Annotated in this window: 98 protein-coding genes and 2 tRNA genes (2 of these 100 cut by a window edge); 39 read left to right on the top strand and 61 right to left on the bottom strand. The window is 61.5% G+C overall.

Annotation, left to right across the window (positions count from 1 at the left end; genetic code table 11):
* The 3 genes from ppk1 to GS_RS16645 form a co-directional block, all read right to left on the bottom strand.
* Positions 1–307 carry the start of a polyphosphate kinase 1 gene (gene ppk1 / locus GS_RS16655; RefSeq protein ID WP_010943936.1) on the bottom strand. The gene continues 1,877 nt to the left of window position 1, outside the view, so the window shows 307 of its 2,184 coding nt (coding positions 1–307); the start codon lies at positions 305–307; the stop codon falls past the left edge of the window.
* A 1-nt stretch (position 308) separates the two neighbouring features.
* Positions 309–1,262 carry a magnesium/cobalt transporter CorA gene (corA, locus tag GS_RS16650; protein WP_010943935.1) on the bottom strand — a complete coding sequence of 318 codons (954 nt, stop codon included), beginning with the start codon at positions 1,260–1,262 and terminating at the stop codon, positions 309–311.
* A 97-nt stretch (positions 1,263–1,359) separates the two neighbouring features.
* Positions 1,360–2,769, bottom strand: coding sequence for a phosphoglucomutase/phosphomannomutase family protein (locus tag GS_RS16645; protein ID WP_010943934.1), 1,410 nt, complete (start codon positions 2,767–2,769; stop codon positions 1,360–1,362).
* Positions 2,770–2,927: 158 nt separating this feature from the next.
* Here GS_RS16645 and GS_RS16640 point away from each other — a divergent pair, with 158 nt between their 5' ends.
* The 3 genes from GS_RS16640 to GS_RS16630 all read left to right on the top strand — a co-directional run bounded on the left by GS_RS16640 (position 2,928) and on the right by GS_RS16630 (position 5,702).
* Entirely contained in the window at positions 2,928–3,524 is a 597-nt protein-coding gene (locus GS_RS16640) for a 50S ribosomal protein L11 methyltransferase (protein WP_010943933.1), read from the top strand.
* Between the two features lie 72 nt (positions 3,525–3,596).
* The gene (locus tag GS_RS16635) at positions 3,597–4,193 is read left to right on the top strand and encodes a peptidylprolyl isomerase (RefSeq protein WP_010943932.1); all 597 of its coding nucleotides are present in this window, start codon (positions 3,597–3,599) and stop codon (positions 4,191–4,193) included.
* Positions 4,194–4,298: 105 nt separating this feature from the next.
* The gene (locus GS_RS16630; protein WP_010943931.1) at positions 4,299–5,702 is read left to right on the top strand and encodes a DUF4139 domain-containing protein; all 1,404 of its coding nucleotides are present in this window, start codon (positions 4,299–4,301) and stop codon (positions 5,700–5,702) included.
* A gap of 135 nt (positions 5,703–5,837) precedes the next feature.
* On the opposite strand, the gene GS_RS16625 is transcribed toward GS_RS16630, so the two are convergent.
* The 3 genes from GS_RS16625 to GS_RS16615 all read right to left on the bottom strand — a co-directional run bounded on the left by GS_RS16625 (position 5,838) and on the right by GS_RS16615 (position 8,482).
* On the bottom strand, positions 5,838–6,947 hold the full coding sequence (locus GS_RS16625; RefSeq protein WP_010943930.1) for a hypothetical protein: 1,110 nt from the start codon (positions 6,945–6,947) through the stop codon (positions 5,838–5,840).
* A 93-nt stretch (positions 6,948–7,040) separates the two neighbouring features.
* The gene (locus GS_RS16620) at positions 7,041–7,745 is read right to left on the bottom strand and encodes a cytochrome c biogenesis protein ResB (protein WP_010943929.1); all 705 of its coding nucleotides are present in this window, start codon (positions 7,743–7,745) and stop codon (positions 7,041–7,043) included.
* Positions 7,746–7,762: 17 nt separating this feature from the next.
* Positions 7,763–8,482 (bottom strand): cytochrome c biogenesis protein, encoded by a 720-nt coding sequence (locus GS_RS16615; protein WP_010943928.1) that lies wholly within the window; start codon positions 8,480–8,482, stop codon positions 7,763–7,765.
* A 128-nt stretch (positions 8,483–8,610) separates the two neighbouring features.
* Between GS_RS16615 and GS_RS16610 the strand changes: the two genes are divergently transcribed.
* The 4 genes from GS_RS16610 to hemH all read left to right on the top strand — a co-directional run bounded on the left by GS_RS16610 (position 8,611) and on the right by hemH (position 13,767).
* Positions 8,611–9,855 (top strand): MFS transporter, encoded by a 1,245-nt coding sequence (locus GS_RS16610; RefSeq protein ID WP_010943927.1) that lies wholly within the window; start codon positions 8,611–8,613, stop codon positions 9,853–9,855.
* An 89-nt stretch (positions 9,856–9,944) separates the two neighbouring features.
* Positions 9,945–10,961 carry a lipoprotein gene (locus GS_RS16605; RefSeq protein ID WP_010943926.1) on the top strand — a complete coding sequence of 339 codons (1,017 nt, stop codon included), beginning with the start codon at positions 9,945–9,947 and terminating at the stop codon, positions 10,959–10,961.
* A 137-nt stretch (positions 10,962–11,098) separates the two neighbouring features.
* Positions 11,099–12,706: a thiolase family protein gene (locus tag GS_RS16600; RefSeq protein ID WP_010943925.1), complete on the top strand. Its 1,608-nt coding sequence runs from the start codon at positions 11,099–11,101 to the stop codon at positions 12,704–12,706.
* 107 nt (positions 12,707–12,813) lie between these two features.
* Positions 12,814–13,767 carry a ferrochelatase gene (gene hemH, locus GS_RS16595; protein ID WP_010943924.1) on the top strand — a complete coding sequence of 318 codons (954 nt, stop codon included), beginning with the start codon at positions 12,814–12,816 and terminating at the stop codon, positions 13,765–13,767.
* 38 nt (positions 13,768–13,805) lie between these two features.
* Here hemH and GS_RS16590 read toward each other — a convergent pair whose 3' ends face one another.
* Entirely contained in the window at positions 13,806–14,708 is a 903-nt protein-coding gene (locus GS_RS16590; protein ID WP_010943923.1) for a protoglobin domain-containing protein, read from the bottom strand.
* 93 nt (positions 14,709–14,801) lie between these two features.
* Here GS_RS16590 and GS_RS16585 point away from each other — a divergent pair, with 93 nt between their 5' ends.
* The gene (locus tag GS_RS16585; RefSeq protein WP_010943922.1) at positions 14,802–14,987 is read left to right on the top strand and encodes a hypothetical protein; all 186 of its coding nucleotides are present in this window, start codon (positions 14,802–14,804) and stop codon (positions 14,985–14,987) included.
* A gap of 8 nt (positions 14,988–14,995) precedes the next feature.
* Positions 14,996–15,814, top strand: a complete 819-nt coding sequence (locus tag GS_RS16580; RefSeq protein ID WP_010943921.1) for an AAA family ATPase — start codon at positions 14,996–14,998, stop codon at positions 15,812–15,814.
* A 73-nt stretch (positions 15,815–15,887) separates the two neighbouring features.
* Here GS_RS16580 and GS_RS16575 read toward each other — a convergent pair.
* The 20 genes from GS_RS16575 to GS_RS16480 all read right to left on the bottom strand — a co-directional run bounded on the left by GS_RS16575 (position 15,888) and on the right by GS_RS16480 (position 38,275).
* Positions 15,888–15,965, bottom strand: a tRNA-Glu gene (locus GS_RS16575).
* Between the two features lie 50 nt (positions 15,966–16,015).
* A tRNA-Lys gene (locus GS_RS16570) sits at positions 16,016–16,091 on the bottom strand.
* A gap of 51 nt (positions 16,092–16,142) precedes the next feature.
* Complete coding sequence (locus GS_RS16565) at positions 16,143–17,444, bottom strand: adenylosuccinate synthase (RefSeq protein ID WP_010943920.1); 1,302 nt, start codon at positions 17,442–17,444, stop codon at positions 16,143–16,145.
* Positions 17,445–18,761: an ATP phosphoribosyltransferase regulatory subunit gene (locus GS_RS16560; protein ID WP_010943919.1), complete on the bottom strand. Its 1,317-nt coding sequence runs from the start codon at positions 18,759–18,761 to the stop codon at positions 17,445–17,447.
* Positions 18,762–18,926: 165 nt separating this feature from the next.
* Positions 18,927–20,444, bottom strand: coding sequence for an FG-GAP repeat domain-containing protein (locus GS_RS16555; protein WP_010943918.1), 1,518 nt, complete (start codon positions 20,442–20,444; stop codon positions 18,927–18,929).
* Between the two features lie 179 nt (positions 20,445–20,623).
* Positions 20,624–20,905 carry a hypothetical protein gene (locus tag GS_RS16550; protein ID WP_010943917.1) on the bottom strand — a complete coding sequence of 94 codons (282 nt, stop codon included), beginning with the start codon at positions 20,903–20,905 and terminating at the stop codon, positions 20,624–20,626.
* A gap of 125 nt (positions 20,906–21,030) precedes the next feature.
* Complete coding sequence (locus GS_RS16545) at positions 21,031–22,404, bottom strand: histidine kinase (protein WP_010943916.1); 1,374 nt, start codon at positions 22,402–22,404, stop codon at positions 21,031–21,033.
* A 462-nt stretch (positions 22,405–22,866) separates the two neighbouring features.
* Entirely contained in the window at positions 22,867–23,271 is a 405-nt protein-coding gene (gene mce / locus GS_RS16540; protein ID WP_010943915.1) for a methylmalonyl-CoA epimerase, read from the bottom strand.
* A 57-nt stretch (positions 23,272–23,328) separates the two neighbouring features.
* A complete protein-coding gene (locus tag GS_RS16535) occupies positions 23,329–24,987 on the bottom strand; it encodes an acyl-CoA mutase large subunit family protein (protein WP_010943914.1) in 1,659 nt (552 codons plus the stop codon).
* Between the two features lie 115 nt (positions 24,988–25,102).
* Positions 25,103–25,738, bottom strand: a complete 636-nt coding sequence (locus GS_RS16530; RefSeq protein WP_010943913.1) for a dTMP kinase — start codon at positions 25,736–25,738, stop codon at positions 25,103–25,105.
* A gap of 200 nt (positions 25,739–25,938) precedes the next feature.
* Positions 25,939–28,818, bottom strand: coding sequence for a biotin carboxylase N-terminal domain-containing protein (locus GS_RS16525; protein WP_010943912.1), 2,880 nt, complete (start codon positions 28,816–28,818; stop codon positions 25,939–25,941).
* 36 nt (positions 28,819–28,854) lie between these two features.
* Positions 28,855–30,579 carry an acyl-CoA carboxylase subunit beta gene (locus tag GS_RS16520; RefSeq protein ID WP_010943911.1) on the bottom strand — a complete coding sequence of 575 codons (1,725 nt, stop codon included), beginning with the start codon at positions 30,577–30,579 and terminating at the stop codon, positions 28,855–28,857.
* A 224-nt stretch (positions 30,580–30,803) separates the two neighbouring features.
* On the bottom strand, positions 30,804–31,367 hold the full coding sequence (locus GS_RS16515) for a helix-turn-helix domain-containing protein (protein WP_010943910.1): 564 nt from the start codon (positions 31,365–31,367) through the stop codon (positions 30,804–30,806).
* 308 nt (positions 31,368–31,675) lie between these two features.
* Positions 31,676–32,941 (bottom strand): (Fe-S)-binding protein, encoded by a 1,266-nt coding sequence (locus tag GS_RS16510; RefSeq protein WP_010943909.1) that lies wholly within the window; start codon positions 32,939–32,941, stop codon positions 31,676–31,678.
* A gap of 87 nt (positions 32,942–33,028) precedes the next feature.
* The gene (locus GS_RS16505; RefSeq protein WP_010943908.1) at positions 33,029–34,408 is read right to left on the bottom strand and encodes an FAD-binding oxidoreductase; all 1,380 of its coding nucleotides are present in this window, start codon (positions 34,406–34,408) and stop codon (positions 33,029–33,031) included.
* 67 nt (positions 34,409–34,475) lie between these two features.
* Positions 34,476–35,735, bottom strand: coding sequence for a nickel-dependent lactate racemase (gene larA, locus GS_RS16500; RefSeq protein WP_010943907.1), 1,260 nt, complete (start codon positions 35,733–35,735; stop codon positions 34,476–34,478).
* 105 nt (positions 35,736–35,840) lie between these two features.
* Positions 35,841–37,055: an FprA family A-type flavoprotein gene (locus tag GS_RS16495; protein WP_010943906.1), complete on the bottom strand. Its 1,215-nt coding sequence runs from the start codon at positions 37,053–37,055 to the stop codon at positions 35,841–35,843.
* Between the two features lie 129 nt (positions 37,056–37,184).
* A complete protein-coding gene (locus tag GS_RS16490) occupies positions 37,185–37,637 on the bottom strand; it encodes a ferritin family protein (RefSeq protein WP_010943905.1) in 453 nt (150 codons plus the stop codon).
* 58 nt (positions 37,638–37,695) lie between these two features.
* Positions 37,696–37,806: a rubredoxin-like domain-containing protein gene (locus GS_RS16485; protein ID WP_010943904.1), complete on the bottom strand. Its 111-nt coding sequence runs from the start codon at positions 37,804–37,806 to the stop codon at positions 37,696–37,698.
* A gap of 28 nt (positions 37,807–37,834) precedes the next feature.
* Positions 37,835–38,275: a Fur family transcriptional regulator gene (locus GS_RS16480; protein ID WP_010943903.1), complete on the bottom strand. Its 441-nt coding sequence runs from the start codon at positions 38,273–38,275 to the stop codon at positions 37,835–37,837.
* Positions 38,276–38,513: 238 nt separating this feature from the next.
* Between GS_RS16480 and GS_RS16475 the strand changes: the two genes are divergently transcribed.
* Positions 38,514–40,556, top strand: a complete 2,043-nt coding sequence (locus tag GS_RS16475; protein WP_010943902.1) for a sodium-translocating pyrophosphatase — start codon at positions 38,514–38,516, stop codon at positions 40,554–40,556.
* 165 nt (positions 40,557–40,721) lie between these two features.
* On the top strand, positions 40,722–40,922 hold the full coding sequence (locus GS_RS16470; RefSeq protein ID WP_010943901.1) for an FmdB family zinc ribbon protein: 201 nt from the start codon (positions 40,722–40,724) through the stop codon (positions 40,920–40,922).
* Positions 40,923–41,039: 117 nt separating this feature from the next.
* On the opposite strand, the gene GS_RS16465 is transcribed toward GS_RS16470, so the two are convergent.
* The 8 genes from GS_RS16465 to GS_RS16430 form a co-directional block, all read right to left on the bottom strand.
* Positions 41,040–41,537: a ferritin family protein gene (locus GS_RS16465; RefSeq protein WP_010943900.1), complete on the bottom strand. Its 498-nt coding sequence runs from the start codon at positions 41,535–41,537 to the stop codon at positions 41,040–41,042.
* Between the two features lie 88 nt (positions 41,538–41,625).
* Positions 41,626–42,393, bottom strand: a complete 768-nt coding sequence (locus tag GS_RS16460; RefSeq protein ID WP_010943899.1) for a tRNA threonylcarbamoyladenosine dehydratase — start codon at positions 42,391–42,393, stop codon at positions 41,626–41,628.
* 27 nt (positions 42,394–42,420) lie between these two features.
* Positions 42,421–43,188, bottom strand: a complete 768-nt coding sequence (locus GS_RS16455; protein ID WP_010943898.1) for a TatD family hydrolase — start codon at positions 43,186–43,188, stop codon at positions 42,421–42,423.
* Between the two features lie 36 nt (positions 43,189–43,224).
* Positions 43,225–44,772: a uroporphyrinogen-III C-methyltransferase gene (cobA, locus tag GS_RS16450; RefSeq protein WP_010943897.1), complete on the bottom strand. Its 1,548-nt coding sequence runs from the start codon at positions 44,770–44,772 to the stop codon at positions 43,225–43,227.
* 116 nt (positions 44,773–44,888) lie between these two features.
* Complete coding sequence (hemC, locus tag GS_RS16445; RefSeq protein ID WP_010943896.1) at positions 44,889–45,845, bottom strand: hydroxymethylbilane synthase; 957 nt, start codon at positions 45,843–45,845, stop codon at positions 44,889–44,891.
* A 58-nt stretch (positions 45,846–45,903) separates the two neighbouring features.
* Positions 45,904–47,208 carry a glutamyl-tRNA reductase gene (gene hemA, locus GS_RS16440; protein ID WP_010943895.1) on the bottom strand — a complete coding sequence of 435 codons (1,305 nt, stop codon included), beginning with the start codon at positions 47,206–47,208 and terminating at the stop codon, positions 45,904–45,906.
* A gap of 18 nt (positions 47,209–47,226) precedes the next feature.
* On the bottom strand, positions 47,227–48,042 hold the full coding sequence (gene ccsB, locus GS_RS16435) for a c-type cytochrome biogenesis protein CcsB (protein ID WP_010943894.1): 816 nt from the start codon (positions 48,040–48,042) through the stop codon (positions 47,227–47,229).
* Complete coding sequence (locus GS_RS16430; RefSeq protein ID WP_010943893.1) at positions 48,039–48,713, bottom strand: precorrin-2 dehydrogenase/sirohydrochlorin ferrochelatase family protein; 675 nt, start codon at positions 48,711–48,713, stop codon at positions 48,039–48,041. The genes ccsB and GS_RS16430 overlap by 4 nt, the downstream gene beginning before the upstream one ends.
* A gap of 205 nt (positions 48,714–48,918) precedes the next feature.
* On the opposite strand from GS_RS16430, the gene trxA reads away from it, so the two are divergent.
* Both trxA and GS_RS16420 read left to right on the top strand, forming a co-directional pair.
* Positions 48,919–49,248 carry a thioredoxin TrxA gene (trxA, locus tag GS_RS16425; RefSeq protein WP_010943892.1) on the top strand — a complete coding sequence of 110 codons (330 nt, stop codon included), beginning with the start codon at positions 48,919–48,921 and terminating at the stop codon, positions 49,246–49,248.
* A 20-nt stretch (positions 49,249–49,268) separates the two neighbouring features.
* Positions 49,269–49,784, top strand: a complete 516-nt coding sequence (locus GS_RS16420; protein WP_010943891.1) for a TlpA family protein disulfide reductase — start codon at positions 49,269–49,271, stop codon at positions 49,782–49,784.
* Positions 49,785–49,860: 76 nt separating this feature from the next.
* Here GS_RS16420 and uvrC read toward each other — a convergent pair whose 3' ends face one another.
* Complete coding sequence (gene uvrC, locus GS_RS16415; protein ID WP_010943890.1) at positions 49,861–51,702, bottom strand: excinuclease ABC subunit UvrC; 1,842 nt, start codon at positions 51,700–51,702, stop codon at positions 49,861–49,863.
* 204 nt (positions 51,703–51,906) lie between these two features.
* Between uvrC and GS_RS16410 the strand changes: the two genes are divergently transcribed.
* Positions 51,907–54,771 (top strand): hypothetical protein, encoded by a 2,865-nt coding sequence (locus GS_RS16410; protein WP_235045036.1) that lies wholly within the window; start codon positions 51,907–51,909, stop codon positions 54,769–54,771.
* 1 nt (position 54,772) lies between these two features.
* Positions 54,773–55,480 carry a LysM peptidoglycan-binding domain-containing protein gene (locus GS_RS16405; RefSeq protein WP_010943888.1) on the top strand — a complete coding sequence of 236 codons (708 nt, stop codon included), beginning with the start codon at positions 54,773–54,775 and terminating at the stop codon, positions 55,478–55,480.
* Between the two features lie 96 nt (positions 55,481–55,576).
* Here the strand turns inward: GS_RS16405 and GS_RS16400 are convergent, their stop codons facing one another.
* Together GS_RS16400 and GS_RS16395 are read right to left on the bottom strand one after the other, a co-directional pair.
* Positions 55,577–57,229: a LysM peptidoglycan-binding domain-containing protein gene (locus GS_RS16400; protein ID WP_010943887.1), complete on the bottom strand. Its 1,653-nt coding sequence runs from the start codon at positions 57,227–57,229 to the stop codon at positions 55,577–55,579.
* Positions 57,230–57,261: 32 nt separating this feature from the next.
* The gene (locus tag GS_RS16395) at positions 57,262–58,491 is read right to left on the bottom strand and encodes a hypothetical protein (protein ID WP_010943886.1); all 1,230 of its coding nucleotides are present in this window, start codon (positions 58,489–58,491) and stop codon (positions 57,262–57,264) included.
* Between the two features lie 236 nt (positions 58,492–58,727).
* Between GS_RS16395 and GS_RS16390 the strand changes: the two genes are divergently transcribed.
* The 9 genes from GS_RS16390 to GS_RS16345 all read left to right on the top strand — a co-directional run bounded on the left by GS_RS16390 (position 58,728) and on the right by GS_RS16345 (position 68,053).
* Positions 58,728–59,150, top strand: coding sequence for a cytochrome C (locus GS_RS16390; RefSeq protein WP_164930463.1), 423 nt, complete (start codon positions 58,728–58,730; stop codon positions 59,148–59,150).
* A gap of 18 nt (positions 59,151–59,168) precedes the next feature.
* Entirely contained in the window at positions 59,169–60,218 is a 1,050-nt protein-coding gene (locus GS_RS17660) for a DUF3793 family protein (protein ID WP_010943884.1), read from the top strand.
* Between the two features lie 12 nt (positions 60,219–60,230).
* Positions 60,231–60,407 carry a hypothetical protein gene (locus tag GS_RS16375; protein ID WP_164930462.1) on the top strand — a complete coding sequence of 59 codons (177 nt, stop codon included), beginning with the start codon at positions 60,231–60,233 and terminating at the stop codon, positions 60,405–60,407.
* Positions 60,395–61,804: a carbohydrate porin gene (locus GS_RS16370; RefSeq protein WP_010943883.1), complete on the top strand. Its 1,410-nt coding sequence runs from the start codon at positions 60,395–60,397 to the stop codon at positions 61,802–61,804. The genes GS_RS16375 and GS_RS16370 overlap by 13 nt, the downstream gene beginning before the upstream one ends.
* 71 nt (positions 61,805–61,875) lie before the next feature.
* Entirely contained in the window at positions 61,876–62,130 is a 255-nt protein-coding gene (locus tag GS_RS16365) for a FeoA family protein (protein ID WP_010943882.1), read from the top strand.
* 3 nt (positions 62,131–62,133) lie between these two features.
* Positions 62,134–62,361 carry a FeoA family protein gene (locus tag GS_RS16360; protein ID WP_010943881.1) on the top strand — a complete coding sequence of 76 codons (228 nt, stop codon included), beginning with the start codon at positions 62,134–62,136 and terminating at the stop codon, positions 62,359–62,361.
* On the top strand, positions 62,358–64,601 hold the full coding sequence (gene feoB, locus GS_RS16355; protein WP_010943880.1) for a ferrous iron transport protein B: 2,244 nt from the start codon (positions 62,358–62,360) through the stop codon (positions 64,599–64,601). The genes GS_RS16360 and feoB overlap by 4 nt, the downstream gene beginning before the upstream one ends.
* 3 nt (positions 64,602–64,604) lie before the next feature.
* Positions 64,605–64,733, top strand: a complete 129-nt coding sequence (locus GS_RS16350) for a FeoB-associated Cys-rich membrane protein (RefSeq protein ID WP_010943879.1) — start codon at positions 64,605–64,607, stop codon at positions 64,731–64,733.
* Positions 64,734–64,816: 83 nt separating this feature from the next.
* Entirely contained in the window at positions 64,817–68,053 is a 3,237-nt protein-coding gene (locus GS_RS16345; RefSeq protein ID WP_010943878.1) for a UvrD-helicase domain-containing protein, read from the top strand.
* Between the two features lie 33 nt (positions 68,054–68,086).
* Here the strand turns inward: GS_RS16345 and GS_RS16340 are convergent, their stop codons facing one another.
* The 6 genes from GS_RS16340 to GS_RS16315 form a co-directional block, all read right to left on the bottom strand.
* Complete coding sequence (locus tag GS_RS16340) at positions 68,087–68,764, bottom strand: NAD(P)/FAD-dependent oxidoreductase (protein WP_010943877.1); 678 nt, start codon at positions 68,762–68,764, stop codon at positions 68,087–68,089.
* Positions 68,765–68,795: 31 nt separating this feature from the next.
* Positions 68,796–70,022, bottom strand: a complete 1,227-nt coding sequence (locus GS_RS16335) for an MFS transporter (RefSeq protein WP_010943876.1) — start codon at positions 70,020–70,022, stop codon at positions 68,796–68,798.
* A complete protein-coding gene (locus GS_RS16330; RefSeq protein WP_010943875.1) occupies positions 70,019–70,714 on the bottom strand; it encodes a response regulator in 696 nt (231 codons plus the stop codon). The genes GS_RS16335 and GS_RS16330 overlap by 4 nt, the downstream gene beginning before the upstream one ends.
* A 21-nt stretch (positions 70,715–70,735) precedes the next feature.
* The gene (gene uvrB / locus GS_RS16325) at positions 70,736–72,730 is read right to left on the bottom strand and encodes an excinuclease ABC subunit UvrB (RefSeq protein ID WP_010943874.1); all 1,995 of its coding nucleotides are present in this window, start codon (positions 72,728–72,730) and stop codon (positions 70,736–70,738) included.
* Between the two features lie 63 nt (positions 72,731–72,793).
* Positions 72,794–73,246 carry a response regulator gene (locus tag GS_RS16320; protein ID WP_010943873.1) on the bottom strand — a complete coding sequence of 151 codons (453 nt, stop codon included), beginning with the start codon at positions 73,244–73,246 and terminating at the stop codon, positions 72,794–72,796.
* Between the two features lie 114 nt (positions 73,247–73,360).
* Complete coding sequence (locus GS_RS16315; protein ID WP_010943872.1) at positions 73,361–74,434, bottom strand: pyridoxal-phosphate-dependent aminotransferase family protein; 1,074 nt, start codon at positions 74,432–74,434, stop codon at positions 73,361–73,363.
* A gap of 351 nt (positions 74,435–74,785) precedes the next feature.
* On the opposite strand from GS_RS16315, the gene GS_RS16310 reads away from it, so the two are divergent.
* Positions 74,786–76,309 carry a cytochrome c3 family protein gene (locus tag GS_RS16310; RefSeq protein WP_010943871.1) on the top strand — a complete coding sequence of 508 codons (1,524 nt, stop codon included), beginning with the start codon at positions 74,786–74,788 and terminating at the stop codon, positions 76,307–76,309.
* A gap of 71 nt (positions 76,310–76,380) precedes the next feature.
* Here GS_RS16310 and GS_RS17455 read toward each other — a convergent pair whose 3' ends face one another.
* The 7 genes from GS_RS17455 to GS_RS16280 are packed head-to-tail and all read right to left on the bottom strand — an operon-like array spanning position 76,381 to position 85,782.
* Positions 76,381–76,548: a hypothetical protein gene (locus GS_RS17455; protein ID WP_010943870.1), complete on the bottom strand. Its 168-nt coding sequence runs from the start codon at positions 76,546–76,548 to the stop codon at positions 76,381–76,383.
* A gap of 3 nt (positions 76,549–76,551) precedes the next feature.
* Positions 76,552–78,006, bottom strand: coding sequence for a glycogen synthase GlgA (gene glgA / locus GS_RS16305; RefSeq protein WP_010943869.1), 1,455 nt, complete (start codon positions 78,004–78,006; stop codon positions 76,552–76,554).
* Positions 78,007–78,010: 4 nt separating this feature from the next.
* A complete protein-coding gene (gene galT, locus GS_RS16300; RefSeq protein WP_010943868.1) occupies positions 78,011–79,036 on the bottom strand; it encodes a galactose-1-phosphate uridylyltransferase in 1,026 nt (341 codons plus the stop codon).
* Between the two features lie 10 nt (positions 79,037–79,046).
* Complete coding sequence (locus GS_RS16295) at positions 79,047–81,236, bottom strand: glycoside hydrolase family 57 protein (RefSeq protein WP_010943867.1); 2,190 nt, start codon at positions 81,234–81,236, stop codon at positions 79,047–79,049.
* Positions 81,237–83,747, bottom strand: a complete 2,511-nt coding sequence (locus GS_RS16290; RefSeq protein ID WP_010943866.1) for a mannose-1-phosphate guanyltransferase — start codon at positions 83,745–83,747, stop codon at positions 81,237–81,239.
* 42 nt (positions 83,748–83,789) lie between these two features.
* A complete protein-coding gene (locus tag GS_RS16285; protein ID WP_010943865.1) occupies positions 83,790–84,161 on the bottom strand; it encodes a response regulator in 372 nt (123 codons plus the stop codon).
* Positions 84,139–85,782, bottom strand: coding sequence for a GAF domain-containing sensor histidine kinase (locus GS_RS16280; RefSeq protein WP_010943864.1), 1,644 nt, complete (start codon positions 85,780–85,782; stop codon positions 84,139–84,141). Before GS_RS16280 ends, GS_RS16285 begins: the two co-directional genes overlap by 23 nt.
* Before the next feature lie 200 nt (positions 85,783–85,982).
* Here GS_RS16280 and GS_RS16275 point away from each other — a divergent pair, with 200 nt between their 5' ends.
* Positions 85,983–86,930, top strand: coding sequence for a YbgA family protein (locus GS_RS16275; RefSeq protein ID WP_010943863.1), 948 nt, complete (start codon positions 85,983–85,985; stop codon positions 86,928–86,930).
* A 158-nt stretch (positions 86,931–87,088) separates the two neighbouring features.
* On the opposite strand, the gene pcnB is transcribed toward GS_RS16275, so the two are convergent.
* Positions 87,089–88,468: a polynucleotide adenylyltransferase PcnB gene (pcnB, locus tag GS_RS16270; protein ID WP_010943862.1), complete on the bottom strand. Its 1,380-nt coding sequence runs from the start codon at positions 88,466–88,468 to the stop codon at positions 87,089–87,091.
* A gap of 84 nt (positions 88,469–88,552) precedes the next feature.
* Between pcnB and GS_RS16265 the strand changes: the two genes are divergently transcribed.
* From GS_RS16265 to GS_RS16240, 6 genes are all read left to right on the top strand, one after another.
* Entirely contained in the window at positions 88,553–88,909 is a 357-nt protein-coding gene (locus tag GS_RS16265; RefSeq protein WP_010943861.1) for a nitrous oxide-stimulated promoter family protein, read from the top strand.
* Between the two features lie 43 nt (positions 88,910–88,952).
* Positions 88,953–89,684 carry an ATP-binding protein gene (locus GS_RS16260; RefSeq protein ID WP_010943860.1) on the top strand — a complete coding sequence of 244 codons (732 nt, stop codon included), beginning with the start codon at positions 88,953–88,955 and terminating at the stop codon, positions 89,682–89,684.
* A gap of 107 nt (positions 89,685–89,791) precedes the next feature.
* Positions 89,792–90,397, top strand: a complete 606-nt coding sequence (locus GS_RS16255) for a peroxiredoxin (RefSeq protein WP_010943859.1) — start codon at positions 89,792–89,794, stop codon at positions 90,395–90,397.
* Positions 90,398–90,470: 73 nt separating this feature from the next.
* Positions 90,471–92,708, top strand: a complete 2,238-nt coding sequence (locus GS_RS16250; RefSeq protein ID WP_010943858.1) for a DNA polymerase domain-containing protein — start codon at positions 90,471–90,473, stop codon at positions 92,706–92,708.
* A gap of 99 nt (positions 92,709–92,807) precedes the next feature.
* The gene (locus tag GS_RS16245) at positions 92,808–93,224 is read left to right on the top strand and encodes an exosortase system-associated protein, TIGR04073 family (protein WP_010943857.1); all 417 of its coding nucleotides are present in this window, start codon (positions 92,808–92,810) and stop codon (positions 93,222–93,224) included.
* Positions 93,221–93,592 (top strand): exosortase system-associated protein, TIGR04073 family, encoded by a 372-nt coding sequence (locus GS_RS16240; protein WP_010943856.1) that lies wholly within the window; start codon positions 93,221–93,223, stop codon positions 93,590–93,592. Before GS_RS16245 ends, GS_RS16240 begins: the two co-directional genes overlap by 4 nt.
* A gap of 87 nt (positions 93,593–93,679) precedes the next feature.
* On the opposite strand, the gene GS_RS16235 is transcribed toward GS_RS16240, so the two are convergent.
* Positions 93,680–93,910, bottom strand: a complete 231-nt coding sequence (locus GS_RS16235; RefSeq protein ID WP_010943855.1) for a hypothetical protein — start codon at positions 93,908–93,910, stop codon at positions 93,680–93,682.
* Positions 93,911–94,196: 286 nt separating this feature from the next.
* On the opposite strand from GS_RS16235, the gene GS_RS16230 reads away from it, so the two are divergent.
* The 5 genes from GS_RS16230 to rpmA all read left to right on the top strand — a co-directional run bounded on the left by GS_RS16230 (position 94,197) and on the right by rpmA (position 99,296).
* Entirely contained in the window at positions 94,197–96,692 is a 2,496-nt protein-coding gene (locus GS_RS16230; RefSeq protein WP_010943854.1) for a TIGR03960 family B12-binding radical SAM protein, read from the top strand.
* Between the two features lie 28 nt (positions 96,693–96,720).
* The gene (rng, locus tag GS_RS16225) at positions 96,721–98,223 is read left to right on the top strand and encodes a ribonuclease G (RefSeq protein ID WP_010943853.1); all 1,503 of its coding nucleotides are present in this window, start codon (positions 96,721–96,723) and stop codon (positions 98,221–98,223) included.
* A gap of 23 nt (positions 98,224–98,246) precedes the next feature.
* Positions 98,247–98,546, top strand: coding sequence for a Rieske (2Fe-2S) protein (locus tag GS_RS16220; RefSeq protein ID WP_010943852.1), 300 nt, complete (start codon positions 98,247–98,249; stop codon positions 98,544–98,546).
* A gap of 103 nt (positions 98,547–98,649) precedes the next feature.
* Positions 98,650–98,958: a 50S ribosomal protein L21 gene (gene rplU / locus GS_RS16215; protein WP_010943851.1), complete on the top strand. Its 309-nt coding sequence runs from the start codon at positions 98,650–98,652 to the stop codon at positions 98,956–98,958.
* A gap of 80 nt (positions 98,959–99,038) precedes the next feature.
* Positions 99,039–99,296 carry a 50S ribosomal protein L27 gene (rpmA, locus tag GS_RS16210; RefSeq protein ID WP_010943850.1) on the top strand — a complete coding sequence of 86 codons (258 nt, stop codon included), beginning with the start codon at positions 99,039–99,041 and terminating at the stop codon, positions 99,294–99,296.
* A 275-nt stretch (positions 99,297–99,571) separates the two neighbouring features.
* On the opposite strand, the gene GS_RS16205 is transcribed toward rpmA, so the two are convergent.
* Together GS_RS16205 and GS_RS16200 are read right to left on the bottom strand one after the other, a co-directional pair.
* Positions 99,572–102,763 carry a PKD domain-containing protein gene (locus tag GS_RS16205; protein ID WP_010943849.1) on the bottom strand — a complete coding sequence of 1,064 codons (3,192 nt, stop codon included), beginning with the start codon at positions 102,761–102,763 and terminating at the stop codon, positions 99,572–99,574.
* A 30-nt stretch (positions 102,764–102,793) separates the two neighbouring features.
* Complete coding sequence (locus tag GS_RS16200; RefSeq protein ID WP_010943848.1) at positions 102,794–103,159, bottom strand: cytochrome c; 366 nt, start codon at positions 103,157–103,159, stop codon at positions 102,794–102,796.
* A 584-nt stretch (positions 103,160–103,743) separates the two neighbouring features.
* Between GS_RS16200 and GS_RS16195 the strand changes: the two genes are divergently transcribed.
* Together GS_RS16195 and GS_RS16190 are read left to right on the top strand one after the other, a co-directional pair.
* Complete coding sequence (locus GS_RS16195; RefSeq protein WP_010943847.1) at positions 103,744–105,225, top strand: PAS domain-containing sensor histidine kinase; 1,482 nt, start codon at positions 103,744–103,746, stop codon at positions 105,223–105,225.
* Positions 105,215–105,904: a response regulator gene (locus GS_RS16190; RefSeq protein ID WP_010943846.1), complete on the top strand. Its 690-nt coding sequence runs from the start codon at positions 105,215–105,217 to the stop codon at positions 105,902–105,904. The genes GS_RS16195 and GS_RS16190 overlap by 11 nt, the downstream gene beginning before the upstream one ends.
* Before the next feature lie 153 nt (positions 105,905–106,057).
* Here the strand turns inward: GS_RS16190 and GS_RS16185 are convergent, their stop codons facing one another.
* From GS_RS16185 to GS_RS16160, 6 genes are all read right to left on the bottom strand, one after another.
* Positions 106,058–109,033, bottom strand: a complete 2,976-nt coding sequence (locus tag GS_RS16185) for a PKD domain-containing protein (protein ID WP_010943845.1) — start codon at positions 109,031–109,033, stop codon at positions 106,058–106,060.
* An 18-nt stretch (positions 109,034–109,051) separates the two neighbouring features.
* Positions 109,052–109,465, bottom strand: a complete 414-nt coding sequence (locus tag GS_RS16180) for a cytochrome c (RefSeq protein ID WP_010943844.1) — start codon at positions 109,463–109,465, stop codon at positions 109,052–109,054.
* A 426-nt stretch (positions 109,466–109,891) separates the two neighbouring features.
* Complete coding sequence (locus GS_RS16175; protein WP_010943843.1) at positions 109,892–111,622, bottom strand: cytochrome c3 family protein; 1,731 nt, start codon at positions 111,620–111,622, stop codon at positions 109,892–109,894.
* 11 nt (positions 111,623–111,633) lie between these two features.
* Positions 111,634–112,731, bottom strand: a complete 1,098-nt coding sequence (locus GS_RS16170) for a 6-bladed beta-propeller (protein WP_010943842.1) — start codon at positions 112,729–112,731, stop codon at positions 111,634–111,636.
* 24 nt (positions 112,732–112,755) lie between these two features.
* A complete protein-coding gene (locus tag GS_RS16165) occupies positions 112,756–114,723 on the bottom strand; it encodes a hypothetical protein (protein ID WP_235044927.1) in 1,968 nt (655 codons plus the stop codon).
* 75 nt (positions 114,724–114,798) lie between these two features.
* Positions 114,799–115,343, bottom strand: the 3' portion of a protein-coding gene (locus GS_RS16160) for a cytochrome c3 family protein (protein ID WP_010943840.1). Its footprint extends 43 nt past the window's final position; 545 of the gene's 588 nt are visible here — the last part of the coding sequence; its start codon lies off the right edge, out of view; its stop codon occupies positions 114,799–114,801.

The raw sequence follows: 115,343 nt of genomic DNA, 5'->3' as shown, positions 1-115,343 counted from the left end.
TCTGCTGACGGGGGGTGCGGCCGTCCACGGTGGGGTGCTGCAACCCGGCCCCGACCTGCTGCTTGAGGCCGCCGATGCGTTTCATGAAAAACTCGTCCAGGTTCGAGCTCACGATTGCCGTGAACTTGACCCGCTCCAGCAAAGGGGTGCGGGTGTCCTCGGCTTCGTGGAGGACACGCCGGTTGAACTCGAGCCAGGTGAGTTCCCGGTTCAGGTAGAGCTCGGGCGAGGCAAGGCTCGTCTCCGGGGCGCGCGCGCCAGTCGGTTCCGGGGCGCCGGTCCCGGCTGCCTGTGCCTTGCGCGGCATGCTACAGCCACCCTTTCTTCTTGAAGATGTAGAGGGGCAATACCGCTGAGAGGACGATGAGGCTCAGGGCGAATGGATAGCCGAACACCCACTCCAGCTCGGGCATGTGCTTGTAGTTCATGCCGTAGATGCTGGCGATCATGGTGGGGGGCAGGAAGATGACCGACATGACGGTGAAGATCTTGATGACCTTGTTCTGCTCCACGCTCATGTGGTTCAGGAAGAGGTTCTGCAGGTAGTCGAGCCGCTCGAAGTTGAAGTTGGCGGAGATGATGAGGGAGTTCACGTCCTTCATCATCATGCTGAATTCTTTCTTTAGGGGCTCGCTGATCATGGTGCTCTTCAGGAGCGACGAGAGTACCCGGTGCTTGTCCGTGAGGTTTTCGCGGATGGTGATGTTGATGTCCTCGTAGTCGGTGATGTATTCGAGGAACGTGGTCGGATTGTCGAAGGACTGGGGCTCTTTCCGGCCGATGCTGGCAATGGACTTGGACAGGGCCTCAAGGATGTCGGCGTCCATGTCGACCCGCATGGCGAGAATCCCGTTGAGGATGTCGGCCCCGTCCCGGAAGGCGCGCGGATTGAGCCGGAGACGGCGGGAGAACTCGGTGAAGATGCGGTGGTCGCTGAACCGGATGGTGACGATGAAGTGCCGCTTCAGGATGAACGAAACGGTTTCGTTATGGTATTTGTCATCCTGCTTCACGAGGAAGTAGGTGTTGATGTCGATGCCGGTTTCGTCCTCCCAGTAGCGGGAGCTGAACTCGATCTCCTCCGACTCCTGCCGCGTCGGCAGTTCCAGCTTGAGGCAACGCTCAACCGTGGCCAGCTCCTCGGTCGTGGGGGACATGAGGTCGAGCCAGACGAGGGTATCGGTGTCCAGTTCCGCCAGTTCATCGGACTCCACTGCCACCGGTCTGAAGGTGTCTTCCGCGCGAAGGTATGCCTTGATCATAGTGCACCGCTTTCTGCCAGAAATTCAGGATGTTGCCACGTTACAACGATTGTAGATGCAAGGATGGCAGGGGTCAAGCGGCCACTGCCCTCTCCGGTCAGACCCCTGCGATTTCCCGGCCGGCCGCCAGTAGTTCCCCAACGGTCCCGGGCGTGCCGGCCTCGCTGTAGAGGCGCAGCACCGGTTCGGTCCCTGACGGGCGGATCAGGAGCCAGGAGCCATCTTCGAACATGAACTTGAAGCCGTCGCGGAAATTGGTGCCGGCCACCGGCCGTCCCGCAATGGCGTCGATCCGCTCCTCCCGCAGCCGGGTAATGAGGGCTGCCTTGGGGGCATCCTCGATGGGGAGATCGAGCCGCTGGTAGTGGAAGACGCCGATTTCGTCCATGGTTTCGTCCAGCAACCGGCGAAGCCCCTTGCCGCTCATGGCCATGGCTTCCAGAAGCAGGAGCCCCATGAGGACCCCGTCCCGCTCGGGGATGTGTCCCTTTACCCCGAGCCCTCCCGACTCCTCGCCACCCATGAGGATGTCGTGCTCGAGCATCAGCTCGCAGATATGCTTGAAGCCGATGGGGGTTTCGTGGAGGGGAAGCCCGTACTTCTGCGCCAGCAGATCGATCATCCGTGTGGTGGAGACCGTCTTGACCACCCCGCCGGTGAGGCCCTTGCGCTCCACCAGGTGCCGAAGGATCACGGTGAAGATCCGGTGGGAGGAGAAAAACTCGCCGTTTTCGTCCACGGCGCCGATCCGGTCCGCGTCGCCGTCGAGGGCCAGTCCCACCCGGCAGACGCCGTCCCGCACGAGCGTCGCCAGCTCCTGCAGGTGCTCTTCGGTGGGCTCGGGGGGGACTCCCCTGAATCCGGGGTTCTCATCCCCGTGGATCTCCAGGGCGCCGGGCACGAGTTCCGGAATGACGCCGGCCCCGGCACCGTGCATCGGGTCCACCGCCAGGGGGATGGCGGCCTGGCGGATAAGATCCAGGTCCACGTAACGGGCGAGCTGACGGCAATAACCCTCACGCGGGTCGAAGATGGTTACGGTACCATCGGCCAGCGCCGCCGCCAGGGGACGTTCCTCGATGCCTCGGCCGGCAGCGGTGTTGGCGGCGGTGATCTCCTCCAGAATCCTGGTGGTGGCGGGGCGGGCCGAGCCGCCGAAGGATTCCTTGACCTTGAACCCGTTATAGGCGGGAGGATTGTGGCTGGCGGTGATCATGACGCCGGCGCCCGCCTTCATCTCGTGGACGGCCCAGGAAATGGCCGGAGTGGGAGCCGGACCGTCGGTCAGCCAGACCCGGATGCCGTTGCCTGCGGCAATCTCGGCCACGCGGTCGGCGAAGTCCCGGGAGAGGAAGCGGCGATCATACCCCACGACGAGCCCGCGCGCAGCGAGCCCTTCCCGCTTCAGGTAATCCATGGTGGCCTGGGCCACCCGGGAGAGATTGTCGAAGGTAAACTCCCGGGCGATGATCCCCCGCCAGCCGTCGGTGCCGAATGTTATCTGCACGGAATCAAATCCTCCTGCAATGTCGGTATGGTTGCGGCCATCGGGCCGGTAACCCGACATTTTCCGCACATCCCCCCGTCAAGTCAACCATTTGTTTGTTCCCCCGACCGCCGAAATGGAGTATGGTTGGGACCACTTCATCAACGGAGCACTGAGCCATGATTGGTCGTATCTTCACCCCCTTCACGGTCGGGGGATTCATCATTGTGCCGGAGGACGCGCCCCTGCCTCTGGGGGAGCACATCCCCCTCATCATGGGGAAAAAAGGGGCCTTCGGCTCCGGTGAACATGAAACCACCGCCTCGTGCCTGGAAGAACTGGAGCGGATACCCGGCCTGACCGGCATGCGCGGGCTCGATCTGGGGAGCGGCACCGGCATCCTCGCCATCGCGGCGGTGCGGCTCGGCGCGGCCTCGGTGGTGGCGGTGGACATCGATCCCAAGGCAGCTGCCTCCTGCGCCGCCAACGTACGGCTGAACGGCGTGGCCGACCGGGTCTTTACGGTCTGCGGTGAGCTGGCCTCTGTGGGGCGGGGACTCTACGACCTGCTTATGGCAAATATTTACGCCGATATCCACTTGGCCCTGGCCGGAGAGATGGTGGCGCGCGTCCGCCCCGGCGGCTGGCTGCTCCTCTCCGGGATTCCGCTCCAGGACAAGTTCGACGTGCAGCGGCGGTTTGCCAACCTGGGATGCATCCAGACCGACCTGCGGATCATGGAGGATTACGTCACCCTGGTCATGCGGAAGGCTTGACCTTTCCCGGGGAAGTGCCTATATAATAATTCGTTTGCAGCACACCGTCTTTAGGTTTCCCGGAGGTTGTACATGTTCAAGAGACTGATCATCGCCCTGCTCATGAGCGGGCTGTTCGGCGCACTGCTCCTGGCCGGCAACGCCGATGCCGCCGACAAGGCGGCCAAGGCCGCCAATCCCGTGGTGGTTATGGAGACGAGCCTCGGCAAGATCGCCGTGGAGCTCTACCCGGACAAGGCGCCGGCCACGGTGAAGAACGTTCTCGACTACGTCAAGAGCGGCTTCTACGATGGCACCATCTTCCACCGGGTCATCCCCGGCTTCATGATCCAGGGAGGCGGCTTCACCACCGACCGGAAACAGAAGGAGACCAGGGCTCCGATCAAGAACGAGGCGGACAACGGCCTCAAGAACGACCGGGGTACCATTGCCATGGCCCGCACCGCCAGCCCCGACAGCGCCACGGCCCAGTTCTTCATCAACTTGGTGAACAACGAAAACCTGAACCGTCCCCGCCCCGACGGCTACGGCTACGCGGTGTTCGGCAAGGTGATCGAGGGGATGGATGTGGTTGACAAGATTGCCGCCTCCCCCACCCAGCGTCTCAACATGCTCTTCGCCAACATACCGGTGACGCCGGTGGTCATCACCTCCGTCAAGATCCGGTAACCCGGCACTACGACTCGCATACCACCAGGCGCCCTGACGGGCGCCTTTTTTTGTGATATACCTCCAGGTGCGGCCCTGCCGCCAGATCACCGGGCGAGGTATGTCATGAAACCACACCGTATTGCCGTTCTGTTCGCGGTCCTTTCCCTTGCCGTTCCGTGCGCCGCCGCTCCCGTCGTTTCCACCGAAGCCGACCAGCGCGGAGTTTCTCTCACCATCTACAACCAGAACCTGGGCCTTGTGAAGGATCGGCGCGAGATCAGGCTCCCCAAGGGGAGTGGCGAACTCCGCTTCATGGACGTGGCGGCCCAGGTGATTCCCTCCAGTGTTTCCATGGCTGCGCCCGAGGGCGACGGAATCCGGGTCCTGGAGCAGAACTACGAGTATGATCTCCTGTCCCCCCAGAAGCTCATGGACAAGTATGTGGGGCGCGAGGTGAAACTCTACCAGAAGAATCCCACCACCGAGCGGGAAGAAGTGGTTGCGGCCACGCTGCTCTCCACCACGGGGGGGCCGGTCTTCCGGATCGGCGACGAGATTACCTTCGGGCATCCGGGGCGAATCATCTTTCCCGGCGTTCCCGACGATCTCATTGCCCGGCCGACCCTGGTCTGGCTCCTGGAGAGCGGTCGGGAGGCGGCGCGGCAGGTGGAGGCCACCTACCTGACCAACGGCATCAGCTGGCGGGCCGATTACGTGGTGACCCTGGCCGAGAAGGACGACCGGGCCGATCTGGCCGGGTGGGTAACCATCGACAACCGCAGCGGCGCCACCTACCGGGATGCCGCCTTGAAACTCGTGGCCGGCGACATCAACCGGGTGCGGGAGGACGAGGGGCGTGCCAAGATGATGCGGGCCGAGGCCATGGCCGCCGCACCCGCCTTCCGGGAGGAGAGTTTCTTTGAATACCATCTCTACACCCTCCAGTGCCCTTCCACCATCAAGGACAACCAGACCAAGCAGATCAGTCTCGTCACGGCTGCGGAGATTCCGGTCCGCAAGGAATTCCTCCTGCGGGGAGAAAGCTACTTCTTCCACGGCCCTGCCGGCGAGCCCCGGAAGGAAAAGGTGGCGGTCTACACCGAGTTCGGCAACCGGCGGGAAAGCGGGCTCGGTATGCCGCTCCCCCGGGGGGTGGCGCGGGTCTACAAGCGTGATGGGGACGGGAGCCTTCAGTTCGTGGGCGAGGACAGCATCGATCATACCCCGGAAAAGGAGACGGTGCGGGTGAAGCTGGGCGACGCCTTTGACGTGGTGGCCGAGCGGCGTCAGACCGAATGGCGCAAGACGGCGTCCGACACCTATGAGGCCGCCTTTGAGATTGCTCTGCGCAACCACAAGGCCGAGAATATAACCGTTCGGGTGGTGGAACCGGTGCCGGGGGACTGGCGAATTCTCACCTCGTCGCTCAAGCCGACCGGCGGGGATGCCCGGGCCGCCGAGTTCCTGGTGCCGGTACCGAAGGATGGGGAGGCAAAGCTTACCTACCGGGTGAGGATGCGGTACTGATCCGGTTGAGCTTGGGAATAAACGGGAACGGGGCGTCGGAATTCAGCATTCCGGCGCCCCGTTTGTACTGGTGCCCTGTTTCAGCATGCCGTTCTGTTTCGAGCAGGCAGTCCCGGGAGCGGGCCACTCGAAAGACTAGCGGCACTGGACCGGGTCGAATTCCGCGTCATAGACCCCGGCGCATTTCATGATGCCGCTGTTGACGATCCTCCCACCCGCCAGGCGGGTGTTTGCGACGCGGGTGGTGGTGGCGGTGTCGTTGAAGATGGAAAAGAGGGTGGCGGTGATGATCGACCCCTCCACGGTGGCGCTCCCGGAGGACGTGGTGTACACGCCGTTGCCGGCAGAGATGGTGGCGTTCCTGATCACGGGGGAGGAATGGATGTTGAAGATCCCGAAGCCTGCGTCACCGCCGTGGGCCGTTACGGTCACCGAGTCGAGGAGCGGCTCTGCCATCAGGTTGTAGATGCCGAAGGTCCCTTTTCCTCCCTGTACGGTGACGCTTACGTTTCTGATCCGGGGTGCGCTGCTGCCGTTGAAAATACCGACGATATTCCCCTCCGCACCGGCCGCCTCGATGGAAAGGCCGCGCAGTTCGGCCCGGGAGGCGCAGGCCACCACGCCGGCGTCGGCGGCGCTTCCCCTGAGCCGGGTGGCGAGTTCGCCGGAGCCCTCCACGTCCACATACTCTTTCATGACCATGGTGGCGATCCCCAGGTCGTAGACTCCCGGCATGATCTTCACCAGATAGGGCTTCTCAGCGGACGCATCGGTAATGGCATTGAGCGCGTCGATGGGGCTGACATAGTCGCCGCCCGTGGGGGCCACCACGATCAGGGTGGCCGGTTTTTTCGGCAGGAATTCGTGGGTGTGGTCGCCGGCGGCAACGGTACCCGGGCCGGTTCCCACCGGAAGCCGCGCGGCATCGATGGTTCCCTGGACGATGTCCGTTGCGTCATGGCCGTGCGGCCCGATTTTCCAGCCGGCGATGGGGCCGCGTATCTTGCCGTCGGTCACGGCGCCGTCGGCGATTTTCGGAGTGGTGACGGCGCCGAAGCCGAGCTTGGCGTCGGTGACGGCGCCGTCCACGATCTTACTGTTGGTGATGGAGTTGGGAGCGATTGCGCTATAGGTGACCGAGCCCTCGGCGAGACCGCCTGCCGCAGGGCCGCCGTCTGCGTGGGCGGCTGAGGAGGCCGCCAGGAGGGCAAGCGCGACGACGGTTCGAGTCAATGGTCTGGACATGGACGACTCCTCGGTACAGCCGATGCATTTTATCCGCAAAAATGAGAGGTTTCATACTAACACATCGGCGTAGCGATGCAAGAGGAAGTCTCGTTAGCGGCGTTCCCGTCGGAGCGCCAGGAGCATGCCGTTACCGGCTGTGAAGAGGAGGGCGCCGGCCAGGGCCCAGCCGGCCCCTGGCTCCCGGTGGATTTCCATGACAGCCACGGGGAAGGGGTGCTCCTCCGCGTGCTTGAGATAGACGCCGAATCCTCCGTGGAAGAACGGATGGTTGGGGCTCACCGTTCCTTCCTCGACCCGGCTGCCGGTCACGGCGCGCACCTGGGCGCGATAGTCGGCCGGCATCCCCATGGGACCCGTGGCAACCGAAATGGGCCCCACATGGAGGGTGCTCCCGTCCGGAAACCCGATGGAGGAGCCCTGGTAGACCTGCATGGCCTCCTTGGCGCCCCCCGTGGCGCTCAGCAGGTGAGCCAGGACGATGAGCAGGAAGCCCAGGTGCATGAGTTGCGGAGCCACCAGCGCTGGCAGGGTGCTTTTGCCGAACCTCAGCCGGATTGCCTCTATGCTGCAGAGGATGGTGTTGATGGTGAGAAGCGTCAGGAGCGCCAGGGTCCCCCAGAGCCACCAGGAGGCGGCGAGGGGGGCACGGGTGAGCCAGACGTAGAGGGGCATTGCGTTCAGGGCTGCTGCCTCTTCACCGCCGAAGGAGCCGACGGCCAGGAGCGCCATGACTCCTCCCATGAGCCAGAGGCCCAGGCAGAGGGATGCAAGGGATTGATAGATTCTGGTCAGCATGCGTGGTGCAGTCCCCTTTAAAAGCTGTGCGAACTTTTCATGAGCATGCTCACCCCCAGGTAGGTGAAGAGCATGACCCCGAAGCCGAGGATGCCGGTCCAGGCCAGGAGCCGGTCTCCGCCGGCTCCTCTCAGGCGCAGATGGAGCCAGAAGGTATAGAATATCCAGAGGATGGAGGTCCAGAGCTCCTTGGGCGTCCAGAGCCAGTAGGTCCCCCAGGCATAGTATCCCCAGATGCCGCCGGCAACCATGGAGCCGGAAAAAAAGGTGTATCCCACGAGGGCCGCCCGGTACTGGAGATCCAGGAGCCGCCGCTCTCCGCCGGCCAGGAAGAGGACGCCCATGATGGCCCCGATGGTGAAGAGCGCATAGGCGAAGAAGGCAAGCGCCACGTGCAGCTCGAACCAGAGGGTGTTGAGTATCGGCGGCAGCGGCATGGCGAGGGCGGGAAATGCCAGGGAGAACAGCGCGAAAACCGCGGCGGTTCCCCCCGTTGCCCAAGGGAAGGCGGAAGAGTTCCGCAGCGAGGGCGAAAAGAGGAACGGCAGCGTCATGAGCCCGATGGAGGCGGAAAAGAAGGCAATGGTGTCGTGGGGGCCCACCAGGGGCAACCGGCCCAGGGAGATGCCGCGGAGGGCCAGATAGGCGAGCCCCGCGCCGAGACCCAGTGCAAAGAGGGGGCGTCGGAACGAACCGAAGAGATAGAGTGCCGCCGAGGCAACAAGGAGCCATTTCATGGCCAACGGCTATAGCACATCCCTCGGGAGAAGGGAAGGGGCGCCGTGGATAAGGGCTTGTGTCGCGGCTCCATCCGGGATAGTCTCGCGGGAGGGAACGCACTGATGCTCTTCAGGATGCGCATGCCATGACGAAACGTTGGCGGATATTTGCCGTATTTGCGGTTATGTATCTGGTCGCCTATTTCTACCGGGTATCCATGGCGGTCATTGCCCGTGACCTGGCAGCCGATCTCGTCTTGGACGCCTCCCGGATCGGGATGCTCTCGGGGGCGCTCTTCTACGCCTTCGCCCTGGCCCAGATACCGCTCGGCCCGCTGCTGGACCGTTTCGGCGGCCGCATCGTGGTGAGCCTGGCCGGGCTCGTTACGGTGGCGGGCTCCATCACCTTTGCTCTGGCTCCGGGCTACGGCGCCCTGCTCGCAGGGCGCATCCTCATCGGCATGGGCACTGCCTGCGTCCTGATGGGGGCGCTCAAGGTGTTCACTAACTGGTTCACCTCCCGGGAGTATGCCACCATCTCGGGCCTGATTATTGCCGTGGGGAATGTTGGAAATCTTTGTGCCACGGCCCCTCTGGCCCTGGCGGTATCGCTTGGAGGGTGGCGCTCTCCCTTCCTGGTGGTGGGCGCTCTCCAGCTGGGGCTTACCCTGCTCCTCTTCCGGGTCGTGCGGGATCGGCCGATCGCCGACGGGATAGCAGAGGAGGAGCCCCTCCTGGCCGCGACCCACCGGCCGGTGGGAGCCCTGGCGGGGTGGGGTCTCGTTTTCTCTCGTCCCTCCTTCTGGCTCCTGGCCCTCCTTTCGTTTTTCTGGTACGCCGGCTACATGGCTCTCCAGGGCCTCTGGGGCGGGCCATGGCTCATGGAGGTGATGGGCCTTTCGCGCCAGGGCGCCGGTAACCTGCTTTTGCTTACCTCGGTCGGGTTCATGACCGGCTGCCTCTTCATCGGCCAAGTGACCGACCGGCTGCTCAAGTCCCGTAAATGGACCCTTGTGGCGGGGCAGAGCCTTCTGCTGTTTCTGCTTCTGGTTCTGACCCTCGGCCCGGCGGAGCAGGTGCCCCGCTGGCTTCTGGCCGCCTTCTTCTTCGCAGCGGGGCTGGCGGTTTCATCGGGCGTGGCCATCTATCCCATGATCCGGGAGATGTTTCCCAGCACTCTGTCGGCAACGGCTACCACTGCACTCAATTTTTTCGTCCTGACCGGCGCGGCCGTGGTACAGCAAGTGATGGGGTTCATCATCGGGCGTTTCCCGCGCGGGCCGATGGGCTATCCGGCCGAGGCCTATCACGCAGCCTTTCTGGTACCGGTGACGGGGCTGGCTGTGGCCGTAACCCTGTTCCTCTTCGCCCGCGACACCTCGCCCCGGTGAAAGGGGTGGTCATAGCGGGGAGCATCTGCTATAAATCGAACGGACGATACCGACCGAACCGTGACATGAATTCATCAGGGAGGAGATCGATGAGCCGGGTCAGACAGTGGTTTTTCGTGGCGCTGGTGGCACTGGTGGCTGCCGGGTGTGCCCACAACCCCTTCAATATTCCCCGTGAGGACTACGAGCAGCGGGTCAAAGTTCTCGGCGTGGCGCCCATCTTTATGGACGCCGATTCGGATATCCGTCATCCGGAGCGGGATACGCTGGTGACGTTGGTGCGGGAATACAACCGGGTCAACGAGAAGGAACTCGTCAACATGCTCCGGGAGTCCGGTGCCTACTTCATGGTGCGCCCCATCGAGGCCGCCGCTCCTGACGAGCTGTTCCGCACGCTTCTCTTCCGGTCCGAGCGCCGCGACGATGCCGGGGTGGTCTATAACAAACACTTCTATAAGCCCGAGGAAATCAGGACCCTGGTGACCCAGAACAGTGTCGATGCCGTGCTTCTGGTGGTGGTGAGCGGCCTCACCATGCGAGACCGCACCTTTGCCAGCAACCTGGTGAAGTATCTGGATACCGATTACAACGTTCTCACCATGACCGCCCAGGTACTGGACGCCAACGGCACGGCCCTCTGGGAGTACCCCAATTTCCGGGTCGGCAGCCCGTCTACGCCGGTGCTGGCGGAACTTCAATATCCCGACTTCGACCAGGCAGCGGCCAACATGGATGAGCGGGTCGAGGTCAAGTTCAAGACCATTCCGGGAATTACCCGCTATCTGGGGAAGAAGGAAAAGGATATCCTTTTCCGTGAGCGCAAGGCCACTGCTCCCTACTACCACCTCTTTGACGACATGGTGGGGCTGCTCAAGCCACCCATGGACCTGTTCAACAGGAAGGACAAGAAGGATGCCTCGCCCGCGGCAGCTGCTCCGCCGTCCGTACAGGCGGTCCGGCCGGTTGAGCGGCCCGTATCGCAGCCTGCGGCTGCGCCGGCTCAGGTGGCATCTCCTCAGCCCGTATCGGACCCGGAGCCGGTGGTGGCGGTCCCGGAACCCGCACCGATCCGGGAAGTGCCCCTGGATGGAAGCGGCGCGCGCTAGCGCTCCGTCCGGATACACCGCAAAAGGCCCGCGCCAGTAATGGCGCGGGCCTTTTGCATTTCAGTTGCCCCGGCAGGAACATGGTTTACAATAAGGGCACGATCACACCATCTCCCGGCGGGAGAAACGGAGTTCCCATGCGACATATTCCCTTCAGTCCACGGCCGGTCTACGTGGCCGCATCCTGGATGGCGCCGGTGGGGCGCTACGACGGCAGACACCGCGCCCGGCTTTCGTTCCTGGAGATGGCAGAGCTGGCCGGGGCGGTTTTCGAAGGATGCCCCGTGCGACCCCGCGACATCGAGGCCGTGGTGGTCGGCTCCCAGAGCCCGGTCGCCTTTTCCGGGGTCGACAATACCGCGGCCAAGATCGCAGGCGTGGTCGGCGTTTCCGGCGCCAAATCGGTGCTGATCGACACCGCATCCTCGTCGGGAGCCTCGGCCTTTGAGAACGCCTGCCTCCAGATCGCCTCGGGCCGCTGCGACCATGTGCTCGCCATCGGCATCCAGAAGATGAGCGATGCCCCCACCGCCGAGGCAACCCGCATCGTGGCCGGAGTCATCGACCGGGACGAAGCCGAGTTCGGGCTGACCATGCCGGCCTGCGGAGCTCTGGTGGCCCGCGCCCTGATGGAGCGGTACGGGCTCTCGTTTGAGGAGTGGACCGCCTTTTCGGCTCTGCTGACCCAGCGGGCCCACCGCTATGCGGCCCTGAATCCCGACGCTCACCTGAGCGCGGAGATCCCCTTGGAGGAGTACTACCGCCAGATCGTCACCGGCAAGAACTATCCCTACTGGTGGCCCCTGCGCTACCACGACTTCTGCCCCATGTCAGACGGGGTGGCCGCCGTGGTCCTCACCAGCGATCCCCAGGATGTGATGGTGTCCGGGGTGGGAAGCGCCACCGATATTCCCACCATTGCCGACCGCAACTACTTTCATTCCTTTCCCGCCACCGTTTCCGCCGCGGCGGAGGCGTACGGCATGGCCGGGATCAGGGACATCCGGCAGTTCGCCGGCAAGATCCACGTGAACATGCATGACCCCTTCAACGGCTTCGGCCCCATCAATCTGGTGGACCTGGGCTTCGTCCCCCGTGGCCGCCTCCTGGATGCCCTGTTGGATGACGGCTATACCGGCGAGAACGGCCCCTTTCCCACCAACCTCACCGGCGGGCTCAAGGGGAGGGGACACCCCCTTGGCGCCACCGGCATGATCCAGGTGGTGGAGAATCACCGCATGATCAGGGAGGGGCGTTTCACGGCCGGTCTTTCCCACTCCATCGGCGGCCCCATCAACAACAACATCGTCATTCTGCTGGAACGGAGCAACCACTATAGGCACCGGCCCCACGAACCGTTCAAGCCCTGGGGGCTCCCCTCCTTGGGGCACCTCAAGCCCCGGCAGGTGACGGTCGAAAACCTCCTGGCCGCCACCGGGTCGGTCGAGGGAACCTTTGTCAGCGGTACCGTGCGCTACCACTTCAAGACGGGTGAGCCCGAACTGATCATCCTGATCGTTGCCTGCCGGGCGGCCGATGGGCGCCAGTATCGCTTTCTGTTCGGCATTGGCGGCGAAAATCACGAGAACTTCATCGCCCTCACGCCGGGGGATCGGGTCAGGCTGGAGCGGAGCGAGGGGCATATCCTCGTCAACCGGATGCCGGTCAGGAAGTTCTACCAGCGGACCATGGACGGCCTGGTTGACCTGGCATCCAGCGGGTGGAAGGTCATCCGGGGGAAGTGACAGGGGTAGGCACCCCGTTTCCGCCTTGACCGCAGTCGTTCATTAGGGTATCAGGGAGGAAGATGTGGGTGTCATGAAATTGTCCGTTTGCCATGCCGGAGGTGACCATGTCCGACAAAACCGCTGTCCTGCTCCTCCAGATGGGAGGTCCCGATTCCCTCGACGCCGTGGAGCCGTTCCTGCTGAACCTTTTCTCCGACCGGGACATCATCCGGATCGGTCCCGCCTTTCTCCAGCCGTTCATCGCTCGGCTCATCGCCAAGCGCCGCTCGCCGGGGGTGGAGCGCAAATACGAGGAGATCGGCGGCAAATCACCCATCCGCGAGCTGACCGAGAGCCAGGCCCGGGCACTGGAGGATGTGCTGGGGGACGGGTATCGCTGCTTCGTGGCCATGCGCTACTGGAAACCCTCAACCATGGAGGCGCTGGCGGCCATCAGGAGGGAGGGGATTTCGCGGGTGATTGCGCTTTCCCTCTACCCCCACTACTCCCGTGCCACCACCGGCTCGAGCGTGAATGAACTGAAGCGGGTGCTGTCTCAATCGGGTGTGCAGTTCCAGATGATGTACGTGGACCGTTTTTTCGACCACCCCCTTTACATTGATGCCCTGGCAGAGAAAATCCGGGAAGGGCTCGACGATTTCCACCCCCTGGCCGAGGTGCAGGTCCTGTTTTCGGCCCATTCGCTCCCTCAATCCTTCATCGACGAGGGTGACCCCTACCTGGACCATATCCGGGAGACGGTACGTCTCGTCATGGAGCGGTTCGAGGGGGTCACCCACCATCTGGCCTTCCAGTCCCGGGCAGGGCCGGTCAAGTGGCTGGAACCCTCAACCGACGAGATGCTGGAGCACCTGGCGGCCCACCAGGTGAAAAACCTGCTCATCGTTCCGCTTTCCTTTGTCTCGGACCATATCGAAACCCTGCACGAGATTGACATCGAGTATGCCCAGGAGGCGCATAAGCTGGGCTATTCCCGGTTCCGGCGGAGCCCTTCCCTCAACACGTCGCCCACTTTTATCTCCTGCCTGGCGGATCTGGTGCGGCGGGTGGAGGGCTGAGGGGGGGACGGAGCCAGCCGCCGGCGCAGGCGCAAAGCTCAGTGGGGAGTGTAGGGCTGCTGGCTCTTGGAAACAAGGAAGTAGACCACCCCGAGGACCAGCAGGGTTCCCGCCAGGAAGACCTGGGTGGTGAGGGGGTCGTGGCGGAGCGTGGAGATGAGGATCTCCCGGATCAGCGCCACGATGATGACCCCGATGAAGAAGAGGATGTTGAACCGTCCCCCCTTGAGGATCTTGATCTCGTTTTCGATCAGCTCGATCATCATCCAGAGAATGAGGAGCGACCCGAGCGCCGAGAGGATGCCCTTTTCCACGCTTCCCTGGAAGATGTGGCCGATGTCCCATATGAAGAGCCCCACCACCGAAACCGACACCCCGGCAAGGGCGAGGACCAGGATCAGGTTGAGCCCATAGGTGAAGCGTTCGGTCGCCGTGATGAGCTTCGACTCCAGCCGGTGAGAAACGAAGAACTTGCGCATCTCCTCCTCGCGGTATGAGGCGGACATGATGTCGAGATTGATGTCGAGGATTTTTTCCACAGCCTCCCGGCGCTGGCGGCGTTCTTCCGGGTCGGGGAAGTTGTCCTGGATGATGGAGAGGGTGAACTGCCTCACCACGTTCATGGCCACGTTCACGTAATGGGCGTTGAGCCCGACCCGCACGTGGGCATGACCGATCTTCTGGAGGTTGTGGATGTAGCGGTTGTCGTACGAGCCGGCAAAGAGGCTCACGAACCAGTCCTGGTGGGTCTGCTTGAGCTTCTGCAGGACCAGGTCCTCCTTGAGAAACTCGGCGGTTTCAGGAATGCCGAGCAGGTAGTCGTAGAACTGGTCCGCCAGACGTTCCTTATTGGTCTCGGCCAAGGGAAAGAGCGAGCCGAGCAACTCGGCATCCTCGTCGGTGAAGCGATAATGAGCCTTTATTTCCTGCATGGTCAGCATGAATGACCCTCCTTCGTGTCGAATCTGTCCAAGTATAGGCAATCACAGGTTGATTGCAATTATGTAAACTGCTGTGATACACAGGGAATGATGATGGACGGGGAGAAGAAAATCTGTGCGGTCTGCGGCAAGGTGTTCACGCCGAAGGAGCTTCGCTCCCTCTTCGAGGAGGCAGGGGAGTGGCTTGCGGCCGAGCTCTGGAACGATGCCGGCTCCCTCTGCCCCCTCTGCCTGGAGAACCGGGCCAAACTTGCCATGATGTACGTTATCGACAGGTGAACACACCCATGGAACAGACAACGATCGACGGCATATCCCTTTCGCTCGCCGGCCCCGTGGAACTGACGTTGCGTTGGGTCGGCCAGGATGAACTCCTGAAACAACTACTCGCCGCCTGGATGGTTATCGACGAGAAGGACATCCCCTTCAACCCACGCCTGATCGGCAAGCCGGGGGTGGGGAAAACAACGCTGGCCTACGCGGCCGCCCGGCGTCTGGACCGGCCGGTGTACCTCTTTCAGGCAACCATGGACACCCGGCCTGAAGACCTGATCATTACGCCGGTTATCGGTCCTGACGGGAAAATCCAGTATGCCGCGTCGGCCCTGGTGTCGGCCATGCTCAAGGGCGGGGTTCTCATCCTCGACGAGGGGAACCGCATGAGCGAGAAGGCATGGGCGTCGCTGGCCCCGCTGCTTGACGACCGGCGCTACGTGGAGTCGATCATTACCGGTCTGCGGGTGCCGGCCCACCGGGATTTCCGAATCGTGGTGACCATGAACGAGGATTCCTCGACCTTTGAAGTCCCCGAATACATCCACTCGCGGCTCCAACCCCAGATATTCATCGACTTTCCCGAGGCCGACGAGGAACTCCTGATCCTCAAGGAAAACCTCCCCTTCGCCCCGAGCCGCATCCTTGCGTATGTCGTCGATTTTCTTCAGCGTGCCCACGCGGCAGACGAACTCTATTCGGTCAGGGACGGCATCAACATCGCCCGCTATGCCCTCAAGATGATGGCCGCAACCGAGCGGGACTCGGTGGAACTGCTCCCCCTCGCCGTGGAACGGGTCCTGGGGGATGAGGCGTTGCGCTATCTGAAATAGCAGAGAAGGAAGGCAAGGCGGAGCATAATGCAAAAGGACCGCTTCTCCGAGGAAAAGCGGTCCTTTTTGCAGTTGGCGTCCCCTGGGGGATTTGAACCCCCGTCGCCGCCGTGAAAGGGCGGTGTCCTGGGCCGGGCTAGACGAAGGGGACGAAGGGAAAAGAACCCGGTCGAATGTTCGGCCGGGTTCTTTGTGTCTGGTTGGTGAGCCGCGTTGGGATCGAACCAACGACCACCTGATTAAAAGTCAGGTGCTCTACCATCTGAGCTAGCGGCTCGCAAAGAGAAGACAAGTTTTAGCAGAGTCTTTGCAGTCGGTCAAGTAATTTTTACACTTTATCCTGAAACGGGTTGCTGATGATTATGGTCTGGTCCCGGCGCGGCCCGATGGAGACGAGGACGATGGGGCAGCCGATCAGTTGCTCGAGGCGCTTCACGTAGCTTTTCGCCTTCTCGGGCAGCTCTTCGAAGGTGCGCGCACCGCTGATGTCGCTCATCCAGCCCGGCAGCTCCTCGTAGACCGGTTCGCACTTTTCGAACACGGCGAGGTTGGCGGGGAGGTCGGCCAAGGGTTTGCCTTCGAAGGTGTAGCCGGTGCAGACTTTGATGGTCTCGAAGTCGTTCAGGACATCGAGCTTTGTCAGTGCCACGCCGGTGAGGCCATTGACCCGTACCGCGTAGCGGACCACCATGGCGTCGAACCAGCCGCAGCGGCGCGGCCGCCCGGTGGTTGCGCCGAATTCGTGGCCAACCTGCCGCAGTTTCTCGCCATCGGCGTCAAGGAGTTCAGTGGGGAACGGACCGCTGCCGACCCGCGTGACATAGGCCTTGGATATGCCGATGATCTCGTGGATGTCCCGGGGGCTCACGCCGGTGCCGGTACAGGCACCGCCTGCACAGGTGGATGAGGATGTGACAAAGGGGTAAGTGCCGTGGTCCACGTCGAGGAGTGTCCCCTGGGCTCCCTCGAAGAGGAGTTTCTTGCCGGCCTTGCTGTCGTTGTAAAGGATGAGGCTTGTGTCGGCCACGTAGTTTCTGAGGATGTCGGCGTAGCCGCAGTACTGCTCGTAAATCTCCTCAAAGGTAAAGGGCTTGTCGCCCAGGAGTTTTTCGAGGATGACGTTCTTCTCTTCGAGGTTTTCCTTCAACTTGCGCGCAAACACGTCGCGATCGAGGAGGTCCATGAGCCGGATACCGCGCCGGCCGATTTTGTCCTCATAGGTGGGGCCGATCCCCCGGCCGGTGGTACCGATTTTCTTTTCGCCGCTCTTGGCTTCGCGGGCGATGTCGATCCGTTTGTGGTAGGGCATGATGATGTGGATCGATTCGCTGACCAGGAGCGCGCGGTCGTCCTTGAGGCGGCCCTTGTCCTTGAGGCGGGTGATCTCCTGGATGAAGACCTCGGGGTCGAGAACCACGCCGTTGCCGATGATGCACCGTTTACCCTCGTGGAGAATGCCCGAGGGGATCAGGTGCAGGACCACCTTTTCTTCCCCAACGACCAGGGTGTGCCCGGCGTTGTTTCCCCCCTGGTAACGGACCACGTCGTCCGCATGCTCGGTATAGATGTCAACGACCTTGCCCTTGCCTTCGTCGCCCCACTGGGCACCAACCACAACCACGTTAGCCATTTAAGACTCCTTGTCAGGTCCGGCGTCCAGCGAAAACCGTTCGCTGAACACCTCTGCCTTCTTTATCCGTTGTCCCTGTCCGTCTGCAACACGAACGAGGTAGACCTCGTCCGGCCCGCACTGATCGCCGCCGACCACCATCATGTGAAGGATGTTCATGCGGCGCGCGTAGTCAAGCGAATCGTCAAAATTTCTGCGTATGATGTCGCGGGCGGTGGTGTATCCCCGGCGCCGCAGCTGCTGGGCGATTTCGAGCGCCTCGCGCCGGTCGTCCTGCTGATTGAAGATGAGGATGTCCCGGGTCTTGCTCGCTTCCACGTCGGGCCTTTTCTCAAGGGCCGACAGGAGCGCCAGAACGTTGAAGGTGAAGCCCGTGGCCGGCGCCGGAAAACCGTAGCGTGCCGTGAGCGTGTCGTAGCGGCCGCCGCTGCAGACGGCCTCGCCCATGCCGGTCACGAAGCCTTCGAAGGTGAGGCCGGTATGGTAGTCAAGCCCGCGAACTTCGCCCAGATCAATGGTCAAATGATCTGAAACTCCATGAATATCGAGTAAGTCCAGAACCTGCGAGATGTTGTCCAGTGCCCGGCGCGACGTGTCGTTGGTCGCCACGCGTCCGGCTTCGTCCAGCACCTCGCGGCCGCCGAACAGGCGGGGAAGGGCGGCCAGTTCATCCTTTGCCGCATCAGAGAGGGGCGACTCCGCCAGGATCGACCTGACCGCAGACACGTCCTTCTTGCCGATGGCCTCCTGAAGCCGGTTGCGTACCGCCACTTCGAGCCCGGATGCCGTCATGATTCCCCGAATGAATCCCACGTGTCCCAGGTCGATCTTGAAGTCTCTGAACCCGAGTCCCTTGAGGGCTTCCACCGCCATGGTCACCATTTCGGCGTCCGCTTCGGGTGAGTCGAGGCCGATGAGTTCTACGCCCGACTGGAAGATCTCGCGGCTCCGGCCCGACTGGAGTTCCGCGTGACGCAACACCCTACCGCTGTAGCAGATGCGGTGGGGCAGGGGGTAGCCTCTCAGCCGAGTTGCTACGATGCGGGCAATCTGGGGAGTGATGTCGGAAGGAACGGCAATCAGTTTGCCGCTTTGGCGGTCATCGAAGCGAAAGGTTTTTGCCTTCAGGTCGTCGCCGAGTCCGGCGGCAATGACGTCTTCAAACTCCAGGAGCGGCGTGATGATCCGCCGGAACCCCCAGAGTTCGAAGACTTTGCGGATTTTGCCCTCGATGTAGCCGATCTTGTCGGCTTTTTCAGGGAGAAAGTCTGTAACCCCCTTGGGAAGGGGGGCTTCTATGGGGGTTATCGGAGTCACGTGTGTTGACCTGTCTGTCGGGGCCCGTGAGGGGAAAGTGGACGAAAAACCCGAAAATCCTAGCAGTTGAGCTGGGTCATGTCAATGATAATATCCCCGCGTCGGCACACGGAAAAGGGGCCGTAAGGGCCCCTTGAGTGCGCACTACCGTCCGGGTGGAGGCGGTCATTCGACCTTGCGCACCGCCACCATGCTGGCGCCGCCGGTCAGGAGCCCTTCTTTCTTGACAATCTCGAGATTGACCAGCTCCCGCCGGCTATGATCGTAGAAATAGTCGGGCAGATAGTTCTGGCTTTGCTTGGTATGCCACTTTTCGTCAAGCGACGAGCCGTTCCAGGCGAAGCAGTAGATGGAGCTCTTTTTGTAGGCTCGGTTGTTGCCGATCACGAACATGCCGTCGTTCTTGGGCACGATCACGTCGCCCGCAGGTGTCACGGTGATGCGCTGCTCAAGAAATATCCAGCGGTTGGGATCGCCGGTGGTGCGCACGTTGGCCAGGTCTTCGCGGAGAAAGTAGGTTTCACTGCCGCCGAATTTGTCGCTGCTGCGCCATAGCTCTTCGCCGGACGAGGAGTAGACGATGAGGTAGCCGTCTTCGTTGATTACCACCCAGTTTTCAGCGCCGGTCTTGTCGCGGAAGCGGTTGAAATTGTAGAGATACCCGAACCGGGGGAGCTTGAAAGGATTCTTTGCCTCGTAGGAATTGCCCGATTTGACCAGCTCGAAGATATCACCGTAGAAATCGCGGTCGTTGCTCATCTGCTGCACAAAGATTTTCTGCTCACCGCCTTCCAGGGCAATGCCGCGGAAATAGTAGGGAAGCTTGGCCGCGACCCGCTTGAGATTGTTGCCGTCGGCGACCCAGACCTGGGAGGCGAGGGATTCGCCGTCCATGATGGTCACATACGCCTCGGGAATGCCGTCTTTGTCCAGGTCGGCCGAATCGATGCCGAGCACCTTCTCCCGCGCCCCGAAGGTTACCTCAGCCAGGAGCTTGAGGTTGTCGCTTTTGCGATACAGCCGAAGGGACTTGTCGCCGGCTAGGTAGAAGTCCTGGGAGCCATCGGCCATGAGCTTGCCGGGGGTGATGGCAATGAGCTCGCCGGTGAGCCGTTGGCTGAGCCACCCGCCGCTGGCTGTCCTGGTAACATCCTGGGGTTTCACAATATCGCTGGCCAAGGGGGCGCGCACGATGTCGCCGCCGCTTGCCTGCTCCGGTTTCTCGATGTCGCGCGCAACAGGTGTCGGCATGCTGCGCAGGGGCTGTGTCGGCGCGGATGGGGCGGCGACCGCCTTGGCGGCAATCTCTGTTGCAAGCCCTTGCCCGAGCTTGCCCACTGCAGGGATCAGCTCATCCTGGCTCTCTCCCTGCTGGAAGGACCGGGCGATAACCCTGCCCCCGGCGTCTCGTGCCACTGCATCGATGCTGAAGATTTTGCCGAAGGCGATGTAGCTCCCTTTTACCAGGACATCGGCGCCGGCCGGAGAATCCACCGACAGCAGCGAGTCACCGCTCAGGCGGGAAGCGAGAAGAGTCTGGAGGGTTGTCTTCAGTTCATCCTTGTTGGCGGCACCGGTTATGGCAAACTCCGAGACGTACACTTTGATCTGGGCTGCGGATGCGATGCCGGCAGCAAGGATGAGAAGCAGCATGGAACAGGCAAAAATGACAAGCTTTTTCATCGTGGCCCCCGAAGGCTCTGTAATTGGATACGTAGGCTGAACCCGTGACCGGCAGATTATTGCAAACCGCACCAGCCATGTCAAAGCAATAGTGGCAAAAATGCAGGCAGTGCAGGGTGTTGAACGAAAAGAGGGGAGAGTTTCCTCTCCCCTCGGGGGACAACCGTGTCGTACTAGGCCTAGTTGCCGCCGCCCTTGAGAATCGAGTCGAGCAGATCGTTGGCTTCATCCAGCTTCTGCTGGAGCTTCTTGATTTCGTCGGCCGAGTAGACCTTCTTGCCCTTCTTGATCTCGGCGTTGAGCTTCTTGATCTTCTTCTGCAGGGAGTCAACCTCGGTGGCGCAGTTCTTGGAGGCCAGGAGGCACATGTCTTTTTCTTCCTTGGTCATTTCAGCGGCGAGAGCCGGCACTGTAGCCGACATCATGAAGGCTGCCATAACCATAATGGCCATTTTTTTCATGAGATAACCTCCGAATCGGAATGTTGGGTTTGTGATGAAGTCAAGTTAATCAGGTGTCGGTGCCATGTCAAGTGGCAGTGTGCCGGAAGAAGAACGATCTTCTCCCGGCACACGGGGTGATGCAATTAGAATGCGTAGTTCAGCATGACGCGGGTCAGGTACGGATTCCGGGGATCTTCGGGGTTTGCCGCCGTGCCGGCGGTATCCTTGAAGTAGTCGCCGAGAATCACGTAGGCGCCCTGTACGCTGGCAGTCAGGTTGTCAAACACCTTGTAGCCGACTTCGGCGTTGAGTTCGGTACCGAGGTACTTGCTCTTGTGACCCGCCTCGCCGGTTACGCGCGCATTGCCATAGGTGGTGTTGTCTTTGTCGGCGGCAACAAAGCCTACGTTGGCGATGGCGAATGCCTTGGAGGTAATGTTCGCATTGTAGCCGACGAATCCGCCGATGACGTTCTGTACGTTGTACACAAGAGCGCGGTCGCCGATGTTGTACTTGTTCCGGAACATGATCATCATCTCGGACTCATAGAAGCTGTGCTCGCCGTTGGCGCCGGAGGTCTCGTTGGTCACGCCCATGTAAGAGGAGTTGTCCGGATTGGCGTTTTGCTCTCCGGAGGCGTAGAGGAAGGAGGTTTTCAGGGTGCCGGGGCCGACTTTCATCTTGGCGGTGGCGTTTGCGGCCCATCCGCCGAAGTCGACCTTGGCGGTGCCGCTGGTCCGGCCGCGTTGATAGAGCAGGAAGCCGTCGATGGTCACGGGATCGAACTTGTACTCGGCATTCACACCAATGGTGTGGAGAGCGAAGTTGAGAGTTGTGTCATTCTGGTCCGCCAGCAGGGCATAGTAGGAGCCGCCGACCTTCAGGTCTTTGGAGATGTTGTATTTGCCGTCGACGATGTAGAGGTCGCGGGTAGCTTTGCCCGGGGTGGTGGCAGAGCGGTTCGCAGCAGAGCCGATGGTGAACGTATCGGCATCGTCGAGACGTGCGAACCCGAGTGCGACGGTGGCATCGCCCATTTTGGCGGCCGCAAGGACGGCAGCCGCATCGGCATTGATGAAGACGCCCTTGTACGAGTCGCTGATGGGCTGGATACCGACCTTGACGTTCAGCGGGGTCGAGGGGATGTTGAAGTCGAGGTAAACGTTTTTGGTCTCAATGTTGACGCTGTCCGCGCCGAGAGCGCCGCCATCGTTCGATCTTCCGACTACGTAGGAGGACTTGCCCCAGGTTGAGTCGATCTCGAAGTGGGTAATGAGCTTGAGATCGTCATTGGCCTTGGCCATGTAGAGCAGGCGGGCGCGCTGCTCAAGAAAGTTTCTGGTTTTGGGGTCCTGGGCGGTAATTTTGGTTGCGCCCGAAGCACCGTCGGCGAAGTTGGAGATGAAACCGTTAACCCGGAACATCCCGTGAAACTCGTTCTCCAGCGCCAGGGCCGGAACTGCCGTCGCAGCGGTCAGGGCGCCGGCGGCGGCCACAGCAAAAATCTTCTTTTTCATCGTTGCCTCCTTCATTGGTGATAAAACAGCATGGATTACTGGCTAAAACTGCCTGAATGCGTGAGAAACCTCGTTGATCACCACCTTTCAGATCAAGTATCGGATACGTATCCCGATGGTACCCCCTCCAAAAGACAAACCCTTTGCGCCCCCGAAATTCAGGCGCGGAAAGGGTTTTCTCTCGTTACATTATGCAGGATCGCATGATTATCCGGATACATTAGCATCAAGGTCCTCAAGCCGATTAACTATTGCTTATTCCGAGTTTGTCTGTCAACGCCAAAATAGCTGTAATCATGGGTGGGCAGCCGAAACCCATTCCGGTTTCATGTTGCAGCCGTGTTTCATTGACATTGTCTCGAAACAAAATAGCGTTTTAAAATTATCGCAACTATAGTCAAAGCAGGACAAAAGTCAAGTGAAAATTCAGTGGCATACTGCATCGACAGACCTTCCAGCGGCTCAGTGTCCTGACTGGCATAGTTCCGTGAGAACGCCGCCGCTGCTCTTCGGATGAACAAAGGCGATGCGTGCTCCGTGGGCGCCGTTGCGGGGCGAACTGTCGATCATCCGGGCCCCGTCCGCGACCAGTTTCGCGATTGCCGCTTCAATATCATCAACCTCATAGGCGATATGATGAATTCCGTTGCCGTTTTTTTCCAGAAATTTGGCGATGGGGCTGTCTTCAGCCGTGGGCTCCAGGAGCTCGATCTTGGTTTCGCCGATCTGGAAGAAGGCAACCCGCACCTTCTGTTCTGCCACTTCTTCAGTCCCCGTGAAGGCCATGCCGAGATTGTCGCGGTAAAAAGGAACGGCCGCGTCGAGGGATGTTACGGCAATGCCGATATGGTTGATTTTGCTGAGCATTAATCCTGTCCTTTCCCTTCGTCGGACAGCTCAGGCGAGCTGTCCCGACGAGACAACTTAGAGGACCACCGTCTCCCGGTGGACGCCGAAGACGCCACGCAGCACATCGGCAATCTCGCCGAGGGTGGCATAGGTCTTGACGGCCTGCAGGATGGGAGGCATCAGGTTGTCCGTGCCCCGGGCCGCTGCCTCAAGCGCCTTGAGGGCTTCCTGGACCTTCGCGCTGTCCCGCTTGGCTTTCATGTCGGTGAGTGCCTTTTTCTGGGCGATCTCCACTTCTTCCTTAATCTTGAGAAGTTCGGGCTGGGGCTCGTTCTGGATGGTAAAGCGGTTGACCCCGACAATGATCATTTCGTCGGTTTCGATGGCACGCTGGTAGGCGTAGGCCGAGTCCTGGATCTCCTTCTGCTGGAAGCCGCGGGAGATAGCCTCTACGGCGCCGCCGAGGCGGTCGATCTTCTCAATGTAGTCGAATGCGGCCTGCTCGATCTGGTCGGTAAGGGATTCCACGAGGAAGCTGCCTGCCAGAGGATCAATGGAATCGGCGGCACCCGACTCATAGGCAATGACCTGCTGGGTGCGGAGCGCAATCCGGACCGAATCTTCGGTGGGCAGCGCCAGCGCCTCGTCGCGTGAGTTCGTGTGGAGCGACTGGGTGCCGCCAAGCACCGCCGCCAGAGCCTGGATGGTGACCCGCATGATGTTGTTGTCGGGCTGCTGGGCGGTGAGGGTGCAGCCGGCGGTCTGAGTGTGGAAGCGCAGCATCATGGACCGGGGATCTTTGGCGCCGAAGCGCTCTTTCATGATCTTGGCCCACATGCGGCGGGCGGCCCGGAATTTCGCCACTTCTTCCAGCAGGTTGTTGTGTGCGTTAAAGAAGAAGGCGAGACGAGGGGCGAATTCATCAACCGACAGGCCTGCCTTGATGGCGGCATCCACGTAAGCGATGCCGTCAGCCAGGGTGAACGCTACTTCCTGCACTGCGCTGGAGCCGGCCTCACGGATATGGTAGCCGGAGATGGAGATGGTGTTCCATTTCGGAACACAATCCTTGCAGTAGGCAAAGATGTCGGTAATGATCCGCATGGACTCGCGGGGGGGGTAGATGTAGGTGCCGCGGGCCATGTACTCCTTGAGGATGTCGTTCTGGATGGTGCCGGAAATCTTGTCGGCCGACACGCCTTGCTTCTCGGCCACGGCAATATACATGGCAAGAAGGATGGCGGCCGTGGAGTTGATGGTCATGGAAGTGGAAACCTGGTCAAGGGGGATGCCGTCGAAGAGCACTTCCATGTCGGCCAGGGAGTCGATGGCGACCCCCACCTTGCCCACTTCACCGGCGGCCATGGCGGCATCGGAATCGTAGCCCATCTGAGTGGGAAGGTCGAACGCGACGGAAAGACCGGTCTGGCCCGCTTGGAGGAGGTACTTGTAGCGCTCGTTGGATTCCTTTGCCGTGCCGAATCCCGCGTACTGCCGCATGGTCCAGAAGCGCCCGCGGTACATGGTGGGCTGGACTCCCCGGGTGAACGGGTACTGACCCGGGAACCCCAGTTTTTCTTCGTAACCCTCATAGCCTTCGAAGGTCGGGGTGAAGCAGCGCTCCATTTCGATGCCCGAGGTGGTGCGGAATTCGGGCTTCCGCTCCGGGGCCTTGGCAATATTCTTGGCCACGACAGTATCCTGCCATGCTTGTTTCTTTTCGCTGATGCTCATGGATATCTCCTTCTGATGCGTTGGGAGTCTCTGAGTGCTCTGCAGAGTCATAGCACCGTACGCAGAGACGCCCCGTCCGGGGCGTCAGAGCTGCGGTGTGGTGCATGGGCGTGCCCTAGAGGATTTTTTTGACCACGTCCCAGATTTCGGCATTGATTATTTCAGGATGCCTGCCGGCGGAGGCGTCGATTCTGACACCGCGCCACCGGGAAATTTCCTTGAGATAGAACTCGCGCATCTGGTTGTAGTAGTCGATTCCCCCCTCGTGGTGTATCTGCAGAACATCCTCGATCCGCTCGAAGGCTTCCTGGGCCGGCACGTCGATGAAGATGGTCAGGTCCGGAAAAATTTCATCCTCGAAGAGAAATCCCCTGGAAATCTTGTCGATATGACGCAGGACATCGAAATGCTTGGTGTAACCGCTGACCCAGGCGTTTGCCAGGGATGAGACGCTCGATTGTTTGCAGAGGACTATCTTGTCCTGTTGCAGCGCAGGCTCAACGACATTCTTGAATACTTCGGTCCGGACCGCACTCTCGAACAGGAAGTCGGCCCGGGGAGTCCTGCCGAAGGGCCAGTTGAGCAGATTGGTGATTCCCAGTTCCTTTGCCCGCCCGGAATCTGGATTGGCGCATTCGACGACATCGTACTTGTTCTCCACGAGGGTGTTGTGGAGCGCCACGATGCCTGCCTTGACCTGCTGGCCGGAGCCGCTGATTCCCTCGATAACGATCAGTTTCCCTTTTCTCACGGTATCCTCCTCAATAGCGGTAAGTGGTATTCGTCGGGGCTGTGCGGCGCCAGAATCGTGCCTGCGGACTCCATGGCGTGCGGTGCCGCTGGCGTCCTGCTCCCCATACAAGCCGACCCCGCCTTTTCGGGCAGGGTCGGCAGCTACGATGAGGGCTTCCGGGGTGAGCGGAGCCCTCTGCGTATCAATCCGCCCCGCGCCTAGAGAACAGCCTTGAGATAGGCTGCGGTCCGTTCGCGCTTGATCTGCTCCAGTTCTTCCGGGTTCACTTCCACGAATTTTTCGTCGGGCGTTACCTTGAAAAGGGGCTGTCCTTTCTGGACGATGCTGCCGTCGGCCCCCTGCATGATGATCTTGTCAATGGTACCGGAGAAGGTTGCCCGCACCGTATTGAACATCTTCATGACTTCGATGATGTAGAGCGGCTGCCCCTTCTCGAAGTGCATCCCTTCCGAGACGAAGGGGGGCATGCCCGGCGCTTCCTGACCGTAGTACATGCCGCCGCACATGGCAACGATTTCGTCGGCCTTGGTAGCAGGGGGAGGGACCAGCACCTTCTTCATCCGGGTCTGGAGTTCCGGATCGTTCAGGTGGTCGGGGATGGTGACCTCAAGATCTTCCTCCACCTTGAAGTCCCAGAATTTCACGGTCTCGGCGATGATGAAGAGCATGCCGAGGAGTTCAAGGCCCGCCTCAAAGCCCATGTGAGCTGACTGGATGTCAAGCCACTCACCGGCGGAGAACCCTCCCTGGGGCTTCTCGTTGGCCAGGATAGCCGAAAGGGCATCGAACTCGTGGAGTCCGAGGTTGAACTTTTCGGACAGGGTGGTGTAGAAGCGCAGCCCCTTCTGAAGCAGGTCGCTGTCGTGGCTCCAGATGACGTCAGCAGCCGGTGCCGCCGGGTCGTAGGACATGTTGAGGTACTCGTAGGTGTCACCCAGGATCACGAAGGGGTTGTCGTGCCAGACCACCTTTCCGTTTTCCATGGTGAAGTTCTTCCGGTTGGTGGAGAGCCATCCGGAGAGAAGATGGGGATCTGCCAGGAGACGGTCCATGGGGCGGGTGACGAGGGTCCCCTTGCGGTCGAGGATCGAGGACATCTCTTTGGCGATCTTCGGGTCGTCGGGGAACTGCTCGGCCATTTTCTTGGCATAGGCCTTCTTCATCTGGATGAAGGCGAAGAGCGTATCGAGCTTGTTGGCTTCTTCCTTCAACTGCCCCACCAGGGTCAGGTAAGGGACCACGAAGCGGGTGGTCGGCTTGGCCATGACGTTCTGGCCAAGGAACCAGTTGACGAGGCCGTAGTGGAACTCCAGGTTGGTGGCCAGGTCGGTGCCCCTCAGGGTGGTCTTGCCCAGAACTTCGGAAAGCTTCCGGTAGCTGTCGAGACGGTCCTCCCCTTTGGTGAGGAGAAGGGCGATGTTGGAGTCGTAGGCCCCGGCAACTTTGTAACGCATGAACATGCCGGTGTCGGGGTTGACCAGGCAGATTCCCTGATCATCGCGGATCTCTCCTACTATGGGGTCGGACCAATAGCGGATCATACCGCCGGCGTGGGGAGAGAGGGAGGCGTCTGTGGCGTTGAGGCGGGCCTCGGCGCCGGCGCCGAACCGGGGTATCCGTTCCGGCTTGGGGAGCCGCTTCTTGTGGCGCACCAGCAGAGCCATGGCCTCCACCAGAGACTCGACGATGAAGAAATCGTTCTTGTCCTTGGGATTGGTGAATTTGAGGGAATAGCAGAGCTCCGAAACCCGGTGCTCCACTTGGATACGGGTGTTCACTTCCATGAAGTAGTAACGGTCCCGGTCGACGATGCACTCAAAGGTGGAGGCGGAGTCGAGCCCTACGGCAGCGCCGAATTTTGCGGCATCCTCCTCCATCCGCTTGAGGACCTTGAGGTCGCTCTCCAGGGCCTTCACTTCGGCCTTACGTCCGGCATTTTTGGCCTTCTCGATGGCAACTGCCAGCCCTTCCTGGGTGACGGATATTTCCAGGAGTTTCTGCTCATGCATCTGAAGGGAGCAGTCGCGACCTCCCATGGAAATGCACCATTCGCCGTTGCCCAGGAGTTGGATCTCGTTGTGGCGGGTCTGCTCGATGTTGAGCTCGATGAGGACGTTTTTGTTGTCACCCACGCCATTGGCCTTCACCTCGTTCAGCACTTCCCGGACGAGTCCCGGGGCCTCGGCGGCCGCGTCCTTGATCTGGGCGTTGGTCGGTTTCTTGACGCTGAGGAGGGACGCGCCGAGAATCCGCTGCCCCTTGCCGCCGCCGCCGCCGATGGCCTTAAGGCGGATCCGGCTGCCGGGGTATTCCCGGAACATGTTCTCCACTTCCACCTGCACCTGGGCCGAGAGTTCCTCGATGGAGTAGAGGTCGATCCCCTTGGCGTAGGAGGCGTAGAGGATCTCGTCGGCAAGCTCTTCAAGAGAAAGTTTCGTGTCTTTGAGTACCTTGGCGTCTACGTCGAGGCCCTCGGACTTTACCAGGGCTAGAAGCGCTTCGCGAGTCGGGTGCTTCGCGACTAGGGTCCGGGCGGTGACGTTGTTGATGCCGGGGGTAACGCTGACGCCTACCTGCAGAGCGGTTCGCTTGGCCTCGTCCTTTTTGCCGGCGTCGGCCTGGGTCCGGGAGTTGGGGCCCATGAAGGAGAGTCCGGCGTTCTCAATGGCGGCCACGAACTCCTCGTCCTCAGCCATGAAGCCGTAGCCGGCGAAGATGGAATCGTAGCCGTTATCCTTGGCGATCTGGATGATCTGGCCAATCCGTTCGATCCGCTCCTCCTTGGTGGCACCGGTGTAGTCGGGCACCCGGTGAACGCGGTTGGAATCGGTCAGCTGGCGCAGTTCCGGGGCAAGGGCATTGGCGTAGACAATGGAGTCCTTCTCCGAGAGGAGGATGCCGTAGTGGGAGATGCCCATCTCCTCGAAGACATCCATGGCCTCCTTGCGGATGGGGCCACGACAGACGATCAGCGGCTTCAGGTCTTCACAGGCAAAGGAGCGCACCCACTCGGAGTCGGATGCACTCAGCCGGCGGTCCCGGTGAATCAGGGGGTTGTTATTGTACAGGTCGGTCATTGGTCTCTATCTCCAATTCGATAAAGAAAATAGTGATTAGTGGAATTCGCGCTGCGGGCCGCACATGGGCGACGGCTTGTAGTGCCGCATCAGGAAGGCGATGTTTTCGCCGAGTACCTGGCGCAGATCGGTCGGCATGACGATGGAGGAGATGGAGCCCAGGGCCAGACCTTCCTTCGGGTTCATCAGTTCTTTTTCGTACCGCTGATTCAGGGCGGCTTCCTGGCCCTTCAGCCACTCGGCCGCTTCCTTCTCCGCATCCTTCTTGGCTGCACCGGCCTCCATTCCAGCCTTGGTGCGCTCTTCAACCCCCTTCTTGACCATGTCGGCAACGGCGCCGCGGATCTTGCGGATCTCGTCCTTGTAGACGAATTCCTTGCCGGCAGGACCCATGACGGCGAGGCGGGTGGTGGGAAGGGCCAGCACCAGGTCGGCGCCGGTGGGATAGTTGTTGTAGGAGGCGTAAGCGCCCCCGAAGGCGTTGCGCAGAATCAGCAGGATTCGCGGGGTGCGCACGTCGACGATGGCGTCGAGCATGGAGCGGCCGGCCTGGACAATGCCGCGGCTTTCCTGTTCGCGACCCGGCAGGAAGCCGGTGGTGTCTTCCATGAAGATGATGGGGATGTTGTAGATGTTGCAGAACCGGACGAAGCGGGCAATTTTCACCGCCGAGTCGCAGTCGATCTGACCCGAAGCCACGGCCGAGTTGTTGGCAACGAAGCCCACGACTTGGCCCCCCAGGCGGCCGAAGGCCGTTACCGCTTCCTTTGCCCGTTCAGGCTGCAGTTCGAAGTAGTCACCATGGTCACAGATTTGCTGGATGATGATGGAGACGTCGAACGGAGTGTTGAAGCCGGTCGGCGAGTTGAAGGCCTTTTTCAGGAGGGTGTTGATCTCCCAGGTTTTGCGGTTCAGAGGATCGCTGGTTTCCTGGAACGGTGCGCCCACGCTGTTGTTGTCAGGGATGTAGGAGAGGAGCCGGACCGCTGTCCGGAGGGCAGCTACCTCGTCGGAGACGGTCAGGTCGGCTACGCCCGATTTGCCGTGGACCTTGGGGCCGCCAAGCTCATCGGGAGTGATGTCCTCGCCGAGAACCGATTTGACGACGCCGGGCCCGGTGAGGCCGAAGAAGGTGTCGGCGGGCTGAATGACGAAGCTCCCCTGCCGCGGCAGGTAGGAACCGCCGCCGGCGTTGAAGCCGAACATGCACATGATGGAGGGGACTACGCCGCTGATCTTGCGCAGCGCCGTGAACGCCTCGGCATAGCCGTCGAGACCGCCGACCCCGGCCGGAACGAAGGCGCCTGCGGAGTCGTTCATGCCGATGAGGGGAATCCCCTTTTCGCCGGCCATGTTGAAGAGACGGGCCAGTTTGCTGCCGTTGGTGGCGTCGATGGACCCGGCGCGTACGGTAAAGTCGTGGCCGTATACCGCCACATCACGGCCGCCGATATTGAGAATGGCGGTCACCAGCGAGGCGCCGTCCAGGTTCTTGCCCCAGTTCTGGTAGAGAACGTTGGGCTCCTTGTCGCTAAGCACCTTGATCCGCTCCCAGACGGTCATCCTTTTCTTGAAGTGCTGCTTTTCGATCTGATCGATGCTGACCGATTTGATGGGGCGCTGAATCAGGTCGTAACCTTCTTTCATGGCCTCTTCGTAGGGTCCGGTCGTGCGTGAAATCTCTCCCGGAATGGTGAACTCCACTTTCTCGGGCGGGTCAAAGGGGTTGTTCAATGATGGTTTAATTGCTTTCATGGACATCTCCGCAATCCTTCCGGTACGTGGATTTAGCTACATGCGACTGCCGTGCTACACACTTCATTCACACATCCTCCTCTGCTTAATGAATAACCACATAAGTGAACCGGGGCTCCGTCACTTCCGGGCCGGGCCCCGTGAATCCATCTGCCGTATACGGAGCGTTGTACAAAAAAAGGGGCTCGTGCAACGGACCGGCCCCATGAACTTGTTCGAATGGTACCCGTTCAACGGGTGACTACGGCGAGAACCTGCACTTCACTGCCATCCCTGGAAAGGAGGCGATGCTTCAGGGAGGAGTCAAAATAGACACAGTCACCTTCTTCAAGGATAACGCGCTCATCCTCAAGCAGAAGCTCCGCCGTTCCCTTCATGACGAACAGAAACTCTTCACCGTCATGGTTATAGGTGTTTTCTTCTGCGGCCTTTTCGGTGACCGTCAGCAGAAACGGCTCCATCTTCTTGTTTTGCTTGCGGAAGGAGAGCGATTCGTAGGAGTACCCCTGGCTGGTGCCGGCCCGGGAGATAACGCGCGGAATGACCTTGCGTTCGCCCCGGCGCACTACTTCGTAGCGATACTCCTCCTCATCCTCAGAGAAGAAAAGACTGATCTTCACATCGAAGAACTTGGCGATCTTCGAAAGAGTGGCGATGGGCGGAGAAACGTTGTTGTTCTCGATTTGGGAGATGAGGGCGGGGGAAAAGCCGGTCTCGCGTGCCACAGCCTGGAGTGTCAGCTTCTTGGCGAGACGGAGCTTTTTGATTTTCGCCCCGATATTGTACTCGGTCATCCACCTCTCCGGAACACTCACAACGCCGGCGGCGGGAGGAAGCGTCGCCGGCAGCCGGCTTCCTGTTCTTCTCCCGCGTCGTTGTGTTTTAAGAAATAAAACTGGTTTTTATTCGATTGTGTAATACCTCAATTCACCGTGTAATGTCAATAAAAGAATTTTTATCTTGGCTTAAGAGTCCACGGTGGGTGGGCGATAACGAGAGGGGGTGGGAGGGCGTTTCCGCGGGGCGCGGTAAGAATTAGAACGACTTTTTCGGGGGAGCGTGGACGGGGGAACGGGACGAGAGTCCCGCTCCCCCGCAGCGGTTACTTTCTGAGCGCTCGGGCGAGCACTTCAAGGGTATGCATGACCCGGGTGCGGTTACCGTGCTGCTTGAGCCCGTCGGAGAGTTGCATCATACAGCCGGGACAACCGGTGACGACCGCGTCGGCACCGGTCTTTTCGATGGCTGCGCTCTTTCCCTCATTGATCTTCAGGGACGTGTCATAGTGATAGACATTGAAGGTGCCGCCAAGTCCGCAACATTTGTCGGCACCCTCCATCTCCGCGAGTTCGACCCCGGGAGAGCCTTTCAGCAGTTCGCGGGGCTGGCGGGTGATGTTCCTGGTCCGCAGGTGGCAGGGGTCGTGGTACGTGATCTTCAGGCGTTCGCCCGCCCCCGTTTCCTCCGGATGCAGCCCGAGCTGCTGGAGGAGCTGGGCCGCGTCGACCGTTTTGGCGGCAATGGTCCTGATTCGCGCTGCCAGTTCCGGATGCCGTTTGCCGATGAGGGCGGGGTAGAATTTATGGAGCGCCCCGCCGCAGGTGGCGCAGGCTGTCATGATGTAATCGGCCTCGTACCGTTCAAGGGCCGCCAGATTCTGCTCAGCAAGGCCGCGAACCGTATCCAGGTCGCCGCCCGACATGCCCGGGAGACCGCAACAGCCCTGCCCCTTAGGGATGATGACGGTACAGCCCAGGTGCCGGAAAAGGGCCAGGGCCGCTTCACCCACCTCGGTGTAGACGAAGTTGGTCATGCAACCGACATAGAAGACGACGCGGGGTTTGCCCGGCTCTCCCTGGATAACTTCCGGGTGACGGTCCATGAAGGGTTTACGGGCGATCTGGGGGATGTGGCGGCGGTTGCCCACGAAGGGAAGGGGGAAGCGGAGGCGCAGCCCCGAGGTCTGGGGGACCTTGCGGAAAAAGAGCGGCCCCAGGATTGCGGCGGCAAGAGCGCCGAAGGACATCAGCCGGCGGTTTTTAATGACCTGTCCCACCGCCTTGTGGAAGGTGGTGAGTCCGCGGCGCCGGGCCAGGGACTCCCGGGCGGTGACGACGATCTCGTCGGTGGGCACGTCGTTGGGGCACTTTTCCACGCAACTGCCGCAGAGCAGGCACTTGGACATGACCGCGTAGGTCTGCTCGTCCAGCTCGATGTCACCCTTGAGGATGTGCTGGGCGATGGCCACCTTGCCTCGGGCCACGGCCGGCTCCCGCTGCCAGGCGGCAAAGGCCGGGCAATGGGCGCGGCAGGCGCCGCACTTGACGCATTTTTTGAGTTCGTTTTCGACGCGTTTCAGCGGATCCAAATCTACGACCTTTCTTTGTCGCGCAGTGCGCGGAACTGAATCTGTGCCCGCAAGCCGCTCACGGCGTACCTGGCGGCTGCCGCCGCATCACGCGGGAAACATCTTTCCCGGATTGAGGATGTTGTTCGGGTCCAGTGCCTTCTTGACGGCCTTCATGGCCGCCACCTGGGCCGGTTTCAGCTCCAGATGGATGTATGGTTGCTTGGCCAGGCCAACGCCGTGTTCGCCGGACATGGTGCCGTTCAGGTCCAGGGCGGCCTGGAAGATTTCGCCGATGGCCCGGTGGGCCTTCTCCTCTTGTCCAGGAATAGCCTTGTCGATCATGACGTTGACGTGGATGTTGCCGTCGCCCGCATGGCCGAAGTTGACGATGGGAATGTCGTACTTCTGCCGGATCTTGTCGATGACCCGGATAACATCCGGTACCTTCGAGCGCGGGACCACGATGTCCTCGTTGAACTTGTCCGGATTCACGTCCCGCAACGATGGCGACACCAGGCGCCGCACCTTCCAGAGGGCCTCGGACTCGGCCGCGTCCCGGGCGATCTTGCATTCCACGAGGCCCAGGGGCCTGATCAGGTCCTGGATGCGTGCCGCCTGCTTTTCGATCAGGTCCCGGTCTCCGTCCACCTCGATCAGGAGCACCGCCCGCCCCTCTGCCGGAATCCCCAGATTGAAGCGCTTCTCCACGCACTGGAGGGTGGCGTGGTCCATGAACTCGAGGGTCGTGGGAATGATCTTGTTGCCGATTATCGTGGAGACCGCCTTTGCCGCACCGTCGATGGAGTCGAAGATGGTCAGCATGGTCTTCTTGGCCTCGGGCAGTGGCAACAGCTTGAAGATGATCTTGGTGATGACCCCGAGGGTTCCCTCGCTGCCGCACAGGAGGCGGGTCAGGTCGTATCCGACCACTCCCTTGTAGGTTTCGCCGCCGGTGCGGATGATTTCGCCGGTGGGAAGCACCACTTCCAGACCCATGACGAAGTCGCGGGTGACGCCGTACTTGACGCAGCGGGGGCCGCCGGCGTTCTCGGCCACGTTGCCGCCCAAGGTGGAAAACTTGAGTGAGGCCGGATCGGGGGGGTAGAAGAGCCCCAGCTTTTCCACCTCCTGTTGGAACTGCTCCGTGACGACACCCGGCTCCACCTCGGCGACCAGGTTCTCGGTGTCGATGCGGAGGATGCGGTTCAGTCGGGTAACGACCAGGACGATGCCGCCCCCCTTGGGGAGCGCGCCGCCGGTGAAGCCGCTGCCGGCGCCCCGAGGAAAGACCGGAAAGCGCTCCGCATTGGCCAGCTTCAGGATGGCGGCGATCTCCTCCGGCGAGGCCGGGTGGACCACGGCGTCGGGGAGAAATTCCATCTGGGTGGCGTCATAGCCGTAACAGAGCAGATCCTGGCGGTCAGTCGCCACGTTGTCGGTGCCGACGATTAGTTTCATTTCTTGAATGATGCGGGAATCAATCATTGTTGCAATGTCCTTGTAGGGGCGATCCTTGTGATCGCCCAAGATCGGGCAAACACGAGGTTTGCCCCTACATCATTATCGGCAGCACCGTTCCCCCCTCGGGGACGACGTAGGCGGTGTAGTCGGACGGGAGCAGGCTCGCCGCCGCTGTCATGGCCTCGTCGAGGGTTCTGGCGGGGGTCATTCCCATGGTCCGCACCTCCTCCGGGGGGAGGTCCGAGACCAAGATGATGCTGAAGGTTCGGGCCTTCTGCAGCAGGGAGAAGGCGGTCTGGCCGTTGATTTCGTAGTGGCTTCGCAAACGTGCTTCGAAGGCATCCAGTTCCCGGAACCGGAACCAGTCGAAGAACGTTGCATTGCCGTAACCGTCCCGGCATTGGGCGAGCAGGACCATGACTCCTCCCCGGCGCAGGGCCTGACAGCCGTACTCCATGGACTTGTGGGACTGGATGACGTTGATGTCCTTGGGGTAGCCACCGCAGGATACGACCACCAGGTCCGCCGGCTTCTTCAGGGGAAAGGAGAACCGGTCGGCATAGAAACGGCACCCCTCCTCGTGGGCCTCGCGCCAGTGGCCGGCAAAGGCGGCGATGATCCGCTTGGCGGGGGAGAGAACCGTGTTCAGGATGAATTCAGGATTCACCATGGCACAGGCCTCGACCATGGTCTGGTGGACCGGGTTGCCTTCCAGGTTGCCGGTGGTGGCCAGAGGGTTTCTGCCGGTGCCTTCACCGGGGTTCAGGACTGCGTAGTGGCTCGCCATGCAGCTGGCGCGGCCGGCCACGCCGGGCAAGATGCTCTTGCGCCCTCCGCCGAAGCCGGCGAAGTAGTGAAAGCCTATAGTCCCGGTGAGGATCACCCGGTCGGCTTCCGCCACCGTGCGGTTCACCACAACGTCGACACCGGTGGATGTTCGGCCGATCAGGACGAGTTTGCCGGGGTTGTCGCACTCATGGTCCGTAATGCGAATCCGGCCGTAGAGGGGGCCAGTGATCCGCTGGTGCTCGTGTTCTGTCTGCTTGCGGTGGATGCCGAGGGCCACGACGATCTCAATGTCGCGCTCCCGGACTCCTGCAGCCGCAAGACGCTCCACCAGCAGGGGAAGATAGATTTCGCTCCCGGTGTAACGGGTTATGTCCGAGGTGACGATGACGACCCGTTCGCCCGTCCTGAAGGTGGCGATGGCGTCGGCGCAACGGTCAAGTGCTTCGGAGATGATGGCTGCCGGATCGCTGTCCGGTGCGGGCACCGACGGGCGGATGACTCCCATGAGCCGTTCGGGGGGGATTGCCAGGGAAAATGAGGTGTCGCCGTACTTCAGGTCCATGAGGTTCGATGATACAGGTTCGTGCAGCAAAGCGCAAGAAAGCCTGAACGGGCGGGGCACGCAGAGCCACGCCCGTTCAGGTGCGGATTCACGGGGCAGAGGGCGTCAGAACCCCTTGTGGTACTCGATGACCTGCCGGGCGAAGTTGCGGCCGAATTCGAAGGCGCCCTCCTCGTCGGCCCGGGAAGGACGATAGGGTATCTGGAATCCCGGCTCGACTGCCTGAAGTCCCATCTTCTTGAATTCTTCGTAGGCGTCTCTTACCGCGCCGCCGCCCCAGCCGTAGCTGCCGAATGCCCCCACGATCCTGTTTTTGGGCCGCAGCCCCCGCAGGTGGGTCAAGAATTCTGCCACGGAGGGGTAGAGGATGTTGTTGAGGGTTGGCGAGCCGATAAGGGCGCCGCGCGATTTCCAGAACTCCTTGATGGCGACGCTCATGGGGGTGGCCCGCAGCTTTACGACGCGGCAGTCGAGCCCTTCGGCCCTGATTCCCTCGGCAATGGGGACCGCCATCTTCTCGGTGCTTTGCCACATGGTGTCGTAGATGATGGCAACCGACTCGTTCGCCTTCCCGTTGGCCATGTCCATATACATGCTGAGGACCTTGCCGGGATTGGCTCGCCAGATGAGACCGTGGTCCGGTGCGATGATGTCGATGTCGAATCCCTTGGCCTGGATCTCCGCTATCTTGGTTTTGATCATCTGGCCGAAAGGCATCAGGATGTTGGCATAGTAGTCGACGACCGCATCCTCGAGTTCGGCGGCCGAATCGCTCTTCTCGAATTCGTCGTCGAACCGGCTGGCCGAGGCCACGTGCTGGCCGAACGCGTCCTGGGTGAACAGGATGCGGTCGTGGCGCGAATAGGTCACCATTGAATCGGGCCAGTGGAGCATCGGGGTTTCAAGGAACTCGAGGGTGCGGGCTCCGATACAGAGGGTGTCGCCGGTCTTGACCGATTTCACGTTCCAGTTGGAGAGATCGAAGAACCGTTCGATTCCTTTCCGCCCCTTGTCGGAAATATAGATAGTTGCCTGGGGGGCCAGCGCCATGATCCGGTCGAGGCTGGACGCATGGTCGTTTTCGATGTGGTTGATGATGATGTTTTTGATCCGCGCCGGATCGACAATTCCGGCGATGTTCTTGATTGTAAGGTCGGCGAAATCGTACTTAACCGTATCGATGAGGGTGATTTCCTCGTCCATGATGAGGAAGTTATTATAAGTGGTGCCGCGCGGGGTTTCATAACCGTGGAAGTCGCGCACCGCCCAGTCAACAGCGCCCACCCAGAACACACCTTGTTTTATTTCAACAGCTTTCACTGGCGTAACCTCCTTCTGATGTCGGTTGGGAATGATTATTCACGTGCTCTTGAAACATGAACGGCCCTCACCAAAGGGGAGGGCCGGAGGGGCGTGGAGGCGTCTCTGCATCCAGGCCGCCGGTTCCTGCTACATTTCGGTGAGGACTTTTTCGTCGTACAGGGCTTCTACCTTCAACTTGTGACCCTTTTCAACGTCGGCGAGCACCATGAGCATCCGCTTGAGTTTCGGGTCGTCGGTCATCTCGGACGCGGCCATGTAGAGTTTGTAGGCCGATTCCTCGGTTTTCATGGCATAGCGGAGAATCTCCGGGTAGTCCATGTCCTCCCTGAACGGGAGGTCGACCATGTACTCGGCCAGCTTCATGTCGGGCCGTTCTGCAAAGGTGTAGTGCTCGGCCCCTTCGATGTTCAGGTTTTCAAAGGCGTGCTTGTGACCCGCCTCCTCATTGGCCATCTCTTCGAACATCTTGCGTGCCGCTATGCTTGTGGCCTTCTCTGCCGCCGTCTTGTACAGGCGGTAGGCGGTTTCTTCCCGCTGAACAGCGAAACGGATAATGTCTTCCAGTGTTGCGAACTCCATCTACCTACCCCTCCCTGGCGCAGCTGACGCATACATCATGCAGTGAAGCCGGGTCATCTCAGGTTATTTCTTCGAATTGATCAGGGCCAACGCCGCAGACGGGGCAAGCGTCGGGCGGTTCGGGGCCTTCGTGGATGTAGTCGCAGACAACGCAACGCCATTTTTTCATGAAATCCCTCCTTTTGTCAGAGACTGATCTAACGACAGTCGGCGCACAGCCCGCTGAAGTTGATGGAATAGTCGGTGATTGTGAATCCCCCGATCTCGCCGGCCGGTATCGGAAGTGAGTTGAGCTGGGGGTCGTGAATGTCGCTTACCCGCTGACACCGGGAACAGACCGCGTGATGGTGCCGCTCGGTGTCTGCGTCGAATCGGGCCTTTGCCTCCGGATTACTGATCTTTTGCGCGACTCCGATGCCCACCAGAGTTTCCAGGACGCGATACACAGTCGTACGAGAGATACCGCGCAGTCGGCCCTTGACCGTATCATACAACTGGTCGGCCGTGGGGTGGTCAGTCCGTTCCGCCAGTGCCTCCATGATGACCCGACGCTGGACGGTCATGGCGAACCCGTTTTTGCGGCACCCCGCTTCGAGGGCCTGAAGCTTTGATTCTTTGAATTGAATTTTCTCGTTCATGTAATTGGTATTTTATTGCATTTGAGAGTCTACGTCAATAATTGTTCAATACTATCAGGCTTTGCACGAGTCAACAAGCCTCTTTGCACGATTGTCGTCGCACCGGGCGGGCGAGGCATTTTAACGTTGACAATTCGCATGGTTTCCTATAACAATTTTTCGTTTTTCGCTCTGCGGATGCGGGGCTTTTTTTGCGGAAACACGGCCTGTTCGGCTATCTATCATAGGAGGTTGGTTCATGGAACAGTATGCAGTCTATTTCGCCCTGGTCTGTGCCGCGGCGGCCGTTGTCTACGGCCTCGCCTCGGCCCAGTGGATCCTGGGGCTCCCCCAGGGGAACGAGCGGATGCGCCAGATCGCCGCAGCGGTCCAAGAGGGTGCCGGCGCCTACATGAAGCGCCAGTACACCATCATCGCCGTGGTCGGCGTGGTCATGTTTATTGCCCTGTTCGCCACGCTGGGGATGAAAACCGCCGTTGGTTTCGCCATCGGTGCCATTTTCTCGGGCCTGACCGGCTTCATCGGCATGTTCGTTTCGGTTCGCGCCAATATCCGGACCACTGAAGCCGCCAAGTCCGGCATCCACAAGGCTCTCAACGTGGCCTTCAAGGGCGGGGCAATCACCGGCATGCTGGTGGTCGGTCTCGGGCTCCTGGGTGTGGCCGGTTACTATCTGGTCCTGCAGCAGCTGATGCCCGGCGCTCCGGTCAAGGACATCGTGAGCCAGCTGGTAGGCCTCGGCTTCGGCGGCTCCCTGATCTCGATCTTCGCCCGTCTCGGCGGCGGTATTTTCACTAAAGGTGCCGACGTGGGTGCCGACCTGGTGGGCAAGGTTGAAGCCGGTATTCCCGAGGACGACCCGCGCAACCCGGCGGTCATCGCCGACAACGTGGGCGACAACGTGGGCGACTGCGCCGGCATGGCCGCCGACCTGTTCGAAACCTATGCCGTGACCCTGATCGCCGCCATGCTGCTGGGCGCCATCGCCTTCAACAACTTCTCAGGCGCGGTGACCTATCCGCTGATCCTCGGCGGCATCTCCATCATCGCCTCCATCATCGGCACCTTCTTCGTCAAACTTGGCGCCAGCCAGAAGATCATGCCTGCCCTCTACAAGGGGCTGATCGCCTCAGGCGTCATCGCCTGTATCGCCTTCTACTTCGTCACGGTTCAGATGTTCCCCGAAGGGAACCCCACCGGGTACTCCGCCACTAACATCTTTATCTCCGCCATTGTCGGCCTGGTGGTCACCGGTGCCATCTTCTGGATCACCGAATACTACACCGCCACCGAGTACGCCCCGGTGAAGCACATCGCCCAGGCCTCCACCACCGGCCACGCCACCAACATCATCGCCGGCCTCGGCGTCTCAATGAAGTCCACGGCCATGCCGATCATCGTCATCGCCGCCGGCATCATCGTGGCGTTCCAGTGCGCCGGCGTGTACGGCATCGCCATTGCCGCCGTGTCCATGCTGTCGCTGACGGGCATCGTCGTTGCCATGGACGCCTACGGCCCCATTACCGACAACGCGGGCGGCATCGCCGAGATGGCCGAACTGGACGATTCGGTTCGCGCCGTCACCGACCCCCTGGACGCCGTGGGCAACACCACCAAGGCCGTCACCAAGGGCTACGCCATCGGTTCCGCCGGTCTGGCCGCGGTCATTCTCTTCACCTCCTACGTGGACGAACTGAAGCTGGCGGGGCAGAACATCGAGTTCAGCCTGGCCGATCCCTACATCATCGTCGGTCTCTTCCTGGGCGGCATGCTGCCCTACTACTTTGCCGCCCTCTGCATGGAGGCGGTCGGCAAGGCCGGCGGCTCGGTCGTTGAAGAGGTTCGCCGCCAGTTCCGCGAGATCAAGGGGATCATGGAAGGCACCGGCAAGCCCGACTATGCCGCCTGCGTCGACATCGTCACCAAGAGCGCCCTCAAGGAAATGGTGATCCCGGGCATCATTCCCATCGCCGCACCGGTCATCATCGGCTTTACCCTCGGCCCCAAGGCCCTGGGGGGCGTGATCGTCGGCACCATCGTTACGGGCATTTTCGTCGCCATCTCCATGACCACCGGCGGCGGCGCCTGGGACAACGCCAAAAAGTACATCGAGGACGGCTATCACGGCGGCAAGGGTGGTGAAGCCCACAAGGCGGCCGTCACGGGTGACACCGTGGGCGACCCCTACAAGGACACCGCCGGCCCGGCCGTCAACCCGATGATCAAAATCATCAACATCGTGTCGCTTCTCATCGTGCCGCTTCTGGCCAAGATGGGCTAACGAGCGGCACTATCTATCTGCAGAAAAAAGGGCGGTCCCTGAAGGGACCGCCCTTTTTTCGTTCAACGCACCGGTTATTCGTCCCGTGGGCAGGCCCAGAATCGCATTGATTAAATCATAAGACATATGGTAATTTGAATGTAACATTGAAACGGGAGGTTCCAGATGCCGATATACGAATATCGCTGTGAGGACTGTGGCGGGACGTTTTCCTTACTCCAGAAGATGGGTGCGGGTGAGCGAGAGACATGCTGCCCTGCGTGCGGTTCCGACCGGGTCAGAAAACTCATCTCCGCACCTGCCGTGGGGAGCTCGGCCGGCGTCGCGCCGGCAGGCGGCCACGCCTGCTCCATTGGCGGCGGCTGAGGCCCGCTCCGCTGAGCCGTGAGCTTGGCCCGCACGAATTCATGACGCGAAAAGAGCGACCCCTCGATGCGGGGCCGCTCTTTTCATGATGGTAAAGAACGCCGGTGTTCTCTTCGATTATTCCCGCACGTACGTGTCCTGGTCCGATTCGTGGACCATGGTCATGACGTGCCGATACTCCTCCTCGATCAGCGCCAGATGCTTTTCCGTCTCCTTGATGACCTGTTGGAAGATTCCCTTGACCAAGGGATCGATAATGTCCTTGGCAAGGACGGTGTACTGGTCGATGCAGGCCTTTTCCTCTTTCAGGGCGATTTCGAGCGCTTTCTGCTCGTGGGTTTCTTCGTCGATGGCCTTCACGAGCGCCATGTAGGTCGGATTCTTGGTGTCGACCGGCTGGGCCATGTAGACGGTGATGTCGCCGAAATCGCCCCCCTTGTAGTGGTCGAAGAATGCCTTGAGGTGGCCGACTTCTTCATTGGCGAGCAGGTCGAAGACTTTCCTGGCCCGCTCATTCTTGGTAACGGTCGCTGCCTTGCGGTAGAAGTCCATGCTGTCCTTTTCACCCTTGATTGCCAGCTTAAGAGCTTCCTGTACCGAATATTCCTTACCCATGAAGTATTCCTCCTTTCATCCCATCATATCGATTGTGTAAACACAGTATAGCGGCACTTGTGCGCCGTTCAACCGGTCAACGCAATTTTCAACGGGGCTCCAGCAGGTCGTTCACCACGACGCCGGCCATGGTGAGGCCGAATATGCTGGGAATGAAGGAAATGCTGCCGAGGATCGTCCGGCGGTGCTCGCAGGAGAAGCGCTGCTCCTCTTTGTTGGGGCAGATGCAGTCGGACCGGCACCCGGCATCAGGCATAGCCTGTTCACGGTACTCTTCGGTGGAGTAGACCACCTTCACCCCGTTTTTGATCCCCTGCTTGCGGAGGAGCTTTCGCACCACCTTGGCCATGCGGCAGGTGCTCGTCTGGGCGATGTCAGCCACGCGAATCCGAGCCGGGTCAAGCTTGTTGGCGGCCCCCATGCTTGAGACGATGGGCAGCCCCCGCTCCTTGCAGCTTCTGATCAGGTGGAGCTTGCTCGTGATGTGGTCAATGGCGTCCACCACGTAGTCATGACCCCCCGAGAGGAGGAAGTCGCTGTTCGCCGCCTCGTAGAAGTCCTTGTGCGGGACGATGTCCGCTTGGGGATTGATGAGGCGGAGGCGTTCGGCCATGACCTGCACCTTGGCCCTCCCCACGGTCCCGTCCAGGGCGTGGAGCTGCCGGTTGACGTTGGTGAGGCAGATATCGTCGAAATCGACGAGGACCAGCCGGCCGACCCCGGCGCGGCAGAGGGCCTCTGCCGCGAAGCTGCCGACTCCGCCGAGGCCGAACACGGCCACAGTCGAGCCGTGCAGCCGCTGAAGTCCTTCGGGGCCGATCAGGATCTCGGTGCGTGAAAAACGGTGAAGGGACATGGGATACCTCGCTGCCAGGGCAATTGGTTAGATTGTACCGATCCGGCGGAAGAGCCTGAGGGCGTTTCGGGTTGTCTGGGCGGCGAGTTCCCGGACGGTCGTTCCCCGGAGCTCCGCCAGCCGTTGGGCCGTCTCCGGGAGGAATGCCGGCTCGTTGGGGCACCCGAGCCGGGAATTGGGCGGCATGTCGGGGGCATCGGTTTCCAGGAGTAGCCGGTCCGCCGGGATGATGCGTGCGATTTCCGGCGGGCGGACCGCGTTTGGGCGTGTCACCACCCCTGAAACGGCAATGTGGAGTCCGAGTTTCAGGCACTCTGCCATGATTTCGGCGCTCCCGGAAAAGGCGTGCATCACGCCGCCGATGCGGGAGATATTCTCTTCGCGCAGGATGGCAAGCAGGTCGGCAAAAGCGCGGCGGCAGTGAATCAGAACGGGAACGCCGGCCTCCGCTGCCACGCGGAGCTGGGCCCTGAAGGCTGCCTGTTGAACGGGGCGGGGAACGGCGCAGAGGTAGTCGAGGCCGATTTCACCGACGGCAACGGCATCGCGCGCCAGTCCTGCAAGCCGGGCGAGAGTCTGCTCGTCGGCCTGGTCCGCGTACATGGGATGGATGCCGAAGGCAGCGAAGACACGGGGGTACCTGTGGGACAGGTGGACGATCTCATCCCACCCCTCAGGGGCAACGCCGGGGATGATGATCCGGTCGACGCCGGCATGGCGAGCCGAAGCCAGGACCTCGTCGAGGCGTCCTCGTAAGGGCGGGGCGTCCAGATGGCAATGGGTATCGGTGAGCAAGGGCTCCATTCAGCTCTACTGCCCCGTGAACGTGGCTCAGGCGGGTGCCGAGAAGTGGCGGACCATCTCAGCGGTGAGAGCCGCCAGGGTGTACTCCTGCGGCTCGATGTGGACCTGCAGCCCCAGCTCGCGGCAACTGCGGGAGGTGATGGGGCCGATGGAGGCTATAATAACCCCTTCCAACAGGTGGAGCATTCTGTTCTCCCCAAGAATGGCCGCCAGGTTCTGCACGGTGGAAGAAGAGGTAAACGTTACGCAGTGGATGCGCCGGTCCTCCAGTTCCTCGATAGTGCCGGCCGGGAGGGCGTCGGGCGCAGCGTTGCGGTAGGCGACCGGCGCCTCGACATGGGCGCCGAAGGCTGCAAGGCCCGTGGGGATCACGTCCCGCGCCCGGTCCCCTTTGGGAAACAGGACCCGCTTGCCGGCCAACGGTACGTCGCGAAGCGCCTCGATAACCCCTTCCCCTTTATAGTCTGCGGCCACCAGGTCGGGCCGGATTCCGTAGGGCGCAAGGGCTTCGGCCGTTTTCGGGCCCACGACGCAGATCCGGCAGGCTCCCAGGGCGCGCGAGTCACGGCCCGCGGCGTCCAGCCGCTGAAAGAAGAAGCGAACCGCGTTGAATGAGGTGAAGATGGCCCAGTCAAAGGTATCGATGCGGCTGATGGCGCTGTCGAGGTCATCCCAGCTCTCGGGTGGCGCGATGGCGATGGTGGGACACTCAAGCACCCGTGCGCCCAGGGAACGGAGCATGACGCTGAATTCGCCCGCTTGGTCGGCGGCGCGGGTGACCATGATACTGCGACCGAAAAGGGGCCGGTTGTCGAACCAGCGAAGCGTTTTCCTCAGCCGGACCACCTCGCCCACAACGGTTATGGCCGGTGCCTTGAACCCTGTGCGGCGGACCTTGTCGGCGATGTCGGCCAGCGTTCCCACCAGAACTTCCTGCTCCGGTCGGGTTCCCCAGCGGACGAGGGCCACCGGGGTGTCGGCGCGCCGGCCGTGGGCCATGAGGTTTTCCGTAATGTGCGGGAGACTCTTGACTCCCATGTAAAACACAACAGTGCCGCTGCCGAGGGAGAGCCCCTCCCAATCGATGTCCGATGATTTCTTGCCCGGGCTCTCGTGACCCGTGACAAAGGCAACCGATGTGGTGACGTTGCGGTGGGTAAGGGGGATGCCGGCGTAGGCCGCTGCCCCGATTCCCGCAGTCACTCCCGGCACCACCTCGAAGGGTACGCCGGCGGTGACCAGGGCCTCGCACTCCTCGCCGCCCCGGCCGAAGACGAAGGGATCACCACCCTTGAGGCGCGCCACGATGCGTCCCTCAAGCGCCTTGCGGACCAGGAGCTCATTGATCTGCCACTGGGCCCGGTTATGCTGCCCCCCAACCTTGCCGGCATAAATGAGTTCCGCATCGGGACGGGCGAAGGAGAGGAGTTCGTCGTTGGCCAGGTAATCGTAAATGACCACATCGGCCCGTGCGATGCATTCCCGGCCCCGAACCGTAATGAGGCCCGGGTCGCCGGGGCCGGCGCCGATGAGGTAGACAAGGCAATTGGTGCGGGAAGCTGTGGACATGGTCATTGTGCAAAAAAGCCGACCACAGGGGGCACAGAGGATTTCAGAGGAAGAAGGTCCGGCAGGCCTCCTCTGAATTCCTCCATGCCCCTGTGGCCGGAGACGGTGAAGCGGATGGACGATTAAACCGGGATTTCCTTCTCCCGGGACACTTCCCGCTGGTAGACCTCGGCAAGAATCTCGTGCCCGCCGTCGGCGAGGAGTTTCTCGGCCAGGGCAATGCCCAGCTTCTCGCAGTCGGTCACCGGCCCTGAGATGCTCTCCTTGACGGAACGGGTGCCATCCACGGAGGCGATAAAGCCGGTCAGCGTCAGGGAGTCTCCGCTCACCTGGCCGTGGGCGGCAATGGGAACCTGGCATCCCCCCTCGCAGCGCCAGAGCAGTGCCCGCTCGGCCCGTACCGCGTGTGCAGTGTCAGGGTGGTTGAAAAAGTCGATGGTTTCGCGGACGGCCTGGTCGTCGAGGCGGCACTCCAGGCCCAGGGCGCCCTGGCCGATAGCCGGCAGGGAGAGATCAACGGGCAGATATTCGGTTACCACGTCGGTGAATCCGAGGCGCTTGAGGCCTGCGGCAGCCAGGATGACGGCGTCCAGCTTGTCCTCGGTGAGCTTCCGGATACGCGTCTCCACGTTGCCGCGGATTATTACCATTTCGAGGTCGGGACGGACCTTGAGGAGCTGGGCCTGGCGGCGCAGCGCCGATGTACCGATTTTCGCCCCCTGGGGCAGATTGGCGAAGGTCACGCCGTTGGAAATGAAAGCATCACGAGGGTCTTCACGCTCGGTGATGCAGACCAGTCCGAGGCCTTCGGGAAACTCGGTCGGCACGTCCTTCATGCTGTGCACGGCGATGTCGATTTCGCCCCTCAGCATCGCCTCCTCGATCTCTTTCACGAAGAGTCCTTTGCCACCCACCTGGGCCAGGGGGACGTCAAGGATCTTGTCGCCGATGGTCTTGATCTTGACCAGCTCGACCTCCATGCCGGGGTAGCGTTTTTCCAGCTCGGACTTGACCCAATTGGCCTGCCAGAGAGCGAGCTGGCTCGCCCGGGTTCCGATTCTGAGGCGGTTAAGTGCCATAGGTTTCCGGTCTCCTTACTGTCTCGTTAATGGGGTAGAACATACATGCAGCAGCGGGTCACTCCTCAAGCTCCAGGCTTCCTTCGGGCTCCGGAAGCTCCGTCTGGAGATCGAAGAGGGTGCGCAGGGCGTCCACATAAAGATCGGTTCGCCCCCCCTGGCCGGTTCGCTTGAGAGTGGCGGTGGGAGGGTGGAGGAGCTTGTTGACGATGGCGGCAGTGAGTGCCTCCAGCCGCTTAGCCCCGTCGGGGGGCAGGTCTTTCCAGGCCGAGAGGGTCTTTTCCAGTTCGGCCCGACGGACATCCTCGAATTTGGAGCGCAGGGCCACGATGGTCGGCGTGACCTCAAGGCTTGATATCCATTTGTAGAACTGGCCGATCTCCTCCTCAATAATGCCTTCCGCCTTTTTGGCTTCCTCGGCCCGTTGCTGGAGGTTGGAGGCGACCACATTCTGGAGATCGTCCATGTCGTAGAGATAGACGTTCTCCACGTCGTTCACCTTGGGGTCGATATCCCGGGGAACGGCGATGTCTATGAAAAACATGGGCTTCATCTTACGGCGGCGAATCACCTCGTCGATGTCCTTGGGCCGGATGATGTAGTGGGTGGCGCCCGTGGAGGAGAGGACGATGTCCGCCTTGTGGAGCTGGTCGAAGAGATCCTCGAAGTGGATCGCTTTTCCCTCGAACTCTTCGGCGAGCCGTTCGGCCCGCTCGTAGGTCCGGTTGGTGACCATGACGCCGCGCGCACCGTTGTTCAGGAAGTGTTTCGCCGCCAGTTCGCACATTTCACCGGCACCGATGAGCATGACGGTCTTGTCGGAAAGGTCGCCGAATATCTTGCGGGCCAGCTCCACGGCGGCAAATGAGACCGAAACGGCCGACGAAGCAATCTTCGTCTCGGTACGGACCCGTTTGGCCACGGAAAATGCCTTGTGCAGGAAGCGGTTGAGGATGATGCCCGAAGTCCTGAACTCCGCGGCGTAACCGTAGGCGGTCTTGATCTGGCCGAGAATCTGGGGTTCGCCCACGACCATGGAGTCAAGGCTTGCCGCTACCCGGAACACGTGACGAATGGCCGCCTCGCCGTGATGACTGTACAGGTGGGGCTCAAGAACCTCGACGGGGACACCGTGATAGTCACCCAGGAAGCGCTTGAGCCGCGCCATGCCGCCGGCCACGTCTCGGGTCGACGCGTAGAGCTCGACCCGGTTACAGGTGGAGACGATCACCGCCTCGGCGATGTCGTCAATGGCGATGAGCATGCGCAGGGGCTTTTCCATCTGGGTCGGGGCAAAAGCGATTTTCTCGCGAATTTCCACGGAGGCTGTCTTGTGCGAGAGCCCCACCACAACAATGTTCATATCAGTATGCCTCTTTTCTCACGTGTAGCTGTGCAGCCCCGACATGAAAAGGTTCACGCCGAGAAAGGTAAAGAGGAGCACGAAAAAACCGATGATGGCGAGCCAGGCCGCCTTTTTGCCGCGCCAGCCGGTGGTGAGCCGGCCGTGGAGGAGTGCAGCGTAGACGAACCACGTAATGAGGGACCACGTTTCCTTCGGGTCCCAGCTCCAGTAAGTGCCCCAGGCGCTTTCCGCCCAGATGGCGCCGCTGATGATCGCGAAGGTAAGGAGCGGAAAGCCGAGGGTGAGGCAGCGGTAGTTGATTTCATCGAGCACGTCCAGGGAGGGAAGCTTCTGGTAGAGTGCGCCGAGCTTCTTGCTCTTGAGAAAATGCTCCTGGATCAGGTACATGATGGCGGCGCCGAAGGCTACCGCGAACGCTGCGTAGCTCAGGAACGCCATGACCGTATGGACGGCGAGCCAGCGGCTCTTGAGAGCCGGATTGAGCGGCGAGATGGCCGAGGGGAAGCCGGTGGAGCCGATCAGGATCAAGAGCACGAGGGGGGTAACGAAGGAGCCGAGGATGATGGTGCGGTACTTGCGCTCAAAGATCAGGTAGACCCCAGCGATCGCCAAACCGAAAAAGGAGAGCGATTCGTGGAGGTTGGTAATCGGCGTGTAGCCCGCCTCGATATAGCGGTCCACGGTATAGACGGCATGGACCACGAATCCGCCGGTCAGTACCCATCGGGAGATCTTGCCGAGTACCTCTCGCGGTTTGACGAGAAACGCGAGATAGGCGACGGTCGCAGCAAGGTAGAGCAGTAGTGTTGCGACGAAAAGAACGGCGTTCATGGGGAGTCCTTTCTCCCGAATCCCAGGTTTTCCAGGGTGAAGTCGGGACCGGCGATGCGTGCGAGGGTTCGGTCCAGTTCCTCGAAGTTCCGCGATCTGACCATTTCAGGCAGCGGTGCGGCGGACAGGTCGTGCAAAATGTGCTTATTGTATGCGGCGTTTTTTGACGCAGTCAACAGCTTTTCACGAATCGCGCCAAGTATGAGTAGGGTTTCAGCATATTCCTGGCCGATGATTTCGGCAATATCATCCCGGACTCGTGCTGCGAAGCCGGGAGCGCCCCCGCCGGTGGAGACTGCAATAACCAGATCGCCTCGTCTGAGGACGGCCGGGCTGGTAAAGCTCCCCCGTTCGGGATCGTCGGTGACGTCAACGGGAATCCCCCTGTTATGGGCCTCCTCGGCCACTGCCCGGTTAACAGCCGGATCGTCGGTAGCGGCATAGGCCAGGACCGACCCAGCCAGATCGCCGTCGGCATAGGGCCGCTGCGCCAAGCAGATCGCGCCTTCATCGGCCAGCTTCATCAACCGCTCATCAAGCCGGGGGGCAACGACCGTCACCCGGGCACCGGCCTCCAGCAGCGAGAGACACTTGCGCCTGGCGACCCCTCCGCCGCCCACAATGGTAACGAGGCGCCCGGATACGTTGATGCTGATGGGGAGGAGTGTCATGAGTTTGTTTCCCTGGTGCCAACAAAATGCACCGCAGTGGTCCTGGTGTAGCAGATTTCACCGTTTTTGCCAAGGGTGACGCGCTTGCCGGAAACGGCACCCGGTGGAGGGAATCGCGGTGATTGCGACCGATTTCCTCCTTGATGTTTTGAAGTTGCTCGGCTATATTCTAAAAATACTATTCTTTTCGGCAAAGGAGGCTTTCATGGCCAGTGACAAAGTCCTCACATTCAGTGACGATACCTTCGATAGCGAGGTGCTCAAGTCGCCCGTTCCGGTTCTCGTTGATTTTTGGGCCACCTGGTGCGCCCCCTGCAAGGCCATCGCTCCTGTCATCGATGCCATTGCCGACGAATTTGACGGAAAAGTGAAGGTCGGCAAGGTTAATGTTGATGATAACCCCGGAACTCCGGGCAAGTACGGCGTGCGCGGCATCCCTACCGTTATCCTCTTCAAGGAGGGCAAGGTCGTGGATCAGGTCGTCGGGGCCGTGCCCAAAGCCCAACTTGAGGCGCTTATCAAAAAAGCGCTGTAATCGGCACAAGAGGGAGTCTTATGAAGGTTACCGGAGTCCTTGGGGTCGTCTCAGCAGCGGCCTTCGTTATCGTGAGCGGATTCACATCGCCGTCCTTCGCCCTGCCCAAAAAGGGTGAGCCGGCTCCTCCTCTCAAGGTGGTAAGCACTTCCGGCCAGCCCATCAGTCTGGCCAATTATAAGGGTTATGTGCTGGTGGTCGACTTTTTTGCCACGTGGTGCCCCCCTTGCCGAGATGCCATCCCCCACTTGGTAACACTCAATCGCAAGTACGGCAAACAGGGGCTTCAGGTTCTCGGCCTCTCTCTAGACGAGGGAGACGAGAAGGGAGTCAAGGATTTTATCCTCAGCAAGCGGATCAACTATCCCGTGGCTCTGGCATCCGGTGACATTCAAACCGATTACGGGCTTCGGTCGTTGCCGACGGTGTACGTCATCGACAAGAAAGGTAACGTGGCGGAAAAGTTCATGGGCGGCTCCGATGAGACCCTGAGAAAAATGGAAGACCTGGTGAAGAAGCTGCTGGCTGAGAAGTAAGGCGCTTCTATTCACGCTGTCCGCATACAAGGCGGCCTCCCACACGGGGGGCCGCCTTCTGTTTTCAGTGCCTGCGTCATGGCGCCTCGGGCTCTTCGCCGTGAAGGGCCTTCCAGATGGCATCCGCCAAGGCGGGGGAGACGGAGGGGACGGCGGCAAGCTGTTCTCGGTCCGCCTGGCGCAGTGCCCTGATGCTGCCGAAACGTTTCAGCAGTTCACGCTTGCGCTTTTCACCGATGCCGGGAATGCCTTCCAGGCTCGATCGGATCGATCCTTTACCGCGCAGCTTCTGGTGATAGGTTATGGCAAAGCGATGAGCTTCGTCCCGGATTCGTGCCAGGAGCAGAAGCGGTGCACCGTTCTGCCGGAGCACCACCGGGTTGCGGCGGCCGGGGAGAAAGACCCGTTCGTCGCTCCGGACCACCTCATTATCGGACATATTTCGCTCTACCCTGCTTTTTGCCAAGGAGACGGCGTCAATGCCGTGAAGCCCCAGCTCCTCCAGGATTGCGGTCAGCACATTCAACTGCCCCATTCCCCCGTCAATCACAATGAGGTCCGGCCGACCGTCCCCGCCGTGTCCGTCCCTGAAGCGCCGGGACAGAACTTCGTGCATCATGGCGAAGTCGTCGGTGCCGGGAACGGTCCGTATCCGGTAGCGGCGGTACCCCGCCTTGTCCGGAGCGCCATTTTGAAACCGGACCCTGCTTCCCACGGAATAGCGTCCCTGGATGGTGGAGATGTCGTAGCATTCGATTCGTCGGGGGAGATTGGTCAGGTGGAGCTTCTCCTTGAGCTCTCCGAGGACCTGCTCCATGCCGGAGTCCTTTTCCCGCTTTTCATGCAGGTACGCCTCGGCGTTTCTCGCCGCCAGCCTGACCAGTTCTGCCTTGGTCCCTCGCACGGGGTGGCGGAGAACGGTCTTTTTCCCTCGCCGTTCCGTTAGCAGTTCGCCGAGGGGGTCCGTGTCGTCCACGGTGAAGGGGATGAGGATTTCATCGGGGATGACGACATCCCTGTTGTAGTAGCCGGACAGGAACGACGAGAGCCCTTCGGCGTCATCCATTTCCCAGTCCAGGAGGTAGTTGCGGCTCCCCATGAGGCGGCCGCCGCGGTAGAAGAGGATCGAGACGGAAAGGTCTGTGGCGTCGCGAAAGAATCCGACTACGTCCGTGTCGCCGTCGCCGGCTACCATCTTCTGCTTCTCTACGGTGACCTCAATGGCGCGGATCAAGTCCCTGTAGCGGGCGGCGTCCTCATACCGTTCATCCGCTGCTGCTGCGGCCATGCGCTGCCTGTAGAGGCGGGTTAGGTCGCTGTTTTTTCCTGCAAGGAACAAGGCCGCGCCTTCTGCCAGTGATTGGTAATCTTCGCCCGAGATGAGCCCGTGACAGGGGGCGGCGCACTGCCTGAGCTGGTAAAAGAGGCAGGGGCGTCTGCGACGGCGGCAGCTCTCCAGCGGGTAGTGGCGGAGCGGGAAGAGCTTGTACAGCTGCTTGAGGACCTCCCGCGCGGCAGAAGCAGAGGAATAGGGGCCGAAGTAGCGGGCTCCGTCCCTGCCCGGCCGTCTCACGATGGTCAGGCGGGGAAACTCCTCGTTCATGTCGAGTCGGAGGGAAAAGTAGGTTTTGTCGTCCCGCAGGTCCAGATTGTACCGGGGGCGATGTTCCTTGATAAGGGTGTTCTCGAGGAGGAGGGCTTCCTTCTCTGTGTCGGTGACGATTACGTCGATGTCGGCGACCCGGCCCACCAGGAACCGGATATGGTAGCGTGACTCTCCCCCCTTGCTGAAATAGGAGCGGACCCGTTTACGGAGGCTCTTGGCCTTTCCCACGTAAAGAATGTCCCCGCCGTTCCCCTTCATGAGGTAGACACCCGGTGCATCGGGGAGGGTTGTCAGTCGCTTGGTGTCGAACATGAATGCTAGTATAGCGGCAGGCAGCAGTTTTGGGAAGGCGAAGCCATCCACGGGCAGCCGTCGATTCGTTGGGCCGTTTATCGCGTAATTACAGGGGTTCGCGCCGGTATTCCCCGTTGACAAGCCACAGTTATGATGCTATGTAACTGAACTGATTACTTACACCCCTTGCAAGCCACTGGAAAGGTTAAGCCCGTGAATTTTATGAAATCCTTCCGCACTACCTTTGTCAGGTGCCTTGCCGGATATCTCATAATCGCGTCGCTTCTTACCTCCCCCGCCTTTGCCGTCACCTCTGAAGACTCACAGATATTCATTGCCGGCTTCAACGCCTATCAGAAGAAGGACTACCAAGCAGCCATCGACCGGATGAAGACGGTCCTCGATAAGTATCCCGATACGCCGTTGCGCGACATGGCCATTTTCTGGCTTGCCCGGGCAAGCTTCAAAGCTGGGTACGAGCGGGATGCCGCCCGCTATATGTCGCAGTTTTTCAAGGAATACCCCGACAGTCCTCTCAAGGGAACCGTGGAGGACGATCTCCTTGGCCTCGTAACACGTTACGACAAGGGGGAGCAACTCCCGGCAATGGCTCGGCGTGGAGCCGAGGCGCCGGTATCGGAGACTTCGGTTGCCCGCCAGGTCCTGGCTGAAAAGACCGCCTCTGCCCGCCAGGCTGCTGAGCAGGCTGCCCAGAAAGCGGCGAGCATTACTGCTGGCGCTGCCACCACTACTGCTGAGGCGGTAGGTGCCGCCACTGCTGCCGCTACCGCTGCGAGTCAAGCTGTCGCTCGGAAAGCGGCTGAGGAGAAAGCGGCTGAGGAGAAAGCGGCCGCCGAGCGCCTTGCCGCGGAGCAGGCTGCCCGGGAACGGGTGGAGGCAGAGAGGCTTGCCGCCCAGAAAGCCGCTCAGGAAAAGGCGACTGCCGAGCGCCGTGTTGCAGAGCAGACTGCCCGCGAGAAAGCCGAAGCTGAGCGGGTTGCTGCCCAGAAGGCTGCAGAAGAGAAGGTGGCTGCCGAGCGCCGTGCCGCAGAGCAGGCTGCCCGCGAGAAAGCCGAAGCTGAGCGGGTTGCTGCCCAGAAGGCTGCAGAAGAGAAGGTGGCTGCCGAGCGCCGTGCCGCAGAGCAGGCTGCCCGTGAGAAGGCCGAGGCTGAGCGGGTTGCCGCCCAGAAGGCCGCAGAAGAGAAGGCGGCTGCCGGGCGTCTTGCCGCAGAGCAGGCCGCCCGCGAGAAAGCCGAAGCTGAGCGTCTTGCCGCAGAGAAGACTGCCGCAGAATTGAGAGCAGCGGAGCAGGCGGCGGCAGCCAAGGTCGAAGCCGAGCGCGTGGCCGCCGACCAGGCCCGGCGCGACAGGGAGGCTGCCGAACGCCTGGCTGCCGAGAAGGCTGCCCGCCAGAAGGAAGAGACTGAACAGTCCGCCGTTCGCCGCGCCGAGGAACAGAAGCGGGCCGCTCTGCGCGAGAAGGCCGTTGCCGAGTATAAATCGCTCATCGACCGCTTCCCGGGGACCCGGGCCGCCGCTGCTGCTGCCGCCAAGCTCGCGGAGATGGGAATCACCCATGTCGCGCCAAGTCCGGCCGTTGCCGCTGCCCCTCCGGCACTCCCCGAAAAGAATGCCCAGATTCTCACGCTGGAAGTGGGGCAGTTCGCCGATGCCGATCTGATGATTCAAGCCCCGGCCCAGGGCCTTGAGGCCGGAAAACGCCACGAGATCCCCTTTGAAGTGGTCAACCGGGGCAACGGAACCGACAGCTTCTATCTTGAATCGGGTTTCCCCTCCGAATTCGGAGCCCAGTTCGCCGATGCCGGCCGGAAGGAGATGCCGATCAATCTGACACCTTCCCTGGCGCCGGGGGAACGATTCCGGGGGATACTCTCCATTGCGGTGCCGCGCGAAGCTATTGACGGACAGAAGCTCGTCTATCCGATCAAGGTCGCTTCGCGGCTCGACCGTGAGGCATCCCAGGCGCGGGACATCTTTCTGACCGCATCGGCTCCGCTCCTGCGGGCAGTGGTCAAGACGGACAAGAATCAGGTGCTTCCCGGGGAGAAGGTCTCCTATCGGGTTGTGCTCCTCAATATCGGCACTGCCGCTGCCCAGGGCGTGGCACTTCGCCTGAACTACCCGCCCCAGTATGAGCCGGTGGGCTTTGGCGAGGCTGGGTTCAAGCAGGAAATGAAGGCGGCTCTCGTTCTGGACGGCATGCGGCTGGTCTCCGGCGAGAGCCGGGAGTTCGAGGTGACGTTCCAGCTCAAGGATGAGGCCATTGCACGTCAGGAACTCTTCCTGCGCGCCGACTTGGTCAACAGCGAGCTGCAGACTCGCGATTCGTTCATCTCTGCGGCGGCTGTGGTCAAACCGGTAAGCGGGGTGGCCGTCAGGACCGCCAGCGAGAAACTTGTGGTGATTCCCGGCCAGCAGGTTTCGATTCCTCTGGTGGTTACCAACACCGGCAACCAGCGCGAGGATGTCATCATCAAGCCCAATCTTCCGCCGAACGTGGCCTATACCGTCTACCAGGACCTGAACCGCGACGGCATCCGGCAGAACAACGAGCCGATCATCAACCACGTAGGGCCCCTCGCGCCCAAGGAAGAATCGTACGTGATCCTCGATCTGTCCACTCCCTTCTCGGAGAGCGACGGGACTGCCGCCACAGTGTCCCTGGCCTTCGAGCCGGAAACCGACCAGGCCCGGGGTGCTCTTGCCTCGTTGCGCCTCCTCTACTCACGGCCGGTGGTGGACCTGGTTATGAGCGGCAAGGGAGGACGCCTGAAGCCGGGCGAGGTTTCCTCCTTCGAGCTGAACTTCACGAACCGCGGTTCAAACATGGCCAAGAGTGTCGAACTCCAAAGCACCATGCCCAAGGACCTGGAGCTGGTGGCGTCCGATCCGTCGTTCGTCCGGAATGCCAACGGCGACTATCTCTGGACCTTCGACGAACTGGGCGCCAGCGAGAAACGCACCATCAAGGTAACGTTCCGCGTCCGTTCGGGCACAGCCGTGGGAACGAGCATCCAGGTCAAGAATGTCCTGAAGTATCAAGACCAGTTGGGGAACAGGTACTGATATGAAGAGCGCACTCAGGGTTGTTTCCGCCTCCCTCGTCCTCTCCATGGCCTCCCTGGCGGCCGGCGGGGAATACCTTCTCTATACGCCCGGGGCTTCGGAAGGGAGCCGTCCTTCGGGCCCGGACGAGGGAGTGCTCGTCAAGAGCATTACCGTCCAGAAGGGGGATACCCTGTATTCCCTCTCCCGCAAGTACAACGGTAAGGGCGGGTACTACCCCCAGATACTTCTCTTCAACGAAATCAAGAACCCCGACCTTATCTACGCCGGCAATAAACTCATGGTGCCGGTGGCCCCGGCCGGTCCGAAAGCGGTGTTCAGCCAACAGCCCTCCGCTGTTCCGGCCGCCGCGGCAAAAAGAGAGTCAGCCGTTCGCCCCGCCCGGGAGAAGGTTGCGCCGGTCGCGGCCCACCGGGAGGCAAAGCGGGAGTCCACTGTGACCACATCCGTGCGGACGCCGGAACCAGCGGCCGCCACCCCCCCCGTGCCTTCGCGGCCTGCGGCGGAAGCGCACCGACCTCAAACGGGAAAGGCGGATGATAACGAGCACTCTCTCTACGAGAAAGGAGTGAGCGCATACAAGTCAGGAGCCTATTCGCAGTCCGTTGAGCTGTTCGAGCGCTTCCTGGCCCGTTATCCGTCCTCTCCACTGGTCCCCGATGCAACGCTCTATCGTGCGGATGCCTTCCTCAAGATGGCCGGTCAGTAACGCTCTAACCACTCAGCCGAACGGCAGGCGGTTCATATGCAAAGAGGGGGGTGTCCCGACGGACGCCCCCCTCTTTGCATTTTCTGCCCTATGCTGCTAGCGTTCCCATTGTAATAATTCTGCGAATGCCGGGTCCACGGGGCGATCGATGATCAGCATGCGGCCGCTAACCGGCCCCAGCCGCGTCACCCTGAACCCCAGCGCCGATACGGTATAACGGTCATGGGTGAAATCATGGCGGCCGAAGGAGTGGGGATAGCGCAGAACCGTGAGGATCTTGTCCGCGACGGTGGCGAAGTCGTCTTTGTCTCCCAGTTGGATGATGCCGTATCCTTCCAGCTGCAGCAGGCGAAAGAGCGTGTAGTTGTAGGAGTCATTGTCGTTACAGCTCAGGATGAACTTCTTCCCGTCGTTTTCAAAATATCCATCCACGCGGATGCTGAACCGGCTCTCCGCATTCTCCCCCATGGAGCCCGATACAATCCGGTTGCGGTCAAGCTTCACGGCCAGGACACCAAGCAATTGGACAGCCAATTCGCACGGGGTCGTGCCGGTTACGCTCCTCAACTCGTAGCCCGGTACCGACGGCGGCTGCGGAGCGACATCGCAGAATTCCACACTGTTGATCCCGTTATCGGCAAGGGCCGAGATGAGTGCTGCTGGGAGGCAGGACCCGTTACGCTCAAGAAAGAGAAATACATTTTCCGGTCCACGCGTGGCAACTGCCGGCAGCCTGGTAATTCGGTAGTCGGCCTTGACCGTGAGCTGGGGATCGGAGCCTATTGTGGCGACGGCGTCTTCTTCCACGTGGGCAAATTCCGCGGTGCGCAGCAGGACGGTGAAAAAATCCCGTTCACTGCTGGCTCCGCGCGAGACCAGCCGGATATCGGGATGTCTTTCAGCCAAGGTGCTTTTGTCGCGGGGAAGCAGAGTCCCTTTCATGTCGACCAGTATCTTCCCACCGTCAGCGGCGAGAAGAAGGGGGAATTCCTCGGGCGGGAGCACCCTGCCGTTGAGTGTGATGGGTTCCACCCTTTCCTGGCCGGGGACGAGGCTCTGCCACAGGGTGATGAGCCGCCGGCTGAAAGAGGAGGGCGCCGAAACGACGACCGGTGCCGGGGAGATCGGTGGTGCTGCTTCAGCGGGGCGCGTTGCCGGTGCCGGCTCGGGCCGGGGGGGCACGGGAGCGGCGGCTTCAGTAACAGGGGGGGCTGTCTGCTCAGACGGTGGAGCCGGGCCTGATTCAACAACCTGGGGCGATGGCTCCGTAGGGGGGGCAACTGCTACGGTTGCGGCGGGTTCGGCCGTCTCCCGGCGTTCACCGAACTCCTGAACGCGTACAGCAGCCCGTGGCCCCTCAAGGGGAATGAGGATGGTCTGTCCAACCGAAAGACGAGTGATGCTCCGCAGGTTGTTGATCCTCTGGATTTCAGGGATGAGCGCTTCAGCCGCCGCATTTGAAAGGCCGTATTCCCGCATCAGTATCTTGAAGATGAAGTCACCCGGCTTAACGGTATAACGGGAAACACCCCTCTTCGTTTCGGCAGGGACGGTATCGCGCTTGGTTTCGGCAGAAGCGGCCGGAGCGGGGGCTTTGCGCTTGGGAGCGCGCTTGGCCGGGGCAACGGTCTGCAGGTCCTTCACGTCGAGTTCGAAAGAGGTGGCGGAGGCTGACGCCGTGGCGCTAATGGCCATGAGCAGAAGAGAGGCACGAAGCAACTGGACCCGGTAGAAATGGCATGTGTTCATGTGGTTCCTCGGAGAGCGGGATGGCAGGGCCATCAGGGGAAATAGACTACAAACGCCCTGATGGAGCCTTTGGGCGCTGTCCGGTAGATCAGTATCCTGGCCCCGGCCGTGGTCGTACCCTTTTCCACGTGGAAAGAGCCCTTGGTTTCCTTGCCGTTGATTGAGAACTGTCGTACCCGGGTCATTTGCTCAAGGGCTCCGCGCATGAACGATTCGGGGATCCCGACACCGCTACGGTCGATGGACTGGATCGCCTTGATGATACCTGCCTCGCGGTAGACCTTGAACTCGGTGCGGGCGCCCAGGTATCGCTCCCATCCGGGATTTTTTTCGCCATACGCGCGGTCAGGTTTCTGGCGAGGGATGAAGGGGGGCAGTTCGGTCATGCCGGCCGGTGGGGTCTGGGCGGGAGCGATCGCCGGAGGCAATGTCTCCGGTGCAGGTGCCGGCGGCTGCGACGCTGGCTTCTGCTGCGCTGTGCCGGAAGGCGTAGGTTTAACCTCGGCAACTGGGGTCTGCGTGGGGTGCGTTGTGGAGTTGGTGCCAAGCGAGACGGCGAGATAGATGACCGCTGCCGCGACAATCAACACAGCTATCCCGATAGCGAACGGCCTGACCGTGGACCGCAAGGCGCCGGGCCGACTGCGGGCAGGCTGTTCCTGGGGCGCGTCTTCATGCGCAGGTTCAGCCTGCCGGCCAAGGGCCACGTGCTCCTCGATCTCGGCTAGAGGCACCGGGGGAAGGGTCTCTTCCAAGACACTCTGTAATTTCTGGTCAAAGGGGGACGGCTCCGTTGGTTCCGGAGTCGGGGGGACATCGTCGGCCACCTGCGTCGCCTGGGATGGGGTGGCGGCCTCCTCCGTTTCGGCCCCTGCCTCCGTCACCGCCGGCACGTCCTGCCGGTGCATGGCGCCGGTAATGAGACCGATAATGGCGGCGGAGAGGACCACATCCGCCTGAGTGAGGTCCAGGCATGAGTCGATTACGCCTGGCACCGGTGTGCACTCGGTCGCATCGCCGAACAGAACGATCGTCGGTCGCCCGTCCGTTTGGCCCGAGATCAGGTGCCGTGCGAGAATTTCGCCCGAAAGTCCCGACAGATGGTTCTGGATGAAGAGGAAGTCGGGGGAGGATTCGGCCATCTCCTCGGTGCCCTGGTTCAGGGTCCGACACATCCTGAAGTGAATCTGAGAAGACTCCTTCGTGAAGCTGAAGAGTCCTTCAAGCCGAGCTTGATCGGCAATGAGTAGGATTGTGACCACGTGTCCCCCGCTTTCCCTGAAGCTGGCCGTATTCTAAGAAACCGGCGTCGGAGAATCAACACTTTAATACATCATGGAAATGCGGTCGCCTCCCTATAGGCACAGTTAAATACGTTCCGGGGCTCCGACTGCAAAAAAACATTGACAACATATCCCCGGCCTTGTTAAAAGTGAAAAACATTTTCAAATTCAACAAGGGGTCCACGGTGCAAAAAACAACTATTCTTTCGCTTGTTATGGGCCTTTTGGTTGCGGCTACCGCATGGGGTGGCGAGGTGACCTATCGCAAGGACATCAAGCCGATCTTCGATGTCAGGTGTGCAGGCTGCCATGGCGCGGATGCTGCCCCCGAATACCACGCCTTCAAGGCCGAGAAGGAAAAATGGCTTGCCAAGGGGCAGGGGATGCGGATGGACACATACAGCCACCTGATTTTTTATACGGCGTGGCCTGACACCGGCGCCCTCATGCGCAGGCTTGACGACGGCAAAAACAGCAAGGATGCCAAGCCGGGGAATATGTACCGGCATCTCGGTGCCACCGAGGAAGAACGACAAAGAAACCTCGCGGTTTTCAAGGCGTGGGTCGGGGTCTGGAATCTCAAAAAATGGCCCGACATTACCAAGGAAGAGCTTAACGCCATCACGGTCACGTACTGACGAGGGAAAGGGGTTGCCATGGGGCAGATGATTTCGGAAATGCGGCACGGTGTCCGGCGGCCGGTCTGGCACGATCTGGCGGAACGGTTCGATGAGCCCCGGGAGTGTCTTGCGTCGTTTCTCGCGCTGGAAGCGGCTGAGGTGCTTGCGGGCGAAAAGCCCGCCAACCTGATCGGTATCGCCAACCGTACCCGTGCATGCGGCCGCAACCTTTACGTCCTCTGGAAGCAGTGGGGGGCGATGGTGCTGGGCGAGAGCGGCCTTGCCGTCCGGGAGTTGTCCGACCGTGGGGATTCATTGTTGCTGCTTCTTTATCGCCCGGAAGCCCTTGAGGCGCTGCTGCGCCGCCCCAGTGCTTCAGCAGTGCTGGCGCGGGCGGGATACGGTGCTGCAACCGGGCTTGATGAAGTGCTGACGGAACTGTCGACTCGCATTGACGGTGACCGATTCCCTCATGAGATCGGGGTGTTTCTAGGCTATCCCCTTAAAGATGTGGCGGCATTCATGGGGTTGGTGAGGATTCCGTTCGCCTGCCAGGGGCCGTGGAAGATATTCGGCGATCCCAGGGAGAGTCTGCGCCTTGCCGAAGTCTTTCGCTGTTGCCGGGCTCGGATGGCGGAACGCTTGAACAGATGCACGTCGGCGCTCGATTGTCTGGCGGACGGGTCACCACGCCCAGTTGTCGGTTTTGATGAAATTGAAAGTCATAGTTATGGGGGTAAGGCCATGTGCATTGCGGTGATCGGCGGCATGGACCGCCTGGAGAAACACTATCGGGAAGAGGCGGTCCGTTCAGGGGTGGAGCTGCGAATGTTCTCCCAGTCGGAAAACAATATCGCCGTCAAATTGAAGCGCTTCGATGCCTTGGTCATCTTCACCAACAAGGTGTCCCACCGGGTGAAGAACGAGGCCATGGCCGTGGCGAAGCAGAATGGTATCCCAGTCTTCATGCACCATTCGTGTGGTGTCTGCACGCTTAGGGATTGCCTGAGTTGCCTTACCGCCACGGTCGCCCATGTCGGGGAATCGGATCGGCCGGACCTGGGTCGGCGGAAAAACCATTCCTGACAAACATTACTTATGGAACGACGCACGCAAAGGCCGGAGCAGCACTGGACCTCGGGCATCGGCATGAATGCGTGGACAGTTTACGCTCAGCAATTGAAAATGGAATTCATTTTTATGGTGGTCGACGGAGCCGATGGCGGTATCTGCCGGCTGGAGCGACACGACAAGGAGGGAACATGCGGAACATGAAGAAGGTGTTGGTGGTGGGTCTCGCGCTGCTCGGGAGTCTGGTCGTCGGCTCCACGGGAGCCCAGGCGCGCAATCCGGAATTTGCTCTTCCCGAGAAGGTCGAGGTAAAGCACAAGGCCTGCCAGGAGATCTTACGGCTTGCGGCCACGTATCAGGTGGAGGGGTTGTTCTCAAAGGAATTCGAGGCGGGCCAGGTGTGCTACACCCGCACGGACCTGGCGGTGGTGCTGGAGCTGCTGACCGAGAAACTGGCGGAGAAAGTGGTGAAGGAAGGCTCGGCCGCCGTGGCCAAGGAAGACCTGGTGCTCCTGGCGGAGCTCCAGGACGAACTGCGCGGGGAAATGCTCCTGGCACGCACCCGTACCTTCCAGCAGCGCCGGGAGGGTCTCGGCACCAGGCTCACCGCCATCACCAAGAACATCTCCCTCAGCGGGGGACTGGTGGGGGTCCTCCAGGGCTCCATCGGCAATGAGCCCTCCGACCACGTGGACGTGGTCGGCAGGGGAGACCTGGTCTTCAGTTTCAAGGTGGGTGAGAACACCATCGCGGTGATCGACGTGGAGGCGACCGGCGGCAACGGCATCGACACCAGGGTGCCCAGCTTCTCGCTGCTGAACGCCGTGGCCGGCAGCACCGGTGATACGGTCCGCTTCCGCGAAGCATGGGTAGAGCATGCGGCGTTCGATGAACGCCTGATCCTAACCGCCGGCAAGATCGACCTGACCAACTACTTCGACGCCAACGGCGTGGCAAACGACGAGAACAGCCAGTTTCTGGCCGGAGCCTTCGTGAACTCGGCGGTTCTGGGTGCCCCCGGCAACGGGCCGGGAGCCAGGCTCCAGGCAAAGCTGGGCGAGCCGCTCACCTTCGGCCTCGGCTACGGCAGCGGCGACACCGACACGGAGGATGTGTTCTCGCACGGCTACGGAATAGCCGAGCTGGACTACACCCTCAAGGTAGGTGAACTGGAAGGGAACTACCGCGTCTATGGCAGCCTGGACGGAGCGCGTGCCGATGGCGAGGTGAAGCTGCAGGAAAAAAACGCCTTCGGGTTCGGGATCAGCGCTGACCAGCAGGTGACCGACAAGCTGACCCTGTTCGTGCGCTATGGCCAGCGTGACGAGGACGTCTATGCCACGAAGATGGCCTGGAGCGCCGGCGGACAGTACGCCGGGCTGCTTCCCGAGCGCAAGGATGATGTCCTCGGCTTTGCCTACGGACAGGTGAAGGCCGTGGGTGCTGACTCACAGGAAAAACTGGCGGAGCTCTACTACAAGGTCCAGGTGAACGAGCAGATCAGCATCGCGCCTGTGGTTCAGTACCTGATCAATCCTCTGGGGGACAGCAGCAGGGATGACGTGGTGGCACTGGGGCTGCGCTCACTGATCAGTTTTTAACGGCATATTCCGACAACCCCGGCAGGGGGAATGAAGCACCCCCTGCCGGAATGTTCACGAAAGGAGTTCCCATGATACCCCTGGGACTGCTGAACCCCGGCGAGGACGGGGAGATTGTCGAAGTCAGAACCATCAAGCCCCACTGTAGCGGCCTCTGCCGGGACGAACGGGAGAAGGGCGATGTCCGGGTAGAGGACATGGGGCTACGCGTCGGCAAGCGGGTTGAGATGCTCAACAACAGCAGCGGGCCGGTGCTTGTAAAGGTGGATGAATCGCGAATCGCCGTCGACCGCGGCATGGCAATGAAAATAATGGTGAGGAGGTAAACGATGAATCTGGCAAAGCTCAGGCCGGGGGAAAAGGGGCGGATTACCGCCATCGGAGCGATCGGCCCCCTGAAGCGGCGACTCATGGATATGGGTGTTCTGGTGGGGGAAGAGGTGCGGGTAATCAAGATCGCCCCCCTCGGCGATCCCATCGAGGTGTCGATCAAGAACTACAATCTGTCGCTCCGCAAGAATGAGGCGGAAGGGATCGCGGTGGAGGTGATGGCATGAGCGTGCAGGCGAAAAAGAGGAATGGCCTGACGGAGGATGAACAGGGTGATGGGCAGAAGGCCTTCCTGCGTCCCGTGACGAAGCGGGCGATAACCGTGGCAGTGGCCGGCAACCCCAACTCGGGCAAGTCGACCCTGATCAACGCCATTGCCGGTACCCGTCTCCAGGTAGGGAACTGGGCCGGCGTCACCGTAGAGAAAAAAGAGGCATCCTTCGAGTTCCAGGGGCGGAAGATCCGGCTGGTGGACCTCCCCGGCACCTACTCCCTCTCCCCCTATACCCAGGAAGAGATCATCGCGCGCGATTACCTAGTCCACGAACGCCCCGACCTGATCATCAACGTGGTGGATGCCACCAACCTGGAACGAAACCTCTACCTCACGGTGCAGCTCCTGGAGTTGGGGATCCCGTTGGTGATGGCCCTCAACATCTATGACGAGGCCGAGGCCAAGGGGTACGCTATCGACGTGAAAGGAATCGAGCAGATGCTCGGCATCACGGTCGTCCCCACCTCAGCCACCAGGAGGAGCGGCCTTGACGAGCTGCTGGCCGGGGTTGACAGGACGGCGGACGATCCCGCGGTTCACACTCCGGCCCGCCTCAACTATGGCGAGGATATCGAGACCGCGGCCGAGTTCGTGGAGAGCGCCCTCGGGAAGAATCATCCGCAACTCGTCGAAAAGTATCCGCCGCGCTGGCTGGTGCTGAAGCTCATGGAAGGAGACGGCCACGTTGCGAAAGAGGCGAACTTCGGCCACGACGCCATGCTTGACGAGGCGCTCCATCACCTGCGCCGGGCTCACGGCGAAGATATCGAAGCCCTCATGGCCGATGCCCGTTACGGCCTGGCATCCGGCCTCACCCGCGAGGTATTGAAAAAGCCTGAACTGCGGCGGATGGAGCTCACCGAAAAGATCGACCGAATCGTTCTGAACCGGTTCCTGGGGATACCCATCTTCCTGGCCGCCATGTGGTTGGTGTTCAAGCTCACCTTCGACCTATCCTCTCCCTTTGCCGACTGGATCGACGGCATGGCGGGCGGTCCCTTCAAGCGGTGGTCCGAAGCAATCCTCGGGGGGATCGGCGCTCCCGACTGGACCGTCTCGCTGGTGAACGACGGCGTCATCGCTGGGGTCGGATTTGTCCTGGTCTTTGTCCCGGTTATCTTTGCCATGATGTTCTTCATCACCTTCCTGGAGGGGAGCGGCTACATGGCGCGGGCGGCCTTTGTCATGGACCGGGCCATGCACGCCATCGGCCTCCACGGCAAATCGTTCATCCCCATGCTCCTGGGCTTCGGCTGCAACGTCCCGGGCATCTACGCGACGCGCACCCTTGAGAATCCCCGGGACAAGGCGCTGACCGCGCTTCTGCTGCCCCTCATGTCGTGCGGGGCGCGGCTGCCGGTCTACGTCCTCTTTGCCGGCACCTTCTTCGCCGCCAACTCCGGCACGGTGATCTGGTCCCTCTATGTCATGGGGATCGTCCTTGCCATGGCCATGGGGCTCATCTTCAAGAAGACGCTCTTCCGGGGCGAGGCGCCAATGTTCATCATGGAACTTCCCCCCTACCGGATGCCTTCGTTCAGGAGCCTCTGCCTCCACACCTGGGAGAAGGGGAAGCACTTTCTGATCAAGGCGGGAACCTATATCCTGGCGGTTTCGATTTTTGTCTGGTTCCTCCTTAACCTCCCCTGGGGAGTGGAGAACAAGAAGGATTCGTGCCTGGGCCAGGCGGGCCAGGTGGTGGCACCGGCTCTTGCACCCCTGGGCTTCGGCACCTGGGAGGCGGCCTCCTCCCTCATTACCGGCGTCATTGCCAAGGAAATCGTCGTGGGGACCATGGGCGAGATCTACGCTCCCGAGAAGAAGGAAAAGGAGAAGAGTGAGGCCCCGGCCCCGACCCTGGGCGAGGATCTGAAGGAGATCGCCGTCTCCTTCGGTGTTGCGGCCAAGACCGCAGTCACCACAACCCTCGGCATCGGCGGAGCGGCCGAGGAAGAGGAGGATCAGACATCCCTCAAGGCTGCGGTGGGTCAGGCGTTCACGCCGCTTTCGGCCTACGCCTTCATGTGCTTCGTGCTCCTCTACATGCCGTGCGTGGTGGTGGCCATCGCCATGCGCCAGGAGTTCGGTTCCTGGAAGTGGTTCGGGGTTGCCTTCCTCTACCAGACGGCCCTGGCCTGGGGGGTGGCATTTATCGTCTACCAGGGGGGAACACTCCTTGGCCTGGGAGGGTAAACCATGGGAACCACCGACATGATCATCTCGGCCGCCATCCTCGGGGTGGCGGCTTGGCTCCTCTACCGCTCCGTCTGGAAGAAGAAGGGGCATTGCCAGGGGTGCGAGGGGGGATGCTGCGATAAGAAGTGAGGGGAAAAAGGGGTGGACAGGTGATAGTCTGACCATGTACGGTTGACGCGCTTTAGCGATCACCACCAGGGGGTACCGCTGCCATGGACTATTGCGCCGATCTCCATATCCATTCGCCCTTTTCCCGGGCAACGAGCAAGGAGTGCGACCCTGCCGGGCTTGCCGGGTGGGCGAGGGTGAAGGGGATTCAGGTGGTGGGCACGGGCGACTTTACCCATCCGGGGTGGTTTGCCCGGCTGCGGGAGGTGTTGGAGCCGGCCGAACCGGGCTTCTTCAGGCTGCGGGACGAGAATGCCCCCGCCCCCTTGGCCGGACTCGCTCCTTCAACCGCACCGGTCCGTTTCATGCTCACCGCGGAGATCAGCTGCATCTACAAGCGGCACGGGGCGGTGCGCAAGGTCCACAACCTCCTCTACGTCCCCGACTTTGCCGCTGCCGAACGGGTCAACGCCCGGTTGGCCGGCATCGGCAATATCGAGTCCGACGGCCGCCCCATCCTAGGCCTCGACTCCCGGAATCTGCTGGAAATCCTGCTGGAGGCCACGCCGGACGGATTCCTGGTGCCGGCCCACATCTGGACCCCCTGGTTTTCCCTGTTCGGCTCCAAGTCCGGCTTCGATACGGTGGAAGAGTGCTTCGGCGACCTTGCCCCTCACGTCTTTGCCCTGGAAACCGGCCTTTCGTCCGATCCGGACATGAACCGGCTGATTTCCGCCCTCGACCGGTTTGCCCTCATCTCCAATTCTGACTGCCATTCCCCGTCCCGACTGGGGCGCGAGGCCAATCTCTTCAGCACCGGCTTCGATTTCTTTTCACTGCGCGACGCCCTGAAGGGCAACCACCGCGAAACCTTCCGCGGTACCGTGGAATTCTTTCCCGAGGAAGGGAAGTACCACATGGACGGCCACCGGGACTGCGGCATCCGCTTCGAGCCCGACGAGACGCGCCGGCATGGGGGACGCTGCCCCGTGTGCGGCCGTCCCCTCACTGTGGGGGTGCTCCACCGGGTGCTGGAACTGGCCGACCGGGATACGCCGCTCTTTCCCGACGATGCCCCTACGTTTTTCAGCCTGGCGCCGCTGACGGAAGTGGTGGGAGAAATCCTCGGAGTGGGCCCGGCCTCCAAGCAGGTCATGAGCCACTACGTCCGGCTGATCGAGCGGTTCGGTTCGGAGTTGGATATCCTCCTCCGGGTCGATCCTGGCGAGATTGCCGTCGTGTCGCCGGTTCTGGCCGAGGCGATCGTCCGGATGAGGGAGGGCCGGGTGATCCGCCAGGGGGGCTTTGACGGCGAGTACGGAACCATCAAGGTCTTCGAGGAGGGTGAGGTGGCTCGGCTGTCAGGACAGGGGGGGCTTTTCAGCGACGGCGCTCCATCCCGGCGGGGGCGTTCCAAAGCGATCAGCCGGCCTCCGGCAGCCAGCGGGCGGAGATCGGTGACCCCGCCCGATCCGGCGCCTGCCGCGGGACCCGATCCCGGCCAGGCCGAGGCGCTCGCCTGCGATGCATCCCGGGTGCTGGTGGCCGCTGGACCGGGTACCGGCAAAACCTACACCCTGGTGGCGCGGCTTGCGGCACTGCTTGCTGCGCCGGGCACGGACCCGGCCCGGGTCTGCGCCATCACCTTCACGAACCGGGCAGCCGCCGAGGTGCGGGAGCGATTGGCCGCGGTGGCGGGCGAGGCTGCCGGACAGGTGTTTGTCGGCACTTTTCACCGCTTCTGCCTCGACTGGCTCAGGCGCGAGGAGCCCGACCGGGTCGTGGTGGGGGACGAAAGCCGGGAGCGGCTGTTGCGGCGCCTCTTTCCCGAAATCGGTGTCCGGGAGCGAAGCGGCTTGGCCGCGGAGATCGCCGATTTTCTGCATCGCGACAATGGCGGGGACGCACCGGAGCCGGTGCGTTTCTATCTTGACGAACTGGCCCGGCGCGGCGCCATGGACTTGGACGACGTGGTCCCGGCCCTGGTCCGCCGCCTGAGAGGCGACGAGACCTTCCGGCGGCGGGTGTGCGCCGGCGTCGCCCATCTCTTCGTGGACGAATTCCAGGACCTGAACGCTCCCCAGTACGCCTTGGTGGAGATACTGGGGGAAGAGGCCACGATCTTCGCCATCGGCGACCCAGACCAGGCCATCTATGGCTTCCGGGGTAGTGATCCCTCTTTTTTCTTCCGTTTCGCCGACCTTCCCGCCACCCGGCGGCTGGACCTCAGCCGCAACTACCGGTCGGCGGCGCCCCTCGTCGAGGCCGCATCGGCCGTCATCGCCCACAACCGGCTCAGGAGCGGCATCAGTCTAACGCCTACCACGGCGCGGGAGGGAGCGATCGAGTTGTACAGGGCTCCGACGCCGGCGGCGGAGGCCGAGTTTATCGTTCGGCGCATCGAGGAGCTCATGGGGGGGATCAGCAGTTTCTCCATCGCCTCGGGGCGGGGCGGCGACCAGGACAGCCGCCGGAGCTTCGGCGACATCGCCATACTCTACCGGTTGGCGCGGCAGGCCGACGAGTTGGCCAACGCCCTGGACCGGCGGGGGATTCCGTTCCAGTTGGTGGGCGCCGTTCCCTACTTCCTCGGCCCGGTCGCGGGCGCGGCCACCCGGTTTGTCCGAGCAGCGGCGGGGAGTACGGAGCTGGCCGACTGGCTGGCTCTGGCACAGGATCTGCCGGGGGTCGGCGAGGGTACCATCCGCCGGCTGGAAGAGGCCCTTCCCCTGACCGGCGATTTCCCGGCGCTCGTGGCCGGTGTCGAGCTGCCGCCCCCTGTTGCGCATCGGATGGCCGAGCTGACTGCTCTCCTTGAACGCTTCCGGTCCGTGGCCGGTCGTGAGGGAATTGCTCCGGCCCTGGGTGAAGCCCTGACCCTGTTCGGCACGGATCAGGGGCATGCCGACTGTAGGCGGCTCCTGGCCCTTGCCGGAAGCTTCGGCCGGGACATCGTCGCCTTTGACCGGCATCTGCGGGAGTATGCCGCCGAAACGGTTTATGACGAGCGGGCCGAGGCGGTGGCGCTCATGACGCTCCATGCCTCCAAGGGTCTGGAATTCCCCGTGGTCTTCCTGGCGGGGTGCGAGGAGGGGCTTATCCCGTGCACTCTCTGGCGGGACGTGGATGTGGAGGAGGAACGGCGGCTTTTCTATGTGGGTATGACCCGGGCGAAGGAGACGCTCGTGCTCAGCGCCTCCTCTGAACGCCCCTGGGTCAGTCCTGCTGAGCGGCCGCTTTCCCGCTTCGCGGGAGAAATCCCTGGACGGTTGATCCGGCAGCCGGAGCCGGGCCGTGGCGGCCGGCGGAAGCCGAAGGGGGAGCAGCTGGACCTTTTTTGATCATACCGGCGGAATCGCTGTCAGCCGCGGGGCTCAGGGGGTTGCTTTCGCTCCCAGCACGGCGGTTTTGAAGGCGTCGAACCCCATCTGCTCCACCACGCGGCCCAGCCGCTGCTCGCTGCCCGAAGAGCGGTACCACTCCACAAGGTCCGCAATCACGGCGAGAACCTTGTCTTCATCCGGACCCAGTTCCACCAGGAGGTCGCCGATGCGGGGCCGTGCCCCCGCATTGCCCCCCACGTAGATCCGCCACCCCTTGGGAGTACCGACCACTCCCACATCCTTCAGCATGGTCTCGGCGCAGTTGAGCATGCATCCTGAAATCCCCATCTTCATTTTGTTGGGCAGTTCCATGGCGTGGTAGATGGCATCGATCTTCAATCCCAGGGAGACCGAATCCTGCACACCCCGCTTGCACCAGGTGGTGCCGGGACAGATCTTGACGCTCCGGACGCAGAGGCCGATGGCTGCGCCCGGCTGCTGGTCGAGATCGGACCAGATGGCGTCCAGATCCTCCTCCTTTACGCCGAAGAGGGCGATGCGTTGGGCAGAGGTGAGCTTCAACTCCTTCACGCCGTACTTGTCGGCCACATCGCAGAGCTTGCGCAGGGTTGCCGTATCGGTGATCCCGCCGGGGATGTGGGGGGCGATGGCGTAGGTCTCCCGGTCACGCTGGAGGATGGCCCCCTTTTCAAGGATGTCTTTTTTCATGATTACTCCTTTTCCGAACATGCATGGGGTATCACGGGTCGCCGGCCTGAAGCTGCGGCGCGGCCTGCTTCGGGCGGATGCGGGCGATACAGGCCGTGGCGACGATTACCATGATAAGCAGCGAGAAGAAGGCGAGCCGGTAGCGGATCGCCTCGGTGCCGAGGGGGAGCGCGAGGATGGCGCCGAACAGCAATGGTCCCACCACCGACGAGAACTTGCCGGTGAGGTAGTAGAAGCCGAAGAAGCTCCCGGCCCGTTCCCGGGGGACCATGTCCAGGAGCAGCGGCCGGTCGCACGCCCAGACCCCTCCCAGGGCGATGCCGGAAAGGGGACCCAGTATCCAGTAGTGTTCCTTGGCCAGTGGCAGGCAGACCATGCCGAGGGCGACGATCCAGAGGGCAAGGGTCGCCAGGAGCCCCACCCGCGCCCCCCGGCGTCGCACGAGCCACCCCCAGAAGAGACCGCCGATGACCGCGAAGATGGTCGAGAACATGAGGAAATAGTTCACTTCCCCCGCTTCCTGGGAGAACCCTCCCACTTTCACCAGAAAGACGGCCATGAAGGCAATCACGGTGTTCACCGCGTCCAGGTAGAGCAGGTGGCCGGCGAAGTACCAGCGCAGGTCCCGGTCGCGGATGATTTCCCGGGCCGTGTCGGCAACCCGGATCGGGGAGGTTTGGCTGCGTTTCAGGTCTTTGACGAAGAAGCAGGGCAGGGCGAAAAGGAGAAAGCAGATCGCCGTGGGCAGGAATACCCGGCCATTGTCCGCCGGGGTGGTCACCAAGAGTTTGCCGATGATCAACGCCAGGAACGTTCCGATGTAGCCCAGGGCAACGCCGAATCCGGATACCGGTCCATAGTGCCCTTCGTCGGTGGCCGAAGGGAGGAGTGAATCGTAGGCCACGAGGGATACCTGGTAGAGGAAGTTGGCGGCCACGAAGGCGGCAAGGACGCCTGCCAGATGCCCCGACGCGGGAATGAGAAGGGTTGCGATGCAGCAGAGGGATGTGGCGACCGCCAGTATCACGTTTTTGCCGATGCGCCGATCGGAGGCGCTCCCCACGAAGGGGCTGGCCACGGCGGCAAGTCCCATGGAGAGCGATAGCCCCAGGGAGAGCCAGTACTCGCGGTAGCCCAGGGTCTGGACGAGGAACAAGGGGAAATAGAGCGTCACCACGCTCATGGAGAAGATTGTGTTGGCGAAGTCGTAGAGTGCCCAGGAGAGACTGGGGCGGGTGAGCCAGGCGGGGCGGATCATCCGAGCCTCGCCACGAGCTGCCGGACAACCTCCTGGTGAGGAGGCTCCATGGCCTGGAACTGGACGCCGAATCCGTCCGGAAGGCTCTTGCGGGGGCGCATTCCCCCCTGGTTCGTCCAGGCGACCCGCGCCCGGCATTCGACGACCGCCGTGTTGTCGAGGATAAAGCCGAGACGGATATCCTCCTTTGCGGCGAGGTCGCAGCGACACGCGATATAGGCGCCGCCGAGGCTGATGTCGGCGATGGTGCCGTGGAAGCTGGTATCCCGGATCCGGAAGAAGGCGAGGGCCGAGAAGGGATAGCGGGGCTGGCGGCGTTCAATGGCCGGGAAGAGCCGCCGACCCACCGACAGGAACTGAATCCGGTCCAGCGGCTTGCTGATGATGCCGTTGCACCCGGCATCCAGGCAGACCTCCCGATCGCGGGGCTTACCCTCGCTCACCACCATGACCACCGGCGTGTTCCTGAGATCGGGGTTGTTCTTGATGGCGGAGCAACAGGCGGCACCATCAAGTTCAGGCATCCGTAGATCCAGGTAGACGATGCCCGGCCGGTCCCGCTGGATCATGTCAAGCGCCTCCCGGCCGTTCTGGGCGGTGATGACCCGCACGGGGGAATCCGCCAGAAACTCCTGCTGGAGATTCAGGAAGAATCGCTCGTCATCAACGAGCAGTACGCGTGGTTCCTTCATCGGATGTCCCCCGTGGAGCGGTCAGCGCAGCCGCAGCTCCATTTCTTCCAGTTTTTTGATCTGATCCCTGAGATCGGCCGCCCGTTCGAACTCCAGCTTCTTTGCCGCGTCGAGCATCTCCTTGCGGAGCTTCTTCACCCTTTTCGGTATCTCGTCGGCAGAGATGTACTCTTCCCGAGTCTCGGCAACGGCGGCGACGGTGTAGTAATCACGCTCCTCGATGGACTCCAGGATGGTCCGCAGCCCCTTTTTCACGGTCTGGGGCGTGATGCCGTGTTCGGTGTTGAAGGCCTCCTGAAGAGCACGACGCCGGGCGGTTTCGTCGAGGCAGCTCTGCATGGAGCCGGTTACGGTATCGGCGTACATGATGACCCTGCCGTTCACGTTGCGAGCGGCCCGGCCACAGGTCTGGATGAGGGAACGGGCGGAGCGGAGGAACCCCTCCTTGTCGGCGTCGAGAATCGCCACCAGCGACACTTCGGGAATGTCGAGCCCTTCCCGCAGGAGGTTGATGCCGACCAGGACATCGAACTCCCCCATGCGCAGATCACGGATGATCTGCATCCGCTGGATAGTGTCTATGTCGGAATGGAGGTATCTGACCCGCACCCCCAGGTCCCGGTAGTAATCGGTCAGGTCCTCGGCCATCCGCTTGGTGAGGGTGGTTACGAGCACCCGTTCGCCCCGGGCCGTGGTCTCCCGGACCTCGTGCAGGAGATCGTCCACCTGCTCCGTGGCAGGACGGACCTCGATGACCGGGTCCAGGAGGCCCGTGGGCCTGATCACCTGTTCCACCACCACGCCGCCGCTCTGCTGCAGCTCGTAGTCGGCCGGGGTGGCCGAGACGTAGACGCTCTGGTTGAGCCGTTCGGTGAACTCCCCGAAGGTGAGGGGCCGGTTGTCCAGGGCCGCCGGTAGGCGGAAGCCGTAGTTCACCAAAGTTTCTTTCCTGCTCCGGTCCCCCCGGTACATCCCCCCTACCTGGGAGACGGTAATGTGGGATTCGTCCACGAAGAGGATGAAGTCACGGGGGAAGTAGTCGAGCAGGGTGTAGGGGGGCTCCCCCGGCGTCCGGCCGTCGAAGTAGCGGGAATAGTTCTCGATCCCCTGGCAGAATCCCATCTCCTCCATCATCTCCAGGTCGAACATTGTTCGCTGTTCCAGCCGCTGGGCCTCCACGAGCATGTTCCGCTCCCGGAACCACTGGAGTCGCTCCCGCAGGTCGGTGCGGATCTCCTCCATGGCCCGGTCCAGGGTCTCGCGCGTCGCCACGTAATGGGAAGCCGGATAGACGGCGCACTTGGTCAGGCGCTGGACCACCACGCCTCGCAAGGGATCGATTTCGCTGATCGCGTCCACCGTGTCGCCGAAGAACTCGATCCGGTAGGCCCGCTCCCCCTCGTGGGCCGGGAATATCTCCACGATGTCCCCCCGCACCCGGAAGGTCCCCCGGTGGAAGTCCAGATCATTCCGTTCATACTGGATGTCGACCAGCTTCCGCAGCAGTTCGTCCCGGCCGTACTCGTCCCCCTGGTGAAAGAAGATGTGCATGGCCTGGTACTCGGCCGGGGAGCCGATGCCGTATATGCATGACACCGAGGCAACGATGATCACGTCGCGCCGGGTCAGCAGGCTCCGCGTGGCCGCATGGCGCAACTTGTCGATCTCGTCGTTGATGGAGGAATCCTTCTCGATGAAGGTGTCGGTGGTGGGGATGTAGGCTTCCGGCTGGTAGTAGTCGTAGTATGAGACGAAATATTCCACGGCATTGTCCGGAAATAGTTCCCGGAATTCGCCATAGAGCTGGGCCGCCAGGGTCTTGTTGGGGGCCAGGACCAAGGCGGGGCGGTTCACGGCGGCGATGACGTTGGCCATGGTAAACGTTTTGCCGCTGCCGGTGACCCCCAGGAGCACCTGATCCCGGTCGCCCCTGACAATCCCTTCCGAGAGTTCGGCAATGGCCCGGGGCTGGTCGCCGCGGGGCTCGTAATCGCTAGCCAGTCTGAAGCGTTCCATGGAAATGGGGACACCTTGGGAAGAAAATGGAACGGCACGGGTGAGCCCGTGCCGCGGGGACGTCTATCGTGCCGCGCCGGCGGACTTGGGAGTGAGGTTGAGGTTCAGCCAGTAGGTGCCGATGAGCCGCAGGGCTTCACTGAGTTGATTGAAGTCCACCGGCTTGCGGATGTAGCTGTTGGCGCCGAGGTTGTGACATTCGAGGATGTCCTGCTCCTCGTTGGAGGAGGTGAAGACCACCACCGGCAGGAGCCGCGTCCGCTGGTCGGCCCTCAGCCGGCGCAAAACCTCGAGGCCGTCCACCTTGGGCAGTTTCAGGTCGAGCAGCACTAGCTTCGGCATGATGCTCAGATCCCGGTCGCTGTAGGAGCCTGTCCCGAAGAGGAAGTCCAGGGCCTCCACCCCGTCGCGCACTACCGTCACATCGGGCGTAATGGCATGTTTGCCGAGGGCGCGGAGGGTCAGAACCTCGTCGTCGGGATTGTCTTCCACCAGCAGGATCATTTTGCTGTTCATTCAAGCCCTCCTGCACATAGGGGTGAGCGGCACAATGAACTCTACCATAACACAAATTTGTACCATGAGGAACGGCAAATGGAAGCGGCCGGCGCGATCGGCGCGAGCAATAGGCTAGCCAAGCTCTGCCAGGCACTCATCGGCCGTTGCCAGGAACTCTTCCAGGTCGGTCCGTTGCATGTCTCCCATGTGGGCAACGCGGAAGGTCTTACCCTTGATCTTGCCGTAGCCGTCGTCAAAGGCGTAGCCGCGTTCGCCGAGCATCTTCTTCAACCGGGCCAGGTCCGTGTCCCGGGTGTTGAGGGCGCAGGTGAGGGTTACGGAGCGGTAGGGCTCATCGGCAAAGAACCCGAATCCCCGGTCGGTGACCCACTCGCGCACCATTCCCGCCAGTTGCCGGTGCCGTGCCCATCGCTGCTCGAGGCCTTCGGCGAAGAATCGCTCCAGTTGTCGGTCCATGGCATAAATGTGGGAGATGCAAGGGGTCGAGGGGGTGTTATTTTTTTCGTCGTTGGCTTCGAATTCAAGGAAGTCGAAATAGTAGCCGCGCCCCTCTACTGTCCTGGCACGGGCCAGGGCCTTGTCACTGGCGGTGAAAACGGCCAATCCCGGCGGCAGGGCAAAGGCCTTCTGAACCCCGAAGATGCAGCAGTCGATGCCCAGTTCGTCCACGGGAACGGGGAGCGCGCTCATGGACGAGACGGTGTCGATAATGGAGACCACGTCGGGATAGTTCCGCAGGACCCGGGCAATCTCCGGCAGGGGGGACATGACCCCGGTGGAGGTCTCGTTGTGGATGAGGGTGATAGCGTCGTACTTGCCCGTGGCCAGTGCCTGATCCACGATTTCGGGGGTGATCGGCTTGCCCCACTCGACCTTGACCGCATCGGCCTCTTTGCCACAGCGCTTGGTCACGTCGTGCCATTTGTCGGAAAAAGCGCCGTTGCAGAAGTTGACGCACCGCTTCGCCACCAGGTTCCGTACCGCCCCCTCCATGACGCCGAAGGCGCTCGATGTGGCGAGAAATACCCGTCCGTCCGTGGCCAGTACCCGCTTGAGGCCGGCGGTTACCCGCCCGTGGAGCGCTGCGTATTCGGGCATGCGGTGGCCGATCATGGGAGAGGCCATGGCCTGGAGGATCTCGGGGTGGACGTCGACCGGTCCGGGAATGAATAGTTTTTTTGCCATGGACTCTCTCCTGCTCCCGTCGCCGCTCCCCGGCCGTCTGGGGGGTCGGTTCGCTCGGGAACCTGTTGGTTTTTAGTCTGTTGTGGGCTTCGAAGCTAGCAAAATCAGCAGGTAGTGTCAAGCGGACGGCATGTGCCGATAGAAAACCATATTTTAAAAAACGATTCATGTGGTCCACTGCAGAGGGATTATTCTTAACCGTTCCCTTTCACAACCACTTTTTTGTGGTACTGTTTTTAACATTTGACAAAACGAATCAGCTGATTATATTGTCTACCCTTTCATGCTTGTAAGGCTTCTGTGGAACCAATAGTGAATTGGTAAAAAAGCGTTTCAAAGTGGAGGAGATGTATGACATTGCGCAAAACCGCAGGTTACCTCTGGAACCCCATCAGTCTGATCGGGTTTCTCTTGGCCGTGGTGGCAACGGGACTCATCATCGCGTTCATCGCGATGGAGATGATCACCGGCATCGACCACCCCTACATCGGGCTCCTGGTCTATTTCGCCTTCCCGGGCATGCTCATCCTCGGCCTTATTCTCGTGCCGATCGGTGCCTGGCGCGTCCGTAACCAGCGGCGGACCGAAGTGCCCGAAGAGGTGCCGCCCTACCCGCGGGTGGATTTCAATGATCCCCACAAGCGCCGGCTGTTCATTTTCTTCGTGCTGGCCAGCGTCATCTTCGTCCTTATCGTTTCGGTGGCGTCTATCCTTGGCTTCGAGTTCACCGAGTCGACCACCTTTTGCGGCGAGCTCTGTCACGTGGTCATGGAGCCCGAGCACAAGGCGTGGCAAGGATCTCCCCACGCCCGGGTCAAGTGCGTGGAGTGCCACGTGGGACCGGGCGCCGAGTGGTACGTGAAGGCCAAGCTTTCGGGCCTGCGTCAGGTCTGGGCGGTGCTGACCCACAGCTACCACTTCCCCATCGCCACCCCCATAGAGAATTTGCGGCCGGCGAGGGACACCTGCGAGCAGTGTCACTGGCCGGAGAAGTTCTACTCCGGCCGGCAGCGAGTGTTTTATCACTATGCGCCCAACAAGGAAAACACCCCCCGCGAAATCAACATGCTGATCAAGATCGGCGGGACGCCCAAGTCTCCCCATGCCATGGGTATCCACTGGCATATCGGCACCGAGGTCACCTACATCGCCCGCGACAGAAAGCGGCTCGATATCCCCTATGTGGCAGTCAAGCAGAAGGATGGCAGCATCGTCGAGTACATGGATACCGAAAAGCCGCTTACTCGCGAGGAGATTGCCAAGGCCGAGAAGCGGCGCATGGACTGCATCGACTGCCACAACCGGCCGACTCACATCTATCGTTCACCGGCCCGCGAGATGGATGAGCATATCGTGTCAGGCCAGATCGACGCAGGGCTTCCCTACATCAAAAAGGTGGCCGTGGAAATCCTCGAGCAGCCCTACAAGTCCAAGGAAGAGGCCCATGCGGCCATTGAGGCGAAGCTTCCCGAGTACTATGCCAAGAACTTCCCCGAGGTGGCCAAAGTCAAAGCCGCGGCCATCAACCAGGCCGTGGCACATGTGAAGGATATTTACTCCCGGAACTTCTTCCCCCGGATGAAGGTCACCTGGAGCACGTATCCGAACCATATCGGCCACTTCTATACGCCGGGCTGCTTCCGTTGCCACGACGGCAAGCATAAGACGTCCACCGGCAAGATCATTTCCAAGGACTGCAACATGTGCCACGAGATGATCGGCCAGAAGGGCGAGAACATCCCGGAAGGAAAGGTGGTCAAGGAGTTCGTCCACCCGGCCGACATCGGCGATGCGCTCTATAACGTTAACTGCAGCGACTGCCACATGGCGGCCGCCGAGGACTCTGCCGGCGGCGAGGGCCCCGGCAAGCACTGACACGGCCTGCAGCAGCAAGCCCCCCGGAGAGCTCTCCGGGGGGCTTTTTCGTTGCGTCGGCGGATATGAGGCTACAATTCCTCGAATTCCTCTTCCGCTTCCCCGTGCGGTTCCCCCGCCTCGTCGCCGTCAGCCTCGAAGTCGTCGTCCATGATCCGGTCGAGAAATTGCCGGTTGGTGTCGATGATCTTCCGAATCTCCCGGCTCAATGATTCAAGATCGTCTTTCCCGTCTCCCATCCGCTACCCCCGTCTAGTGTCCGCCGCCATTCGGTACAGCGTCTCATAGCGGCCTGCCGCATTGTGCCACGAAACATCTCTGTGCATGCCCCTGCGCATGATCCTGCGCCACGACTCCCGGTCCCGGTAGCCGGCCAGCGCCCGTTCGATGGCTTCCCAGCAGGCGTCGGCGGTAAAGTCTTCGAAGGTGAAGCCGGTCCCCTCGCGGGGATGGCGCGTGACGTCGACGACCGTATCCCGGAGTCCCCCCGTGTGTCGGACTACCGGGACCGTCCCGTAGCGCATTGCAATGAGCTGGCTCAGGCCACACGGCTCGAAACGCGACGGCATGAGGAACAGGTCGCTGCCGGCATAGATCTTCGGTGCCAGCGGGTCATTGAAGCCCAGGTTGATGGAGATGTTGGCAGCACCTTTGCTGCGGAAGGAGTTCAGGCGCTCCAGGTAGCAGGCATTGCCGGTGCCGAGCAGTACGAATTGAAGTTCGCTCTCGGCCAGGCGGGGCAGAAGCTCCAGCACCAGGTCGATCCCCTTTTGCTCCGCGAGCCGGCTGACCATGCCGATGAGCGGCACCGATGGCGCTGCCGGCATGCCCAATTCCCGCTGGAGTTCAAGCTTGTCAGCGGCCTTGCCTGCCAGAGCCCGGGCCGAGTAGTTGCGGAAAATGCGCTTATCGGCGGCCGGATTCCACTCGTCGGTATCGATGCCGTTCACGATGCCGAACAGGTCGTCGCCGCGCCGGGCCAGCACCCCCTCCAGGCCGCATCCCTGCGTGGGGGTCATGATCTCCCGGCGATAGGTTTCGGATACGGTGGTGATGAGATCCGCCGTGAGGATTGCCCCCTTCATGAGATTGAGCTGGCCGTAGTACTCGAGCCACTCGGTGGTGAACAGAGCTGATGGCAGCCCCGTTTCGGCGATGGCCGGGGCGGGAAACAGCCCCTGGTAGGCCAGGTTGTGAATGGTGAAGACCGTGGCCGTACGGGCGAAAAACGGGTCGTCGGCCGCTTCGAGGCGCAGAATGATGGGGATCAGGGCGGTCTGCCAGTCGTGGCAGTGGATCACGTCGGGGCGAAAGTCCATCCGCTTGAGAAACTGCAAAACACTGCGGCAGAAAAAGGCGAAACGGCGCGGGTTGTCCGGATAGTCGCCTTCGGGTGTGCCGTAGAGATAGTCGCGGGAAAAGAACTCCCGGTTCTCCACCAAGTAGACCGGCACATCTCCCAGGGCGGCTTGGCGGAGAAATCCCTTGTGCGTCTCGCCATTGAGGGAGACTTCGGCGCTTTTGCGCGCCTTGCGGACCCCCAGTTCAGTCTGGGCAGCGCACCGATAAAAGGGCATGATGACCCGCACGTCGTGTCCCATCCGGCGCAAGGCCGCGGGCAGGGCCGCAGTCACCTCGGCCAGTCCGCCGGTCCGGGCGAAGGGGGCCACTTCGGATGCAACCATGAGGACTTTCATCGTGTCATGCCCCCGCTTCCCTGAGGAATGCCGCGGCGTCTTCCGGCGACGTCGGATTGATGTGGAAGCCGGTTCCCCACTCGAACCCGGCGATCTGGGTCAGCCTCGGCACCAATTCGATGTGCCAGTGGTAATCATATTCGATGGAACTCCAGTAGCCGGGCTTGCCGAGGCGCGGATGGCGCGGCGGGGCGGTATGGAGGATGAAATTGTAGGGTGGATCGCGCAGGACGCTTCGCAAGCGGGTGAGCATGTCCTTGAGCGCCACAGCCAGCTCCGCCAGTTCCGCATCGGGCAGCAGAGCGAAATCAAAGGCGTGTCGCTTGGGATAGAGCCGCACCTCGAAGGGGAAGCAGGCCGCATAGGGGGTCATGATGACGTAGTTGGCGAACTCCCGGACGATGCGCTCGCCGCTCTTCAGTTCGAAGTCGATCAGGTCGCAGATGAGGCAACGCTCCTTGGCGGAGAAGTACTCTTTGCATACCCGCAGTTCGGTTGCCGCCACCGGGGGGATGAGGGGGACGGCGATGAGCTGGCTGTGAGAGTGGGACAGGGTGGCGCCGGCCTTGGTGCCGTGGTTTTTGAAGAGGACCATGTAGCGGAAGCGGGTGTCGCGGCGCAGATCCAGAAACCGGGCTCGCCAAGCCCTGAGGACCTCGGTGATCTCTGCCGGTGAGAGCTCGGCCATATCCCGGTCGTGATCGGGGGTTTCGATGATCACTTCATGGGCGCCGATGCCGTTCAGGACGTCATAGGGGCCGAACCCCCGGCTGTTGAGGTTGCCCTCGATACGCAGGGCCGGGTATTTGTTGGGGATCACCCGTACTTTCCACCCGGGGGAATTAGCGACGCCCGTGTCGCGTACGGCGTAAATTTCCGGCGGAGTCTTTCCTTCCAGCCCGTAGCAGAAAGGGCAGCAGGCCGCATCCGTGGTTTCGTGCTCCACCATGAAGTCCCGGGGTCTGCGCCCCCGTTCGGTGGCTATGATTACCCAGTGCTGCTTCAGGGGGTCCCATCTCAGTTCGGACATTGGTCCTCCGCTAAATCATCCAGTTGTCGATTTCCAGTTCGGGCCCTGCATAGGCAAGAAGCAGCGGGGCGTCGGCAGGCCAGCGGCCGAACTCCTCGCCTCCGCGGGTAAGGGTGACGGAGGCAAAGAGCTTTCCACGGGGCTCCAATCCCAAGGGGGCCAGCGGGATCGCCACTTCGCAGATACGGTCGATGGCCCAGGCCCCCCGGGAGCCGGTCGCGTACCAGGTGCCGTCACCGCGGCGCAGGAGCGGTCCGTCAGTCGCGGCCGGGGTGATGTCAAGGCGGAACTCACCGCCCGTGACCACGTTCAGATGGAGTTCGTCGTCCGGCTGCAGCAGTTCCGTCAGTCGGGCAGGGCTGTCGAGCCGGAAGTAGAGGTTCTTCCGATCGAATCCGTAGAAAAAGGACTGGAACAGGCTTTCGGCTGCGTGCATGGCGGATGACTGTTTTGAGAGGTCGAACAGCCCGGCGGCGAGCCATTCGAAGTAATCATCCACCCGGCCGTTCACCTGGGGCGTGATGAGGGCCGCGGGCTCGCGCACCAGCCCGGCGGGGGTGGTCTTCTTGATGGGCTCGAAAAGCTCACGGGGGACGTCGAGGCCCAGCAGCCGATAGACGTTCATGAGGTGCCTGCGGAAGAGGCGGTCGAATCGGTCGCTGTGGGCGGAGAAGTGATCGTCGCCGTACCACCAGAACCAATCGCTCCCTTCGGCGGCGTAGAGGGAGGTGCAGACCAGGCACGCGTTGTCGTCCGTCACCTCGCCGCGGTCGTCCCCCACGGCGAGACGTTCAGCCACGGCGGGGCTCGAGGTGACCGCCGCCTCCCTGGCCCGCTCCAGATAATCCCAGGCCTGGTTCTCTTCCGGGTGCCCCACCCAGATGCCGTAGTCGGCATTGATCCAGGAGCCGGGGTGGATACGTTCGATGACTCTCCGTTCAGGCTCGCGATCCAGCGTTTCGGAGCAGGTGAGGAGCTCGAACCCGTCCGCGGAGGCAATGGTTCCGTACAGGCGCTTCAGGAAGCCGTAGCCATTTTCCGGGTAGTACTCCCAGGCGTTCTCGCCGTCGAGGATGACCGGCACCACGCGCGCGTCGGGGGTCTGCTCCCGTATCGCCCGGAGCCGGCCCATGAAGTCCTCCACTGCCCGCGAGGTATCCCATGAAGAGTAGGTGAATCCGATCAGATCCGAGAGTTGATGGTCCCGGAAGAACATCTTCAGCTCTCGTGCGCCCTGGAGGAAGGTGTAGGGGTGGTAGAGACGTCCCTTGCCGGGGCCGAGCCCTCCCGGCAGGGTCCGTGCCAGAATGTCCTCATCGGTGGCGACCCATTTGATGCCGCAGCCGGCAATGATGGAGAGGGCCTCATCGCTCACCGATCCCTCAGACGGCCACATGCCGACCGGGGAAAAGCCGAATATTTCCCGGAAGCGTGCAATCCCTCTTGCCACCTGGCTGCGGGCATCCTCCGGGTGGCGGAAGCGGGCCGCGGGGAGGTTTGCCCGGGGCATGGCGGCAAGGGCGCTCTTCATGTCGCAGAGCAGGGGCAGAATGGGGTGATAGTAGGGAGATACGGCCAGCTCAGCCTTTCCCTCGTCGTGGATTTTACGGTAGAGGGGGATGATCTCCCCGAGGATGTCGACATGGCGGGCCAGCAGCGCTTCCTTGTCGCCAGGGGAGAAGTTCCTCCCTTTCCTGAGCAGTTCTTTTATCTCGGGATAACGGCGTCGGGCGGCCTCACCGGTCCAGGCCAGGAGAAACCAGACCTGGAGGTCGAGGATGTCCCTGTCGCTGAACTGGCGGTGCCGGTCGCTGCCCTTGGTTCCGTCGCCGGCCTGATAGAGAAGCTCCAGGTAGCGCTTGTGGGGTTCGATGAACCGCTGCCGGTTGGCCGAGAAGAAGTTTTCCAGGACGAAGCGGCGGTCATCCTCGGTCATGTCTGCGGGGCTCATGCGTGCCCGCATGAGCCAGGGGTCCGTCGCCTCTCCCGACGCGTAGTCCAGAAGCTGGTCCAGCAGCGACGGCACCAGGTTGAAGACCGCTTTCGCACCGGGAGTGGCGTCCACGATGGCCGCCATGTCATAGTAGTCTTTCACGGCATGGAGATAGGTCCAGGGAAGGGCGTACTCGCCCTTCACCGGGTCCTTGTAGTACGGCTGGTGCATATGCCAGAGAAAGACGATGCGCAGCGGCTCCGTCATTTATGACAGCTCCTTCTTCCACTGCTCCACTTTTTTCTGGTACTCGGTCAGCAGTTTCTGGGCGGCCTTGGGGTCCCGGGCCTCGGCCACGATGTGGACGTGGGGCTGGTACTGGTCGGGGAGGACGAGGGCCCAGTCCTCGCCGAAATGGACCTTGATCCCGTCGATGAAGCTTGCCTCCTTGTCGAGGCTGTCCTCGCTCATCTTACGCATGATTCCACCCTTCATGTCCCAGACGCAGGGGACCCGGGTGTGAAGGAAGGCCCGACGGGGGATTTCCGCGGCAGTTGCCGAGATGGACGCTCCGCTGCGGGCCGCCATCTCGATGGACTTGGCGATGGCGAACATGCCGTCGAAGGCTGCCTGGAACCGGGGGAAGGCGAAGCGGCCATCCATGGAACCGGCCAGGATGACCTCCGAGGAGAGGGCCGCCTCGATCATGGAGCGGTCGGCGCTCTTGGTGCGGGTAACGGCGCAGCCCCGTTCCTGGGCCATCCGTTCGATGGCCGAGGGTGCCGAGACCGGTATGGCGAACACCCCTTTTTCGCCGGCCTTAAGGGCGAGCCCGACCATCAGCAGCAGGATGTCGGCCCCCTCGTGGACCGTCCCGGTTTCGTCGACCATGATGACTCCCTCCACGGTGGGGTCGAGCCAGAAGCCGGCGTTCGCCTCCAGAGTGGCGACGATCTTGGAAAGCTGCGAGAGACTCTGCCCCCGATCCGACAGGGCCTGGACCCCCCGCTCCTCGTCCACGTACGCGTTGAGGCTGATGACTTCGCACCCCATCTGAGTAAGGATGCCGGGGAGGAGTTGGCTGGCCGGCGAGTGGTTGAAGTCGATGACCACCTTGAACGCTTTTTTCTGGAGCGGCGTCTTGCCGATGGCGTGCAGGAATCCCTCACGATAGAAATCCATCACCTGCTGGGGGATTTCCGTGAGCCCCCCCGGCTCCGTGTGGTGGGCCCGGCGGAAGTTCTCCTTGAAGAAGATCCGTTCCACGTTTTTGCCCATTGAGCTGGAGAAGTCGAGGCCGTCGCCGTCCAGGAAGATGATTTCGGTGGAGGCGGGGTCATCCAGAGCCTGTCGGAACTGGATGCCGCCCACCTCCCCGAAGGAACGGAGCTTGTAGCGCAGCACAGGCATCGGGACCATGGTCAGGTCGCGGACGTTGACCCCGGAGGAGAGAAGGCCGCCGATGAAGCTCCGCTTGAGCATCCGGGAGGAGCGGTAAGCGTCGCGGCCGGAAATCACGAAGCTCCCCTTGGGAAGGGTCGTGCCGTAGGCGCAGCCCAGCTTAGCCACGAACTCGGGGGTGAGTTCCATGTTGGTGAGACCCTTGATGAGGGCCCCCTCGAACAGGGCTTTTTTCCACTTCTCACCCCAGATCAGGTTGCCGGTGACGGTGGCCCCGGCCTCGATCACCTTGCGCGGCCAGATCTTCACGTCGCGCTTGATGTAGGACTCTTCGCCGATGGAGGTGTCGTCGGCCACGATGACCCCCTCCTCCATCACCACGCCGTTCCCCACGCGGACGTTGCCGCAGAGGACGCTGTCGTTCAGCTTCGCCCCCCGCTTTACGTAGACATTATCCCAGATCACACAGCGGGAGAGCCGTACCCCCGCCTCGATGGTGCAGTTGCGTCCAATCACCGTATCCTTGATGTGGGCGCTCTCGAAGACCTGGGAGTTATCACCGATGACCACCGTCCCCTCCAGGGTCACATGCTCGTCCAGGTTCACGTCGGAGCCGAGCCGCAGATCCTTGCCCACCAGATCCTGCTTCGGCTCGTCGATCCTTACGTTCACCTTCCCTTTGAAGATGTCGTGGTGGGCCTCACGGTAGGAGTCGGTGTTGCCGATATCCCGCCAGTATCCTTTGGCGGTGTAGCCGAACAGGGACTGCTGCTTCTCCAGCAGCTTCGGGAAGAGGTCCTGGGAGAAGTCGTAGTTCTCCTCGGCCGGGATATGGGAGAAAATTTCCGGCTCCAGAACGTAGATGCCGGTATTGATGGTGTCGGAGATCACCTCGCCCCAGCCGGGTTTCTCCAGGAACTGGGAGATCCGCTTTTCCTTGTCGGTAATGACCACGCCGAACTGGAGCGGATCTTTTACCGAGGTGAGGGTGATGGTGGCCAAGGCCTCTTTCTCCTCGTGGAAGTCGATGATTTTCTGAAGGTTGAAGTCGGTGAGGAGGTCGCCGCTGATGACGATGAACCGTTCGTCCAGATACTTCTCGGCGCACTTGACGGCACCGGCGGTCCCCATGTCCTGAAGTGGGGTCACATAGGTGATCTTGACGCCGAAATCCGTGCCGTCGCGGAAGAAGTTCTTGATGACCGCCGGCTGATGGTACAGGAGCATGACCAAGTCGGTGATCTCGTATTTTTTGAGCAGCTCCACGATGTGAAGCATGATCGGACGGTTGAGGAGGGGGATCATTGGTTTCGGAATGCTGCTCGTCAGGGGCTGGATGCGGGTACCGAACCCGCCGGCCATGATCACGGCTTTCATAGGATGCTCCTTTGCATGGATATTGAATGGGAAATGCGAGAGTTATTCCTTGCCCGGCTTCCTCTTTGCCAGGACTCGCTTGACCTCTTCCTTCAGTTCGGACAGGTCGCTGGATTTGACCACATAGCCGTCGGCGAGCCAGGCGGAGAAGTCATCCTTGAAGCAGGAGAACGCTGTGCAGAGGACCACCGGCAGGTTGTGCCGCTCCTTGACCACCTTCTGCAGCAGGTCGAGGCCGCTCTCGTTTTTCAGTTTGATGTCCAGCACGATCAGGTCGAACTCGTGCTCCCTGATCTTGTCCACCGCTTCGGCTGCCGTGGCGGCGGTCACCACCTCATGTCCCTCTTCGGCCAGCTCCTGAGAATAGAGCAGCCGGATGCTGTTTTCGTCGTCAACCACCAACAATCGTGCCATGGGGTTCCTCCTCCCTGTTTACCGGTAGTTTGAGCACGTAGCGGGCCCCCCCGTCGGGAGGCGTTTCGATGATGAGGCTGTTGCCATGTTTTTCCATGATTGCCTTGCAGACTTCCAGGCCGAGGCCACCTCCCAGTTCCTGGGGCGGTGCGAAGGAAGAGAATGTGCTCATTCCGTTCGAGGAGCCGGGCCGTCCCGTGTCCCGCACCTCGACGACGATCCACCCGCCTTCCAGTCGGGTTTCGATGACAATCTCACCGCCGTCGGGCATTCGGTCCATGCTGGAGGTCAGGATTGAGCGGAGGCAGAAGGAGACCTGTTTGTAATCGATGCGGGCGGACGGGAGTTCGGCGTCCAGGCGGAGCCGGCAGGCAATGCGACGCTCCTGGAGGCGGCTGTCCAGCTCCCGGCAACCGGTGCTTACCAACTGGTTCACGTCCCATGAGTCCAGGGTGGGATAGAGGGAGTCGGAGTAGCTGAGTACTTCGTCCAGCACCTCGTCCAACTGTCGGGCTTCGCGGACGATGGATTCCAGATACTCGCGCCGGGGGTCACCCTCATCGGTGCCCTTGAGAAGCGTGCGGGCGAAGCCGCCGATGATCATGAGGGGGTTGCGGATGGAGTGGGCGATGCTCGACGTGATCTTGCCCACGAGCGCCATCCGTTCCATCCGGACGATCAGCTCCTGCTGTTCCTTGAGCTTGACGTTGGCCGCCGTCACCTTGAGGAGCTCTTCCTGGAGCCGTTCGTACAGGGATGCCCGTTCGATGGCGAAGGCAACGGGAAAGGCGAAGGTCTCCAGGGACTGGACATCCTGGGGGGTAATCGGTTTATGGGTCACGCAGTTGTCGGAAATGATGACGCCGATTCTCCGGTTGCGCGAGACCAGCGGCGTGATGAGAAAGGTGTCGACCCCCAGGGTCTGGGTCAGGGAGTAGTCGCAGTCTGGATTGTGGAAAGCGTTTTCGACCAGGAGCGGTTTCTTCTCCCTCAACGCACGGACCAAGATGTGATCATGTTCCGACAAGGGGATGGTGAGGTTTTCCAGAATGTCGTGAAACTTCTGCTTCTCACTGGTGAATTTGGTCTGGTAGAAGTTCTTCGCCATCTCCTTGAGGGTGAAGTCGTCGCGGCTGATCTCATCCCAGATGAACCACGCCTCGCCGTAGTTCCGCGGCCCAACCCCCAGATAGCCCCGCAGGTGCTTGCGCTCCTTGTCGGTCAGCAGCAGAAAGGCCCGGTTCATGCCGAACCCCTTGCCGGCGGTGATGGCGGTCATGACCACCGACAGCACTTCATCCAGGTCCACCGAGGTCTGGAGCACGAGGCTGATTTCGTGCAGGAACTTGATTTCCCGATCCTTGCTGTCCAGGAAGCCGACCATGGACTGGAGTCGGCTCCGCTGTTCCTGGAGCTCAGCCACCACAATGGGGAGCACTGCCGCGAGGGGGTGCCCCGAGTCGCGCAGTGCCTTCAGGTCTTCGGCGAACAGCGGGCAATCCACGCATTTTTCGATCACTCTGCGTTGGAGGGATGAAAAGAGGATTTCCTCGCCTTCGCCGATGTTTGGGCAATCGGCCGGCTCAATAACGTTTCTGTTCCAGCAGCACTTCCACTCCACTGGGTATCTCCCGGGCTTGATTTTATCGTGGGAAGCGGCACAATTATACCAGTTGGGGCTGTATTTTCAAGGCGAATGACCGAATGATCACGGCGGTTTATTAATGAATTGCCCCCCGAATCTTTGCGAGTTTGCCCGTCCCATGTCTCTTCGGCATTCTGGAGTATTTCATTAACAATTTATGAAGCTGCGAGGAATCCATGCCCACACCCATCAAAATCGGGGTCAGCTCCTGCCTGCTCGGCGAGAAGGTTCGTTATGACGGAGGCCACAAGCATGACCGCTACATCACCGATACGCTCGGCAGGTTCTTCGAATTCGTCTCCGTGTGCCCCGAAGCGGAGTGTGGCATGCCGATCCCGCGCGAGGCCATGAGGCTTGAGGCGGATGGGGGAGAGGTTCGGCTGGTTACGTCCAGGAGCAGGGTAGACAAGACGGAGCAGATGCTCGATTTTTGCCGCAGAAAGGTGCTTGAGCTGGAGAGTGAAGACCTGTGCGGTTTCATCTTCAAGAAGGATTCCCCCAGTTCCGGTCTGTTCAACGTAAAACTCTATCGCCGGGGGATGCCGACCAAGGCAGGGCGGGGCCTCTTTGCTGACGCGGTTACGAAGCATTTTCCCCTGCTGCCCGTGGAAGAGGAGGGGCGGCTCCATGATATGGGGCTACGGGAGCATTTCATTGAACGGGTCTTTGCCTTTCGCCGGTGGAAGGATCTGCTGCTGGGAGGGAAGTCCCTGGGGCGCCTCGTGGCGTTCCATGCCGACCACAAGCTCCTGATCATGGCCCACAGTCCGGAGGTTTACCGGGAGATGGGAGCACTCGTGGCCCGTGGCAAAGAGCTGGGATGCGACGATCTGTTCGCCTGCTACCAGGAGCTTTTCATGAAGGCACTGTCGCTCCATGCCACGGTGCGCAAGAACACCAACGTGCTTCAGCACATCGCCGGCTATTTCAAAAAACAGCTGACGCGGGAGGAAAAGGCTGAACTCCAGGAGGTCATCGGGGAGTACCACCGGCACCTGGTACCCCTCATTGTGCCGGTGACGTTGCTGAGACACTACGTGAAAAAGTACGGCCAGGAGTATCTGTTGAAGCAGGTCTACCTCAGTCCCACTCCTCTGGAACTGATGCTGCGCAATCATGTCTAGCCGGCTGCCGGCTGAGGCTCTCGCAAAACTACCGCGGGGCCGGTCGGCGGTGTTGCCGCTCACTCGAAAGCTCAACGTACCGACGGGTACGCCTCGCTTCCTCGCTCGCTTGCGCCTGGCATCCCGGCGTCCTCATAACGTTTTGCAAGAGACTCGACTCACTGCGGAGCCGCCTTCCTGACGCCGCGCCGCCGGCGACGCCGCCGTGGTTTCTTTGTCTCGCCTCCGGCTGAACAGGGTTCCACGGGAGGCATGACGCTGTCGCGGGCGTAGCGCTCCCACCACGCGAGAACCGGGCTGTCCTCGCCGTTCATGGCGCAACGGCAGCGGAGGTAGGCCATTGCCTCGGCAAAGCTGGCCCGGGCCAGAACCGCCTGGGGGCGTTTGCCGGGTATCCTGTGCAGTCGCTGCTGGAGGGCGAGAATCTCGCGCATGGCAAGCCCGATCCGGTGCGGCACTGCCACCAGCGGCGCCTGCTCACCCAGAAAGGCCGCCACGGCGGCACTCACCGCGTCCAGGGGAGAAGCCCCCTGGCCCATGAAGCGTTCGGACTGTTCTTCCAGGTACCCGCCAAAGAGGAGCGCGAGGAGGAGCGGTGGTGACACCGGCTCGCCGCTGCCCACCTGTGAGTCTACCCATTCGAGGGCACTGCCGGTCCGGGCGTGGGGGAACCCGTCGGTTTCCTCGCCGAGCCACGCCTCGAAGCCGGGGAAGAGGTGCGCGAAGAGGCCGGTCTGCCGCAGGAGCTGATAGGCCCGCTCACCTTCCCCCGACAGGAAGAGCTTGAGCATCTCCTCGTAAAGCCGCGGCGCCGTCGCCCTGGTAATTGCCGGTGCCAGATCGAGCATCGCCTGCCAGGTCTCCTCCTCCACGGCGAACCCCAGCACGGCAGCGAACCTGACCGCCCGGAGCATCCGGACCGGGTCCTCGGTGAAGCGGACCCGCGGATCGCCGATGGTGCGGATCATCCCCCGCTGCAGATCTTCCATGCCCCCCGCGTAGTCGATGATCGAAAAGTCGGCGATGCAGTAGGCCAGGGCATTGACGGTGAAATCCCGGCGCAGGGCATCCTCGCCCGGGGTTCCGAAAACATTGTCCCGCAGGACCATTCCCTCGTCGCTCACCAGGTGGCGTGGCGGACGGAGGCGTTCCGCTTCATCTCCACCCCGTTGTCCAGTCTCATCGGCAACCGGCTCGCCTTCACCTTGTTCGGGGGGAGACAACGCGCGGAAGGTGGCCACCTCGATGATTTCGTCGGTAAAGTGAATGTGGGCGAGCCTGAAACGGCGCCCCACCAGCCGGCAGTTGCGGAAGATGCGCTTGATCTGGTTGGGCGTGGCGTCGGTTGCCACGTCGAAATCCTTGGGTTCGCGCCCCAGCAGCAGATCCCGGACGCATCCCCCCACCAGGTAGGCGATAAAGCCGTTGTCCCGGAGACGGTAGAGGACCCGGAGGGCGTTGGGGCTGACGAGGGAGCGGGAGATGGGGTGGTTGGCGCGGGGAATGATGACCGGTTCGATGCTCATGGGGGGATTCATAACACAGAATCCTTTGAAAAGCAAAAATGCGCCTTTTGACCTGCGTCATGACATGGAGACCCCCTTTGGGCTATGATGACACCCATGGAAACGTTCACCCCCGGTCAGCAGAAGGATTTCAAAGTCCTCATCGATTTTGTCAGGGTCTACTGCCACGCCAACCACGACCCTGCTGCGCGGGAACCCTTCGCGGTTCCGCCGGAGCTCGAGAGGCGTTACCGCAAAGGCGTCAGGCTCTGCCCGGATTGCGCCGCACTCCTCTACCACGGCATTGCTAAGCGGCGAAAGTGTCCGCTGGACCCCAAGCCGTCGTGCAAGCATTGCCGCATCCACTGCTACAGCAGGGAATACCGGGCAAAAATCCGCGAAGTGATGGCCTTTTCGGGGCGGCGGATGATCATGCGGGGCCGGCTCGATTACCTCTGGCACTATTTCTTTTGATTCAGACCATATAGCAAAACGACAAGACGAAAGGGAGAGAACGATGATCAGAAAGATCGTGGAGATTGACCAGGAAAAGTGCAACGGCTGCGGCATCTGTGTTCCGGCCTGTGCCGAGGGGGCCATCAGGATAGAAAACGGCAAGGCGGTGCTGGCTGCCGACAATCTGTGCGACGGCCTCGGCGCCTGTCTGGGTGAGTGTCCTCTGGACGCCATCCGGATCATCGAGCGGGACGCGGACGAGTTCGATGAGGCGGCGGTGGAGGCTCACCTGGGCCAGACGAGTCGCGAATCCCATCACGCCGCCCATCAGCCGGCTCCGGTTCACGGCGGCTGTCCCGGGTCGCGAGCCATGGTCCTCGATCGCCCGGCAACGGAGAGCGTCCGGGATGTTCCGCGCCAGGAAAGCCGGCTCCGTCAGTGGCCCGTCCAACTGCACCTGGTGCCGACCTCCGCCCCGTACTTCCGGAACGCGGACCTGCTCATCGCCGCCGACTGCGTTCCCTTTGCCTATGCCGATTTTCATCGGGAGTTCCTGGACGGCCGCGCGGTGGTGGTGGGCTGTCCCAAGCTGGATGACAATCGTTTCTACACCGAGAAGCTTACTGAGCTGATCCGCGTCAATGACCTTAAAAGTATCACCGTGGTCCGAATGGAAGTGCCCTGTTGCGGCGGTATCGTCATGGCGGCCCGCCAGGCCCTGGCGGCATCGAGCAAGGATATCCCCCTGCGCGAGGTGACCGTGGGCATCAGTGGTGAGTTGAAGGGGGCATAGTGGATAAAAAGGATTGTTTTTGTCTTTTTTGATTGACAAGCCCCAGTATGGCTGGTATGAGTTTTTCTTGTCTGCAACTTCATTTCAAAGAAAGGAGAAACGATACCATGTGCATGTGTACGCTTGTTACCAAGGAGGCCCCTGACTTCACCGCCGACGCGGTTATGCCCGACAATACCTTCGGCACGGTCAAGCTGTCGAGCTACCGCGGAAAATATGTGGTCCTCTTTTTCTATCCTCTTGATTTCACTTTTGTCTGCCCGTCTGAGATTCTTGCATTCAATAAGAAGCTGGATCAGTTCAAGGCTAAGAACTGCGAGGTGATCGGGGTTTCAGTCGATTCCAAGTTCACCCACATGGCGTGGAAGAACACCCCGGTGGAGAACGGCGGTATCGGCAACATCCAGTATCCGCTGGTAGCCGATCTCAAGAAGGAGATCGCCACCCAGTACGGCGTCCTCTTCGAAGGCGCAGGGGTTGCCCTGCGCGGCCTGTTCCTTATCGATACCAAGGGGGTTGTCCGTCACGCCGTGATCAACGACCTGCCTCTCGGCCGCAGCGTTGACGAGGCCCTCCGCATGGTCGATGCGCTTCAGTTCGTGGAAACCCACGGCGATCAGGTTTGCCCGGCCAACTGGAAGGAAGGGGACGAGGCCATGAAGCCGACCGCTTCCGGCGTGGCCGAGTACCTGGCAAAGCACTCCGTGGGGTAGCCTCCGGCGCAGTGCATCCGAATGAACGGCACGGTCCCACACCGTGCCGTTTGTTTTTGGGGAGGCGCATGACATGAACGACCTGGAACGGACCGACAATCGTCTCCTCTTCGGCGCCGACGACACCGCCGGGATCGTGGCAGCGGAACTGGCCGGGCGGTTCGTCCGTCTTTTCATCCGGACTCCCCGCGGGGTCGTGGTCAGGGACGATCCCTTCCACCCGTTCATCCTCCTGACGGACCCATCGCTCTTGGATGGATTCCGGGATGAGGTGACCTTTCACCCGCTTTCCGGACCGGGCGAGCTCCGGTTTATGGCACTGTTTCGCGATTGGCACGGCTGCGCCGCGGCCCGTGATTTTCTGGCCCGCCATACCGGTCAAAACCCGTCGGCGCCCGGCGCCCCCTACCTCTATCTGTCGGACCCGGTCCACCAGCACTTTCTGCTCACAGGCAAGACCTTTTTCAAGGGATTTGAGTTCGGGCACCTGCGGCGGCTCGCCCTGGACATCGAGACCTCCTGCGGCGAGGGGTTCGAGTTCTCCAACCCGGACCGGGAAGATGACCGGATTCTCTCCATTGCTCTGATGGAGGAGGGCGGGTACGAAGCGTTCCTGTCGGCGACGGAGATGGACGAGCGGGAGATGCTCGAACGGCTGGGCGGGATCATCCGGGAACGTGATCCGGATGTGATCGAGGGGCACAATATCTTTCGCTTCGACCTGGAGTACATCCGGGCACGGGCTGCCCGCCACGGGGTAAAGCTTGCCTGGGGGAGGGACGGGAGCATCCCCCGGGTTCACCCTTCGCGCTTCTCCGTGGCTGAGCGGCTCATCGACTACCCGCGCTGGGACGTCTACGGCAGGACGGTCATCGATACCTACTTCCTCGTCCAGATCCACGACGTGTCGAGCAGGGATCTGGAAAGCTACGGTCTCAAGCAGGCGGCCATCCACTTCGGCCTGGCCGCGCCGGACCGGGTCTATCTGGACCGACAGGCCATGGACGAGGTATTCCGTTCCGATCCGGAGCGCATGAAGCGCTACAACCTGGACGACACCCGCGAGACTCTGGCCCTGTCCCGGCTCCTGTCCTACCCCTGGTTCCTCCAGGCGCGCATCTTTCCCTACACCTACCAGACATCGGTCATCAGGGGGAACGCCACCAAGATCAATGCCCTCTTCCTGCGCGAGTACCTGCACCGGCGCGAGGCGGTGCCGCTGCCTGGTGGGGGTGACGGTGCAGGTCTTGAAGGGGGGTATGTGGAGCTACGGGAGACCGGCATTCTCGGTCCCATTGTCCACTGTGACGTGACCTCCCTCTATCCGTCGCTCATGCTTGCCCGGAAGATCGCTCCGGCCCGGGAGCACCTTGGTCTGTTCCTCCCCCTTCTGGAGGAGCTTCGCCGGTTCCGGCTGACAGCCAAGGCGCGCGCCCGGGAAGAGTCAGATCCCCATCGGCGCGACTACTACGCGGCGCTCCAGCAAACCTTCAAGGTTCTCATCAACTCCTTTTATGGCTACCTGGGCGCGCCCCTCCACCACTTTGCCGATCCGGCTGCCGCCGCCGAGGTTACCCGGGCGGGCCGGCAGCTCATCGGGGCCATGCTTGACTGGTTACAGGACAGGGGTGCCCGCCCGGTGGAGGTGGACACGGACGGCGTCTACTTTATTCCGCCCCCCGGCGTAAGCGGCGAAGAGGCCGAGTCCGCTCTGGTCCGCGCCCTTTCCGCTACGCTCCCGGCCGGCATTGAGGTCGAGCTGGCCGGCCGCTACCGTGCCATGTTTTCCTATAAAGCCAAAAACTACGCTCTGCTCGGCCATGACGGCCGGATCACCGTGCGGGGGAGCGCCCTCCGTTCGCGGGGGATCGAGCGCTACCTGCGCGAGTTCATGGGGGAGATGATCCGCCTCCTCCTGACGGACGAGGCGCAGAAGGTACCGGTCCTGTACGATGACTACGTCCACCGTATCCGCGAACACCGGTTTCCTGTGGAATGGCTCGTCCGCACCGAGACCCTCGGCGAGTCGCCGGCCACGTACCAGCAGAAGGTCCGCGCCGGAAAACGCAATCCCTCCGCGGCCTTCGAGATAGCGCTCCGCGCCGACCGGCCGTATCGGGCCGGCGATCAGATCAGCTATTACGTCACGGGACGGGGGAAAGGGGTAACCGTCTACGAGCAGAGCGCACCGGTCTTCCGGTACGACCCGGCCCGTCCCGACGAGAACGTGGACTATTATGTCGACAAGCTGGCCCAGCTCATGAAAAAATTTGCCCCCTTTCTCCCCCGGGAACGGACCCTGTTCGACTGACGGTTTCTCCGCCATTCGCGGCCTGTTGCCGCTTGCCACCTCGGCCCAAGTGTGTTACAAGGGACAGCAGGTTGCAACCATGCAGCAAAAGGAGAAAACATGCGCGCTTTCGCACTGTTGCTCGCCCTTGCCCTGGTGTTGTCCGTCTCTGCCCCCGTTCTGGCCCAGGACGGACCCAAGCCCGAGTTCATCGTGGAGAAAATGGCCTACAAATTCGTCCGGGGTGTCACCAATGTCGCCACGGCCATTGTGGAGCTCCCCAAACAGTCGTATCTGAGTGTGAGGGATCGCGGCGCCGTCGGCTACGTGGTCGGTCCGCTCAAAGGGGTCGGCATGACTGTCTACCGGGGATTCATGGGAGCGGCGGAGGCGATTTTCTTCCCTGTTCCCCAGCCGGGCTACTATGATCCGATGATCGAGCCCGAATATGTCTGGATGGGATGGGATGAGGCACGGGACGACAGGCTCCGGTCAGCTGCTGGCAAGCCGGATGCCTCCGGCGGGGAGGGCAAATGAGGGCGGTTATCGCCTCGGTGGCACTGGTTGCAGTGTTGATCGCCGGGCAATGGGCGCCTGTGTACGCTGGCGGCGTGCGCTCCGTGGACAACGCTTCGGCCCAGGAGGTGGTCGACGGCATGGCCGGCAAATTCGGCCGGGGCGTTGCCAATGTTGCCACGGGGTGGGCTGAGTTTCCCAAGCAGATTTACGTCACGTGGTCCGAGGACGGTGCCGGCAGGGGGCTGCTGATCGGTCCCCTCAAGGGGGTCGGGATGACCCTGGTGCGGACTCTGGCCGGGGTCGGTGAAGTGGCCACCTTCTTTCTCGCCTGGCCCGGCTTCTACGACGCGTACCTTGATCCTCCTTACGTATGGCAGAAAGAGTAGGGCAGGTTTTCCCTGCCCGGCATCGGGACACGAAAAAAGCCGCACCCCGTGGGGATGCGGCTTTTTTCGTGAATCGGGAAGGGGAGATTACTTCTTCTCGGCAGCCGGAGCAGCAGCTTCTTCCTTCTTCTCTTCTTTCTTGGCCTTCTTGGCTTTCTTGGCCTTCTTAACCGGCTTCTTCTCTTCTTTCTTCACTTCAGCGGCCGGAGCGGCGGGAGCAGCCGGAGCGGCTTCTTTCTTCGCTTCGGTGGCGAAAACGGTACCGGCGAAGGCAACGGCAACAAGAGCGGCTACGAGGGTGGACAGAACTTTTTTCATTACGAGTACCTCCAAAAAATTGGGTGATGTACCTTTGCATAGAGCATGGAGCATGCCACTTGTTGTTTGTTTGTGGAACTGCATTTTAAATCAGTATGTTACGTGAGGTGGGCTCGGGCATGGCCCGTGATTTTTAGGCTGGAGCGACCGCAAATGCTCATGTGTTTACCGCAAATGAGGTAGCCCGTGCCGGAGGGGCATTTCGCTTGTCACGGCAGTTGGTTGTGTACTACAGTAATTCATTTACGAATCGGCGAACTTATCCGCAATTCCGGAGATAATCAGAGTGTTAGATAACAGGTTACTTGCCGTCGAGAAGCCGGCACGCTACATGGGGGGAGAGGTGGGCACACGCTGTGCCGTAACGCCGGAACTCCGCTTTGTTCTTGCCTTTCCCGACGTCTACGAGGTCGGCATGAGCCACCTGGGGCTTCAGATTCTCTACGGCGTGCTCAACACCCTCGACGGTGTTGCCGCCGAGCGGGCCTATGCCCCCTGGCCCGACCGTGAGGCTCAACTGCGGGCAGAAGGGATACCGCTGGCCACTCTGGAGAGCGGCACCTCCCTGGATCGTGCCGATATCGTTGGCTTTACTCTCCAGTATGAGCTTTCGTACACAAATATTCTCAATATGCTGGATCTGGCCGGCATCCCCCTGCTCGCGTCAGAGCGGGACGAGCGCCATCCGCTCATAATCGGTGGCGGACCGTGCGCCTGCAACCCGGAGCCCTTGGCGGACTTTTTCGATGCATTTCTCCTGGGTGACGGAGAAGAGGCGGTCATCGAAATAGCAGAGGCGTTCCGGGCATGGAAGCGTGCCGGCGGAGCGCGGTCAGGGCTGCTTGAGCGGCTAGCCGGCATAGCCGGCGTGTATGTACCCTCTTTTTTTGCCGTGAGGTACGGGGATAACAACAGGATCGCCGCCGTGGAGCCGTTGCGCCCCGACTACGGCCCGGTGAAGCGCCGCTTTCTGGCCGAGCTGGAGCCGGCTGCCTATCCCACTGCCCCGGTCGTCCCCTTCCTGAAGACAATCCACGACCGGGTCAGTGTCGAGATCAGCCGAGGCTGCACTCGCGGGTGCCGGTTCTGTCAGGCCGGCTACCTGTACCGGCCGGTGAGGGAGCGTTCCCCGGAGAAGATCCTGGCGCTGGTGGAGGAGACCCTTCGGGCCACCGGTTACGACGAGATATCGCTGCTGTCGCTCTCCACCGGGGACTATGGCTGCCTTACGCCGTTATTGACCGAACTTATGGCACGTTACGCCTCGGAGCGGATCGCCGTGTCGCTTCCGTCGATGCGGGTGGGAAGCCTCAACGATGAGCTGGTGGAGGCCATCCGCACCGTTCGCAAGACCGGTTTCACCCTGGCGCCTGAAGCCGGGAGCGAGCGGCTGCGCCGGGTCATCAACAAGGGAATCTCCGAGGAGGATTTGCTGCGCAATGCCTTTGAGGCGTACTCCCACGGCTGGCGCCTGATCAAGCTCTACTTCATGATCGGTCTGCCGGGCGAGACGGAGGAGGATCTGCACGGGATCGTGGAGCTTGCCCGCAAGGTGAAGATGGAGGGGCGGCGGGCCGGTAGCGGAGGCGAGGTGAATGTGTCGGTCTCGACCTTCGTTCCCAAGGCGCACACCCCCTTCCAGTGGGAGCCCCAGATCCCGGTCGGCGAGATCCTGGAGAAACAGGGACTTCTGCGTCGTGAGCTCAGGGCGCGCAAGCTGGTTTTCAAGTGGCACGATGCGCCTCTCTCCTTTATGGAAGGGGTCTTCGCCCGGGGCGACCGGCGGCTTGGGGCCGCCCTTCGCCGGGCGTGGGAACTCGGCTGCCGCTTCGACGGCTGGGGCGACAGGTTCGACGAGGCCGCATGGCGGACCGCCTTCGAGGAAACCGGTATCGACCCGGCCTTCTATCATCGGCGCCGGGAGCCGGATGAGGTTCTTCCCTGGGGTCACCTGGACTTCGGCGTCACAAGGGAGTTTCTTCTTCGCGAACTGGAACTGTCGCGCCAGGGGGCGGCCACGGAGGACTGCCGTACCGGCCGCTGCACCGGCTGCGGTGTCTGTGATTTCAGCCAGGTGCGGCTGCGGCTCGCCGATGACGGCTGGCGGGGTACGACCACCCGGCGGGAAAAGGATGATGCGGAAGATGTCGAAGGGAAGGTAACGCTGCGGCTCCGTTACACCAAGACCGGGGCCATGCGGTTCCTGAGTCACCTGGAGATGATCGGTCTCTTTACCCGGGCGGTGGGGCGGTCGCGAATCCCGATCCGCTTCTCCCGCGGGTTCCATCCTCACCCCAAATTCTCATTTGCCACCGCCCTTTCGGTCGGTGTAGAATCGTGGGCCGAATATCTCGATATGGAGCTTTTCCCCGGCGCCGACCCGACGGACATCGGCACGCGCCTCAATGGGGCTCTCCCCGAGGGGGTACGGATCGTCGAGGCATCCGTGATCCCTCCGGGCAGTCCTTCCCTCTCTGTAATAATGGACAAAGTGCGCTACCGTGTTACGCTTCCTCCGGAGGCGGCCGTCGGCCTGCCTGAACTGGCTGCGGCGTTTCTTGCCCGGGAGAGCGTTCCGCTGCGTCGTGAAAAGAAGGGGCGGGTCCAGGAGTACGACCTGCGCCGGGAGCTGGCCGAACTCACCGTGGAGGGGAACGCCCTGGAGATGGTGACGGGGCGGGGCAAACCGCTGGAGTTCGTATCGGCCATCACCGGGCTTGCGCCGGAAGCCCTGGCTGAGGCCAGGATCGAGAAGCTCCAGGTGCTTTTCAAGGAATCGTGATTCAATTTTTCATACAGGATACCCATCAATGGCCAATGAACTGGTGATCAACACCTCGTCCCACGAGACCCGCATCGCTCTCATCGAGAACGGCACCATTGCCGAGCTCTACATTGAGCGGAGCCGCGAAAAGGGGATCGTCGGCAACATCTACAAGGGGAGGGTCGTACGCGTCCTTCCCGGCATGCAGGCGGCATTTGTCGACATCGGCCTGGAGAAGGCGGCTTTTCTCTACGTGGCCGATGTGTTCGATGCCATGGAGGAGTTCGAGACCTTCATGGAGGTGAACGGCGAGGAGAGCGACAGTGAACGGCAGGTTCTTCACCCGCTCCACCCCATCGAAGAACTCCTTCAGGAAGGGCAGGAAATTCTGGTTCAGGTGTCCAAGGAACCCATCGGCACCAAGGGGGCCCGTATCACCTCTCATGTGTCGCTGCCTGGCCGCCACCTGGTCTACATGCCGACGGTGGACCACGTGGGAGTGTCTCGGCGGATCGAAGATGAGCCGGAGCGCGAGCGGCTTAAGGAAATCGTGGGCAAGGCGAAGCCGGCCGGGGGCGGGTTCATCGTTCGGACCGCCGCCGAGGGCAAGACCGAGGAGGATCTGGTCGCCGACATGAACTACCTGACGAAGCTCTGGGAAGAGGTTGTCAGACGCAACGAAAAGGCTCATGCCCCCTGTCTCATTCATGCCGACCTGGACGTGACCCAGAAGGTCATCCGTGACATCCTCACCGAAAACGTTTCCCGCATCGTGGTCGACTCCCGGCACGAGCACGACAAGATCGTCCAGTTCATCTCCACCTTCATGCCGAAAATGAAGTACTCCATGGAGCTCTACGACGACGAGGAGCCCATCTTTGATCACTTCGGGCTGGAGGTGGAGATCAGCCGGGCACTGGGACGCAAGGTCTGGCTCAAGAGCGGCGGCTATATCATCATCGAGCAGACCGAGGCCCTTACCGCCATCGATGTCAACACCGGCCGGTTCGTGGGCAAACACAACCTGGAGGACACCATCCTCAAGACCAACCTGGAGGCGGTTAAGGAGATCGCCTACCAGCTCAGGCTGCGCAATATCGGCGGGATCATCATCATCGACTTCATCGACATGGAGAAGGAGGTCAACCGGGAGAAGGTCTTTACGGCGCTGGAGGAGGCCATGAAGGCCGACAAGTCCAAGACCAACATCCTGAAGATCTCGGATCTGGGCCTGGTGGAGATGACCCGGAAGCGGGTGCGGGAGTCTATCGGCAGGATGATGTGCGAGCCCTGCCCCTACTGCGAGGGGAGAGGGTACGTGAAGTCCAAGACAACGGTCTGTCACGAGATATTCCGCGAACTGCGCCGGGAGATGCTCGATATTCGCGGCAGCAAGGTAATGCTCACCGTGCATCCCCAGGTGGCCGATCTCCTCTACGACGAGGAGCGGCGAGGGTTGGAGGAGTTGGAGAAGAAGTTCAAGAAGCGGATTACGGTCCGGGCCAAGCCCGGTTTTCATCAGGAGCAGTTCGAGATCGCCATCAGCTGACGGCAGGCTCAAGGGGGACGCGCATGGTATTCGCCGCCAAGGTTTCCGAAATCCCCGATTTCGGGAAAAAAGTTGTCACCGTTAATGGACAGGAGATTCTCCTCGTGAAGGCCAAGGGGCAGGTCTACGCCTGCGAGACCGAGTGCCCGCACCAGGGGGCTCCCCTTTCCGGGGCGCTGGTGAAAGATGCCGAGCACCTCTCCTGCCAGCGCCACGGGTATCGCTTCAATCTGAAAACCGGCGCCTGCAAGGAGTTCCCTGAGTACACCCTCAAGATCTATCCGTCCCAGGTCGTGGGCGAGGATGTCATGGTGGAAATCTGACAGTGGCATCAAAACGGGAGAGGAAAAAAGTCCTTGACTCATTGATGGAATTTGGATATTTTTCTATGCTCTTTCAAAAATTGCGTAAAGGTGGTGAAGGTACATGTACGCGGTAATCAGAACCGGAGGGAAGCAATATAAAGTTTCCGAAGGCGACTTTCTGAAAGTCGAAAAGCTTGAGGGTGCGGTGGGTGACACCGTCGAACTCAAAGACGTCCTCATGGTTGGCGGCGAAACGGTAGCTATCGGAACACCGTTAGTGCCCAGCGCCTCTGTCGTCGGCAGGATCGTCGACCAGGGCAAGGACAAGAAGATCCTGGTCTTCAAGTCGAAGCGGCGCAAAAATTTCCGTAAAATGTACGGGCATCGTCAGCCCCGAACCGTTCTCAAAATCGAGAAGATCAACGCGTAGCAGCGTGACGCGTGACGAAACGGCCCGGCCATCTGCCGGGCTGTGTCCGTCATCCGATCCACGCGGGAGGTCAGAGCACCATGGCACACAAGAAAGGCGTCGGCTCCACACGGAACGGACGCGATTCGGAATCAAAACGACTCGGCTGCAAGAAGTTCGGCGGCGAAACCGTCAAGGCGGGTAACATCATCTACCGCCAGCGCGGCACCCAGATCCATCCCGGCACCAATGTCGGCTGCGGCAAGGACTACACCCTTTTCGCGCTGATCGACGGCGTGGTGAAGTTCGAGCGGCTGGGCCGCGACCGGAAGAAAGTTTCCGTTTATCCCGCCAACTGATTCAGGCTGAAACAGGAACCATCATGAAAAGGCCCGGAGCTGGTGCTCCGGGCCTTTTTGCGTCTGCTCCCCTTTGAATTCATCTCCATTCCTTCCAGAGGCCCCGCGGCTTCGGACAACTTCTTACGCACGCCCGGTTGCCGGGGTCGAACATCCTGCCGTACCCGGCCTTATGCGCAACGGTGGTCGGGGCGTCGTCGAGAATGCGCGCAAAAAAAAGCCCGGGAAGGGGATCCCCGGGCGTATTGCATTGCAGGCACACTGTTCACATCAGGTTAGGGAAACAGCACGGAAATGTTATCGTTCTGCGCCGCCAGGGTGGTGCCGTTGTAGACATAGACCTTGGCGGTGAAGGATTTCTTCGCCGGGTAGCCCCAGAACTTGTGGGAGGGCAGGACGAAGTTTGCGTCGGAGGTTGTGTAGATGTTGGTGTTGCCGTCACCCCAGACGACCTTGACCTTGTTGAAGGTCACGCCGGTGATGGTGAGCGGGATGATGGCGTAGCCGGCGGAGGGGCTGTTGTAGGAGATGCCGGCGGCGGCCACGGCGACGCCCGCGGCCGGAGCCGGAGCGGTGACCTTGACCTTGATCTGGTCGACTTTCTCTTCGTTGGTGCTGAGGTTCTTCACCCGCAGCGTCAGGGTGTAGGTGCCGGTGGCGCTGAAGGCGCGCGTTACGGACTGCCCGGAAAGTGTAACATTGGAATCACTGCAGGTCCAGGCGTAGGAGTACTTGTCCGCTGCGAGCGGGCCGGCTGCAGTAGCTGCCAGGGTTACCGTGCCTTGGGTGACGGTTACTTCGGCCGTGGTCGGGAGGCCGGCGGTGTTGTTGGATCCGACGGTGGCGATGTCTGCCGTGGGAGCTGCCCCGATGCCGGTCAGGTAGGCGACGTAAGCGGCGCGGTTCGGATAGACAGTGCCGTCGGCGGCGGTGAAGGTTCCTTCATCGGGATAGAGGGCCTCGCTACGGCTCAGATCGATGGCCTTCTTGTACTCACCGGCCGGGTTGGGAGTGAAGGTCTTGGTGGCCGGGTTCCAGTCGCCGTGCTCCTCGAACTTGACCTCGCGGGCAGCGCCCGACTTGGTGGCCAGTTCGGCGCCGGTTTCCAGATCCTCTGCCTTGGCAACGATCTGGAGGATTTCTGCGGGGGACTGCATGAAGCTGGCGCCGGCATTGGCCTTGATGGCGGTACCGGTCATGTTGAAGCCGCCGTCGAAGAACCCTTTACCAGCGGCGTGGCAGTCGCCGCAGCTCTTACCAAGGACGAAGTTTGCGGTGCTCCGGACGTTGTGGGTGATCATGTAGGGGCCGCCCAGAAGCAGCAGCTGGGTCCCGCTCCACGATTTGCCGTCAACGGCGGGGGCGATGGTGTTGCGGAAGGCCTTGTAGTTTTCAATCTCCTCGGGCGTCGAGAAGACCGCGTTGCCGCCGTACACACCCACGTAGTTCCAGGCGCCGGTGAAGGTGCCGTCGGGGTTGTAGGCGCTCTGGAAGGCGCCGTTGCCGAAGCCTACCGGCACGGGAGCGAAACCGCTGGGGCCGTAATTGACGCCGGCCTTCATGTCGCGGCTGATCCACGGGTCGTAGTAGGTCAGGTTCGGGGCTGCGGGACGGCCGGTGACGCCGTCGCCGTTGGCATCAACGGAAGGATCGATGTTGTTCCAGAGGACTGCAGTGATGATGTTGATCGGGTAGACCTTGCGGCGCCAGTTGGGGTTGGCGCTGCCGTCGGGCAGGATCTTGTCGCCGTCGCCGATCTTGGCCCAGGTGTAGAGCGGTTTCCACTCGACGCCTTCATTGGTCATGCCGGGCATCGGCTCGTTGAACATGCCGAGCATCCCTTTGGAGGTGTCGAAGCCGAGCATGTTCGGGTAGCGGTTGCCGGAGGTGGAGTCGAGGGCGCGGACAACCATCTGTTTTTTGTAGGTGTGGCAGACGGCGCAGTCAATGATGTCCATGTGGCTGCCGAGGAAGGTTTCTTCGCCAGTGCCGTCGGCCTTCATCCGGACCGCGTTGACCATGGGAGCGGTGAGGTTGAACATGGCGTGGGCCGAGGTCGGGTTGGGAGCGTTGAAGGTATCGATGGCGACGCCGTCGCTGTTCTTGCCGGTCACGTGGCAGTCAGCGCACTTCTTGATGGTGTTGCGGCTGTCGATGCCGAGGGCTGTGCTGGTCTCAACGCCGCTGGCGCTGTCGTAGCCGCGGCCCGGATCGCAGAGGCTCTTGCCGTCTTTGCCGGGGCCGTCAACCTTCAGGGTGTCGGTATCCATGTGGCAGCCGGCGCACTCCATGCCGATGTGAACTTCCTGGTCGCGGTTGTCCCACAGGTCACCCCGCTTGAACCATTCGGCCCGCGGGAAGGGAACGATGCCCTTCTTGAGGGAGTTCTGATCCATGGCAGGAGCCATGCCCATCATAACCGGGTTGCCGCTTTCGTCGAACACGAGCTTCTCGTAGTAGAGCGGGCCGGTGCCGGCTTTGTTGCCGCCGCCGATTTCGCCGATCATCGGGTTGATAACCGTGCCACCGAAGCCGGGCATGCTGTTGTAGATGGTCTGGCCCATGGCCGCCGGGTAGCCGATGGCGGCGATCATGTAGCTGGAGATGTTGGTGACGTTGACCACCGGCGAGATGCCGTAGGGACCCTGGCTGAAGTTCCATGTGAAGCCGAAGGGTGCGTTGAAGTCGAAGGCGGGCATCTCGAGGCCGGTCATGGAGGCCGAGAAGTTGCCCGTGTAGATCATGGGCGCCGACGACAGGAAGTCCTTCATCATGCTCGGCAGGTCGGTGAGCGAGGTGGGCATGTGGCACTTCCGGCAGTTGTCGGCCGGCGGATTGGCTTTAATGCGGCTGAGGGCCGTGGAGTTGAGCGAGACGATGCCGTTCTGGTCCACGTCCACCAGGGAGACGTTGTAGCCCTGGTAGGTGGGGCTCATCTTATTGGTGTCCATGAGTCCCGCGCCCACGGTGGCCGTCACGTTGAGTGCACCGGAGTAGTTCATGACCGAGTGCATCAGGTTGTCATACCCCTCGAAGTGACAGTAGAGGCAGTCCATTTCCTTGACGTTCGGCATCATGAGCTGCCCGTCGCTGATGGGCATGCCCGGCTGGCTCATGGCGGCGCGGCCCCAACCGTTGGGGGCGAGGACCGGCCCGTTGGCGGGATTGTTATCCGCATACTGGGGATAGATCCAGGGGGCCATGGCGACCTTCTCGGTCGGCATGCCGGTCAGGGGATCATAGGTGTCGTTCACGTAAAAGAGGTAGGCGTCGAAGAGGCCGCCCGCATCGGGCTGGCGCTGGGAGTAGCGGACACCATTCCGGTCCTTTTCCACAAAACCGCCGCCGACGTGGCAGCTGCCGCAGTAAACGGCCGAGTCCCACATGGAGAGGTCGACCTGTGCCTTGAATTCGGCTTCAGTGTACTTCTTGTCCTGCACACCCGGGGTTGCCGAGTCTTGATCCATTAAGTTCGCCACCTGGCGAAGCGAGGGGCTTCACCATTTGCCATACATGGCCGTGCCCTGGGTCCAGGGCTTGGCCTTGGTGGCGTCGAAGGCTCCGTTGGCCGTGTCGACCCATTCACTGCGGCCTTGGGCCGAGTGGAAGGCGTGGTCGGAAATGCTGTTGTAGTCGTGACACCCGCCGCAGGTCTGCTTCGGGCTGTAGGGGAAGCCCTTCTTGGTGACCGGGTCAACCATGACCGGCATGACCGGGGCACCGTACTGTGCTGCGACTTCTTCAAACGTTTTCAACTGGATCGGCACCGGGTGGGCACCAAGGGCGATTCCCGCCCCGACCGCCAGACCTGCGGCGGTCATGCTTGCCACAAGGAGCGGTCCTGTTGGTTTCTTGTTCCTCATGTTCCTTTCCTTTCCTTTTCATGGTATGGCCGCCCGAGGCGACCGGCCGTCGGCAGTGGGGGCTGTCGACGCTTGAAAAGAGAGCTTGTCGTGCATTAAGCAACCCTGATACCGACTCGTGCGCCCGGGGTGGGAAAATCGAGAGGAATCGCGCCGTGAAACCGCGGTGCCTGGTGCGGTTTCACGGTTGTTGTTCACAGTAAAAAATGCAACATATTGATATTGCGATGAACGAATGGAGAGGTCACGTCCGTCACGGAAAGGGCTATCGGTTAAATTAATGTAATGGTCCACCTCATATCGTCTAAGGCGAACCCCCCAGTCGGTGTGGGGAGGGAGCCCAGGCGCGCGGAGGGGCATGGGGTAGCGGATGGTTCGCAGGAGGGGAATATCCCCCGCAGTGGGTGAAATAACCCACCCGGTTTCAGGGGCATTGTGTGTAACATATTGATGTGTCGTCATTTGTCTAGGGGGGCAGTAACGGCAGGTAAATTGCTATATATTTGTATATGTCGGTTGATTCGGTGTTATTCGCCGTCACCCCCCGCCCGGGGGATACTCCAAACCTGCGGAGGTATCCGCTCATGCTCGCGCTTCAGGACGACTCCCTTTTTGCCGCCATTGTCGATAATCTCTCCGACGGTATCTATGTCCTCCAGGACGACCGGGTGGTCTATCTGAATGAGCGTTTTGCGCAGCTGTTCGGGCATGGTGATGCAGGGTCCCTTCTCATGAGGGAGCTTGATGACATCCTGCCCCACGGCGAGGGCAAGGAGATCGTCGGCAGAATCCACGCGGAGCTGCTGGCGGGTGAGCCGTCATCGGTTGCCTGGGGCCAGCCCTTTGCCCACATGGACGGTACGCCGGTCTGGCTGGAAATGGAGGCGCGCCGCATCCGCCTGAACGGGCGACCGGCCATCCTCGGCGTCTGTCATGACCGCACTGACTGCAAACTGATCGGCGAAGCCATGCACATCAGTCAGGAGACATTCCGGCTGGTCCTTGACGCCATGCATGACAGCGTGTACGTAGTGGGGCGCGACTACAACGTTATTTACGCCAACCGGGCCATGCGCGCCGGTGCCTACGGCGATGTGAGCTCTGATCCCTGCTACCGCATCTGCCGCGGCTGCAGTGAGCCATGCCCCGACTGCACCCTGGAAGAAGTGCTCTCCTCCGACAAGCCCGTGTGCCGTGAATTCTTTGATGAAAAGCGCAACGCCTGGTATTCGACCATTGAACTTGCGGTCCGGATTCCCGGCATGAGTGCCCCCGCCAAGCTGGGCGTACGGCGGGACATTACAGCCCGCAAGGAGGCGGAACAGCGCAGCCGGATGCTTTCCCAGCGACTCCTGCACGCCCAGGAGAGCGAGCGCAAGCGCCTTTCCCGGGAACTTCACGACGATCTGGGGCAGCTCCTCAATGCGCTGAAGATCGGATTCGATACGCTGGCCGAAGATCTGCGCCAGCCGTCGCACGATGTGCAGGATCGCCTCTGGTATCTGAGCGAATCACTGAATAATTCCATCCACACCATTCGCCGCCTCTGCGCCGGTCTTCATCCCTCGACCCTTGAGCGGCTGGGGCTGGCCGAGACGATCCGGCAGCAGTGCACCCAAGCGGCAACTACCCATTCGCTCGACATCGAGCTCAAGTGCGGGACCATGCTCGGCGTGCGGCTTGAGTCGGATACTGAAATCAACCTGTACCGGATCTTTCAGGAGGCCCTGCACAACGTGGTGAAACACGCTGACGCCACCCGGGTAATGGTACGGCTGGTGGCATCGCATCCCACGGTAAGGCTCCAGATCGAGGATAACGGCGGCGGCTTCTCCATGGAAGACTACGCGGAGCTCTCGGGGCACCACCTGGGACTCATCAGCATGGCGGAGCGGGTGGAATTGCTGGGTGGCACGTTCCAGATCGCGTCCCTCCCCGGTCTCGGAACGGCGGTGACCGTGGAGGTCCCGTTCCGCAAGGCCCCGCCGGGCCGAACCACTGCCGCGAAGGGGCGGCCGAGCCTCCCCTACCCGGTGCGCGGGAGGAAATCACTCTATGTATGCTAAGAAGCGGGTCATGATCGTGGATGACCATCCCTTGTTCCGGGATGGTCTCAAGGGGCTCGTCTCACGCAGCGCCGATTACCAGGCCGTGGGAGAGGCGGGCAGCGGCAGCGAGGCCCTGCGCCAGGTGGAAAAGTGCCGGCCCGACCTGATCACCATGGATATCTCGCTGCCGGACATGAGCGGCATCGACGCGGCGCGGGAGATCCACCGTGTGGCTCCCCACGTGAAAATTCTCATGGTGAGCATGCATCCGCGCTATGAGTTCATCGCCGACGCCTTTAAGGCCGGAGCCAGCGGCTACGTGGTCAAGGAAGCCACCAGTGCCCGGCTGATTCAGGCCATGGACGCCCTGAGCCGCGGCGAGTTCTTTCTGGACGGGCAGGTTTCCCAGGAGGTGGTGCAGAGGATATTCAGCGGGTCGCAGGCTGATGGAGGCGGCTCGGCCGATGAGCGGTACACCCTGCTGACGCCCCGTGAGCAACAGGTGATGCGGATGATCGTGGAGGGCGCTACGTCGAGACAGATCGCCGAGAGCCTTGAACTGACCCTCAAGACGGTGGAGAACCACCGGACCAACCTCATGCGGAAGCTCCAGGTGCACAGTAAGCTGGAGCTTGTCCGCTACGCCGCCCGGCTCGGGCTCATCGACCTGGAGAGCTGGAGGGGCAACGAGCAGTAGGCCGCACCCGGAACCCGCTTCCGGCTTCTTTCTTGTTATGGCGCTGTCCTCTGGGCAGCGCTTTTTTTTGTGTGTGTTGAAGAGATGAGCGGGACCATGAAAAAAACCCGGGGAGGAACCTCCCCGGGCGAATAGCATTACAGGTGAGACGGATTAGGGAAACAGCACAGTAATGTTATCGTTCTGCGCCGCCAGGGTGGTGCCGTTGTAGACATAGACCTTGGCGGTGAAGGATTTCTTCGCCGGGTAGCCCCAGAACTTGTGGGAGGGCAGGACGAAGTTTGCGTCGGAGGTGGTGTAGATGGTGGTGTTGCCGTCACCCCAGACGACCTTGACCTTGTTGAAGGTCACGCCGGTGATGGTGAGCGGGATGATGGCGTAGCCGGCGGAGGGGCTGTTGTAGGAGATGCCGGCGGCGGCCACGGCGACGCCCGCGGCCGGAGCCGGAGCAGTGACCTTGACCTTGATCTGGTCGACTTTCTCTTCGTTGGTGTAGAGGTTCTTCACCCGCAGGGTCAGGTCGTAGGTGCCGAGGCTGTTGAAGGCACGGGTCACTGACTGGCCTTCGCTGGTACCGGCCGCATCGGAGCAGGTCCAGGAATAGGAGTACTTGTCCGCGGGGAGGGCACCGGCTGCGGCTGCGGTAAGGGCTACATTGCCCTGGGTTACGGTGATCTCGGCCGGGTTGCCGGTGGCGTCGGTGGTGCCAACGGTGGCGATGACGGCCGCAGGAGCCGAACCAATGGCATTCAGGTAACCCACGTAGGCGGTGCGACCGGCAAAGGTGCCGGCGGCGCGGACGATCGGGTCGGCCTGGTAGAGGGACCCGGCGAAGCCGAACGGACCGGCGTCACACTGGGCGTTGATGCGGATTTTGTAGCCGGGCTTTGCGGTGATCTTCAGGGCGTCGTTCACCGAGTCGCTGTTGGTGTCGATGGCGACCATGGTGAACTCGAAGCCGCCGGTGAAGGTGGCGCCCAGGTTGGTGATGATGTCGTCGACACTGGCGACCATGTCGCTGGAGATCTGCTTGGTGCGGGAAACAACGGTGGCGCCGTTGTCGGCAGTGGTGTCGATCTTCAGCAGCCAGCCGAGGGTGGAGGTGGCGCCGGCCTTGGCTGCCGCGCCGCCGGGAGCCGCGCAGTAGAAGGGGCTGGTCGCGCCGGAACAGGCGGCCGGACGGGTTGCGCCCATGATGGGAGCGGTCTCGTCATACCATGCCGTGTTGACGGCCTTGAAGGTGGCTTCGTAGAGCATTTCGCTCCGGTCGATGTTCCTGATCGTGGCGTTGGCGTTGACCGCAGTCGTGGAGTAGGGGTTGTCCGCGGTGATGATCTGGACCGGCATGCTGCGGTCGCCCTTCTTGGTCACGACGTTGGGATGGCTGTCGCTGGGGTCTGACAGGCCATTGACCTTGGTGAAGGTCGCCGCCTGGGCCGAGCTGTAGTTGAACTTGCCTTCCATGTTGCCGTTGACCGGATAGGTGCCGTTATAGAACCCGGCGCCGTCGGCGTGGCATTCCTTGCAGCCCTTCGCACCCCATGCCTCGGAGCCCCTGGCGATGTTGTGGCTTGACTTGAAGGGGACCATCAGGAAGGAGAGCTTGGGCAGGAAGACCTTGGCATTGGTCGGATCGTCGATGCCCAGGTAGGCCTTGATGCCGGTGTCGCCGCCGCCCGTGCCGAGGCTGTTGCCCTTCAGGGCGTTGATGCTGGTAGTGATCTCGGCGGGGGTAACGATGCCGTCCTTGGTGAGCGCCTGCAGACCGGCTGCGAGGTTGATGTCGTTCACGTGGGTTTGGAGCAGGGCATCCATCCCGGCGGTCCGGCCGTCATTGTTGACGTCGAGGCCGGCAGCGAGACCGTTAACGTCGCGCCAGAAGAAGGAGGTGAGGAGGTTGGCGGAATAGAGCTTGCCGCCGAGCCAGTGGAGGGCAACGCCGTTTGTCATGTCGCGGGATACCTGGGGCTCGTCGTGCAGCGCCAGGCGGCCTTCTTCATCGGCGCCGGTGCCGTCGACGAAGGCGCCGCCGGTGAAGCCCGACTTCCTGATATGGCAGGCGGAGCAGTCGATCAGTTCGATGTGGCTTACCGAGTTGCCGTCCTTATCAAAGGCGATCTTGTCGGTCAGCCCTTTGATTGCGTGAGCTGAAACCGGGTTGGGCGCATTGTAGGTGTCGTAGGTCGGCGTGCTCGTGGGAGCGTGGCAGTCCACGCACTCTTTGAACTGAGACTTGTCGAGCTTGTTCCACATGGCGTCGAAGGGGGACGCGCCACCCTTGGCCGGGTCGCAGAGACCGAGCGTGGTGCTGCTCACCAGGCCGCTCGTGCCGACCGTGGGACTCGCCGCGTCTTTGCGCTGGTGGCAGCCCATGCAGCCGATGCCGTAGTGGGCTTCAGTGCCTTCGATCCACATGTCGCCGCGCTTCTTCCAGTCGACGTTGTACTGGGACAGGTGGCAAGAGGCGCAGTTGTCGGCCGGCGGGACCGGGCTCAGCTTGGCGGAGAGGTCCACAACCAGATCGCCGCTGGCATTTGTCTTGACCAGGTTAGTGTCGTAGGTTACCTGGACGCCGCTAGCCGCCGAGGTGGCCAGGCCGGAGCCGAGGGCGCGGGAGGCATCGAATTCACCTTTGCGGACGGCTTCCTTCCGCTTCTCCCAGTCATAACCTTCAAAGTGGCAAATGAGGCAATCCATCTCCATGACGCCGGTCTGGGCGTAGTCGTTGATGACCACGTCGCCGCGCCGGGCAGGATCGGGGTTGAAGACGTCGATGAGGGCGTTGAAGGCGGTGAAGAGGCCGCCGAAGACCACATCGCGATAGGAGGTGCGCTTGGCGGGGTCGTAGCTGACGCCGCCGGTGTAGTCGCTGGTCGGAATGGTATTGCTCATGTACTCCATCAGACCGCCGCCGACGTGGCACTCACCGCAGTCGCGCATTTCGCCCGCAAGGGAGTTGTCAACCTTGCTCTTGAATCCGGCAGCCGAGCCGAAGTTGAACGGCTCGAAGGCGCCGTTCAGGTTTTTCGTGCCCGCGAGGTAGTTGGTCCAGCCGAAGAGGTTGTCGATAAACTTGGCATTTGCCGAGTCGTAGGCGGTTCCTGCGCCGTCATTGTACAGTCTCGCCAACTGGCGAGCGGAAGGCGGTCACCATGAGCCCACGTGGCCGGGGCTCTGGACCCAGTTTTTACCCACCGGTCCGGCTCCTTTGCGGAAGGCGTCGGCAGAGTCGGGGTTCCAGGGGTTCCAGCCGCGAATTTCATTGGCACCGAGCTGGGCATGGTAGGAGTGGCGCTCGATGTCGTCATAGCTGAATCTGAGGGTGCCGCCGGCATTGGTGTCGCCATGGCAGCCGGCGGTGCCGAAGCAGGTGTTCTTGATGCTGAAGGCGTTGACGGTGTCGGTTGCCTTGATGGCAGATCCCGCCGCATTCTTCAGGACGATGTCCTTGTGGGCCGCGTTATAGGCAGCCGTTGCCGATCCGCTGGCAAGCCCCACTATCAGTGCGGCTCCCGAGATCAGCACCGGGCCGGCGGCCGGGTGTCTCCGGTTTCTCTTCATATACCTTTCTCCTCGCGTATGGTTGGGTTCGCGCACCCTGCCGCACGGTGGTCCCGTGTCGAGAGGGCGCGTTACGATGCCGGTGGCGGGTGTCAGTGTCCCGAATCCGCCGTGCAAATGGTTCCGGCCAGCACCGGAGCTTCATCGGGCGTCTGGGGGGACGGCCGGGAAGTAGTCCGATAACTGCCGGTCTGGGGAAGAGAGCACATATGAAATTGCACCTATCATGCCTCGGCGAATAAATATGAGCAAAAAAGTGATAAAACCGCGAAACGTCTTGATATATAAAATATTCGTAAATCTTGTGGACTAATGGTGAAGAGCCAATGGACAGGAAAACGGGGGGGAGTGGGGTATATTCACCCTATGTTTCTGGGGGGTACGGGGGAAATCCCCCAGAACCGCCGGGCGATTCTGGGGGGTATCTCAGTAGGTTCTCGGGTTGGCCGAGTGGCAACTCACGGTGCAGCTGCGACCCGGAGAGTCATAGCTGCCGGTGGTGACGAAGCGGGTATCGAAGTTGATCAGGTGGCTGTTTGCAGCCGTGGTGCCCCCCAGAACCAGGGGAACGCCATGGGGGTCGTGGCAGACTGAGCAGGGTACCTGATGGTTGACCAGGTGGGACTGGTGGAGCGGAAACGCCGATCGGCCCGGGTCCAGCAGAATCGTCTGGTCATGGCAACGGAAGCAGAGGGAGTAGTTGCTCTCGGCATAGGCGAGGGGATAGGTGTCGTGCTCGTAGCGGTCCATCAGGATTGGCTGGTAATCGGAGCCGTGGGGTCCGGATGCGCCGCTCCCCCCCACCTTGCTGCCCTTGTTGCTCGAATGGCAATCGGTGCAGTAGATGAGGCTTGAGATGGAGAGGGTCCGAGCGGGCCTGAACCCGACGATTTCAAAGCGCAGGCTTGGCACGCTCATCCCTTTGCCCGGCGCCGATACCGGGTGATACGAGGGGTTTTCCTGGGCAAAGCGGAGGCTCTGGTCACCGGTCTGGACCCTGCGGGGCACGGCCGGGGGCACGAAACTCCGGTCGCCGTGGCATTTGTAGCAGATGGCATATTCGCTGTCGGCGTAAGTCTTGATGCCGTCGGGCGACTTGGCGATGGTAACCCCTACGAGCCGGCCGTTCAGCGTCGGCGGCGAAGCAAGAGGTGTTGATTCATGACGGGTGATGCAGGGATTGTGGCAATCGACGCACTCCACGTGCGGCTGTGACGGCTCGAAGTCGAGGGGGTTCTCGTCGGCGTCGTGCCTGCCGGAAAGAACGAGCCGGCCGGTCTGATGAGCTTTGCCGAAGACCGATGCGGAGCGGATGTCGGTCCCGGATGTTTCCACCGTGCCGGTTCCGTTGTGGCAGGTGAGGACGCAGGTCTCCTGCACATTGGCTCCCTTCAGCAGCCGTGCCGGCTGATCGGCCCGGTGGACCTGGTGACAGCTTTCGCAGGGATCGCCCGGCAGGTAGTGGGCGCCCTCCGTGAGCCCGGCGCGGCTGTGGCAGGCGGTGCAGAGGGCCGAGTAATTGTTGTTGTCGAGCACCAGGAATTTCCCCGATTTCTGCGGATGATCAGCCGGAGGGTAGCGGTCCTTGTGGGGATCGTGGCAGCTGGTGCATTCGATTCTGCCGTCTTCGAGCGAGATTTCGGGCGGCAGTTCGGCCGGCAGCCGGAGCACGGCGGCGACCGAGATGGATCCGGCATAGGGAAAGGAAATGGGATGGTCGTCGGAGAGATCAGTGGACAGGTTCGAGCGCACATTCGTGGGCAGGGTCGGCAGCCCCGCGATCATCTTGCCCCCCGAGAGCATGCCGGGGGCGATGGTGCCGTCATGACACCCCAGGCAAAGACGGGATGCGCCGGTAGGCTGGCCCGGTTTCTGGATTGCCTTGAGGGTCGACGAGTCGTAGGGGGTGTAGAGCGCGCTGGACAACTCGCGGCTCCAGAGGGGGGTTATGCTCGTGGCGTGGTGGGGCGTATGGCAGAAAATGCAGACCCGCTCTTCGGTGGAGGCGCGGGTCGCACCGGTGAGCCCCGGGCCGCTTACGGACAGGTTGTGGCGGTTGTGAGAATCGGTCACGCTCAGGGAGGGAGAGAGGGCCGCCGCCGGGGCCGCCGTTCCCAGGAAGAAGACCAGTGCCGTTATCATGGGTCGTGCTGCCATGGTGTCCACCTTTAGTCGGGGGTGTGGGGGTCCTGCCCCCAGGGCTCTTCCTTCAGGTAGCGGAAGACCTGTACCCGCTGGTTATACGTATCGGAGACATAGATCATGTCATTGGCGATATGGATGCCGGAAGGCATCCAGAACTGGCCGGGGAGGCTTCCCTTGTCGCCGAAGGCCAGGAGCAGCCGGCCCGTCTCGTCGAAGATCTGAACCATGTCCTGCTGGCTGTCGCAGACGTAGATATGCCCTTCGCTGTCCACTGCGACCCCCTTGGGGCGGGTGAAGCGACCGGGAGTATCCCCGGCCTCGCCGAAGCTTCCCGCCGGCTTCCCGTCTGCCGTGAAGATTTGAATCCGGCTGTTGAGGGAGTCGGTTACCAGAAGGCGTCCATCGGCCATCACGGCCAGGTCGGTGGGGAAGTTGAAGGCGCCGGGCTCCATGCCGCTCCCGCCAATGCGCAGGGTTTCCTTGCCCGCCGAATCGAAGGCTACGATCCGGTGGGCGCCGGTTTCCGCCACGTACAGCAGGCCCGTTACCGGGTTGAAGGCGATGCCGGTGGGGCGGTGAAGCGGGCGGAGGTCCAGCGCGACGAAAGAGTCGCCGTCGTCGGAAAAGCGGTGGATCAGGCCGGTGCCGGAGTCGGTTACATAGATCGCTCCCCGGCTGTCCCGGGCTATCCCGATGGGTGAGACCATCGGGGTCTTGCCTTCCTCCGGCAGCAGCCGATAGGTCCCTCGCTTCAGATCAATCAGGTGCACTCGCCCGGCGCCCGAATCGACCAAGGCGAAGATCTGTTCATCGGCCAGAATTCCGTGGGGACGAATGAATCGCTCCTCCTTCTCGCCCAGTACGAACCGCGCGATCCTGCCCCAGAACCCGGGAGATACCCCGAGCCCCTTCTGGTTATAGACTTCGCGCACCCACTCGATGCGCGGCTGGAGCGGCGGTCCCGGCCAGACCAGCCGTTGCTCCGGTTCGTTCGGTGTTACGGCCGTAATGGTCGTGCAGGCGGCCAGGATGCTCGCCACGGCCAGGACCAGGCAGTGCCTGGCCGCGGTCGCAAGCCGGCGTGCAGGGGATGTGCCGCGTGCCGGGACTGATTGCTCCATGTGTGCTCCTTTTCGTCCGCTCGGTTAGAACGACCTGCTGATCTGCAGCCTGATGGCAGTGCTGCGGTTCGTGTTCTGGGGCAAAAACTTCCAGGCCAGCTCCGAGAAGAGGGACAGTTCGGTTCGTCCGAACTGGGCATTGAGCTCGACCGAAGCACTCACTTCATCGCTGGGAGAACGTCCCCGCACCATCAGGTAGTCCCCGATCAGGCGCATGGTCGCCCAGTTGGTGACCGGACGGAGGTATTCCCCCGTCAGGTTGAGGGTATTGGTGTAGCTGGACTCCGTGCGGTCATCCCCGTTGTCATGAAGGGTATAGCGCTCCCGAAGGTTCAGTCGCACCAGGTCCCGGCCGAAGGAGCGCACGTAGCGCGAGTAGCCCTCGAAGGTCTGGCTCGGGTTGATGTCCGAATCGATGCGGAGGTACGAAGCACCGTAACTCAGGAACTCCCGACGGCTTTCAAACCCCAGGTTGAGAGTCCGGTAGTCGCTGAGCTGAGGGGACCCGGCCCCGCGGTTTTCCAGGACGTCCTGGCTGCTGTCGGTGATTCGCACGAACAAGCGGTGCCGCTCCTGAAAGAGCGACAGGGTAGCGTAGCCGGTATAGACGCTCTGGCTATAGGTGATGGAGGGGGCAATCCGGTATTCGTAATCGATGGAGAGGATGCTTCCCGCGGTGATCGGAAACGGGCCGACCGTGGGGATCTGCGGAAAGACGATCCGGGTCTCGCGGCCATCGGTCACAACCTGGTAATCGGTGCCGGGGGTGTAGATGAACGTCCGTTCCCGGTTGCGGACGACGATGCTGTCGGGGTTAACGTCCAATTGTCCCATCACAAGTTCGTAGGGGGGAAGGTCCGGCACCGTGGTCTGTTCATTGATTACCGGCAGGGCATCGGCGCCCAGTTTGTTGTCGGTGATCCCGTAATTGTAGCCCACCCCCACCAGCAGGCTGCTCTCTTCGGGCAGCTTTTTTTCATAGTCGATGGTTCCTCCGCCACCGATCTCGGTGATGGAGCCGTTGTTGTCGAAGGTGGTGTTCTTGCCCCGCAGGTCGAGGCGGGTAGTGAGGCTCTTATAGAGGCGATGCTGAATCCAGCCGACCCCGCTGTCCTCCACCGTTTTTCTGTCGGCAAAGGTGCGGTCGCGGTGAATGTAGATTGCGTGGGTTTGGAGCGCCTTGCCCACCCACCAGTCGAGACTTTCGTTCAACTCCAGGGTGTGATTCCGGACCGTGCCGGTCTCGTCGACGTAGCTGGCGAGGGTGTTGAGGGTGCGGGTGAGATCGGTGGTCCCCAGATTGAGCAGATGCTTGAACACGACGCTGCGCGTGTCCGAAGAGGTTGTCGTTGCCTCTCCCTTGGTGACGGTGTCACTCTTGTTGAGGGACAGCGACAGCGTTGCGTTGGACAGGCTCCGGTAGTTGTGGGAGAACGACAGAAGAAAGGCTTCGATGGTGTTCTCCGTGTCGGCTCCTGCCCCCGACGTAGCGTTCGAGCGGAGACTGTAGTTGAACAGGGTGGGTACGTAGTTGTTCTGGAGGCTCAGGGTCGCGCCGACGCCGTCGGTCTTGATGTCGTAGGAGGGAGTGAATGCCTGGCGCACCCTGTTGTACTGCTGATAGGTAAAGAAGGTGACCGGATACCAACTGCGCTGGAACCAGGTGCCGTTTACGTTGTACTCCAATTGATGGCTCGAACCGTCGGAGGCGGAACGGTTGGTGGTTTCTTCGTTTTCCTGTTCGAGGTTGGCGCCGACCCTGACGGAACCGTTCAACAATCGCGGAGAGAGGACAGCATAGCGGAACGCGGCCCGATAACGCTCGTCGAAGCGGTGGGACGTGGAGTCAAGGCTGGTTCCCCCGTCGCTTTGGCTCGACTGCTGATCGAATTCATACCCCAGGCTGATGTTCTGGGTCAGCTTGCCGAAGCGCAACAGCGTCAGCCGTGCCGCGTCGGCCGGGCAGGGGAAGGACAGCACGAGCAGCACCATGAGCGCGGCGGCAATGCGTATGCCACCGCCTATCGGGCCCCTCGCTGCATTTCCCCATAGTTCCATGGCCGGTGCCTAGCGCAGCAGATAGCGGGCGTCGCTGGCATGGGGGTCATGGCACTCGACGCAGGCGATCTTGCTGTCCTTCAGGCGGTCGTGCATCCGGTTGGTAAGCCGTTCTTCCGTGTGGCAGCGGCCGCATATCTGGTCCCGCGGCGCTCCGAGCAGGTCCGGGTTCGGCGCGGCGTGGGGGAGATGGCAGGCGAGGCAATCACCCACGGCTGCAGGCCCATGCTGGAATGCGCCCTTGAGGAAACCGGGATGGCACTTGAAGCAGAGTTCCTGCTTGGGCACCACCAACCCGCCGCTCTTGTCCTTGTCGGAGCCGTGACAGTCAGCGCAGCGTTTCTCGCCGTAGGGCAGGTGGGTGGACCCCTTGGGTCCTTCCTCCTTGACCTCCACTTTGGCCAGTCCCAACTGTTCCTGGTGATACTGCCGGGCGAAGTCGACGCAGTACTCGTCAGTGGGCGGCAGCGTCGGCACCCCGTCGAAGATGGTGGACAGGGTCTTGTGGCGCACCACGGGGTCGCAGGCGGTCAGGCAGAGTGCAAGGGCACCCA

The sequence above is a fragment of the Geobacter sulfurreducens PCA genome, from assembly GCF_000007985.2.
GTDB lineage: Bacteria > Desulfobacterota > Desulfuromonadia > Geobacterales > Geobacteraceae > Geobacter > Geobacter sulfurreducens.
Note: the sequence above shows the minus strand (reverse complement) of the source record. Positions and strands in the feature narration are given on the sequence as shown.

What these genes read in the sequence shown, in the direction of transcription:
- corA (WP_010943935.1), bottom strand. Translation starts at nt 1,262, where the DNA reads ATGATCAAGGCATACCTTCGCGCGGAAGACACCTTCAGACCGGTGGCA.
- GS_RS16640 (WP_010943933.1), top strand. Translation starts at nt 2,928, where the DNA reads ATGATTGGTCGTATCTTCACCCCCTTCACGGTCGGGGGATTCATCATT.
- GS_RS16635 (WP_010943932.1), top strand. Translation starts at nt 3,597, where the DNA reads ATGTTCAAGAGACTGATCATCGCCCTGCTCATGAGCGGGCTGTTCGGC.
- GS_RS16630 (WP_010943931.1), top strand. Translation starts at nt 4,299, where the DNA reads ATGAAACCACACCGTATTGCCGTTCTGTTCGCGGTCCTTTCCCTTGCC.
- GS_RS16625 (WP_010943930.1), bottom strand. Translation starts at nt 6,947, where the DNA reads ATGTCCAGACCATTGACTCGAACCGTCGTCGCGCTTGCCCTCCTGGCG.
- GS_RS16620 (WP_010943929.1), bottom strand. Translation starts at nt 7,745, where the DNA reads ATGCTGACCAGAATCTATCAATCCCTTGCATCCCTCTGCCTGGGCCTC.
- GS_RS16615 (WP_010943928.1), bottom strand. Translation starts at nt 8,482, where the DNA reads ATGAAATGGCTCCTTGTTGCCTCGGCGGCACTCTATCTCTTCGGTTCG.
- GS_RS16610 (WP_010943927.1), top strand. Translation starts at nt 8,611, where the DNA reads ATGACGAAACGTTGGCGGATATTTGCCGTATTTGCGGTTATGTATCTG.
- GS_RS16605 (WP_010943926.1), top strand. Translation starts at nt 9,945, where the DNA reads ATGAGCCGGGTCAGACAGTGGTTTTTCGTGGCGCTGGTGGCACTGGTG.
- GS_RS16600 (WP_010943925.1), top strand. Translation starts at nt 11,099, where the DNA reads ATGCGACATATTCCCTTCAGTCCACGGCCGGTCTACGTGGCCGCATCC.
- hemH (WP_010943924.1), top strand. Translation starts at nt 12,814, where the DNA reads ATGTCCGACAAAACCGCTGTCCTGCTCCTCCAGATGGGAGGTCCCGAT.
- GS_RS16590 (WP_010943923.1), bottom strand. Translation starts at nt 14,708, where the DNA reads ATGCTGACCATGCAGGAAATAAAGGCTCATTATCGCTTCACCGACGAG.
- GS_RS16585 (WP_010943922.1), top strand. Translation starts at nt 14,802, where the DNA reads ATGGACGGGGAGAAGAAAATCTGTGCGGTCTGCGGCAAGGTGTTCACG.
- GS_RS16580 (WP_010943921.1), top strand. Translation starts at nt 14,996, where the DNA reads ATGGAACAGACAACGATCGACGGCATATCCCTTTCGCTCGCCGGCCCC.
- GS_RS16565 (WP_010943920.1), bottom strand. Translation starts at nt 17,444, where the DNA reads ATGGCTAACGTGGTTGTGGTTGGTGCCCAGTGGGGCGACGAAGGCAAG.
- GS_RS16555 (WP_010943918.1), bottom strand. Translation starts at nt 20,444, where the DNA reads ATGAAAAAGCTTGTCATTTTTGCCTGTTCCATGCTGCTTCTCATCCTT.
- GS_RS16550 (WP_010943917.1), bottom strand. Translation starts at nt 20,905, where the DNA reads ATGAAAAAAATGGCCATTATGGTTATGGCAGCCTTCATGATGTCGGCT.
- GS_RS16545 (WP_010943916.1), bottom strand. Translation starts at nt 22,404, where the DNA reads ATGAAAAAGAAGATTTTTGCTGTGGCCGCCGCCGGCGCCCTGACCGCT.
- mce (WP_010943915.1), bottom strand. Translation starts at nt 23,271, where the DNA reads ATGCTCAGCAAAATCAACCATATCGGCATTGCCGTAACATCCCTCGAC.
- GS_RS16535 (WP_010943914.1), bottom strand. Translation starts at nt 24,987, where the DNA reads ATGAGCATCAGCGAAAAGAAACAAGCATGGCAGGATACTGTCGTGGCC.
- GS_RS16525 (WP_010943912.1), bottom strand. Translation starts at nt 28,818, where the DNA reads ATGACCGACCTGTACAATAACAACCCCCTGATTCACCGGGACCGCCGG.
- GS_RS16520 (WP_010943911.1), bottom strand. Translation starts at nt 30,579, where the DNA reads ATGTCCATGAAAGCAATTAAACCATCATTGAACAACCCCTTTGACCCG.
- GS_RS16515 (WP_010943910.1), bottom strand. Translation starts at nt 31,367, where the DNA reads ATGACCGAGTACAATATCGGGGCGAAAATCAAAAAGCTCCGTCTCGCC.
- GS_RS16505 (WP_010943908.1), bottom strand. Translation starts at nt 34,408, where the DNA reads ATGATTGATTCCCGCATCATTCAAGAAATGAAACTAATCGTCGGCACC.
- larA (WP_010943907.1), bottom strand. Translation starts at nt 35,735, where the DNA reads ATGGACCTGAAGTACGGCGACACCTCATTTTCCCTGGCAATCCCCCCC.
- GS_RS16490 (WP_010943905.1), bottom strand. Translation starts at nt 37,637, where the DNA reads ATGGAGTTCGCAACACTGGAAGACATTATCCGTTTCGCTGTTCAGCGG.
- GS_RS16485 (WP_010943904.1), bottom strand. Translation starts at nt 37,806, where the DNA reads ATGAAAAAATGGCGTTGCGTTGTCTGCGACTACATCCACGAAGGCCCC.
- GS_RS16480 (WP_010943903.1), bottom strand. Translation starts at nt 38,275, where the DNA reads ATGAACGAGAAAATTCAATTCAAAGAATCAAAGCTTCAGGCCCTCGAA.
- GS_RS16475 (WP_010943902.1), top strand. Translation starts at nt 38,514, where the DNA reads ATGGAACAGTATGCAGTCTATTTCGCCCTGGTCTGTGCCGCGGCGGCC.
- GS_RS16470 (WP_010943901.1), top strand. Translation starts at nt 40,722, where the DNA reads ATGCCGATATACGAATATCGCTGTGAGGACTGTGGCGGGACGTTTTCC.
- GS_RS16465 (WP_010943900.1), bottom strand. Translation starts at nt 41,537, where the DNA reads ATGGGTAAGGAATATTCGGTACAGGAAGCTCTTAAGCTGGCAATCAAG.
- GS_RS16460 (WP_010943899.1), bottom strand. Translation starts at nt 42,393, where the DNA reads ATGTCCCTTCACCGTTTTTCACGCACCGAGATCCTGATCGGCCCCGAA.
- cobA (WP_010943897.1), bottom strand. Translation starts at nt 44,772, where the DNA reads ATGACCATGTCCACAGCTTCCCGCACCAATTGCCTTGTCTACCTCATC.
- hemC (WP_010943896.1), bottom strand. Translation starts at nt 45,845, where the DNA reads ATGGCACTTAACCGCCTCAGAATCGGAACCCGGGCGAGCCAGCTCGCT.
- hemA (WP_010943895.1), bottom strand. Translation starts at nt 47,208, where the DNA reads ATGAACATTGTTGTGGTGGGGCTCTCGCACAAGACAGCCTCCGTGGAA.
- ccsB (WP_010943894.1), bottom strand. Translation starts at nt 48,042, where the DNA reads ATGAACGCCGTTCTTTTCGTCGCAACACTACTGCTCTACCTTGCTGCG.
- GS_RS16430 (WP_010943893.1), bottom strand. Translation starts at nt 48,713, where the DNA reads ATGACACTCCTCCCCATCAGCATCAACGTATCCGGGCGCCTCGTTACC.
- trxA (WP_010943892.1), top strand. Translation starts at nt 48,919, where the DNA reads ATGGCCAGTGACAAAGTCCTCACATTCAGTGACGATACCTTCGATAGC.
- GS_RS16420 (WP_010943891.1), top strand. Translation starts at nt 49,269, where the DNA reads ATGAAGGTTACCGGAGTCCTTGGGGTCGTCTCAGCAGCGGCCTTCGTT.
- uvrC (WP_010943890.1), bottom strand. Translation starts at nt 51,702, where the DNA reads ATGTTCGACACCAAGCGACTGACAACCCTCCCCGATGCACCGGGTGTC.
- GS_RS16410 (WP_235045036.1), top strand. Translation starts at nt 51,907, where the DNA reads ATGAAATCCTTCCGCACTACCTTTGTCAGGTGCCTTGCCGGATATCTC.
- GS_RS16405 (WP_010943888.1), top strand. Translation starts at nt 54,773, where the DNA reads ATGAAGAGCGCACTCAGGGTTGTTTCCGCCTCCCTCGTCCTCTCCATG.
- GS_RS16400 (WP_010943887.1), bottom strand. Translation starts at nt 57,229, where the DNA reads ATGAACACATGCCATTTCTACCGGGTCCAGTTGCTTCGTGCCTCTCTT.
- GS_RS16390 (WP_164930463.1), top strand. Translation starts at nt 58,728, where the DNA reads ATGGGCCTTTTGGTTGCGGCTACCGCATGGGGTGGCGAGGTGACCTAT.
- GS_RS17660 (WP_010943884.1), top strand. Translation starts at nt 59,169, where the DNA reads ATGGGGCAGATGATTTCGGAAATGCGGCACGGTGTCCGGCGGCCGGTC.
- GS_RS16375 (WP_164930462.1), top strand. Translation starts at nt 60,231, where the DNA reads ATGGAACGACGCACGCAAAGGCCGGAGCAGCACTGGACCTCGGGCATC.
- GS_RS16370 (WP_010943883.1), top strand. Translation starts at nt 60,395, where the DNA reads ATGCGGAACATGAAGAAGGTGTTGGTGGTGGGTCTCGCGCTGCTCGGG.
- GS_RS16365 (WP_010943882.1), top strand. Translation starts at nt 61,876, where the DNA reads ATGATACCCCTGGGACTGCTGAACCCCGGCGAGGACGGGGAGATTGTC.
- GS_RS16360 (WP_010943881.1), top strand. Translation starts at nt 62,134, where the DNA reads ATGAATCTGGCAAAGCTCAGGCCGGGGGAAAAGGGGCGGATTACCGCC.
- feoB (WP_010943880.1), top strand. Translation starts at nt 62,358, where the DNA reads ATGAGCGTGCAGGCGAAAAAGAGGAATGGCCTGACGGAGGATGAACAG.
- GS_RS16350 (WP_010943879.1), top strand. Translation starts at nt 64,605, where the DNA reads ATGGGAACCACCGACATGATCATCTCGGCCGCCATCCTCGGGGTGGCG.
- GS_RS16345 (WP_010943878.1), top strand. Translation starts at nt 64,817, where the DNA reads ATGGACTATTGCGCCGATCTCCATATCCATTCGCCCTTTTCCCGGGCA.
- GS_RS16340 (WP_010943877.1), bottom strand. Translation starts at nt 68,764, where the DNA reads ATGAAAAAAGACATCCTTGAAAAGGGGGCCATCCTCCAGCGTGACCGG.
- GS_RS16335 (WP_010943876.1), bottom strand. Translation starts at nt 70,022, where the DNA reads ATGATCCGCCCCGCCTGGCTCACCCGCCCCAGTCTCTCCTGGGCACTC.
- GS_RS16330 (WP_010943875.1), bottom strand. Translation starts at nt 70,714, where the DNA reads ATGAAGGAACCACGCGTACTGCTCGTTGATGACGAGCGATTCTTCCTG.
- uvrB (WP_010943874.1), bottom strand. Translation starts at nt 72,730, where the DNA reads ATGGAACGCTTCAGACTGGCTAGCGATTACGAGCCCCGCGGCGACCAG.
- GS_RS16320 (WP_010943873.1), bottom strand. Translation starts at nt 73,246, where the DNA reads ATGAACAGCAAAATGATCCTGCTGGTGGAAGACAATCCCGACGACGAG.
- GS_RS16315 (WP_010943872.1), bottom strand. Translation starts at nt 74,434, where the DNA reads ATGGCAAAAAAACTATTCATTCCCGGACCGGTCGACGTCCACCCCGAG.
- GS_RS16310 (WP_010943871.1), top strand. Translation starts at nt 74,786, where the DNA reads ATGACATTGCGCAAAACCGCAGGTTACCTCTGGAACCCCATCAGTCTG.
- GS_RS17455 (WP_010943870.1), bottom strand. Translation starts at nt 76,548, where the DNA reads ATGGGAGACGGGAAAGACGATCTTGAATCATTGAGCCGGGAGATTCGG.
- glgA (WP_010943869.1), bottom strand. Translation starts at nt 78,006, where the DNA reads ATGAAAGTCCTCATGGTTGCATCCGAAGTGGCCCCCTTCGCCCGGACC.
- galT (WP_010943868.1), bottom strand. Translation starts at nt 79,036, where the DNA reads ATGTCCGAACTGAGATGGGACCCCCTGAAGCAGCACTGGGTAATCATA.
- GS_RS16295 (WP_010943867.1), bottom strand. Translation starts at nt 81,236, where the DNA reads ATGACGGAGCCGCTGCGCATCGTCTTTCTCTGGCATATGCACCAGCCG.
- GS_RS16290 (WP_010943866.1), bottom strand. Translation starts at nt 83,747, where the DNA reads ATGAAAGCCGTGATCATGGCCGGCGGGTTCGGTACCCGCATCCAGCCC.
- GS_RS16285 (WP_010943865.1), bottom strand. Translation starts at nt 84,161, where the DNA reads ATGGCACGATTGTTGGTGGTTGACGACGAAAACAGCATCCGGCTGCTC.
- GS_RS16275 (WP_010943863.1), top strand. Translation starts at nt 85,983, where the DNA reads ATGCCCACACCCATCAAAATCGGGGTCAGCTCCTGCCTGCTCGGCGAG.
- pcnB (WP_010943862.1), bottom strand. Translation starts at nt 88,468, where the DNA reads ATGAATCCCCCCATGAGCATCGAACCGGTCATCATTCCCCGCGCCAAC.
- GS_RS16265 (WP_010943861.1), top strand. Translation starts at nt 88,553, where the DNA reads ATGGAAACGTTCACCCCCGGTCAGCAGAAGGATTTCAAAGTCCTCATC.
- GS_RS16260 (WP_010943860.1), top strand. Translation starts at nt 88,953, where the DNA reads ATGATCAGAAAGATCGTGGAGATTGACCAGGAAAAGTGCAACGGCTGC.
- GS_RS16255 (WP_010943859.1), top strand. Translation starts at nt 89,792, where the DNA reads ATGTGCATGTGTACGCTTGTTACCAAGGAGGCCCCTGACTTCACCGCC.
- GS_RS16250 (WP_010943858.1), top strand. Translation starts at nt 90,471, where the DNA reads ATGAACGACCTGGAACGGACCGACAATCGTCTCCTCTTCGGCGCCGAC.
- GS_RS16245 (WP_010943857.1), top strand. Translation starts at nt 92,808, where the DNA reads ATGCGCGCTTTCGCACTGTTGCTCGCCCTTGCCCTGGTGTTGTCCGTC.
- GS_RS16240 (WP_010943856.1), top strand. Translation starts at nt 93,221, where the DNA reads ATGAGGGCGGTTATCGCCTCGGTGGCACTGGTTGCAGTGTTGATCGCC.
- GS_RS16235 (WP_010943855.1), bottom strand. Translation starts at nt 93,910, where the DNA reads ATGAAAAAAGTTCTGTCCACCCTCGTAGCCGCTCTTGTTGCCGTTGCC.
- rng (WP_010943853.1), top strand. Translation starts at nt 96,721, where the DNA reads ATGGCCAATGAACTGGTGATCAACACCTCGTCCCACGAGACCCGCATC.
- GS_RS16220 (WP_010943852.1), top strand. Translation starts at nt 98,247, where the DNA reads ATGGTATTCGCCGCCAAGGTTTCCGAAATCCCCGATTTCGGGAAAAAA.
- rplU (WP_010943851.1), top strand. Translation starts at nt 98,650, where the DNA reads ATGTACGCGGTAATCAGAACCGGAGGGAAGCAATATAAAGTTTCCGAA.
- rpmA (WP_010943850.1), top strand. Translation starts at nt 99,039, where the DNA reads ATGGCACACAAGAAAGGCGTCGGCTCCACACGGAACGGACGCGATTCG.
- GS_RS16205 (WP_010943849.1), bottom strand. Translation starts at nt 102,763, where the DNA reads ATGGATCAAGACTCGGCAACCCCGGGTGTGCAGGACAAGAAGTACACT.
- GS_RS16200 (WP_010943848.1), bottom strand. Translation starts at nt 103,159, where the DNA reads ATGAGGAACAAGAAACCAACAGGACCGCTCCTTGTGGCAAGCATGACC.
- GS_RS16195 (WP_010943847.1), top strand. Translation starts at nt 103,744, where the DNA reads ATGCTCGCGCTTCAGGACGACTCCCTTTTTGCCGCCATTGTCGATAAT.
- GS_RS16190 (WP_010943846.1), top strand. Translation starts at nt 105,215, where the DNA reads ATGTATGCTAAGAAGCGGGTCATGATCGTGGATGACCATCCCTTGTTC.
- GS_RS16180 (WP_010943844.1), bottom strand. Translation starts at nt 109,465, where the DNA reads ATGAAGAGAAACCGGAGACACCCGGCCGCCGGCCCGGTGCTGATCTCG.
- GS_RS16175 (WP_010943843.1), bottom strand. Translation starts at nt 111,622, where the DNA reads ATGGCAGCACGACCCATGATAACGGCACTGGTCTTCTTCCTGGGAACG.
- GS_RS16170 (WP_010943842.1), bottom strand. Translation starts at nt 112,731, where the DNA reads ATGGAGCAATCAGTCCCGGCACGCGGCACATCCCCTGCACGCCGGCTT.
- GS_RS16165 (WP_235044927.1), bottom strand. Translation starts at nt 114,723, where the DNA reads ATGGTGCTGCTCGTGCTGTCCTTCCCCTGCCCGGCCGACGCGGCACGG.